The 115,343-nt window shown below is 35.8% G+C and carries 101 protein-coding genes, 1 tRNA gene and 1 pseudogene (1 of these 103 only partly in view); 29 read left to right on the top strand and 74 right to left on the bottom strand.

Going from position 1 to position 115,343, the window contains the following annotated elements; genetic code table 11:
• Positions 1-95 precede the first annotated feature (95 nt).
• Positions 96-377, bottom strand: coding sequence for a DUF4190 domain-containing protein (locus tag J3U42_RS01000; protein ID WP_267329952.1), 282 nt, complete (start codon positions 375-377; stop codon positions 96-98).
• A gap of 593 nt (positions 378-970) precedes the next feature.
• Between J3U42_RS01000 and serS the strand changes: the two genes are divergently transcribed.
• Both serS and rarD read left to right on the top strand, forming a co-directional pair.
• Entirely contained in the window at positions 971-2,263 is a 1,293-nt protein-coding gene (gene serS, locus J3U42_RS00995; protein WP_220217982.1) for a serine--tRNA ligase, read from the top strand.
• A 78-nt stretch (positions 2,264-2,341) separates the two neighbouring features.
• Positions 2,342-3,238, top strand: coding sequence for an EamA family transporter RarD (gene rarD, locus J3U42_RS00990; protein WP_267329951.1), 897 nt, complete (start codon positions 2,342-2,344; stop codon positions 3,236-3,238).
• Between the two features lie 53 nt (positions 3,239-3,291).
• Here rarD and pflA read toward each other — a convergent pair whose 3' ends face one another.
• From pflA to J3U42_RS00965, 5 genes are all read right to left on the bottom strand, one after another.
• Entirely contained in the window at positions 3,292-4,068 is a 777-nt protein-coding gene (pflA, locus tag J3U42_RS00985) for a pyruvate formate lyase 1-activating protein (RefSeq protein ID WP_267335049.1), read from the bottom strand.
• A gap of 256 nt (positions 4,069-4,324) precedes the next feature.
• Complete coding sequence (gene pflB / locus J3U42_RS00980) at positions 4,325-6,607, bottom strand: formate C-acetyltransferase (protein WP_267335047.1); 2,283 nt, start codon at positions 6,605-6,607, stop codon at positions 4,325-4,327.
• 64 nt (positions 6,608-6,671) lie between these two features.
• Complete coding sequence (gene focA / locus J3U42_RS00975) at positions 6,672-7,520, bottom strand: formate transporter FocA (RefSeq protein ID WP_220217986.1); 849 nt, start codon at positions 7,518-7,520, stop codon at positions 6,672-6,674.
• 200 nt (positions 7,521-7,720) lie between these two features.
• On the bottom strand, positions 7,721-8,791 hold the full coding sequence (gene mltC, locus J3U42_RS00970) for a membrane-bound lytic murein transglycosylase MltC (protein WP_220217987.1): 1,071 nt from the start codon (positions 8,789-8,791) through the stop codon (positions 7,721-7,723).
• An 8-nt stretch (positions 8,792-8,799) separates the two neighbouring features.
• Positions 8,800-9,069, bottom strand: a complete 270-nt coding sequence (locus J3U42_RS00965) for an oxidative damage protection protein (RefSeq protein WP_220217988.1) — start codon at positions 9,067-9,069, stop codon at positions 8,800-8,802.
• Positions 9,070-9,286: 217 nt separating this feature from the next.
• Between J3U42_RS00965 and argD the strand changes: the two genes are divergently transcribed.
• From argD to J3U42_RS00950, 3 genes are all read left to right on the top strand, one after another.
• Positions 9,287-10,498: a bifunctional acetylornithine/succinyldiaminopimelate transaminase gene (argD, locus tag J3U42_RS00960; protein ID WP_267329949.1), complete on the top strand. Its 1,212-nt coding sequence runs from the start codon at positions 9,287-9,289 to the stop codon at positions 10,496-10,498.
• 67 nt (positions 10,499-10,565) lie between these two features.
• Entirely contained in the window at positions 10,566-11,177 is a 612-nt protein-coding gene (gene yihA, locus J3U42_RS00955; protein WP_065562307.1) for a ribosome biogenesis GTP-binding protein YihA/YsxC, read from the top strand.
• A gap of 12 nt (positions 11,178-11,189) precedes the next feature.
• A complete protein-coding gene (locus tag J3U42_RS00950) occupies positions 11,190-12,176 on the top strand; it encodes a serine/threonine protein kinase (RefSeq protein WP_267335045.1) in 987 nt (328 codons plus the stop codon).
• Positions 12,177-12,265: 89 nt separating this feature from the next.
• Here J3U42_RS00950 and J3U42_RS00945 read toward each other — a convergent pair whose 3' ends face one another.
• The 10 genes from J3U42_RS00945 to J3U42_RS00900 all read right to left on the bottom strand — a co-directional run bounded on the left by J3U42_RS00945 (position 12,266) and on the right by J3U42_RS00900 (position 20,216).
• Positions 12,266-12,562: a GIY-YIG nuclease family protein gene (locus J3U42_RS00945; protein ID WP_267329947.1), complete on the bottom strand. Its 297-nt coding sequence runs from the start codon at positions 12,560-12,562 to the stop codon at positions 12,266-12,268.
• A gap of 83 nt (positions 12,563-12,645) precedes the next feature.
• A complete protein-coding gene (locus J3U42_RS00940) occupies positions 12,646-13,281 on the bottom strand; it encodes a histidine phosphatase family protein (RefSeq protein ID WP_267335043.1) in 636 nt (211 codons plus the stop codon).
• 14 nt (positions 13,282-13,295) lie between these two features.
• Positions 13,296-13,667 carry a hypothetical protein gene (locus J3U42_RS00935; protein WP_267329945.1) on the bottom strand — a complete coding sequence of 124 codons (372 nt, stop codon included), beginning with the start codon at positions 13,665-13,667 and terminating at the stop codon, positions 13,296-13,298.
• Between the two features lie 82 nt (positions 13,668-13,749).
• Positions 13,750-14,784 (bottom strand): zinc-dependent dehydrogenase, encoded by a 1,035-nt coding sequence (locus J3U42_RS00930; RefSeq protein ID WP_267335041.1) that lies wholly within the window; start codon positions 14,782-14,784, stop codon positions 13,750-13,752.
• Positions 14,762-16,294: an FGGY-family carbohydrate kinase gene (locus tag J3U42_RS00925; protein ID WP_267335039.1), complete on the bottom strand. Its 1,533-nt coding sequence runs from the start codon at positions 16,292-16,294 to the stop codon at positions 14,762-14,764. Before J3U42_RS00925 ends, J3U42_RS00930 begins: the two co-directional genes overlap by 23 nt.
• 200 nt (positions 16,295-16,494) lie before the next feature.
• Positions 16,495-17,841: a PTS galactitol transporter subunit IIC gene (locus J3U42_RS00920; RefSeq protein ID WP_220217995.1), complete on the bottom strand. Its 1,347-nt coding sequence runs from the start codon at positions 17,839-17,841 to the stop codon at positions 16,495-16,497.
• 2 nt (positions 17,842-17,843) lie between these two features.
• Positions 17,844-18,131 (bottom strand): PTS sugar transporter subunit IIB, encoded by a 288-nt coding sequence (locus tag J3U42_RS00915; protein WP_220217996.1) that lies wholly within the window; start codon positions 18,129-18,131, stop codon positions 17,844-17,846.
• 11 nt (positions 18,132-18,142) lie between these two features.
• On the bottom strand, positions 18,143-18,601 hold the full coding sequence (locus tag J3U42_RS00910; protein WP_267329942.1) for a PTS sugar transporter subunit IIA: 459 nt from the start codon (positions 18,599-18,601) through the stop codon (positions 18,143-18,145).
• A 22-nt stretch (positions 18,602-18,623) separates the two neighbouring features.
• A complete protein-coding gene (locus tag J3U42_RS00905) occupies positions 18,624-19,472 on the bottom strand; it encodes a class II aldolase (protein ID WP_220217998.1) in 849 nt (282 codons plus the stop codon).
• Positions 19,473-19,481: 9 nt separating this feature from the next.
• The gene (locus J3U42_RS00900; RefSeq protein ID WP_220217999.1) at positions 19,482-20,216 is read right to left on the bottom strand and encodes a GntR family transcriptional regulator; all 735 of its coding nucleotides are present in this window, start codon (positions 20,214-20,216) and stop codon (positions 19,482-19,484) included.
• A gap of 534 nt (positions 20,217-20,750) precedes the next feature.
• Between J3U42_RS00900 and J3U42_RS00895 the strand changes: the two genes are divergently transcribed.
• The 7 genes from J3U42_RS00895 to J3U42_RS00865 all read left to right on the top strand — a co-directional run bounded on the left by J3U42_RS00895 (position 20,751) and on the right by J3U42_RS00865 (position 28,536).
• The gene (locus tag J3U42_RS00895; RefSeq protein WP_220218000.1) at positions 20,751-21,455 is read left to right on the top strand and encodes a lipopolysaccharide core heptose(II) kinase RfaY; all 705 of its coding nucleotides are present in this window, start codon (positions 20,751-20,753) and stop codon (positions 21,453-21,455) included.
• A 190-nt stretch (positions 21,456-21,645) separates the two neighbouring features.
• Positions 21,646-22,230, top strand: a complete 585-nt coding sequence (locus J3U42_RS00890) for a hypothetical protein (protein WP_220218001.1) — start codon at positions 21,646-21,648, stop codon at positions 22,228-22,230.
• 99 nt (positions 22,231-22,329) lie between these two features.
• Positions 22,330-22,773, top strand: coding sequence for a hypothetical protein (locus J3U42_RS00885; protein WP_267335036.1), 444 nt, complete (start codon positions 22,330-22,332; stop codon positions 22,771-22,773).
• Between the two features lie 813 nt (positions 22,774-23,586).
• A complete protein-coding gene (locus J3U42_RS00880; protein WP_220218004.1) occupies positions 23,587-24,882 on the top strand; it encodes a 2-hydroxycarboxylate transporter family protein in 1,296 nt (431 codons plus the stop codon).
• A gap of 84 nt (positions 24,883-24,966) precedes the next feature.
• Positions 24,967-26,124 carry an NAD(P)-dependent malic enzyme gene (locus J3U42_RS00875; protein ID WP_267329938.1) on the top strand — a complete coding sequence of 386 codons (1,158 nt, stop codon included), beginning with the start codon at positions 24,967-24,969 and terminating at the stop codon, positions 26,122-26,124.
• 119 nt (positions 26,125-26,243) lie between these two features.
• Positions 26,244-27,887 carry a DcuS/MalK family sensor histidine kinase gene (gene dcuS / locus J3U42_RS00870; protein ID WP_267335034.1) on the top strand — a complete coding sequence of 548 codons (1,644 nt, stop codon included), beginning with the start codon at positions 26,244-26,246 and terminating at the stop codon, positions 27,885-27,887.
• A complete protein-coding gene (locus tag J3U42_RS00865) occupies positions 27,865-28,536 on the top strand; it encodes a response regulator (protein ID WP_267335032.1) in 672 nt (223 codons plus the stop codon). The genes dcuS and J3U42_RS00865 overlap by 23 nt, the downstream gene beginning before the upstream one ends.
• 111 nt (positions 28,537-28,647) lie before the next feature.
• On the opposite strand, the gene yfbR is transcribed toward J3U42_RS00865, so the two are convergent.
• The 21 genes from yfbR to J3U42_RS00760 all read right to left on the bottom strand — a co-directional run bounded on the left by yfbR (position 28,648) and on the right by J3U42_RS00760 (position 51,345).
• The gene (gene yfbR, locus J3U42_RS00860) at positions 28,648-29,238 is read right to left on the bottom strand and encodes a 5'-deoxynucleotidase (RefSeq protein ID WP_220218008.1); all 591 of its coding nucleotides are present in this window, start codon (positions 29,236-29,238) and stop codon (positions 28,648-28,650) included.
• A gap of 79 nt (positions 29,239-29,317) precedes the next feature.
• On the bottom strand, positions 29,318-30,232 hold the full coding sequence (lpxC, locus tag J3U42_RS00855) for a UDP-3-O-acyl-N-acetylglucosamine deacetylase (protein ID WP_220218009.1): 915 nt from the start codon (positions 30,230-30,232) through the stop codon (positions 29,318-29,320).
• A 65-nt stretch (positions 30,233-30,297) separates the two neighbouring features.
• Positions 30,298-31,425 carry a cell division protein FtsZ gene (gene ftsZ, locus J3U42_RS00850; protein WP_370634068.1) on the bottom strand — a complete coding sequence of 376 codons (1,128 nt, stop codon included), beginning with the start codon at positions 31,423-31,425 and terminating at the stop codon, positions 30,298-30,300.
• A gap of 92 nt (positions 31,426-31,517) precedes the next feature.
• On the bottom strand, positions 31,518-32,771 hold the full coding sequence (ftsA, locus tag J3U42_RS00845) for a cell division protein FtsA (RefSeq protein WP_220218011.1): 1,254 nt from the start codon (positions 32,769-32,771) through the stop codon (positions 31,518-31,520).
• A gap of 21 nt (positions 32,772-32,792) precedes the next feature.
• The gene (locus tag J3U42_RS00840; RefSeq protein ID WP_220218012.1) at positions 32,793-33,626 is read right to left on the bottom strand and encodes an FtsQ-type POTRA domain-containing protein; all 834 of its coding nucleotides are present in this window, start codon (positions 33,624-33,626) and stop codon (positions 32,793-32,795) included.
• A 14-nt stretch (positions 33,627-33,640) separates the two neighbouring features.
• Positions 33,641-34,549: a D-alanine--D-alanine ligase gene (locus J3U42_RS00835; protein ID WP_267335030.1), complete on the bottom strand. Its 909-nt coding sequence runs from the start codon at positions 34,547-34,549 to the stop codon at positions 33,641-33,643.
• Between the two features lie 2 nt (positions 34,550-34,551).
• Complete coding sequence (murC, locus tag J3U42_RS00830; protein WP_416380425.1) at positions 34,552-36,000, bottom strand: UDP-N-acetylmuramate--L-alanine ligase; 1,449 nt, start codon at positions 35,998-36,000, stop codon at positions 34,552-34,554.
• A gap of 169 nt (positions 36,001-36,169) precedes the next feature.
• Entirely contained in the window at positions 36,170-37,222 is a 1,053-nt protein-coding gene (gene murG / locus J3U42_RS00825; RefSeq protein WP_220218014.1) for an undecaprenyldiphospho-muramoylpentapeptide beta-N-acetylglucosaminyltransferase, read from the bottom strand.
• Positions 37,222-38,373 (bottom strand): cell division protein FtsW, encoded by a 1,152-nt coding sequence (gene ftsW / locus J3U42_RS00820; protein WP_267329935.1) that lies wholly within the window; start codon positions 38,371-38,373, stop codon positions 37,222-37,224. The genes murG and ftsW overlap by 1 nt, the downstream gene beginning before the upstream one ends.
• On the bottom strand, positions 38,370-39,704 hold the full coding sequence (murD, locus tag J3U42_RS00815) for a UDP-N-acetylmuramoyl-L-alanine--D-glutamate ligase (protein WP_267335028.1): 1,335 nt from the start codon (positions 39,702-39,704) through the stop codon (positions 38,370-38,372). The genes ftsW and murD overlap by 4 nt, the downstream gene beginning before the upstream one ends.
• Positions 39,705-39,728: 24 nt before the next feature.
• Positions 39,729-40,811: a phospho-N-acetylmuramoyl-pentapeptide-transferase gene (gene mraY, locus J3U42_RS00810; protein WP_220218017.1), complete on the bottom strand. Its 1,083-nt coding sequence runs from the start codon at positions 40,809-40,811 to the stop codon at positions 39,729-39,731.
• A 22-nt stretch (positions 40,812-40,833) separates the two neighbouring features.
• The gene (murF, locus tag J3U42_RS00805; RefSeq protein WP_267335025.1) at positions 40,834-42,189 is read right to left on the bottom strand and encodes a UDP-N-acetylmuramoyl-tripeptide--D-alanyl-D-alanine ligase; all 1,356 of its coding nucleotides are present in this window, start codon (positions 42,187-42,189) and stop codon (positions 40,834-40,836) included.
• Positions 42,186-43,739: a UDP-N-acetylmuramoyl-L-alanyl-D-glutamate--2,6-diaminopimelate ligase gene (gene murE / locus J3U42_RS00800; protein ID WP_220218019.1), complete on the bottom strand. Its 1,554-nt coding sequence runs from the start codon at positions 43,737-43,739 to the stop codon at positions 42,186-42,188. Before murE ends, murF begins: the two co-directional genes overlap by 4 nt.
• A 12-nt stretch (positions 43,740-43,751) precedes the next feature.
• On the bottom strand, positions 43,752-45,524 hold the full coding sequence (gene ftsI, locus J3U42_RS00795) for a peptidoglycan glycosyltransferase FtsI (RefSeq protein ID WP_267335023.1): 1,773 nt from the start codon (positions 45,522-45,524) through the stop codon (positions 43,752-43,754).
• A complete protein-coding gene (gene ftsL, locus J3U42_RS00790) occupies positions 45,524-45,886 on the bottom strand; it encodes a cell division protein FtsL (RefSeq protein WP_267335021.1) in 363 nt (120 codons plus the stop codon). Before ftsL ends, ftsI begins: the two co-directional genes overlap by 1 nt.
• Positions 45,876-46,814, bottom strand: coding sequence for a 16S rRNA (cytosine(1402)-N(4))-methyltransferase RsmH (rsmH, locus tag J3U42_RS00785; RefSeq protein ID WP_267335019.1), 939 nt, complete (start codon positions 46,812-46,814; stop codon positions 45,876-45,878). The genes ftsL and rsmH overlap by 11 nt, the downstream gene beginning before the upstream one ends.
• 15 nt (positions 46,815-46,829) lie before the next feature.
• Positions 46,830-47,276, bottom strand: coding sequence for a division/cell wall cluster transcriptional repressor MraZ (gene mraZ, locus J3U42_RS00780; RefSeq protein ID WP_220218022.1), 447 nt, complete (start codon positions 47,274-47,276; stop codon positions 46,830-46,832).
• Positions 47,277-47,647: 371 nt separating this feature from the next.
• Positions 47,648-48,346: a 6-phosphogluconolactonase gene (gene pgl, locus J3U42_RS00775; RefSeq protein WP_220218023.1), complete on the bottom strand. Its 699-nt coding sequence runs from the start codon at positions 48,344-48,346 to the stop codon at positions 47,648-47,650.
• Between the two features lie 12 nt (positions 48,347-48,358).
• Positions 48,359-49,819: a glucose-6-phosphate dehydrogenase gene (gene zwf, locus J3U42_RS00770; RefSeq protein ID WP_220218024.1), complete on the bottom strand. Its 1,461-nt coding sequence runs from the start codon at positions 49,817-49,819 to the stop codon at positions 48,359-48,361.
• A 182-nt stretch (positions 49,820-50,001) separates the two neighbouring features.
• A complete protein-coding gene (gene rplY, locus J3U42_RS00765; RefSeq protein WP_220218025.1) occupies positions 50,002-50,286 on the bottom strand; it encodes a 50S ribosomal protein L25 in 285 nt (94 codons plus the stop codon).
• Positions 50,287-50,472: 186 nt separating this feature from the next.
• The gene (locus J3U42_RS00760; RefSeq protein ID WP_267335017.1) at positions 50,473-51,345 is read right to left on the bottom strand and encodes a D-hexose-6-phosphate mutarotase; all 873 of its coding nucleotides are present in this window, start codon (positions 51,343-51,345) and stop codon (positions 50,473-50,475) included.
• Positions 51,346-51,548: 203 nt separating this feature from the next.
• Between J3U42_RS00760 and hemW the strand changes: the two genes are divergently transcribed.
• Positions 51,549-52,682 carry a radical SAM family heme chaperone HemW gene (gene hemW / locus J3U42_RS00755; RefSeq protein ID WP_267335015.1) on the top strand — a complete coding sequence of 378 codons (1,134 nt, stop codon included), beginning with the start codon at positions 51,549-51,551 and terminating at the stop codon, positions 52,680-52,682.
• Positions 52,683-52,922: 240 nt separating this feature from the next.
• Here hemW and J3U42_RS00750 read toward each other — a convergent pair whose 3' ends face one another.
• Together J3U42_RS00750 and J3U42_RS00745 are read right to left on the bottom strand one after the other, a co-directional pair.
• On the bottom strand, positions 52,923-53,888 hold the full coding sequence (locus tag J3U42_RS00750) for a sugar kinase (protein ID WP_220218028.1): 966 nt from the start codon (positions 53,886-53,888) through the stop codon (positions 52,923-52,925).
• Position 53,889: 1 nt separating this feature from the next.
• Positions 53,890-54,714 carry a DeoR/GlpR family DNA-binding transcription regulator gene (locus J3U42_RS00745; protein ID WP_267329927.1) on the bottom strand — a complete coding sequence of 275 codons (825 nt, stop codon included), beginning with the start codon at positions 54,712-54,714 and terminating at the stop codon, positions 53,890-53,892.
• A 333-nt stretch (positions 54,715-55,047) separates the two neighbouring features.
• On the opposite strand from J3U42_RS00745, the gene J3U42_RS00740 reads away from it, so the two are divergent.
• The 4 genes from J3U42_RS00740 to J3U42_RS00725 all read left to right on the top strand — a co-directional run bounded on the left by J3U42_RS00740 (position 55,048) and on the right by J3U42_RS00725 (position 58,753).
• The gene (locus J3U42_RS00740; RefSeq protein ID WP_220218030.1) at positions 55,048-55,902 is read left to right on the top strand and encodes a tagatose bisphosphate family class II aldolase; all 855 of its coding nucleotides are present in this window, start codon (positions 55,048-55,050) and stop codon (positions 55,900-55,902) included.
• An 8-nt stretch (positions 55,903-55,910) separates the two neighbouring features.
• Positions 55,911-56,834 (top strand): 1-phosphofructokinase family hexose kinase, encoded by a 924-nt coding sequence (locus tag J3U42_RS00735; RefSeq protein ID WP_220218031.1) that lies wholly within the window; start codon positions 55,911-55,913, stop codon positions 56,832-56,834.
• An 11-nt stretch (positions 56,835-56,845) separates the two neighbouring features.
• Positions 56,846-58,249 (top strand): PTS fructose transporter subunit IIC, encoded by a 1,404-nt coding sequence (locus tag J3U42_RS00730; RefSeq protein WP_267335013.1) that lies wholly within the window; start codon positions 56,846-56,848, stop codon positions 58,247-58,249.
• A gap of 66 nt (positions 58,250-58,315) precedes the next feature.
• Positions 58,316-58,753, top strand: a complete 438-nt coding sequence (locus J3U42_RS00725; protein WP_267335011.1) for a PTS sugar transporter subunit IIA — start codon at positions 58,316-58,318, stop codon at positions 58,751-58,753.
• A 156-nt stretch (positions 58,754-58,909) separates the two neighbouring features.
• Here J3U42_RS00725 and ribD read toward each other — a convergent pair whose 3' ends face one another.
• From ribD to rpsU, 13 genes are all read right to left on the bottom strand, one after another.
• Positions 58,910-60,016, bottom strand: a complete 1,107-nt coding sequence (gene ribD / locus J3U42_RS00720; RefSeq protein ID WP_267335010.1) for a bifunctional diaminohydroxyphosphoribosylaminopyrimidine deaminase/5-amino-6-(5-phosphoribosylamino)uracil reductase RibD — start codon at positions 60,014-60,016, stop codon at positions 58,910-58,912.
• Between the two features lie 17 nt (positions 60,017-60,033).
• Positions 60,034-60,486 (bottom strand): transcriptional regulator NrdR, encoded by a 453-nt coding sequence (gene nrdR, locus J3U42_RS00715; protein WP_220218035.1) that lies wholly within the window; start codon positions 60,484-60,486, stop codon positions 60,034-60,036.
• Positions 60,487-60,648: 162 nt separating this feature from the next.
• A complete protein-coding gene (gene thrC / locus J3U42_RS00710) occupies positions 60,649-61,938 on the bottom strand; it encodes a threonine synthase (RefSeq protein WP_267335008.1) in 1,290 nt (429 codons plus the stop codon).
• A 112-nt stretch (positions 61,939-62,050) separates the two neighbouring features.
• The gene (gene thrB, locus J3U42_RS00705; RefSeq protein ID WP_220218037.1) at positions 62,051-62,989 is read right to left on the bottom strand and encodes a homoserine kinase; all 939 of its coding nucleotides are present in this window, start codon (positions 62,987-62,989) and stop codon (positions 62,051-62,053) included.
• Positions 62,990-65,446 carry a bifunctional aspartate kinase/homoserine dehydrogenase I gene (thrA, locus tag J3U42_RS00700; protein WP_220218038.1) on the bottom strand — a complete coding sequence of 819 codons (2,457 nt, stop codon included), beginning with the start codon at positions 65,444-65,446 and terminating at the stop codon, positions 62,990-62,992.
• Between the two features lie 291 nt (positions 65,447-65,737).
• Entirely contained in the window at positions 65,738-66,067 is a 330-nt protein-coding gene (locus J3U42_RS00695; RefSeq protein WP_220218039.1) for a hypothetical protein, read from the bottom strand.
• A 146-nt stretch (positions 66,068-66,213) separates the two neighbouring features.
• Positions 66,214-66,966, bottom strand: coding sequence for an SDR family NAD(P)-dependent oxidoreductase (locus J3U42_RS00690; protein WP_220218040.1), 753 nt, complete (start codon positions 66,964-66,966; stop codon positions 66,214-66,216).
• Positions 66,967-67,144: 178 nt separating this feature from the next.
• Positions 67,145-67,597, bottom strand: a complete 453-nt coding sequence (gene uspA / locus J3U42_RS00685) for a universal stress protein UspA (RefSeq protein ID WP_220218041.1) — start codon at positions 67,595-67,597, stop codon at positions 67,145-67,147.
• Positions 67,598-67,663: 66 nt separating this feature from the next.
• A complete protein-coding gene (gene pitA, locus J3U42_RS00680) occupies positions 67,664-69,178 on the bottom strand; it encodes an inorganic phosphate transporter PitA (RefSeq protein ID WP_220218042.1) in 1,515 nt (504 codons plus the stop codon).
• Positions 69,179-69,246: 68 nt separating this feature from the next.
• The gene (locus tag J3U42_RS00675; RefSeq protein ID WP_267335006.1) at positions 69,247-70,218 is read right to left on the bottom strand and encodes a bile acid:sodium symporter family protein; all 972 of its coding nucleotides are present in this window, start codon (positions 70,216-70,218) and stop codon (positions 69,247-69,249) included.
• Positions 70,219-70,282: 64 nt separating this feature from the next.
• On the bottom strand, positions 70,283-72,121 hold the full coding sequence (gene rpoD, locus J3U42_RS00670) for an RNA polymerase sigma factor RpoD (protein ID WP_267329922.1): 1,839 nt from the start codon (positions 72,119-72,121) through the stop codon (positions 70,283-70,285).
• Positions 72,122-72,204: 83 nt separating this feature from the next.
• Entirely contained in the window at positions 72,205-73,986 is a 1,782-nt protein-coding gene (gene dnaG, locus J3U42_RS00665) for a DNA primase (protein ID WP_220218045.1), read from the bottom strand.
• A 134-nt stretch (positions 73,987-74,120) separates the two neighbouring features.
• Complete coding sequence (gene rpsU / locus J3U42_RS00660) at positions 74,121-74,336, bottom strand: 30S ribosomal protein S21 (protein ID WP_024495180.1); 216 nt, start codon at positions 74,334-74,336, stop codon at positions 74,121-74,123.
• Between the two features lie 183 nt (positions 74,337-74,519).
• Here rpsU and hemB point away from each other — a divergent pair, with 183 nt between their 5' ends.
• From hemB to J3U42_RS00645, 3 genes are all read left to right on the top strand, one after another.
• On the top strand, positions 74,520-75,530 hold the full coding sequence (gene hemB, locus J3U42_RS00655; protein WP_267329921.1) for a porphobilinogen synthase: 1,011 nt from the start codon (positions 74,520-74,522) through the stop codon (positions 75,528-75,530).
• A gap of 306 nt (positions 75,531-75,836) precedes the next feature.
• Positions 75,837-76,607, top strand: coding sequence for a hypothetical protein (locus J3U42_RS00650; RefSeq protein WP_267335004.1), 771 nt, complete (start codon positions 75,837-75,839; stop codon positions 76,605-76,607).
• Positions 76,608-76,708: 101 nt separating this feature from the next.
• Positions 76,709-77,605: a hypothetical protein gene (locus J3U42_RS00645; protein WP_220218048.1), complete on the top strand. Its 897-nt coding sequence runs from the start codon at positions 76,709-76,711 to the stop codon at positions 77,603-77,605.
• A 31-nt stretch (positions 77,606-77,636) separates the two neighbouring features.
• Here J3U42_RS00645 and nudC read toward each other — a convergent pair whose 3' ends face one another.
• From nudC to epmB, 6 genes are all read right to left on the bottom strand, one after another.
• On the bottom strand, positions 77,637-78,440 hold the full coding sequence (nudC, locus tag J3U42_RS00640; protein WP_220218049.1) for an NAD(+) diphosphatase: 804 nt from the start codon (positions 78,438-78,440) through the stop codon (positions 77,637-77,639).
• A 66-nt stretch (positions 78,441-78,506) separates the two neighbouring features.
• Positions 78,507-80,135 (bottom strand): membrane protein insertase YidC, encoded by a 1,629-nt coding sequence (gene yidC, locus J3U42_RS00635; RefSeq protein ID WP_220218050.1) that lies wholly within the window; start codon positions 80,133-80,135, stop codon positions 78,507-78,509.
• Positions 80,135-80,377 carry a membrane protein insertion efficiency factor YidD gene (gene yidD, locus J3U42_RS00630; RefSeq protein WP_255556236.1) on the bottom strand — a complete coding sequence of 81 codons (243 nt, stop codon included), beginning with the start codon at positions 80,375-80,377 and terminating at the stop codon, positions 80,135-80,137. The genes yidC and yidD overlap by 1 nt, the downstream gene beginning before the upstream one ends.
• A 47-nt stretch (positions 80,378-80,424) precedes the next feature.
• Positions 80,425-80,781, bottom strand: coding sequence for a ribonuclease P protein component (gene rnpA, locus J3U42_RS00625; RefSeq protein ID WP_267329918.1), 357 nt, complete (start codon positions 80,779-80,781; stop codon positions 80,425-80,427).
• Between the two features lie 11 nt (positions 80,782-80,792).
• Complete coding sequence (rpmH, locus tag J3U42_RS00620; RefSeq protein ID WP_034944344.1) at positions 80,793-80,933, bottom strand: 50S ribosomal protein L34; 141 nt, start codon at positions 80,931-80,933, stop codon at positions 80,793-80,795.
• A gap of 304 nt (positions 80,934-81,237) precedes the next feature.
• Entirely contained in the window at positions 81,238-82,263 is a 1,026-nt protein-coding gene (gene epmB, locus J3U42_RS00615; protein WP_267329917.1) for an EF-P beta-lysylation protein EpmB, read from the bottom strand.
• A 32-nt stretch (positions 82,264-82,295) separates the two neighbouring features.
• Here epmB and efp point away from each other — a divergent pair, with 32 nt between their 5' ends.
• Positions 82,296-82,862 carry an elongation factor P gene (gene efp / locus J3U42_RS00610; protein ID WP_034882790.1) on the top strand — a complete coding sequence of 189 codons (567 nt, stop codon included), beginning with the start codon at positions 82,296-82,298 and terminating at the stop codon, positions 82,860-82,862.
• 114 nt (positions 82,863-82,976) lie between these two features.
• Here efp and trmL read toward each other — a convergent pair whose 3' ends face one another.
• The 4 genes from trmL to thiI form a co-directional block, all read right to left on the bottom strand.
• The gene (gene trmL, locus J3U42_RS00605) at positions 82,977-83,462 is read right to left on the bottom strand and encodes a tRNA (uridine(34)/cytosine(34)/5-carboxymethylaminomethyluridine(34)-2'-O)-methyltransferase TrmL (protein ID WP_324169853.1); all 486 of its coding nucleotides are present in this window, start codon (positions 83,460-83,462) and stop codon (positions 82,977-82,979) included.
• Between the two features lie 19 nt (positions 83,463-83,481).
• A complete protein-coding gene (cpxA, locus tag J3U42_RS00600) occupies positions 83,482-84,858 on the bottom strand; it encodes an envelope stress sensor histidine kinase CpxA (protein ID WP_267329979.1) in 1,377 nt (458 codons plus the stop codon).
• Between the two features lie 38 nt (positions 84,859-84,896).
• Positions 84,897-85,607, bottom strand: a complete 711-nt coding sequence (locus J3U42_RS00595; protein WP_220218055.1) for a response regulator — start codon at positions 85,605-85,607, stop codon at positions 84,897-84,899.
• A gap of 126 nt (positions 85,608-85,733) precedes the next feature.
• A complete protein-coding gene (gene thiI, locus J3U42_RS00590) occupies positions 85,734-87,182 on the bottom strand; it encodes a tRNA uracil 4-sulfurtransferase ThiI (protein WP_220218056.1) in 1,449 nt (482 codons plus the stop codon).
• 177 nt (positions 87,183-87,359) lie between these two features.
• Between thiI and secG the strand changes: the two genes are divergently transcribed.
• From secG to J3U42_RS00550, 7 genes and pseudogenes are all read left to right on the top strand, one after another.
• On the top strand, positions 87,360-87,734 hold the full coding sequence (gene secG / locus J3U42_RS00585) for a preprotein translocase subunit SecG (RefSeq protein ID WP_267335001.1): 375 nt from the start codon (positions 87,360-87,362) through the stop codon (positions 87,732-87,734).
• Positions 87,735-87,742: 8 nt separating this feature from the next.
• A tRNA-Leu gene (locus tag J3U42_RS00580) sits at positions 87,743-87,827 on the top strand.
• Between the two features lie 185 nt (positions 87,828-88,012).
• A pseudogene (locus J3U42_RS12375) lies at positions 88,013-89,263 on the top strand (integrase domain-containing protein).
• A 1,044-nt stretch (positions 89,264-90,307) separates the two neighbouring features.
• The gene (locus J3U42_RS00565; RefSeq protein ID WP_267334995.1) at positions 90,308-91,906 is read left to right on the top strand and encodes an SIR2 family protein; all 1,599 of its coding nucleotides are present in this window, start codon (positions 90,308-90,310) and stop codon (positions 91,904-91,906) included.
• 484 nt (positions 91,907-92,390) lie between these two features.
• Positions 92,391-93,341 carry a hypothetical protein gene (locus J3U42_RS00560; protein ID WP_267334993.1) on the top strand — a complete coding sequence of 317 codons (951 nt, stop codon included), beginning with the start codon at positions 92,391-92,393 and terminating at the stop codon, positions 93,339-93,341.
• 104 nt (positions 93,342-93,445) lie between these two features.
• Positions 93,446-93,646, top strand: a complete 201-nt coding sequence (locus J3U42_RS00555) for a helix-turn-helix transcriptional regulator (protein WP_267334991.1) — start codon at positions 93,446-93,448, stop codon at positions 93,644-93,646.
• Positions 93,647-93,864: 218 nt separating this feature from the next.
• Complete coding sequence (locus tag J3U42_RS00550) at positions 93,865-94,611, top strand: antA/AntB antirepressor family protein (RefSeq protein ID WP_267334989.1); 747 nt, start codon at positions 93,865-93,867, stop codon at positions 94,609-94,611.
• 210 nt (positions 94,612-94,821) lie between these two features.
• Here the strand turns inward: J3U42_RS00550 and J3U42_RS00545 are convergent, their stop codons facing one another.
• The 11 genes from J3U42_RS00545 to mukF all read right to left on the bottom strand — a co-directional run bounded on the left by J3U42_RS00545 (position 94,822) and on the right by mukF (position 113,260).
• Positions 94,822-96,060: a hypothetical protein gene (locus tag J3U42_RS00545; RefSeq protein WP_267334987.1), complete on the bottom strand. Its 1,239-nt coding sequence runs from the start codon at positions 96,058-96,060 to the stop codon at positions 94,822-94,824.
• Positions 96,060-96,332, bottom strand: coding sequence for a PAAR domain-containing protein (locus tag J3U42_RS00540; RefSeq protein WP_220218061.1), 273 nt, complete (start codon positions 96,330-96,332; stop codon positions 96,060-96,062). The genes J3U42_RS00545 and J3U42_RS00540 overlap by 1 nt, the downstream gene beginning before the upstream one ends.
• Before the next feature lie 23 nt (positions 96,333-96,355).
• Positions 96,356-97,180 carry a DUF6708 domain-containing protein gene (locus J3U42_RS00535; RefSeq protein ID WP_267334985.1) on the bottom strand — a complete coding sequence of 275 codons (825 nt, stop codon included), beginning with the start codon at positions 97,178-97,180 and terminating at the stop codon, positions 96,356-96,358.
• Positions 97,180-98,013, bottom strand: coding sequence for a DUF6708 domain-containing protein (locus J3U42_RS00530; RefSeq protein ID WP_267334984.1), 834 nt, complete (start codon positions 98,011-98,013; stop codon positions 97,180-97,182). Before J3U42_RS00530 ends, J3U42_RS00535 begins: the two co-directional genes overlap by 1 nt.
• A gap of 9 nt (positions 98,014-98,022) precedes the next feature.
• Positions 98,023-98,847 carry a DUF6708 domain-containing protein gene (locus J3U42_RS00525; protein ID WP_267334982.1) on the bottom strand — a complete coding sequence of 275 codons (825 nt, stop codon included), beginning with the start codon at positions 98,845-98,847 and terminating at the stop codon, positions 98,023-98,025.
• A gap of 15 nt (positions 98,848-98,862) precedes the next feature.
• Positions 98,863-102,528 (bottom strand): toxin VasX, encoded by a 3,666-nt coding sequence (locus tag J3U42_RS00520; RefSeq protein WP_267334981.1) that lies wholly within the window; start codon positions 102,526-102,528, stop codon positions 98,863-98,865.
• A gap of 15 nt (positions 102,529-102,543) precedes the next feature.
• Positions 102,544-103,425, bottom strand: coding sequence for a hypothetical protein (locus J3U42_RS00515; protein WP_267329911.1), 882 nt, complete (start codon positions 103,423-103,425; stop codon positions 102,544-102,546).
• The gene (locus J3U42_RS00510; RefSeq protein WP_267334980.1) at positions 103,425-105,836 is read right to left on the bottom strand and encodes a type VI secretion system Vgr family protein; all 2,412 of its coding nucleotides are present in this window, start codon (positions 105,834-105,836) and stop codon (positions 103,425-103,427) included. The genes J3U42_RS00515 and J3U42_RS00510 overlap by 1 nt, the downstream gene beginning before the upstream one ends.
• Before the next feature lie 908 nt (positions 105,837-106,744).
• Positions 106,745-111,163, bottom strand: a complete 4,419-nt coding sequence (gene mukB / locus J3U42_RS00505; protein ID WP_267334979.1) for a chromosome partition protein MukB — start codon at positions 111,161-111,163, stop codon at positions 106,745-106,747.
• 2 nt (positions 111,164-111,165) lie between these two features.
• Positions 111,166-111,894 (bottom strand): chromosome partition protein MukE, encoded by a 729-nt coding sequence (gene mukE / locus J3U42_RS00500; protein WP_366518671.1) that lies wholly within the window; start codon positions 111,892-111,894, stop codon positions 111,166-111,168.
• 43 nt (positions 111,895-111,937) lie between these two features.
• Positions 111,938-113,260: a chromosome partition protein MukF gene (gene mukF / locus J3U42_RS00495; RefSeq protein WP_220218069.1), complete on the bottom strand. Its 1,323-nt coding sequence runs from the start codon at positions 113,258-113,260 to the stop codon at positions 111,938-111,940.
• A 394-nt stretch (positions 113,261-113,654) separates the two neighbouring features.
• On the opposite strand from mukF, the gene J3U42_RS00490 reads away from it, so the two are divergent.
• Positions 113,655-114,377 (top strand): DUF4198 domain-containing protein, encoded by a 723-nt coding sequence (locus tag J3U42_RS00490; protein ID WP_267334978.1) that lies wholly within the window; start codon positions 113,655-113,657, stop codon positions 114,375-114,377.
• A 67-nt stretch (positions 114,378-114,444) separates the two neighbouring features.
• Here the strand turns inward: J3U42_RS00490 and J3U42_RS00485 are convergent, their stop codons facing one another.
• Positions 114,445-115,343, bottom strand: the 3' portion of a protein-coding gene (locus tag J3U42_RS00485) for an MFS transporter (protein WP_267334977.1). It continues 490 nt past the right edge of the window; 899 of the gene's 1,389 nt are visible here — the last part of the coding sequence; its start codon lies beyond the right edge, outside the window — the gene reads right to left on this strand; the stop codon is at positions 114,445-114,447.

The following is a 115,343-nucleotide window of genomic DNA, read 5'->3' as shown; positions in this document are numbered from 1 at the left end:
TGTATCACTGAAACTGTTGGGTATTTATTAGAATACAATCTTGTATTTATAATAAACTGACGTTGTCAGCTTTTAATTCACCGTAACTTTATTCTTTATGCATGAGAAGAAATAACTGAAAGCATTACACTGCCTATTGCCAGAATGAACAAAAACCAAAATACAAGGGTAATGACTCCACAAACTATTCCTACCGTTGCAAAACCGGAACCCCTTTTATTACTAGCTTTTATATCACTCTTAGCAACTGCACTTAATACTATAGCTATAACAGCTAATATAATGCTTATATGACCGAGAGGAATTAGTGATATAATTCCACAAGTCATCCCAGCTATAGCTAAACCACTTATTACTTGATATTGTCGTTGATTCACTTATCTTTTGCTCCGTAAAGGTTTCGAAAAGTAAGACAAAATGTGACTAAGTATATTATTATCGGTTTAGCAGATCAATTCAAGATAGATTCCACTTTACCAATGCAAATGATAATAATTTATTTTTTCCATTAAATATTTTTATAAGATTTGGATCAGCAAAAGTATACATATAACATTAAATAAATGGGTTAAAAGTTGATTTACACTATGAAATACAGAAAAATAGACTTCAACTACAGAATGTAGCATTGGTATTATAAATTTTACTAAAAAATGATTGTTAATAACTTGTATTTGTTTTTTCTTTTATGAATAATAGTCAAGATAAAATATTCAGCAGTATAAGTAAGAAAAAATAGTTTTATAAAAATTATTTTTATCCAATTGAACTACATAGATTGACGAACATCAGTTAGATTTTTTTGGGTGTACCGCTTCGGTTGAATCCCGATATAAATCGAGTATACTAAGCTCACATTTTAAATATTTATATTTAGTCTGCTTTTTTTATTTTAAATATACTCGTTGCTATAATAAAATAACCATTAAAGTAGATAGATACCTTTAATTAATCATAATGGACTTTTTTTATGTTGGACCCAAATTTACTTCGAAATGAATTGGATCTTGTCGCTAAAAAATTAGCACGTCGTGGATTTAAGTTAGATGTTGATACCCTAGGTCAACTAGAAGAGAAACGCAAAGTATTACAAGTTGAAACTGAAAGCTTACAAGCAGAGCGTAATGCTCGTTCTAAAGCTATTGGTGAAGCTAAAGCACGTGGCGAGGATATTACTGCCGTACGTGAAGAAGTGAATAAACTCGGCGATAAACTCAATACCGCTAAAGCAGAGCTTGAAATCCTGCTTAACCAAATCAAAGATATTGCCGCAAACATACCAAATATCCCTGATGATTCTGTGCCGGACGGTAAAGACGAAAATGATAACGTTGAGATCTCACGTTTTGGTACGCCAAGAACTTTCGACTTTCCTGTTCAAGACCATGTCGCATTAGGCGAGCGTTTTGGCGGTCTCGACTTTGCAGCAGGGGTTAAGCTTACCGGCGCACGCTTTGTTGTAATGCGTTCGCAAATTGCTCGTTTACATCGTGCGATTACTCAGTTCATGTTAGATCTGCACACTGAGCAACATGGCTACGCTGAAATCTATGTACCTTACCTTGTTAACAAAGCAACCCTATTTGGTACTGGTCAATTACCGAAATTTGCCGGTGATTTGTTCCATACGAAACCTTTAGATGAAGAGGCCGATAGCAGTAATTATGCATTAATTCCGACCGCAGAAGTGCCGGTAACTAACTTAGTGCGTGATGAGATACTTGATGAAAGCCAGCTTCCGATGAAAATGACTGCTCATACACCTTGTTTCCGTTCTGAAGCAGGCTCTTATGGCAAAGATACCCGTGGCTTAATTCGTATGCATCAGTTTGATAAAGTCGAACTTGTGCAAATTGTTAAACCGGAAGAATCAATGAAAGCTTTAGAAGAGCTGACAGCGCATGCGGAAAAGGTTTTACAGCTACTTGAATTGCCATACCGTAAAATCGTATTGTGTACTGGCGATATGGGCTTTGGTTCATGCAAAACTTACGATCTTGAAGTTTGGGTACCGGCTCAAAACACTTATCGAGAAATCTCGTCTTGTTCTAATATGTGGGATTTCCAAGCTCGCCGAATGCAAGCTCGATATCGTAATAAAGCGGATAACAAAACCTATTTAGTCCATACCTTAAATGGCTCTGGATTAGCTGTTGGGCGTACATTAGTGGCAATCATGGAAAACTACCAACAGGCAGACGGAAGCATTAAAGTTCCTTCTGTTTTAGTGCCATATATGAATGGTGTTGAAGTGATAGGTTAACCCTGTTATTTACTAAAAGTTTGCTTACTTCATTTTAGCGCTATTAATTAGCGCTATTTTTTTATGAAAGGTGAAAAAATGATTAAAGGTGTTGTTCTTTCAATACTCGCATCATGCCTTTTTGGCTTACTTTACTATTATCCGGTTTTACTACAGCCTCTTCCTGTGGTTGACATCTTTTGCTGGCGTTTATTAACCTCGTTTCCAGCCATAGTAGTGTTAGTCTTTATTGAACACCAGTGGCCTGCAATTGGGGCTCTATTTAAGCGTATTAGAGAGCAACCGATGATTTTAGTCGGATTGATCTTTTCCTCCCTATTGTTAACTATTCAGATGTTAATTTTCATTTGGGCACCGCTTAATGGGCATGGATTATCGGCTTCTTTAGGCTATTTCTTATTACCATTAACCATGGTGATTTCAGGTCAGATTTTTTACCAGGAAAAACTCAGCTTTTTGCAAAAAATTGCCGTTTGCCTTGCTGCTATCGGCGTAGCCGTTGAAATCTATACCACAGGCGCATTTTCGTGGGAAACAGCAGTGGTTGCATTGGGTTACCCCATTTACTTTATTACACGCCGTAAATTGCAAATAGAAGGGATTTGTGGCACCTTTTCCGACTTCTTTTTTATATTTATTGGCTGCGTGATTTATTTCGCCTTTAATTACCCATTTAGCCAGATTGTGAGAGATATTACGCACTTTCACATTTTTATCCCAATGCTGGGGATCATTACTGCTATCGCTTTTGCTATGTACTTTTTAGCAAGACGACTATTACCTTTGGGATTATTTGGTTTGCTTGGATATGTTGAACCCGTTTTATTAACGCTTGTGTCAGTCCTATTTTTGCATGAATCGATCTCGGCACAACATATTATCTCTTACGGCTTTATTTGGTTGTCAGTATGTGTACTTGCGTTGGAGGGAACGATTTTTGTTTTGCGGGCAATAAAGCGTAAAAGAATTAAATAAAAAAGGATAGCAACTAAAAAGGTACCCTAGCTGGTACCTTTTTTATTATCATGTTATTTACTAAATGTAACCGATTGACCATAACTTTCTATGATCTGTTGTATTCTGTCTAAGGTTTCTCGTGGTGGCGCCTCTACCCCTTCTAACTGATATTTATCCCCTATTGTATCCCATTTGTAAGCGCCCATTTTATGATAGGGTAATAACTCTACTCGCTCAATATTCTCCATACCTTGAATAAATTGCCCTAAAAGATGTGCTGAATTATCATCATCAGTCCACCCCGGAACGACCACATATCGTATCCATGTTCGCTTATTAATTTTTTGTAGATATTTAGCAAACTCGAGCACACGTTTATTAGGTACGCCAACTAGTTTCTGATGTATTTCATCATTGATTTGTTTAAGATCTAACATGACTAAGTCTGTCACTTCCATAAGTGCTTCAACTGTGTGATCTAACTGTCTTGCATAACCATTGGTATCTAAGCATGTATGAATACCTTCTTGATGACAAGCTTTAAACCATTCAGTAATAAACTCAGATTGTAGTGTCGCTTCGCCGCCAGAAGCGGTTACGCCCCCGCCATTAGGCATAATAAAACTTTTGTAAGTAACGATCTCTTTCATCAGTTCGTCAACAGTGACTTCACGGCCAGCTTTTAAATCCCAGGTATCTCGGTTGTGGCAGTACAAGCAACGCATCAAGCAACCCTGAAAAAAAACAATGAAACGTATACCCGGCCCATCTACAGTACCAAATGACTCATAGGAGTGGATGCGACCTTTGATTGGTTGCTTTGTTGTCATAATAATATTTTGTTCCATAAAAGTTCTCTAGTAATTGCTCATATTACTTTTTTTATCGTTTTAGGTATTTTAACTCATATGATACTTTCTTACACCAATTGTATTAATCGGATAATCGCTTATTAAAACCAATGATGAAAATAACGCTCAATATCGGTTAAAAAACGCTATTTTTTTATAGCGTTGTTATGGTGTTTGCAAAGTTTAAGCTTATGCTGATAAAAAAATAGCGCCTTAGTGAGGCGCTATTTCAAGTCAGTATCAGTTAACTAAATTACATTGATTGAGTAAAAGTACGTGTAATAACGTCTTTTTGTTGTTCTTTAGTTAATGAGTTAAAACGTACTGCATATCCAGAAACACGAATAGTTAATTGTGGATATTTTTCAGGATGTTCCATTGCATCTAATAATGTTTCACGGTTTAAAACGTTAACATTTAAGTGCTGACCACCTTCAACAGTTGCTTCGTGGTGGAAGTAACCATCCATTAAACCAGCTAAGTTACGTTTACGTGCACTATCATCTTTACCTAACGCATTTGGTACGATAGAGAATGTATAAGAAATACCGTCTTTAGCATAAGCAAATGGTAGTTTAGCAACAGATGTTAATGAAGCAACCGCACCTTTTTGGTCACGTCCGTGCATTGGGTTAGCACCTGGTCCAAATGGTGCACCAGCACGACGACCGTCTGGAGTGTTACCTGTTTTCTTACCATAAACAACGTTTGAAGTAATGGTTAAAACAGATTGTGTAGGAATTGCATTACGATAAGTTTTAAGTTTTTGAATTTTCTTCATGAAACGTTCAACTAAATCAACTGCGATATCATCTACACGTGGATCATTGTTACCGAATTGTGGGTATTCACCTTCGATTTCAAAATCTACAGCTAAACCGTCTTCATCACGAATTGTTTTCACTTTTGCATATTTAATAGCAGATAATGAGTCAGCAGCAACCGATAGACCAGCAATACCACATGCCATTGTACGAATAACGTCACGATCGTGTAGTGCCATTAATGATGCTTCGTAGCTGTATTTGTCATGCATATAGTGAATTGCATTTAGTGCAGTTACGTATTGTTTTGCTAACCAATCCATAAAGTGATCTAAACGAGCAAATACTTTGTCAAAATCAAGGTATTCGTCAGTGATTGGATCTTCTTTTGGTCCAACTTGCATTTTAAGTTTTTCGTCCACACCGCCATTGATTGCGTATAGAAGAGTTTTAGCAAGGTTGGCACGTGCGCCGAAGAATTGCATTTGTTTACCAACAATCATCGGGCTTACACAACATGCGATTGCATAGTCATCGTTATTAAAGTCAGGACGCATTAAATCATCATTTTCATATTGTAATGATGAGGTATCAATAGATACTTTAGATGCGAACTCTTTAAATCCACTTGGTAACTGTTCTGACCAAAGAATAGTCATGTTAGGCTCAGGTGAAGGACCCATTGTATATAGTGTATTTAAGAAACGGAATGAAGTTTTAGTAACTAAAGTACGTCCGTCAACACCCATACCTGCGATTGATTCAGTTGCCCAAATTGGGTCACCAGAGAATAATTCATCATATTCAGGCGTACGTAAGAAACGAACCATACGTAATTTCATAACGAAATGGTCAACAATTTCTTGAGCGTCTTGTTCAGTAATTAAGCCTGCTTCAAGGTCACGTTGGAAGTAGATATCAAAGAATGTAGAAGTACGACCAAGAGACATTGCCGCACCGTTTTGAGATTTAACTGCCGCTAAGTAACCGAAGTATGTCCATTGCACCGCTTCTTGAGCTGTTTTAGCTGGACCAGAGATGTCGTAGCCATATTTAGCTGCCATTTCTTTAATTTGACCAAGAGCACGATGTTGTTCAGCGATTTCTTCACGACGTTGCATAGTCATAGCTAAGTCAACACCATTTTCGAAATCAGCTTGTAGTGAGTTGAATTGTGCAAATTTATCTTGCATTAAAAAGTCGATACCGTAAAGCGCAACACGACGGTAGTCACCAATGATACGACCACGACCATAAGCATCAGGAAGACCAGTGATAACACCTGATTTACGACAACGAAGGATATCCGGAGTATAGATGTCAAACACACCTTGGTTATGTGTTTTACGATAGTCAGTAAAGATTTTTTTGACTAATGGATCAAGCGTTCTGCTGTATGCTTTACAAGAATTCTCGATCATTTTGATTCCACCAAACGGGATAATCGCACGTTTTAATGGTTTTTCAGTTTGTAAGCCAACAATCTTTTCTAAATCTTTTTCAATGTAACCTGCATCATGAGCAGTAATTGTCGAAATAACACTTGTATCAAAATCCACAGGAGCATGGGTAGCATTTTCAACTTTAATGCCTTCCATTACCTTAGCCCATAACTTAGTTGTCGCATCCGTTGCGCCCGCTAAGAAAGACTCATCACCTTCATATGGCGTGTAGTTCTTTTGAATGAAATCGCGGACATTAACATTATTTTGCCAATCACCATCTTTAAATCCTTTCCAAGCAGTTGCTTGTACTTCGTTTAAATTACTCATAGTTTTTCACCTCAGGTTTACAAAAATATCTATCTACTCATACATAAGGGCAGATATTATAAAATCAATGTGGCTTACGTAAATATAAAGCCCAATAAGGTAGCGCTACTGCTAAACCACCCAAAATATTCCCGATTGTCACAGGAATTAAATTATTCAATATAAAATGCTCAACTGTTAATTCTTTAAACGCATCGGGTGAAACGCCAACTGCCGTCCAAAACTCAGGAGAAGCAAAATTATTAATCACAATACCCATAGGGATCATAAACATATTGGCAATACTATGTTCAAAACCACTTGCAACAAACATCGCCACCGGTAATACCATGATTAACATCTTATCTAATAAACTGCGACCAGCATAACTCATCCAAGCCGCTAAACACACCATTAAGTTAGCAAGTAAGCCCAGAAATACGGCTTCAACAAATGTGTGATGTAATTTATGATCAGCGGTCTGTAGTACATTCAAACCCCACAATCCGTTAGCTACCATATACTGTCCGGAAAACCAGATAACTGCAACAAACAGTATAGCACCAATAAAGTTACCAATATACACAAAAATCCAATTGCGTATCATTTTAAACCAACTGACTTTGTGCGTCATTCTCGGCAAAATTGTCAGTACGGTAGAAGTAAAAAGATCAGCGCCACAACAAACAACAAGCATCAGTCCTAACGAGAAACAGATACCACCAACCAATTTGGCTAAACCAAAAGCAACGGTTGCCGTTCCGGTTGTAACAGTGATATAAAAAACAAAAGCGATTGAAATGAAAACACCGGCAATGATGGCTGAAAGAATTGTGCTACTAGGGTGTTTATTTACTTTGTAATTGCCAATCTCTTCGGCAATTTGGGTCATTTGTGCGGGAGATAACGAGTCCACAAGCTTATCATTACTCAAGTTGACATCCTCAAAAAAACTAGGGTTTTATGAGACGCATAGTATACTCAAAATTTGAAGCAGATCACGTTTTTTTTGTTAAAAAACTTTAAAACTTAAAAAAACATTGTGAGAGCGAAAATCAAGGCTCAACCGCATAACCACCTTATCTAACCATGATTAGGGAAGATAAAATGGCTTACGGCGATTACTAGCAAAGATTATCTATTGTCGAGTATCTTACTGACTTTTATTAAATAGTTACGTGACTCTTGAGATACGTGCGATGTTACCAGTTTTCGATACACTTGTTGTGGGGTCATTGAGTTAATTATATTAATAGCCTCATTACGATCACTTGAGAAAGTTCTTAATACACTTCCTGCACCACCATTGTAAGATGTGATCATGGCATATCTTAATGAGATAGGATTATTAATACCGGCTAAATATTTCGTTTTCAGCAATGACAAATAAGCTGTTCCCATATCGACATTATTACGAGGGTCAAGTAAATATTGTCGACTCGGTTCACCGGATTTACCCCGTAACTTGAAGATATCACGACCAGCGGTATGTTGTTGAACTTGCATAAGCCCTAGCGCATCAGTTCGACTTACCGCAAATGGGTTAAATGCTGATTCAACTTCCATAATAGCTAAAATTAGTCGCTCATCAATTAAGTAGCGGTTAGAAGCTTGAGTGACAAGCGGTAGGAATTTTCGAGCACGTTGGTTGATATGGTTGGGAACAAGTTTAATTTCAACGTAAGTGATTCTATGTGAACCGGAGTTACGGGTTTTCATGTTATTGCTTATTAGATAATCAGCAAAACTATTGGCTCGCCCGCTCCAACGTATTGGTTGGCGATCTTGGTCTAATACCTGATTATATAAAAAGGGTTCTTCTGATAAATCTTGGCTAACTTTATCTCGTCGAATAATCTCGACCGGTTCAGGCATCAATAGTGTTGAGACAATTGCCTCTTTTAAATTAATTTCCGGCGTATCGGATAACGTTTCAATAGTAATTACGCCGGAAACAAAGTTAATATGCACCCGTGTTCTTAAATTATCTTCATATTGCACATAATCTTTGGGCCCAGCAATAAGCACTTCTTTTGGTCCCCAAATCTGTTCTATATTATTCGCATATTGACTTATTAAGATATTAAATGCATTGGTATCTTTAACATAATAATCTTCATCTTCTTTCTTTGAATTAGGACCGGGACAAGCGGTTAAAAGACTTACTGTTACCAGCAGTGTAATAATTTTTATTTTATTTTTCATGTTAGCTCTCAATGTTCTGGTTTATACCCATCAATAACGACATCTTCACCTTCAAATAAAAACTTAACCATTTCAGATTCAATTTTTTTGCGATGCTCAGCATTCATCATATTAAGTTTGTTTTCGTTAATTAACATTGTTTGTTTTTTAAGCCATTCTTGCCAAGCTGTTTTGGAAATCTCATTGTAGATACGTTTACCAAGCTCACCAGGATAGAGCTGAAAGTCTAAGCCTTCGGCATCTTTTTTTAAATAATGACAATAAATAATACGACTCATATTTAATCCTGTTTTAGAAACTATTATTTGTTAAGCGCTGATTATAACCGAAAATAAATCGAGAAAAGAATAAAATTATTTAATATCTCAATTTATGCCGAATCATTACATAAATGAATTTTAATTCAAAATAAATGAATAAATATTTACTTTACACCCTTATAAAAAGGCATAAAATAGAATAAAAAGGCTTAAAACAGAATATAAGGACTGAATAATGCAATCCAATGTGACTCGAGAATTATTTGATAAAGTGATATTACCCGTTTATGCTCCTGCTCAATTTATTCCGGTAAAAGGAAGTGGTAGTCGTGTTTGGGATCAAAATGGCGAAGAGTATATTGATTTTGCCGGTGGCATTGCAGTTAACGCTTTGGGGCACTGTCATCCACGATTGATCAAAGCTCTACAACAACAAAGTGAAAAGTTATGGCATGTTAGCAATGTGTTTACTAACGAACCGGCTTTAAGTTTAGCCAAAAAGCTTATCGATAATACCTTTGCTGATCGTGTTTTTTTTGCTAACTCAGGTGCCGAAGCCAATGAAGCAGCTTTCAAATTGGCTCGTTATTATGCCACGCAAAAATACAGTCCTTATAAAACCAAAATCATCGCTTTCAATCAGTCTTTTCATGGGCGAACTTTTTTTACTGTTTCAGTCGGCGGGCAGGCTAAATATTCCGACGGTTTTGGACCCAAACCGGCTGATATTATCCATGTACCTTTTAATGATCTTGATGCAGTTAAAGCGGTTATGGATGATCATACTTGTGCAGTTGTACTGGAACCGGTACAAGGTGAAGGAGGTTTAAGTTCAGCAACAACTGAATTTTTAACCGGCGTTCGAGCGTTATGCGATGAATATAAAGCGCTACTGGTATTTGATGAAGTGCAGTGCGGAATGGGACGAACCGGCAGCTTGTATACCTATCAACAATATGGCGTTATACCCGATATCTTAACTTCTGCAAAAGCATTAGGTGGCGGTTTTCCGATAAGTGCGATGTTAACAACCGAAGATATTGCATCAGTTATGCATCCGGGTGTACATGGCACCACTTATGGCGGAAATCCTTTAGCTTGCGCTGTAGGCTGTGAAGCGTTTGATATTATCAACTCACCAGAAGTACTTGCAGGTGTAGAAAAGCGTCGAGCAATATTTATTGAGCATCTTGAAAATATAAATCAACAATTTAACGTATTTAGGGAGTATCGTGGCAAAGGTCTATTATTAGGTGCTTACTTACAACCTGAATATCACAGTAAAGCCCGCGACTTTTTAAATGCCGCAGCTGAATGTAAAGTAATGATTTTAAATGCTGGCCCGGATGTATTGCGTTTTACACCGTCTTTAATTATCAGTGAAAACGAAATTCAAGCCGGAATGGAACGCTTGTCAAAAGCAGTCGAAAAAGTTGTCAATTCCTAAGTTTTTCTATACAGTAACGGCATTTTAAGTGATTAAGTGCCGTTAATGCACTTAAAGGACATTTTTTATGACCGACATTCGACCATTAAACTATGCTAAAACACATTTTATTTTAAGTGCACCCGATATTTCACATTTACCAATTGATAGTGGCGTTGAAGTTGCCTTTGCCGGCAGATCTAATGCCGGTAAATCAAGTGCACTTAACACATTAACCAATCAAAAATCTTTAGCAAGAACCAGTAAAACACCGGGACGAACGCAACTTATTAACCTATTTGAAGTGGAAGAAAATTGTCGTTTAGTCGATTTACCGGGCTATGGTTATGCACAAGTTCCGGAAGCGATTAAACGCAAATGGCAAAAATCATTAGGCGAATATCTGCAAAAACGAGAAAGTTTAAAAGGCTTAATTGTATTAATGGATGTTCGGCATCCGCTTAAAGATCTCGACCAACAAATGATTGAGTGGGCTGTATCAGTTGATATTCCTGTTATGCTACTGTTAACTAAAGCCGATAAACTCGCTTCAGGCGCATTAAAAAAACAGGTTAACATGGTTAAAGAAGCTATCTTACCTTTTCAAGGTGATATTACTGTTGCACCGTTTTCATCGCCAAAACGTATCGGCTTAGAGCCTTTGAAACAGAAATTAGACCAATGGTTCAGCCAACAATAAAGGAACGTTAAAATGGATAGTTCAGCCTTTTCATTTCAATCATTATCACCCGACGTTATTTTTGCTAGTTTGGCAACCGTTGGTATTCGGGTTGATTCGGGGCTGACTGCTTTAAATAGTTATGAAAATCGTGTCTATCAATTTTATGATGAGGATCGCATACGATATGTCGCCAAATACTATCGCCCCTATCGTTGGAATCAGGCACAAATTCTTGAAGAGCATCAATTTACTAAGCAACTATCAGAAGCTGATATTCCTGTCGCTGCGCCATTAACCTTTAATGGTCAAACTTTGCATGAATATGAAGGCTACCTATTTGCTCTGTTCCCAAGTGTAGGAGGACGGCAATATGAAAGTGATAATATCGAGCAGATGGAATCGGTAGCCACTTTGCTGGGACGTATTCATCAAATTGGTGCAAAACAACCTTTTATTTATCGCCCCACAATTGGACTCGAAGAATATCTTTATCAGCCTAAAGAAGTTTTGTTAACCTCTAATTTGATCCCTAAGAAAATCCATGACGAACTCAAGACCAGTTTAACCCACTTAATACAGATTGTTGAGCAGCATTGGCATACCGATTGGCAACCAATTCGCCTGCATGCTGATTGCCATGCAGGTAATATATTATGGCGTGATAGTGCCATGTTTGTCGATTTTGATGATGCACGTAATGGACCAGCGATTCAAGATATTTGGATGTTACTCAATGGCGATCGAAAAGCGCAACAATTGCAACTTGATAGCATTCTTGAATGCTATCAAGAGTTTTATCATTTTGATATAAACCAACTGAGTTTAATTGAACCACTTAGAGCAATGAGAATGGTGCACTACCTAGCTTGGATAGTTCAGCGTTGGCAAGACAGAGCTTTTCCAATCGCATTTCCTTGGATACTCGATGCTGATTTTTGGTATCAGCAATTAGCTGAATTTAATCGGCAAAGTCAAGCCATTAAAGCACCACCGCTACAATTGATGTCAATGTTTTAAATTGAGCAGTATCAAGAATCAATCACGCCAAATAACCTCTATCGCAAATCGGGACAATGGTATCATTCAATATTCAGCAAGAGAGCAAATCATCGATTGATTAAGGTTAATAAATTCACTAAGTCGGGGGCATTTGCCACCAGTTGCTCTTTTTTCTGTTTTGAAAGCTGTTTTATACGATACTCAAGTTTCAATGCGGTTGATCTGTCACCGACACTGATTTGATAAACAACGGTTAAACTATGATGCCCTTTAAGGTGTTTAGCACCTTTACCATTTTGATGCTGGCGTAAACGCCTGGCGACATCAGTTGTGATACCGGTATATAAAGAGTGTTTAGCCGTTCTGATAATATACAAAAACCAAATAGCAGAATGATTACCCATAACCAAATTTAAAACGCAGATGTAATTTAGATGGATATAATACGCTGTTTAACCAATTTAATCAGTAAAGTCCCGTTCTATTATTAGAGATGATCGGTTTGATTAATCGATGTCAACGTAAAATAACCACACGAGTCAATATCATCTTGTTTATAATTAATAATGCTAATGCTGGTATTTGCTAAAATTTCTGTATTTTGTAAATGTTCTTGCCAATTTCCACCCGTAAGAACATAAATCAGTTGTCTTAACAATGAACCATGCGAAACAATTAAAATATTTCCATGATGATTTTCAGTTATGATATCGTCAATTGCCTGTATGGAACGCATAAATACACTTCTAAAATCTTCTCCTTGATTGTCAGCTATTGAATATTTTTGGGCATCAGTTTGTAAATAGATAAAGTTTGGGTCAGCATAATAATCGGGCACAAATTTACCCTCCCATTGACCAAAATCAATCTCTTTTAATCCTTCATGCAAATTTAAGGAAATATCTCGGTTATTAATAATAAGCTTTGCAGTATCAACAGCCCTCTTTTGTGGGCTTACGTAAGCGTTAACAAAATTCACCTTGTTTACTGCTTTAGCAGTTAATTTTGCTTGATTAATACCATTTAAAGTGAGTTGAGAATCTGATGATCCTTGAAATAACTGTAATTGATTCCATTTTGTTTCACCATGGCGGACAAAATAAAGATTGATGTTTTTAAACATAAAGTTGTTACCTTTCAATTTTTTGAAGTAGAGAAATATTTTTTGAGGCTGATTGATTTGATGACATAAATAAATAGTGAAAAATAGATCAAAAAATAAATCATATTGTTACCTGTACCGATTTGCTGTGAAGATAAATAGATAATCTCTACCGTTGTGGTAATTAAGCAAAGAAAAAAGTAAAAAGTGAGATAAATTGGCGTGTTCTGATTTTTTTTGATAATCAAATAAATCAACAGCGCAATACAGCACAGTATGACCAAGTAAAGCAGTGTTGAAAAAACATCTAATTGAGAATGAGCAAAATTCGAATATAAACCATAACTGATAGAATAAAAGTTAATCAACAACACAACTAAAATCAGAATAATCGATACTTTTTTCATCTGTTCTACCTTATTAATACTAAATTTTGCTCATCTCATCATTGCCAATGATTGTGCTGTTTTAAACAAAGTAATTGGCTTGTTATAGTTCAGTTTTTATGACAACTTTTAATACTGATTGTTTAGGATCAGTCGATAAGTCAATCGCTTCGCTTAATTTATCTAAAGGAAAAACGTGGGTTATCATTTCTTGAGTATTGAGCTTTTTCTTCTCAAGCAGATCTAACGCTTCCGGGAACTCATAAGGTGTCACCGAATAAGTGCCGATAATACTAATTTCATCCTTAAAGAAACGGCTGGCATCAATATTCACCATTTTATTTTTATCAAACCCGGAAAAGACAATGATTTTCCCCGCCCTTCTTACCAGATTAATTGCATCAGACACTAATGATGAAACCCCGGCAGCAATAACAATGACATCAACGCCTTGCCCATGGGTAATTTTATTCACTTCTTCAAAAATATTTTTCTCTGCAATATTAATTGCATAATCACATCCTACTTTTAGTGCTGTTTGTAATTTAAATTCAGACATATCACTAATAATGACTTTATTTGCGCCTTTAATTTTGGCTAACTGCGCATGTAAGATGCCGATTGTTCCGGCGCCCATAATAAGTACACTATCATTAGGTCTAATATCTGCTTGCTTAAGACCATGCAAACAACAAGCAATAGGTTCAATTAAGGTAGCTTCTTCATCTGTAACACTATCGGAAACCTTATGGGTCAAATGCTTTAAATGTAATTCGGGAATACGAATAAATTGGGCAAAACCACCGGGATCGATATTATTTGTTCTAAATTGCTCACAAATTGTGTAATGTCCTTTATTACAATAGTGGCAAGTAAAACAAGGAACATGTATTGCGGTGATAACTCTATCGCCCAGCTCAAAACGATCAACGTTTTGGCCTTTTTTAACAATCTCACCGACTACTTCATGTCCTAGCACGGTAGGCTTATTAACACTATCGCCCCTAATTTTTTGAATATCGGTACCACACAAACCACAGGCGAGCATTTTTATCAATACTTCATTATCAGAAATATCAGGAATCGGAAGATCCTCTGTTCTTAAATCGTTTTGTTTATAACATACTGACGCTTTCATCTTTATTGTCCTTTTTACTTTGAAATTCTAAACGGTTTTTTAAATCAAAAAATGGCTGGTAATAGTGTTTAAAAACGGAATTGTAATAGTGATTTATTTGCAAATTGGGGATATACCGAACCATATAGTTATCACTCTGCTTATCTGAATTTTTATCAATATAGTGATTTTGATATCCGGCTAACATGACTGCGCCTTTGCAAACCGCTTCTTTGATATTACACGATATGATTTCTCGACCAAGAATGTCGGCTTTTAACTGCAACCACAGTGGATTTTTTGCCGCCGCACCGATTACCTTTATTATGGGGTGATAGCTTGCGGTTAATTGCTCAATAGTGGTCAAGGTATTTTTTAATTCAAAACACAATCCTTGAAAAACAGCCAATAATATATTTGATAAAGTGCTGTTTTCATCAAACCCATACCAAAGCCCTTTGGCATCAATATTACGCTTAGGTGGTCCACTTCCCCGCAAATGCGGAATAAAGATTGATAGGTTTGCTTTGAGGTAAGGTAAATCGGTCAGTTTGCCAAGCAATGAATCGATTAATTGATTAAATTCATCATCACTCACCGAAAAAGATCGTTTAAACCACTCAATGCTATATCCCGCTGACGGAAGCGAAGCATAAAGCGTATATAAATCATCAATAACATATTGCCCATTTGATAGATGACTATCTAAAAAACCGTTGTCAAAATTGGCTTGATTACGTAATAACAGTAATCCTTCAGTGGTGCCGGTTGAGTTTAGAATTTCACCCGGTTTAAGTTCGGCTGCGATCGAACCACACATATGGTCATGACCACCAATTGAAACCATGATTGACTGATTACAATTGAGTTTTTGGGCCAACGCTGGTTTAAGTTTCGCAATATTTTTGCCGGATTGAACAAGATCGCAAAATAGATGATTGAGCGCAAAAGCTGACGCAATTTTTTGTGACCAACAATGATTTTTCAGATCATAAACCAGCGTTCTTGACGCAAGTGAAGGCTCTGCTCTTTTTACATCAGTCAATTTATAAGCCATATATTCGGCAATACATAACCATTTAACTTTATCGATATCCAAATTAATGTTTTTTCGAATCCATAAAATTTTAGTTAAACTATAGTTACTATGCACAGGAATACCGGTAATTGCATAAAGCTCATCATCGGTGAATTTTTGATTAATTTCTGCTACATTTTTCTTAGTTCTGGTGTCATACCAAGTGATTGCCGGGCCTACCACCTCACCTTTTTCATTAATCAGTACACCTGATTCACCTACGCTTGCAATAACGATATTTTTGACATTTTGCGCTAGAGAAGATGAACCAATAAGCGTAATTATAGCCTTTTCAAGCTGGTTATATAACGATGTAATATCAAAGTCCGATCCATATTCTGAAATCACTTTAGGGGTTTGAAAAGCAACGCTATCAACCAGTTTTAGTGAAGGCAATTCAAAAACACATAATTTACAATTTGTTGTCCCGATATCGATCCCAATCGAGTACATATTAACCTCCTTACTTACCCTTTCGCTCGATAGTTTTCAAGCAAATTGAGTGTACACCCACTACAAAATAACAAATTAATCATATAGTTAAATTTATTCATCTTGAAAAAAAGTGTAGCTGTCTCCATTCCGATAAGTTGCCTTATCAAATTCATTACCTTAATTAAAAGTGTTATTTATAGTGGGTATACGTTATTTTTTTAGGCCAGATCCCATGTTTTTTTAGTGTGGCGATACAATAAAAGACAAGTGATGAAAATTATTGGAATTAACGCTAAAGCGATATAATTTCCTTCAAATACTTTTACTGCCCAAAAACGGTAGGGATTACCACCATCTAATAAGCTTGAAAATTCACCGTCGGTTTTTACCGGGAAATTAATACTTTTTGCAATGTTGGTAATTATCGGCGCCACTGCTGAAGCAACATAAAGATTCACAATTAAGCAAGGTATGCCGATAATAAATGATCTCACAATATTGCCACGACAAGCTAATACCACCATGGAAATAGGTACCCAAATATTGGTTAAATCGCCAAGTGGTAATAACCTATTACCGGGTAATATGATTGATAAAATCAATCCAACGGGAATAAGTAAAAGTGCAGTAGAAAGCACCGATGGATGCCCAACAGCAACAGCAATATCTAAACCAATGTATAAATTTTTTCGGTTAGGAAATTTTTTATTTAAAAATTGCTTCACTGCATCGGATAATGGTAACAATCCTTCCATGAGTAATTTAACCATTCTTGGCATAATTAACATGACAGCACCAAGATTAATTGCTAAGTTTAATATCCCTTTAACATCATAACCCGCCGCTATACCAATTGCGCCACCTATGACAAATCCAATCATCATCGGTTCGCCAAAGATACCAAATCTTTTTTGTATCGTTTGAGGATCGGCATGCAATTTTTGTAATCCCGGTATTTTATCTAAGATAAGATTACCTAACACACCAATAGGAAAGAAGATAACAGATGATAGTGTCGGAAGTGATATACCGGGTAACTCAAAATACTTTTGAATCATAGGCGCACACCAGTCAGCCAAAACAAAAGTTATCACGGCAGTAACCCCTGCTATAATCAATCCATAGACAAAGCTGCCAGTACTGCTATAAACCAGCGCACCAACAAAGGTAAAATGCCAGAAATTCCATAAATCAATATCGACAGTTTTAGTCCAATTAACGGTTAACATTACAATATTGATAATAATGGTCATTGGAATTACAAAAGGGGCAATCGGTGAAGCCCAAGCAATTGCTGCTAACGGTGGCCACCCAAGATCAATGACGGGTAAATCAATTCCGGCATGTTCAACTAAATCAGTTGTTGCACTGCCAAGACTGGTTCCTAACAAGTCAAAAATAACAAAGATACCAACAAAGCCCATTCCAATGGTTAATGATGAACGAATTGCCCGCCCTATTTTTACCCCTAAACACAGTGCCATTATAAAGATGACAACAGGTAACATGACGGTCGGCCCGAAGCCCAAAATATATTGGACAACTTCAAGTAACTTATCAGCCATAATCAATCTCCTTGCAAGATCCTAACGATTTCGGCTAAGACTTCTTCTTCACCTATAGTGGTAATTAAAGGTACGCCATTGATAATTGGTGTTTTCTCTAATTGATAAGACACTTTAGAAGTCACGATAATTAAATCAGCCATACCGTCTTGAGATTGTACAGTTGCGACATCAGACTGAATGTTCTCAACCTCGATACCATGCTCGGCACAATAATTTTTAACTTTCTCAGTTGCAATAGTTGAAGTTGCAATACCACTGGTACAGGCAAAAATGATTCTTTTTTTCATAATAAAGCTCCTTATTTCAAAATATCTTTTAAGATTTTTTTGATTTCAAATTTGTTATTACTTTCAACTATTTTTTGCAAAATCTGATCATTGCTGAACGATGATGCTAATTTCATTAAAAAAGTTAAGTGGGTATCGGATTGTTTTAACAGTAAACCAAATACGATATTGACGGAGAGGTCTTCATCAGTTTCGGCATTTTTAAAAATAATGCCTTGTTTACTGGTCACAACAAACATGCCATCTTTTTTTACAAACTCACTGTCAACATGAGGCATCGCAACATTAAGGGTTTTTAATTTAAATCCGGTTGGATGTTCATTTTCTCGTTCAATAACTTTTTGTAAGTATTGTTCTGTAACATAATGATTTGCTAATAATTCATGGCTAATGGCTTCAAACATTGCTTCTCGGCTTTCAAAGCTTTTGTTTAAAAAAATAATATTGTCATCCAATTGTTCTAATTGCATATTTACCACCTATGACGTTAGTTTAACGATGAATGTTTAATAAATTCATAGATAGTATTTTGTTGTAAACAACTTGCTTCACATCGCCTTTTGCTTTTAACAATACTTTAATAAGATTATATTCATTATTATTAGCGACATATTGTTTACCAATTGAACTGATATAAGCTCTACGCAAATCACCACCGACATTGAGTTTAACAACATTATATTGGCTAATTTTTTGCAAAGTTTGATCATCAATTCCTGAACCACCATGGATGACCAATGATACGGGGGAAATGTCGGATAGTTTGCCAAGTAAATCAAAGTCTATTTTGGGCTGTTGTTCAAAACCGTGCACATTACCAACTGATACAGCCAAAGTTGCACAGCCAGTTCGTTTAACAAATTCTTGAACTTGATTAGGATCGGTTTTGCGATCGGCTTCATTAACTTCATCGTCCTCTTTACCGGTGATGGCGCCTAACTCTGCTTCTACCGGAATATTGTATCCACCACAAAAATCGACCACTTTTTTTGTCAATTGAATATTTTCTTCAAAAGGTAAATGAGAGCCGTCAATCATAATTGAGGTAAAACCAGCCTCAACCGCTTGCTTAACATCTTCAAAAGTTTTGCCATGATCCAAATGCAGACAAAATGGTGTCTTCATGGTACTAGCTCGATTACGAACCATATCGACAATATATTTATAACCCGATAACACGATGTTTGTCGGTGCAATCTGCACCATGCTTGGTATGTTGCTCTCTTCAATTGCATCTAATATGGCTAAAGTTGTTTCCAAATTTGTTGTATTAAATGCGCCAGCTAATGTTTTTTGTTTTTTAGCTTCACCTAATAAAGTATACCCATTGACTAATGCCATAACTAACTCCTACTTTCGTCTAAGTGTTGTCCCCAAGTAGTTTACGTTTGATTTTAGCCATACATTACCAAACTCGATTGGTAGACCATTATCAAGGTAAACTAATTGTTCTAAATGAAGAACGGGGGAGATATCACTAATATTTAATATATCTGCCCGCTCCTTACCTACCACTCGGGCTGAATAACGGCAGTCCGAATGATCTATTTTTTTATGGGTAATGCGTTCAATTTGGTTAAATAAACTATGTTTAGTAAAATCGACCTGCTCTATTTCAGGACATAAAGCTAAATTGATTCGGTTTTCAATAAACATGATTTTTTCACCATTGACGCTTCTTACCCTTTCCATATAAAAAATATTTGCGTTAAGCGGAACTTGTAATTTTCCACTAATATATTCGTTTGCTTTCTCTACTCTTTTGGTGATAACCTCGGTGGTGAACTTGACGTGCTGCATTTCTAACGATTCGGCAAATGACTGTAGCCCATAACCTAATTGATAAGAGATGTTTTCAGCTTTTACATACGTTCCTTTACCTTGAATCTGTTCCAGCACAGATTCATTAATCAGTAACTCTACCGCTTTTCTAACAGTGCCTCGACTAACAGAAAGTAGGCTCATGATCTCGTTTTCCGACGGGATTCTGTCACCCGCTTTTAAATCATTACGATAAATCTGATTTCTTATCCACTCTTTGACTTGTACATAAAGAGGTGTGCTAGAAAATTTGTTGATACTCATTGGTTACCCCAAATATTAGTTAAGTTAAATATACATCCATAGACAACTATGTACAACTATGGACAACTAGTTTTTAAACAAAATGTGAGTTTAATCACATTTTAATATTTATCAATAAAATTTAGATAATTGACTGTATTTAGTTCTGATATAACTTAAAGATAATAAGATGCTAAATAACAATAAGGAATTGTTGAAGAAATAAAATTATTTTGCAAATAAAAAAGTCATATTTCAAAGCGCTATTTAGCGATAAGTTTATTTTTTTTCGATAGTCAGGCTAAATTATTTGGCAGATTAAAGATAGATTTAACATTATTAATAGTAAACACACGGAGGCATAAATAAAAACGGCATCCAACAAAAGGGTTACTTACTTACCTTTAACAATTTTTAAGCTAAATACATTTGAGCTAGCTAGTAACCGATATCTTTTCGCAAACTTCGCCCGTTAATATTGACTGTTTCATTTACTTTAAGCTTGATAGTGTTTAAGATAAACTCATTTTTTGATGTATCTTAGGACTTTAAAACTTGAATAACTTTGCAAACATTATTGAAATCGAGCGCGGCAATATGAAGTTCGCTTACGTACAAAATGATGAGATAAATTATTTGGAACTTTTTGACCAATTTTTGTCCGAAGAAGGACATCATGAGCTACTCGATCCAAGTGATAAAATTGAGAGATATACTTATCTAATTAATCACAATCAATCTAAATTTATTTTCAAAATAGATGGCGGTGTTGAGCATCGTTTAGAACGTCGACTTATTGCTAAAATCACTGGTGATTTTTATTTTAATCTAATTCGTAAGCTGGCTAAAATTTCGTTGGATAAATGCGATATCGCTTATGAACTCTATTTAGTCGCTTTTGATAAAACCACCAATCGCCACTATATGATCTTTAATTTTATAGAAGGACGTTCATTAACATGGGATGAAATGCGTGAATATGGAGAGCAAGTTAAAGCATGTATTGAAAAACTGCATAGTTATAATCTTGTTTCAAACGATGTTCATGGTGGTAACTTTATTTTAACTCCAGAGGGTAAAATCAAAGCAATCGACTTAACTAACTCCGGTTTTATTTGGTTAACTAAAGCCAATGATGCAATCGAATTGCGTGAGCGTTTTGGCATTAAAATTAACGTTCCTTTCCTGGCTATGGCAATTAAAAAATTTACTCACGGATTTAAACGGTTATCACGTAAAATTCGCGGTAAAGAAGATTAATAAATCAAATGAGAGAAAAACAAACTTCTCTCATTTTTCTTTAAAAAATTATAACTAATTCACTATAATAAATAGAATTTTTTTGATAGTTTCTAGTGCTAAAAAATATCTAAATCCTTCTGTTTTAAATACTGGTAAATACTTTTATAACCGTTTAGAATTAAACTAATCAAGCAAAGAAGGATGAGTTATGAGAAAGTTAATTGGTTTTACTGTTTTAGTTGCGTTGCTAACTGGTTGTTCTTCTCAGAAAATGCTGTCAATCTATCAAACAGAAGGTGTAGAAATTACTCAAAACACGTCTGGTGTGGATATCATAAATAAATACAGTACTTCACAACCTATTACGGTCCTTCATTCTTCTTTATCACTCTGTATTGCGCAAGAACTTGATAATAGCCCAGTGGTTTTGAACCGTGAAAACTATCTCAGTTCAGCATGGTGGCCATATTATAATATGCCTACTCAACAAGCAATTACGATAAATGGTGGCGATACTATCAAATTAGTTGAAGGTAATAATGTTGTTGCTAACGCTGTTACCAATTATCAATCACAATCTAAATACTTTGTTAGTTATACATTAACCGCTACTCGCAATGCCAAAAATATCCGTTACCTATTTAGCAATATCAAACAAGCTCAACAATATACTGGTTCTATTGGCAATGAAGGGTTTGAAAATGTAAAAACCTTAGAAAGAGCCCACCCAGATTTAGTTATTGATGCACTCAATAAAGAAGTCGATAAAATTCAAGCTTGTTTATTACATTAATACTGCATCCTCAAAAAAAGTTACAGTTGAGGAACGGTTTTTTTAGTCTAAAATCTATACAAAATTCTTATCAAGACTTTTTAAAAAGTAAAACTCATTATGAAAAAAATTCTTTTTTTATTATTGGTTCCATTTTATGGCTTTGCACAAAATGACATAAATGACTTTTGGAAAAATGATTTTTGGGAAATTAATAAAGTAGTAACTCATGAATTGGATTTATTTGAGTTATCCAATCCCCCCGCTGAAAGATTACAGATACGTTCAGATGGAACGAAATTTATTTACGGTAACTCTTTAACTTTTAATACTAATGGTACTTTCTTATCAAAATACTCTGCCTGGTGTGGTAACGATTGTTTTACCCATTCGGAAGGTATTTATGAAAAAATTGATGAAACACATCTTCGATTACAAATCAATTTTTTTTCGCGTTTTGGCCAGTGTGAAGGCGTAGAAGATAGAACAGTTCGAGATTTAGGAACCTTTGAAATTAAACCAACTGAAAATGGCTTTCAATTAATTAAAATAAGGGATGAATAAAAAACTTGTCATTCAGTTATAAGTTAACAAGCAAGCAAATATCTTTTTTTTACATTAATTGAACTAAACTTTTAACTATTTTTACATCTTTCCTAATTACTCATTATCTGCAGGACAAAAAAGCAAAACTGTCGGACATTTGATTTAAAATTTTGCGGTGCATGGTTTTTAAATGATAAATAGGCAAAATTAGGCATCAATCCATTTTTTAATTAAAATGCTTATAACACTCTTTCTTTTCTATTACATTAGTCATTACTAATTTCTTCCATTTTAAAGATAGCTAAAACTTAAAAGTCTCGATAAATCAATCATAAAATTAATAAGACACTTAATTTAATTACTAAACTAATTATACTAACTTTCTTATTTTTATAATTTCTTTCTGCATTGCTTTACTGCATGCTATAAAAAATCGTTTCAGTATAAATTATGGACTAATATGCGCTCTCGTTTCTGATGTTTATCTTTTTTTAAGAAATTGGATAATCTTCCCCATTACCATGTAATAAAATTAATCGAACACCTATGCCACTCTTATGATAAAACAAGTTGGCACTGTCAATATAAATATAGCTTATTGCTCTTTTCCTTTTGCATCTAATAATCAGGCTAATTAAATATTTTTTTGATTTAATTTAAATTTTATACACTTATTAAACCCACTTTAATGACTGTTACTGCTGCTAATTATTTAAACTAACTTACATTAATTACAAAACTAGTTAGTTAACTTTCTTAATCTTCTGATTTCTTGTTCCTTAACTATACTAGATTTGTACTATAAAAAACTATCTTACAAGAGGTTTAGCTATGAGCATGATGCAACAGTTAAAAGAAAACAAAATCTACATCGGATCATTACCCCTACCTATTTTTATCGTTTGTTCAATTATCGTTATCATCGCCGCACAATTAGATATGCTACCAAGAACATTAATTGGTGGTTTCGCGGTGATTTTACCACTCGGTTGGTGCCTAGGTACCTTAGGACAAAATATTCCTTTTTTCAAAAAATTTGGTGCACCTGCAATATTATCGTTAATTGTGCCCTCTTTATTAGTCTACTATGGCGTATTTGATGACAATACCTTAGCAGCAACTAAAATGCTAATGAAGGAATCTAATTTTCTGTTGTTTTATATTGCAAGTTTAGTTTGTGGCAGTATTCTTGGCATGCATCGCGTTATTTTAATACAAGGTTTTATTCGCATGATGATCCCAATGTTGCTCGGCATGTGCTTGGCAGCATTAGTTGGGGTGTCAGTCGCAGTAGCGTTTGGCGATACGTGGGAACATGCTTTTTTCTATACGGTATCACCGGTTATGGCTGGTGGAATTGGTGAAGGTGTATTACAACTTTCTAATGCCTATAGTAATATTTTAAACCAAGATTATGATTCATTTGTCAGTGCATTAATACCAGCAACTGTTGTGGGTAACTTTTTTGCTATCACCTTCACCGCTATTATCAGCCGAATTGGTGAAGTTAAACCTCATTTGAGTGGTCAAGGTCAATTGGTCAAAATCGAATTTGACGGGCTAGCTGATGCCCTAAAAGAAGACAAAACACCATTGGATGCTCGGGCAATGAGTGGGGCTGTTATGATTTTAGCTACACTATTTATTTTTGGTATGATTTTAGAAAAAATCACTCACTTTCCGGGGCCAGTGTTAATGATTATTGCAACGGCTGTGGTGAAATATTTTCGCTTATTACCACAAAGCGTTGAGCGTGGTAGCCAGCAATGGTACAAATTTATCTCAGGCAACTTTACCTTTCCATTAATGGCGGGATTAGGCTTGTTATATATTGATCTAGCAAGTGTAGTTAAAGTACTAACCATCCCATATTTTATTACCATTATCTCGGTTGTATTTACCGTTTCTATGACTGGTTTTGTCTGTAGCTTCTTCTTAAAAATGCATCCGGTTGAAGCCTCTATTATTTCGTCTTGCCAAAGCGGCATGGGCGGAACAGGTGATGTAGCAATACTTTCAACCGCAAATCGAATGAACTTAATGCCTTTTGCACAGGTTGCAACAAGGTTAGGTGGAGCGTTAATGGTGATTTGTACTACTGCGCTATTAAGATACCTACATATGTAATAGCAAAATTTAACAATGTAGATTAAATGTAAAATATTCTAAGTTTGATTAGGATTTATTAAGTGTAATTAGAAGGGAAGAATCATGACAACAGTTCAAGAAAAAGCGTTAGCAATTAGTAAACAAATGCACGGGAAGTTTGAAGTTCACTCAAAAGTACCGGTTAATTCAATGTCAGATCTTAGTGTCGCTTACACCCCAGGCGTTGCAGCGGTGTGTACCGAAATTGCTAAAAATCCCGAATCTGTGTATGAATATACCAGCAAACGTAATTTAGTTGCTGTAATTACTGACGGCTCAGCGGTATTAGGATTGGGTAATATTGGGCCTGAAGCAGCAATTCCGGTTATGGAAGGAAAAGCAATATTATTTAAACAGTTTGCCAATGTTGATGCAATCCCATTATCGCTTAATACTCAAGACCCAGATGAACTTGTAAGCCATATTGCGGCGCTGGCCCCGTCCTTTGGCGGCATCAATCTTGAAGATATTAGTGCGCCACGTTGTTTTGAAATAGAAAAAAGATTGCAGGAAATTCTAGATATCCCTGTTTTTCATGATGATCAACATGGCACTGCAATTGTAGTTTTAGCGGCATTATATAATGCACTTAAAGTTGCAGGGAAAACGATTGAATCAGCAAAAATTGTGATAAATGGTGGTGGCGCAGCCGGTTTAGCAATAGCTGATATGCTTTTGGCGGCAGGCGTTACCGATTTAAAAATTGTCGATAAAATCGGTATTTTATCGGAGGATGACGCATCGTTACCGCCACACCATTTGGCTATGGCTCGTCGAACCAACCATTCAAAACAAAAAGGTACTTTACAAGATGCCATTAAAGGTGCCGATGTGTTTATTGGTGTCTCTGCGCCGGGTGTATTAAAACCGGAATGGGTATCAACTATGGCAGAAAAATCGATAGTTTTTGCCATGGCTAATCCAACACCAGAAATATTCCCTGAGGAAGCCAAAGCAGCAGGCGCTTTTGTGGTGGGCACCGGAAGGAGCGATTATCCAAATCAAATCAATAATGTGTTAGCTTTCCCGGGTATTTTCAGAGGAGCTTTAGATGCCAGAGCAAAAAACATCACTTTAGCTATGCAACTAGCAGCTGCTAAAGGGTTGGCCAATATTGTTACTCAAGACAAATTATCCGAAAACTGCATATTACCTAACGCGTTTGAACCTAACGTTGCCAAAGTGGTTGCCGAAAGTGTTAGAAACGCAGCGGTAGACTAATCATTACCAACCTTAATTGAACTTGAAAAAAACCTACTGATAAAAACAAATTATTAGTAGGTTTTCTTATCAATCTGTTTATATTAGTATGCATAAGGATTTCGTCTTGAGTTTGTAATATGAACTACTTTTTTAATCGGTTATCGCTTAAAGTCAAATTAATCAGTTTAATTTGTTTGGTTTTTATATTATCAGTTATTGCACAGAATATTTATATTATTCATGTTGTTAACGATGAATACTTAAACCTTTCTCGCCAGCGCACCGAAAATATAGCCACTATCATCTCTACATCAGATAGCATTATTGAAACTTTACAAAATCCGACGGCCAATAATCTTGATTTTATTCAAAACTATACCGAGCAAGCCAGAACATTTGCTCAAGTAGATTATATCGTTATTTTTAATATGCAAGGCATTCGATATTCTCATCCAAATAAAGATAAAATCGGTCAACTTATTGTTGGCGGGGACGAGCAAAGAGCGTTACAAGGCGAGTCTTATACTTCAATAGCCAAAGGCACGTTAGGTGATGCGATACGTGCATTTAGCCCTATTTATAATAAGCAACAACAACAAATTGGAGCGGTTTTAGTTGGGCAAACACTGCAAAAAATTAATCATTTAGTAGCCAGAACAAGTCAGCCTATATGGCTGTCACTTATTGCATCATTAGCCATTGCGATTTTATTAGCCTCATTATTATCCCGTAACATAAAAAAGATATTGTATGGACTTGAACCGTTAGAAATGGCTCAACTTTTTGAAGAAAGAGATGCAATTATCAGAACGGTCAAAGAAGGAATTGTTGTGATTAACCGAGAAGGTTGTATCACTCAAATAAATAATGAGGCAAGAAGAATATTACGTATTGAAGGTAAAAAAGAAAATATTATTGGTCAACAAATTGCTGATGTGATCCCTAATACCCGTTTATACGAAGTTATGATGACCGGCATAGCCGAATATGATTGTGAACAAAATATTAATGGGGTTGTAATTTTAACTAATCGTACTCCTTTATTTGTTAACGATTCGTTAGTTGGGGCAATTGCCTCATTCAGAGATATGACAGAAGTTCGATCACTGGCAGAAAACCTTACCGGCGTCAATCGTTATGCTGATGCTTTACGTTCACAATCACATGAATTTAATAACAAATTACATGTAATTTACGGATTGGCATTTAACAATAATAAACAGGAACTTATCGATTATCTTGAAGAGATAATTGGTAACAAACAAGCTGAATCGAATATCATCAGTCAAGCAATTAAAGATCCGATCGTGGCAGGTTTTCTTAATAGTAAATTTAGTCGAGCACGTGAATTAGGTGTGTCATTATCTTTTAATGTGAGTGGGATCTTAGCACCGATTCCCGATTCTCAAGTTACCCATAGTCTGGTGACTATTTTTGGTAACCTTATCGATAATGGCTTAGATGCAGTCCAATTTTTAGATAATAAACAGATTCAAGTAAATTTATCGATTAATGAAGAAGCGTTTATCTTTGAAGTCAATGATAATGGAGAAGGCATTAGCGAAAAAGATATGCAGCATATCTTCAAAAAAGGTTTTTCAACCAAAGGAGACAATCGAGGGATTGGTCTCTACTTAGTTGTAGCTAGTATTGATGAACTTAATGGTCATATTCAATTATGTGATCAAATTAATAAAAAAGGAACGTGTTTTAAAGTATCATTACCACTTAAACAGCTTTATAGAGGAAAAAACTGTCATGGTAGACGTACTGATTGTTGAAGATGACCCAATGGTGGCAGAATTAAATAAAAAGTATTTGCATATGGTACCGGGTTTTAATTTAGTTGCTAATGTGGTTAATGGTGAACAAGCTTTACATTTTATTCATGATAATCATGTTGACTTAATCTTGCTTGATGTATTTATGCCCAAATTAAACGGGCTTGAGTTATTACAACATATTCGTATTAGTTACCCTAAAATTGATATTATTATGGTAACAGCCGCTTGTAATACCAATGATATTCAAGCAGCTTTACGTCTGGGCGTGATTGATTATATCGTAAAACCATTCACATTTGGCAGGCTCAGAACAGCACTTATTTCTTATCAAGAACGGATACGGTTATTGTCCTCAAGCAAAATATTAAATCAAGATCAGTTAGATGATCGCATTTTTGCCAAACCCGTTAGCCAAAATAAAAGTCTACCTAAAGGGATTGATAGACAGACATTGAAAAAAGTGCGGGAAGTTATCATCGATTATAATAAAGAATTTTCAATGAGTGATATTGTCGAATTAATCCCATTATCTCGTATATCATTGAAAAAATATCTTGATTATTTGGAAGATCTTGGCGAACTGGAAAGCCATTTAACTTACTTATCAATAGGTCGACCAGTTAAATGTTATATTTATCAAAAATAAAGTATTTATGTTGTCAATTTGCCTATGAACGAATTCAATGATAATAATCAGTGATTCAATCAATGACAATTGAATTAACTCGTGGGTAAAATCGCTTATTTAATAGCATATTTATTCCATGCTTATTTCGTCTAATGACAGGCTAAAACTAGGTACAAATACTTCCAAAAAGTAGTCCATTTCCGGGCTATTTCGTTCTGATAATGTTTTTTTCAATCTTTGTTCGGCTAATCGAAATTCATTGTTACCAGCGCTAAGCTCTTCTATAGTCTTTAAATAAGCACATAAGGCATCAGCTTGCTTGACAATACTTTTCTCTGACTCGTCATAATAATCATCATCAATCAACGTTCTAAAGTCGTCTTGTAACTCTTGTGGCAACATATCGATAAGTTTATGTTGTGCAATTTTTTCAATCTTTTTATATTCAGTTGTGATTTGCGGATTGTAATATTTAGTGGGTGTCGGTAAATCACCGGTTAACACCTCTGATGCATCATGATACATAGCAAGCAATGCTATGCGCTCAGGATTGACTTTGCCATTAAATCGTTTATTTTTGATAATTGCTAATGCGTGTGCCACAAAAGCGACTTGAAGGCTATGCTCAGAAACATTTTCAGTACGGACATTTCGCATTAATGGCCAACGGCTAATCAATTTTAATCGTGAAAGATGAGCAAAAAAATGGCTATTATTCATAATAATTATCTCATGCGGTTAAAAATAAAAAACGCCCCCAAATGGAAGCGTTTATATTGTTATCAACGTTATATTTGATTTAGGCTAAAACAAGTTGTTGTGTACCTAATGCCAATGGAACAGGTTGATCTTCTGTAAAAGTAACATATTCCCACGCTTCTTGTTTTGCTAATAACGCCTGTAATAACTGATTATTCAAAGCATGACCAGATTTATAACAAACCACTTCACCGATCATGTTATGACCACTCATGTATAAATCACCAATAGTATCAAGCATTTTATGACGTACAAACTCGTCTTCAAAACGTAAACCGTCTTCATTTAAAACTTTATAGTCATCAACTACAATCGCACAATCTAAGCTACCACCAAGGCATAAGCCTTTTGATTGCAATGCTTCGATATCACGCATAAAACCGAATGTTCTTGCGCGACTAATTTGGCGAATAAAAGATTCAGATGAAAAATCCAATTGATAACGTTGTGAACTGCTATCGATAGCAGGATGATGAAAATCAATGGTAAAATCTAATCTAAATCCACTATATGGTCTAACTTCTGCCCATTTGTCGCCGTTCTCAACTCGTACAGTTTGTTTAACTCGTAAGAATTTTTTCAGTGCATTTTGTTCAGTAATGCCTGCATCTAACAACAAATAAACAAAAGGGCTTGCGCTACCATCCATAATTGGAATTTCTGGCGCATCAACTTCGATAATAATATTATCAATACCAAGTCCAGCTAATGCCGAATTGATATGCTCAACAGTAGAAATACGCACATTATCTTCGTTAACTAAACAAGTACAAAGCATAGTATCACGTACTGATTTAGCATCAACCGGAAAATCGACATACGGATTTAAATCTGTACGACGATAGATAACGCCTGTATTTTCTGGTGCAGGACGTAATGTCAAAGTAACTTTTTTACCGGTATGTAAACCTACACCAGTTGCTTGAATCGTCTTTTTTAAGGTTCTTTGTTTCACTTTGCACCTACTCTTTTATTTGTTTCTATTGATATTTGACAATAAAAAACCAAATAAGTTCAATACTAATTAGCCTGCTTACGGATGAAAGCAGGGATATCTAAAATCTTGTGTTCTTCAAGAGGAGAAACAGCGGGTTCATTAACCACTTTCGCTAATTTTTCTTCTTGTTGCCCAAGTGTATTACTTTGGGTAAATAATGAGTTATGAGCCATTGGCTTAGAGATTTTTGCTTCCGGACGTTTATCCATGCCAATACCTGTAGCAACAACAGTAACACGAATCTCATCAGACATGTCAGGGTCAAAAGTTGTACCCACAACCACAGTTGCATTATCAGATGCAAACGCTCTCACTGTACTACCAACGGTTTCGAACTCTTCTAAACCTAAATCTAAGCCAGCGGTGACATTGACTAAAACACCACGTGCACCAGATAAATCAATATCTTCAAGTAACGGGCTTGAAATAGCCATTTCAGCTGCTTCTTCGGCACGGTTATCACCGCTTGCACGACCAGATCCCATCATAGCATAACCCATTTCAGACATCACTGTTCTTACGTCAGCAAAGTCAACATTGATATGACCAGGTTTAGTAATAAGCTCGGCAATCCCTTGTACAGCACCTTTTAATACGCCGTTAGCGGCAGCAAAAGCATCAAGTAGTTTAACACCACGACCTAATACTTTTAATAATTTATCATTTGGAATCGTAATTAATGAGTCAACATGTTTTGCTAATTCAGCGATACCTTGTTCAGCAAAAGCCATACGCTTTTTACCTTCAAAACCAAAAGGTTTAGTAACGACTGCAACAGTTAAGATACCGAGTTCTTTAGCAATTTCAGCGACAACTGGAGCTGCACCGGTTCCGGTACCACCGCCCATACCCGCTGCAATAAAAACCATATCGGCACCTTCAATCGCATTACGAATGACTTCACGATCTTCTTCTGCAGAGTTTCGACCAACTTCCGGATTAGCACCTGCACCAAGCCCTTTAGTAACATTAGTACCAATTTGGATAGTTTGACCTACCTTTATTCTTTTCAATGCTTGTGCATCAGTATTTGCCGCAAAAAACTCAACACCCTCAATATGCTCAGCAATCATATGCTCGACAGCATTACCGCCGCCACCACCGACACCAATAACTTTAATGACTGCTGCTGGTTCATCATCTGCAACCATAGGCTCAAACATAACTTATCTCCAAATTTACGATCTAATAACATTGTACAGATAACGGTCTACAATGTCCACGAAGTTCTTAAATATATTAGCTAAAATTCTTTTTTAAACCAACCGGTCAATCGTTTAGCTATCCCTTTTAATGATGATTTATGACTATCTTTAGCATCATCACTTAATAAACTTTGTTTTCCGTAATGCAATAACCCAACTGTTGTTGAACAATAAGGCTTTTGTACATAATCGGTTAAACCAGATATATTTAATGGTTGCCCAATACGAACTTGATTTTGAAAAACTTTTTCAGCACACTCAACCATTCCTTTAATTTGTGCTGCTCCACCGGTTAAAACAATCCCTGCTGCCAATTGATATTTAACATTTTGTTTTTTCAGTTCATCTTGCAAAACAAGTAACTCTTTTTGCACAAGTGAAAGCAACTCAGAATAACGAGGCTCAATCACATCTGCTAATGTTTGTCTTTGTAATGAACGTGAAGGTCGTCCACCAACACTTGGCACATCGATAACTTCATCTTTGCCGACCAATGAACCAACAGCACAACCATAACGAATCTTGATATTTTCCGCATCCATTGGTGGTGCACCAAATGCGTAAGCGATATCACTCGTAACAACATTGCCAGCGTAAGGAATAACCACCGAATGGCGTAATGCGCCACCAGTATAGACAGTAACATCCATTGTACCGCCGCCAATATCAATAACACATACACCTAGCTCTTTTTCATCGTCGGTCAATACAGCATAACTCGATGCCAGACCAGAAAATATGAGCTGATCAACTTTTAGTCCACAACGCTCAACCGCTTTAACAATGTTTCTTGCCATATCGTTATGGCAGGTGATCAAGTGAACTTTTGCTTTCATCCGCACGCCTGAAAGACCAATTGGATTTTTAATTCCTTCTTGCAGGTCGATTGAATACTCTTGGGCTATTACATGTAATATCCGATGTTCATCAAGAATTCTGACCGATTTAGCAGTATGCACGACATTGTCGACATCTTCAGCCGTCACTTCTTCGTCAGCAATTGGCACCATGCCAATTTCGTTTTGGCAACGAATATGTTTACCCGATAGGCTTAAATAAACAGAAGATATTTGACAATCAGCCATAAGCTCGGCTTGGTCAATTGCGCGTTGAATTGACTTGACCACAGATTCAAGATCGTTTACACCACCTTTATCCACACCTTTTGATGGGCAATGACCTACGCCGATAATATTGACAATACCATCAGGAAGAACTTCACCAACAAGGGCAAGAACTTTGGATGTACCAACTTCTAGTCCGACAACCAATTTTTTTTCTGTTGCTTTCATACTTCAGCCTTTATTTATTCCTTACTGCGCTAGTTTTTCTCTTTGCACTGATATACCATTTTCATAACGTAAATCAGCCACCGTGATTTTTTCGTCTACCGGTATTCTAGATTGAATTTCAGGGAATAATTTAATAAATCGGTTATAACGTTCTTCAATATGTTCGCTTCCTAGCATTAATTTAATATCCTGATTTTCTAAACATAAACCGGCTATACATTGTTTTACCATCAGTTGCCATGCATTACGTTCATCTGATATTGCAGCAGTGATTTGTAATGCTAACTGATTATTAGCTAATTTCTTAGAAAGATTTTCTAAACTATAATATGTTTCAAGCATTGACTTAGCCTTACCTTCAGGCCCATAAATCCTTGGTAATGGCAATTCACCTATTCTATCTAGTGGCACACTAAACACATTGCCACTTTTATCTAATAAAAATAAGTCATTCCAATAAAAAGCAGGTTTGTACTCTTCGATGTAAACAACCAATCTATCTGGCCATTGTTTACGAACACTTACTTGTTTTACCCATGGAAATCGCATGACTTCTTGCTGGATATCATCAACATCTTGCCCAATATAGGTATTGGGTAACCCTAATCCTAAAATTGCCTCTCTTAAATCATCTTCGGTTGTATAAGTATGTTCACCACTTAGTGTTAACTGGGACAAAACCATTTGTTCAGGGTCGTCCATCCAATTTTTAAAACTATGTACGACCCAAGTACTGATAAATATAATCATAATAAAGAACAAAAAACCTATCAACTGTTCTGTATTACGAAAAACAAGCAACCGCCGTCTATTTCTACTTTCTCGTCGATGCGCTGCTTGTCTGACTTGTTTCATAAAGATTTAGCCAATTATATTGTTGCCAAATTTAGAATACGATTAACAAGCTCACTGAAAGACCAACCGTGCTGTTTTGCAGCCATTGGTACCAGACTGTGATCTGTCATACCCGGAGCAGTATTGACCTCAAGTAAATAAGGTTTTTCGTTTTGATCGAACATAATATCTACTCGACCCCAGCCCCGACAGCCTACAGCTTTATAGGCTTCAAGTGCTAATTGGCGTATTTCACGCTCTTTATCTTCAGTTAAACCACTTGGGCAAAAATATTGGGTTGAGTCAGATAAATACTTTGCATCATAATCATAAAAATTTGTAGCAGGCTTAATGTAAATAGAAGGTAAAACTTCTTCACCAACTATTGCTACAGTAAATTCCGGACCGGCTAAAAATGATTCAACCATGACAACATCATCGTATTGAAAAGCAACCTCGATGGCAGCTTTTAATTCAGATACTTCATTTACACGAGTCATGCCAACGCTTGACCCTTCATGACTTGGTTTTACAAATAGCGGTAAATTAAGTTGTTTAACAATAGAATTGACATCTATAGATTGAGACTTGTCTACCATGACATAATCAGCTACTGGCAAGCCTAACGCTTTCCAGACTAATTTTGTTTTTAATTTATCCATTGTAAGCGCTGAAGATAAAACATCGCTTCCAGTATAAGGTATTTTTTGATAAGTTAAAATGGCTTGTGCAATTCCATCTTCTCCACCACGACCATGTAAAATAATAAAGGCTTTAGTATATCCTTCATCTTTTAAACTAGTTATAGGGTGATCTTTAGTATCAATAAGATGTGCATCAATACCATTTGCTAATAATCCTGCTAATACAGCCTTACCCGATTTGAGCGATACTTCTCGCTCAGCAGAGGTTCCACCATACAATACAGCAACTTTATCAACCATTTTTATAAAACCTCTTTTGCAAATAATTGAGAGTTGGCTAATTGGCGAGCAATTCGACCAACACTACCAGCACCTTGTGTAATTAATAAATCGCCACCTTGTAATATTTCTTGCATTATTTCCGGTAGCAGATCTAAGTCAGAAACATAAATAGGATCAACTTTACCTCGATTACGAATCGAACGGCATAATGATCGGCTATCTGCACCAGCAATTGGTTGTTCACCAGCTGAATACACATCTAACATAACCAGCGCATCGACTTGTGAAAGCACTTGCGCAAAATCATCAAATAAGTCTCGAGTACGTGTATATCGGTGCGGCTGAAATATCATTACCAAACGGCGGTCTGCCCAACCATTTCTGGCTGCTTGAATCGTAGCATTTACTTCACTTGGGTGATGTCCATAATCATCAACCATCATAATATCTTTGCCATTAGCATGTGGAAAATAGCCTATCAAATCGAAACGTCGACTTGTTCCGGCAAATTTTGCTAATGCGTTGATAATTGATTGATCATCAATCCCATCTTCAGTGGCGGCAATAATAGCAGCCGCAGAATTTAATGCATTATGTTTACCCGGAGCATTTAATTCAATTTGCAGATCATCACGATCCGGACGACATACCGTGTAATAACTAACCCCACGTTCTTGACGGTAATTTTTGATAACAACATCAGCTTCTTCGCTAAACCCATAAGTAATAATCTTACGTCCAACTACCGGCAATAATTCCCGATTAATCGGATCGTCGTAGCACATAATTGCCAGACCATAAAAAGGAAGATTACGCAAAAACGAAATAAAGGTCTGTTTAAGATTATCAACACTACCTTGGTAAGTATCCATATGGTCTGGTTCAATATTTGTAACAATTGAGACCATTGGTTGCAAATGCAAAAATGAAGCATCACTCTCATCAGCTTCAGCAATAAAGTAACGGCTTGTACCTAATTTGGCATGCGTTCCAGCCGCTTTTACTAATCCACCGTTTACAAAAGTTGGATCAAGCTTAGCTTCCGCATAAATGGCGGTAACCATTGCGGTTGTTGTGGTTTTACCATGTGTACCTGCAATAGCAATACCATAGCGAAAACGCATTAGCTCAGCTAACATTTCAGCACGTTGAATGACAGGAATACGTGCCTCACGCGCAGCGATGACTTCAATATTATCTTGTGATATAGCCGAAGATATCACAACCACACTTGAATTAAGTACATTTTCCGCTGCATGTCCTATAATGATTTTTGCACCTAAAGTTTCTAAATGTTCTGTTACGGCATTTTGAGCGATGTCAGACCCACTTATTTGATACCCTTCATTAGCAAGAACTTCAGCAATACCCCCCATGCCGGCTCCACCGATACCGACAAAATGGATATGTTTGACTCGTTTCATTTCTGGAATAATTGCTCTTAATTCAGCTAATTCCTTTGTATTCACAATCTAACCCCTAATTCGTCTATTTTTGCCTGAAGTTTTCATCTAATATAATCGATTTTGCATTTATAGAATTATTATTTGAGATAACTCAATTTATTATTGACTCAAACATATACTAAACTTGAAATCTTTTGACAAGATTATTACACAAAATTGGATATAAAACTAACTATTTTACCACTGATACCAGTGTTTCCGCCACTTTTTCTGTGGAATCCAGGACAGCCAAACTTTTAGCTTTAACCGCCATTTCAAGCAAATCTTCTCTAGTCAAATTTGCAAGTAAATTAAGTAGTGACTCTACATTAAAATCGGGTTGTTCTATTATTTTAGCTGCACCAATATCGGCCAACGATTTTGCATTCCAAAATTGTTGGCGATCTTTATGCATAAATGGCACAAAAATCGCACCAATACCCACTGCTTCAATTTCACTTACCGTTAAAGCACCACTACGACATATCACAATGTCTGCCCAACTATAAGCCTCTTTCACATCAGTAATAAACTCGGTAACTTTATTATTCGTCATATCACAATGTTGATAAGCTTTAATCACCTCATCAAGCATCCCTTTACCGGTTTGATGCCAGACTATATATTTATCGGACAATTTTGTTATCACTTGAGGTACAACATCATTAATTACTTTTGCACCTTGACTACCCCCCATAACTAATACACGTATAGGACCTTGTCGCTGTTTAAATCTTTCTGTTGGCTCTGCAACGGTTAATAAATCACGACGCACCGGATTACCAACGACTTGTGCATTAGCAAACGCCGTTGGGAAAGCTTGTAAAACCTTAGTTGCAATTTTAGCGAGCGATTTATTCGTTAAACCAGCTATCCCATTTTGTTCGTGTAAAACAACAGGTATACCTAACGTTTTAGCGGCTATACCGCCGGGTCCAGATACATACCCGCCCATTCCTAGCACAACGTCGGGTTTATAAGCTTTTAAAATTTTTCTAGCTTGAAAAACCGCTTTTGATATTTTGTACGGCGCTTTTAATAATGCCATTATCCCTTTGCCACGCAGGCCTGAAATTTCTATAAAATCAATATCAATACCATTTTCAGGCACGAGTTGTGCTTCCATTCTGTCAGCGGTACCTAACCACCTGACTTGCCAGCCCTGCTTCATTAAATAATGCGCAACTGCAATTCCTGGAAAAACATGACCGCCGGTACCCCCAGCCATAACTAATAACTTTTTCATTATTTTATTGACCTTATTCTTGCTTGCGCTTGTTGTTGTCTAAATTCAAAATCGATTCGCAATAAGATTGCGACCGCAATACTCATTACAATAAGACTAGAGCCACCATAACTAATAAATGGTAGTGTTAGCCCCTTAGTGGGTAACATGCCAGATGTCACACCGACATTGACAAAAGTTTGGAAACCAAACCATATTCCAATTTCACAAGCTAAATAACCGGAAAATTGAGAACCTTCATTCAGTGCGCGGTAACCAATAGCTAGCGCTTTGAATGTCAATAAAAATAATAATGACAATAACGCTACTACGCCGATATATCCGTATTCTTCAGAGATAATTGAAAATATGAAATCTGTATGGCATTCCGGCAAATAACCTAATTTTAGGATAGAATTGCCCATGCCTTGGCCACTTATTCCGCCACTACCTATCGCCATTAAAGAAGCTACAAGCTGATACCCCGATCCTGTTGCATCTTGCCATGGATCAAGAAACGTTAATAATCGTGTTAAACGGTAGGATTCATATAATATAAGGCAAATTACAGCGCCAACGCCTGTTAATAATATTGCAATAAATTGCCATAATTGTGCACCAGCAATAAATAAAATACCAATTGTGACCATAAATAACACAATAACGGTGCCCAAATCGGGTTGTTTTAATAACAAAATAGAAAGAACGGCCATAACCACCATTGGTTTAAAAAAGCCCCAAAATCTATTTTGCACTTCATCTGATTTTCGAGTTAAATAACTGGCTAAAAATATAAATAATGATAACTTAGCAAGTTCTGCTGGCTGAAAATTAAAAACGCCAAGCGGAATCCAACGAGAAGCACCATTAATCGATGATCCAATCCCCAACACCATTACTAACATAATAATGGCGATAATTAATAGTATTGAGCCAAATTGTTGCCAGCGTTGCATTGGGATATAGAGCGTAATGAACATTAAAAACAGCGAAATACCCAGCTGAATAAGTTCACGTTGCGTATAAAAGAAAGGGTTACTTTCACTAAATGACATGGACGAAGAAGTCACCATAATTAACCCAAATATCATTAAGCCAATTACCGTCCAGAGTAATTGGTTATCAAAAGGTATATTCGGATTAACTTGTTTTTTGATGGCAAACAGTGTCATTTTCCACTCCTGTGACCGTACTGCTTAGCAAGTTGCGTAAATTGATTTCCGCGATCAATATAGTTTTTGAATTGATCTAAGCTCGCACAAGCAGGCGACAGTAATACCACATCATTTTTTTCTACTTTTTGAGCAATAATTTCTATCGCTTGAGCCATTGTCTCGGTAACTATGGTGTTATCCGGCAATAATTTGGCTAATAAATTGCGATCTCGTCCAAAACAGAAAATTTCAATATTTCTATTTTGTAAGTATCGAATTAATGGAGAAAAATCAGCCGCTTTCCCATCCCCACCCAAGAGCAAGAAAAGCTTACCATGACACACAACGCTTTTTAATGCGGCTTCAGTACTACCGACATTCGTCGCTTTAGAGTCGTTGATCCAAATAACACCATTGTCTTCAAATACCTGTTCAAAGCGATGCGGTAAACCTTGAAATGAAGCTATTGTTGCCAAGCTTGAAGTGCGAGGAATATTTAATTTATCGCTGATTGCTAAAGCAGCCAATGCATTAAGATAGTTATGGCAACCGATTAATTTCATATCCTTAGTTGATAACACCGGACATTGTTGAGCAATTAAATGTTGATACTGACTATCTAAGTGGTAATCGCCATGAATTAACCCAAAAGAAACACATTGATGATGATTCACCGTAGGCACAGTTAGTTTATCATCAGCGTTAATGACACAATATTTTGCATTTTGATAAATACGTTGTTTTGCTTGTGTATATTGCATCAATCCTTGCGGATAACGATCCATATGATCTTCGGTAATATTTAATATTGTTGCAACAGTTGCATGCAAACTATAAGTGGTTTCTAATTGAAAGCTCGATAGTTCAAGCACATATATATCACAATTTTGCTGTAACAATGTTAGAGCTGGTTGACCAATATTTCCACCGACTCCAACTTTAATACCTGCAGATTTGATAATATCGCCAACTAATGTAGTGACAGTGGTTTTACCATTAGCGCCGGTAATTGCCACAATTTTTTTATTGGTTTGAAGATTCACTTCCCGACAAAAAAGTTCAATATCACCGACTATCTCAATTCCCTTTTCGGCAGCTAGTTGTAATTCTGGAGTAGATAAAGCCATTCCGGGACTGGCAATAATTAAATCAGCTTCATATAACCAATCAACATTTAAATCGCCTAAGTGATAAATAACACGCTCATCTAGTTGTTCTAAACCGGATGGTGATAATCGAGTATCAATTACTTTTGGAATAACATTTTGAGCAAGGAAATAATTAACACAAGAAAGCCCTGTGATACCTAATCCAATAATAACAATATTTTTACCCTGATAACTCACCATGATTCAATCCTACTCTTGTTTTTACTAACGTAGTTTTAAGGTTAATAAACCAATTAGTACCAGCATTAACGAAATAATCCAGAAACGGACAATAACTCGAGGCTCCGGCCAGCCTTTTAATTCATAATGATGATGAATTGGCGCCATTCTAAATATTCGTTTACCACGTAATTTAAACGAACCAACTTGCAAAATCACCGATACGGTTTCAATCACAAAAATTCCACCCATGATGAATAATAAAAATTCTTGACGCAGTAAAACCGCAATAATACCAAACACGCCACCTAATGCTAATGAACCAACATCACCCATGAAAACCATTGCAGGGTAAGTGTTAAACCATAAAAAACCTAATCCAGCACCAATAATAGCTGTACAAACAATCATTAATTCGCCACTAAATTTGATATAAGGTATATGTAAATAGGCTGCAAAATTGACATTACCCGTCGCCCATGAAACCAAAGCAAAACCGGCTGCAACAAAAACTGTTGGCATAATGGCTAGCCCATCGAGTCCGTCAGTTAAATTAACTGCATTGCCAGCCCCAACTATTACCACGTAAGCTAATAAGATGTACCATAATCCTAACTGTGGCATCACATCTTTAAAAAATGGCACAACCAGTACTGTCACTGAAGTATCTTTACCATAAGCATAAAGTCCAAAAGCAACAATTAATGCAATTAGCGATTGCCAAAAATATTTCCAACGAGCAATCAAGCCATCAGTATTTTTACGAATCACTTTTAAGTAATCATCAGCAAATCCAATAATTCCATAACCGATTAAAACAAATAGCGTTACCCAAACATAAGGATTACGAAGATCTGCCCATAAAAAAACCGATAATGTAATTGACGCCAAAATAAGCGTTCCGCCCATGGTTGGTGTGCCTTTTTTACTTAAATGAGATTCAGGCCCGTCATGACGAATGACTTGACCGATTTGTAATTTTTGCAACCAATCAATAACTTTTTGCCCAAAGATTAATGAAATGGTTAACGAGGTTAATAACCCTAATATTGCTCTAACTGTTAAATAAGAGAGCACATTAAAAAAGGAAAAATATTTAATTAAATATTCTGAAATCCAAACCAACATAGTTTTAATCCTGACTTATATTTTATTGTTCATTTTTAATTTGTTCTATCACATCTTCCATTTTGGCACTACGAGAACCTTTAACTAACATAGTTAAAGTGGAATGTTGATGTAACAGTGTTAACAGATATTTCACAGCATCTTGTTTGTGGGTAAAATGGTGACCAACACCACTGTAATCACTAATATATTGACTTAACTGCCCGACACTCACAACACAATCAATTTTTTGACGTTGTGCCAATTCACCAATTTGTTGATGATATTTAGCTGCATCATTGCCAAGCTCAGCCATATCACCAACTACTAACACTTTAAATCCTGGTTGAGTAGATAAAACATCAATGGCTGCTGACATCGAACCGACATTGGCATTATAAGAGTCATCCCAAATTAGTTGATTTTGTTTTAATCTTATTGGGTATAACCGCCCTTTAACAGGTTGCAATGTTTGTAAACCTTGCTTAATTTGATCAAAGCTCGCCCCGACAGAAATCGCTAAAGCCGAAGTAGCAATAGCATTGGATATGTTATGTTTACCAACTAAAGGTAAAACAATTTCACATTCACCATGAGGCGTATGTAAAGTAAACCGACTCTTTTCACCAAATTGAATATTGCTAGCATAAAAATTTGCTGCTGAATTATTTAATGAAAAAGTCCATACTGTTTTATCTTTTAACTGATCAAACCATTTATCACTGCAACTATCTAAATTGATAATGGCTATGCCATTTTCTGGTAGTCCTAAAAAAATCTCGCCTTTAGCACTTGCTACACCAGCAAGAGAACCAAAACCTTCAATATGTGCTTCAGCAATATTATTAATTAATGCTGTTTGAGGTTTAACTAGCTTGGTGGTATAAGCAATCTCACCAATATGATTTGCCCCTAATTCAATTACGGCATACTGATCTTGTTTAGTTAAACGAAATAGTGTTAAAGGAACCCCTATATCATTATTAAAGTTGCCTTGTGTATAAAGGGTCGGTCCGCAACACTGTAAAATAGCAGCTGTCATCTCTTTAACCGAAGTTTTACCGGATGATCCTGTCAATGCAACAATTTTGGCTGAGCATTGTTGACGAATATAAGTAGCAATAGCGCCAAGTGCCCAATGGGTATCTTTTACAACGATTTGAGGAATATTACTGTCAATTTTATGGTTGACAACAACAGCTATTGCCCCCGCTTTTATCGCTTGCTCGGCAAATAAATGCCCATCAAAATTTTCCCCGACTAACGCAATAAATAATGATTTAGCAACAATCTTTCTCGAATCAGTGCATATACTATCAATAGCAACGCTTTGATCTTCTATAGCATAACTTTCGCCATTAACGACTGTTATAATCTGCTCAATATTTAAAGGAATCATACTTGATTCTCTACTCCTAAAAGCTGTTTGACTGTTTGTTGATCCGAAAAGTGGTGTTTTGTTTTACCAATAATTTGATAATCTTCATGTCCTTTACCGGAAATTAATATCACATCATTTACATCCGCTTGTGCCAATGTTTGTTTAATCGCTTGAACTCTATCAGTAATCACTTGAACATCTTTTTTAACAGCTTGAAAACCTTGTTCAATATCGTGGATAATTTTCATTTCATCTTCTGTGCGTGGATTATCATTAGTAAGCACAATCTTATCGGCAAACTGTTCAGCCACTTGAGCCATCAGCGGCCTTTTGCCAGTATCTCTGTCACCACCACAACCGAAAATCACCCATAAATTTCCTTTGCAATGAATACGGCTAGCTTGCAATGCTTTTTGTAGTGCATCAGGCGTATGGGCGTAATCAACAATCACTGTTGGACTATTGTTGACATGAATAACTTCCATTCGCCCACAGATAGGTTTAAGAAAAGAAGCCATATTAACAACTGCATAAAATGGGTAATTAAGCGTTAAAAGTGTGGCGACAGCTAATAATAAGTTTGATACATTAAATTCACCTAACAATCGACTATTGATAACTGCATTGCCCCAACTCGATTCCATATGAATCTTGGCACCCTTATCATGATATTCAATCATTGACACACCAACATACTCCATATTAAGTGCCTTTAATCGTCGTAATGACTTAGGTTGACATGATACAGCGGTAACCTGTGACAGTTTTTCAATCCAGCGTTTACCATACGGATCATCATAATTGATGATCGGTTTTCCTGAACTTATAACTTGCCTTTCTTTCTCATCCGGACTGAATAATGACCATTTTGCCTTAGCGTATTTATTCATCGTTTTATGATAATCAAGATGATCACGGCTTAAATTACTAAACACAGTCGCACTAAAGTGTAACCCTTTTACTCTATTCATGGATAAGCCATGGGAAGATATTTCCATGGTAGCGACTGTAACATCTTTTTTTACAAAATCAGCTAATAAAGATTGAATATCAACAGCAGATAAAGTTGTGTTAGTGGAAGGTTCAAGTTTATCGTAAATACCATTACCTATCGTGCCCATAATTGCAACTTTTTCATTTAATAATGCTGTACATTGAGCAATCAACTGCGTGATAGTTGTTTTGCCATTTGTTCCGGTCACGCCAATCAATGATAAGTGATTTGATGGTGAGTGATAATAATCATTAGCAATAGTTGAAACTTTTTGAGCAAGACGATAAACACTAATTTGCGGAACCACTGGCTTGTTGTCTTGTTTAATATAACTGATTTTTAAATCATTCAACTTTCTATTTGTTTCAGTTAAAACAACTACTGCTCCGGCTGAAATAGCTTGCGGTATAAAATCCCGACCATCAACGGTGAAACCTTTAATAGCAATAAACACATCATCTTTATTTACATTGCGACTATCTATTTTCAAATTATTGAGTGGAAAATCATTGACCTTGATTTTCTGATTTACACCCAATAATTTAAGTAAATTTTTAAAAGTGTTTATAGCCATCACTACCACCTATTAATATATAATCATTTGCCCATCGACTTGGCGATCGGGTTTTACATTCATTGTTCTAAGTACGCCGCCCATAATACGACTAAATACTGGAGCGGAAACTGAGCCGCCATAATACTGTCCGGCTTTTGGGTTATCGATCACTACCACCAAAGAGTATTTTGGTGCTGAAGCAGGTGCAATACCTGCTGTATAAGCTAAATATTGATTAACATACCTGCCACCCGACAATTTTTTCGCTGTACCGGTTTTTACACCAACGCTGTAGCCGGGCACTGATGCTTTAGTTCCGCCACCAGTTACAGCTACGGCTTCCATTAATTGAACAACCGTTTTAGCAATTTTTTCAGAAACCACCCGTTCACCTTCAACAGGTTGCGTTACTTTTAAAATAGAAACCGGTCGATAAATACCATAACTGCCAATAGTTGCATAAGCTCTGGCTAGTTGCACTGGAGTTACACTTAATCCATAGCCGAAAGCAAAAGTCGCACGTTCAATATCCGCCCATTTACGCGTTCTATCGGCTGCAATTGATCCACTCACTTCGCCACCCAAGCCTAACTCGGTAGGTTGTCCTAACCCAAAGCGACTATAAAATTCGACTAAGTCACCGGACTGCATTTTTAAAGCCAATTTACTTACGCCAACATTACTCGATTTTTCTAAAATACCTGCTAGATTAAGTGATTTCTGATATGACACATCTTTAATTTCATATCGATTAACTAAAAAAGGTCTGGTATCAATGACAGTATTTAAATCTGCAATTTTTTTCTCTAAAGCTGCCATAACAACAAGAGGTTTAACTGTTGACCCTGGCTCAAAAGCGTCTGTTACGGCACGATTTCTCAGTAAGCTATAATCAATTGACGATCGGTTATTTGGGTTATAAGACGGGCTTGTGGCCATAGCTAATATTTCACCCGTATGCACATCAACTAGTACCGCAGTTCCACTATCTGCTTTATTAAATTCAACTGCTTGGCTAAGCTCGCTATAAACTAAAGATTGCAGTCGTTCATCAATACTTAATGTTAAATCAGAAGCTACTTCACTTTCTGTTCGTTGTAGTTCTTCAATAACACGACCCAGTCGGTCACGTCTAACTACACGTTGTCCTGACTCACCAGTTAACCACTTATTAAAGCTTTTTTCGATTCCTTCTGAACCTTTTTCAGTGCCATTTTGATCAATATCGGTTAGTCCAATTAACTGAGCAATATTTTGCGCTGCGGGGTAATAACGTTTTGATGTTTTAGCAAACGAAATTCCCGGTAATTTCAACTTTTTTAAGTAATCCGATATTGTCGGTGTTATTTGCTTAGACAAATAAACAAAACGCATAGAGGGATTGCTTAACTTCTCTTCAAGCGTCGACATAGGTATATTTAATGTTTTTGCTAAACCTTGCCACCTTATATCATCAGCTTTTACACCACCTTTTTGTACAACAATTTTTGGATCTGCCCAAACATCATACATAGGCACACTAACAGCAAGTGCTCGACCATTACGATCGGTAATCATTGCCCTTGGTGCGTCCATTTCCTGATGACGGATTGAACGTTTGTTGCCTTCTGAAATTAATTTCTCAGGCTCAATAATCTGTAAAATTGCCATTCGAACAATCAAGCTAACAATGGCAACTATGATAAAACCGTAAACTATATAAAAGCGATTAGGTGTAAAAAACTGTTTTTTACTGTTTAGTTTATTCGGTTTATTTGTCCTTACTGAGTTCTTATCTTTTTTATGTTTAGTGACAGATTTCATCATTTACTCTTTATCACAATAACGGTTTCATTTTGAGGTGTCACATAAGACATCCCTAATTGATTTTTCGCTTTATCTTCAACTCGTTTTGGATCTGCAAGAACATTTTCTTCAATAACTAAATTTCGCCACTCGCTTTCTAGCACATCCTGTTCTAATAAAAGCTGCTCTCTTTCAAATAATTGTTTACGCACTTGTTGCGTTGTGATTAAAACCGCACCAGCAGAAAGAATAACAAAAATAAGCAATAATAGAGACAATTTTTGGTGACCAAAAAGATCACCTACAATCAAACCAAATAAACTTTGAATTGGTCTTTTTGTGTTGTCTACATAATGACTATTATTTTGATTACTCTTCATGTTTTCTTTCAGCTACCCTCAATATTGCACTACGTGAACGTGGATTATTATCAATTTCAACAGTAGTTGGCTTAATTTTGCCTAGTGAAGCTAACTTAGCAGTACCATATTGTTTTATCTGCTGTTGAGTTAATGGTAATCCCGCAGGAATATCTGGCCCTTTACTCTGTTTATTAATAAATTGTTTAACAATTCTATCTTCTAAAGAGTGAAAACTAATTATGGCTAATCTTCCCTTATCGGCAAGTACGGACAAGCTACTATCTAATGCTTGTTCAACTTCTTCCAATTCACTATTAATGTAAATACGAATAGCTTGAAAACTACGTGTAGCAGGGTGTTTGTGCTTATCTTTTTTGGGTGTTGCTTTCTCAATTAAATTAGCTAACTCTAATGTGCGCGTTATTGGTGTAACTTTGTTTTGTTCCACAATTGCTCGGGCAATACGCTTGGCAAATTTTTCTTCGCCAAATGTTTTCAATACCCATGCAATATCATCTTCATCACTTCTTAATAACCATTCGCTAGCAGTTAAGCCTTTATGATTATTCATACGCATATCAAGTGGACCATCTCGCATAAATGAAAACCCTCTTTGAGGATCATCTAATTGTGGAGATGAGACACCAAGATCGAGCAAAAATCCGTCTATTTTACCGATTAATCCTAAATCATCGAGATATTGATAAATATTTGAAAACTCACCTCGAATAAATTGAAATCGGGGATCATCTATTTTTTCAGCCTCTTGCTGTGCTCGCTCATCACGATCTATCGCAATAAGTTTTCCGTTTTTACCTAGTTTTTCGAGTATAAGACGAGAATGCCCACCACGACCGAAAGTACCATCAACATAAATACCATTTTCTTTGATATTTAATGCAGAAACAGCTTCATTTAATAGTACCGTTGTATGTTGATAATTCATCACGCTTTTACTCTTTTAAATTGTTAAATTTTTTAAATTATCGGATAAGTTTTCAACATCTGCTGATATCGCAGCGATATCATCACTAATTTGTTGATACCAAATCGCTTCATCCCAAATTTCAAATTTGTTAGATTGGCCAACAAACATTGTATGTTTTTCTAATTTTGCATAGGTGCGTAGAGTTGGTGGCAACAATATTCTTCCGGCACTGTCCATTGGGCACTCTGTTGCATAACCGAGTAATAACCTTTTAATTCGCCGTTCAGCTTCAACAACAGAGGATAAAGTTGATAATTGTTTCTCTATTTGTTGCCATTCTGAAAGTGAGTAAAGTGTTAAACATGGGTGGTATAAGCCAATGGTACATACCATACCTTCGGACAAAAATTCACGATAACGAGTGGGAATAGCCATTCGCCCTTTGCTATCTAAATTGACCGAAATTGCACCACTAAACATGAAAGCACCATTTGTTATTAATTTTATTATTTTTAAAATGATTTAAAATCAAACAGTTAAATATTTTTTATATTTTTACCACTTAACCCCACTTTTTACCACAAAAGTAACAAAAATAATAGGTATTTAATCAATTAATTTCAGCCGTTTTATTTATAAAGATCATGATTGATGTTTATTTAAGAAAATTCAAACATAAATTAGAAATTAATTATTTAAAATCAAAATATTACTAAATATCGAATGGCTATTTTATTCAAGATAAAAAATCACATTTTCTTAATAAGAAAGAGTTGGATTAGATTTAATGTTCAATCGAGATAGGAGGATTTAATTTAGTTAGCCGACTTTTGTCGGCTAATCTGACTAATTTATGAAGCAGCCCAAAATCCAATAACATTGACTATATTTTGTTTTATCACTGCACGTATCGGCATCTCATCAATATCATCACCTTTTTCTGCCCGTTCAAGTACATCTAATTTACTTTCACCAACTAAATGTAAATAGATATTTTTACTATCTAAAATTGTTGGTAAAGTTAAGGTAATGCGATCAAGAGGTGCAGTTAATGGGGTCATGCCAATAACTTTTCGACCAGAGTTCATATCCAATCCAGCCATTAAGTTAGCCGCTCCAGGGAAAAGTGATGCCGTATGCCCGTCTTCTCCCATACCTAGAATGACTACATCTAAAGGCATTGGCACTTTAGTTAACTCTTTTTCAGTCAATTGAGCACCATCAAATGGGTTATCGCAACTGTTTTTTAAGCCGACAAAATTAGCCAGTTTTGCTTTATTTTGCAACAGATAAGTCATCACTAATTTTTCATTACTGGCATCATCAGTATCATCTACCCATCTATCATCCACCAAAGTAATAAAAATACGATTCCATTCTAAATCTTGCTCACTGAGCATAGTAAATAAAGGAATAGGTGTTTTTCCGCCAGAAACAGCTAGAGAAGCATGCCCCTTTTCAGCAATCGCTTGTTTTAACGCATTGACAATATGTGAAATAAGGTCTTTATTAAGTAATTGGCTATTATCATATTTATTTAATGTAAACATAGTTATGTTCCTTTATTCAAATTCATGCCATGAATAACCATCTTTAGTAACCAAAGCAACTGAAGCAACAGGGCCCCATGTGCCAGCCTGATAGGTTTTAGGTGATTCGTTATCAGCATTCCACGCCTTAATGATTGAGTCAACCCATTTCCATGCAGCTTCTACTTCATCACGATGTACAAATAGAGCTTGTCGCCCTCGCATTACTTCCAGTAATAAACGCTCGTAAGCATCCGCACTAGGTTGATGGAAAGTCTCACTAAAACTTAAATCCAGTTTAGTTGTTTGAAGATTATGAGTACTATCCAAACCAGGCACTTTATTTAAAATTTCAATATCCATGCCTTCATCCGGTTGCAACCGAATCGTTAGTTTATTTTGTGGAAGCTTAGAATAAGATTCACTAAATAAGTTAAGTGGTAATGGCTTAAAGTAAACGACAACTTCTGAGCATTTGCTTGGCAATCGTTTTCCGGTTCGCAAATAGAATGGTACACCAGCCCAACGCCAATTATCAATATCAACACGAATAGCAACAAATGTTTCAGTATGGCTTTCTTTATTTGCTCCGTCTTCTTCTAAATAGCCCGGAACATTAATACCATTTACAAAGCCTGCAGTATATTGCCCACGTACAACTTTTTCATGAAGATTGCTTTTATTGATCGGCCTTAATGCATTTAACACCGCTATTTTTTCATTGCGTAAACTATCATCGGCAAGATTAGCTGGTGGCGACATAGCAATCATAGTTAAAATTTGTAATAAATGGTTTTGCACCATATCCCGCATTTGACCTGCTTTATCGAAATATCCCCAACGACCTTCAATACCAACTTGCTCAGCAACGGTTATTTCTACATGATCAATTGAGTTACGATCCCAAAAAGAGGCAAAAATCGGGTTAGCAAAACGTAATGCGAGTAAATTTAAAACCGATTCTTTACCCAGATAATGGTCAATACGATAAACTTGTGATTCGCTGAAAAATTTTGCCACAGAATCATTAATCTCACGAGAAGATTGTAAATCAAACCCTAATGGTTTTTCCATTACTATGCGATTTTTGGATTGATTTAATCCAGCTTCAGCCAAACCATGACAAATGGTGCCAAATGCATTTGGATGCATAGCAAAATAGAAGATAGCCGGATGATTCTGATCCAGTTTAGTTTTTAATGCTTGAAAACCTGAGGTGTCATTTACATCTAATTTATGAAAATTGAGTCGTTGGCTAAAACGACGCCAAACTGTTTCATCTAATGGTTCTGACATAAATGTCGTTAATGCATCTTTTGCTACTTCAGTGTAAGCAGCTTGATCCCACTCAGCTCGCCCTACGCCTAAAATTTTGGTCTGCTTTGGCAGTTTTCCACATTTTTCTAATTGGTATAGAGACGGTAAAAGTTTACGCCTCGTCAAATCCCCTTTTGCACCGAAAATAACTAAATCGCAGGCTGGGATATCAGACATGGTGTTCTCCTAAAAATGGTATTGATTGACTTATTCTATTATTTTTTGTTACCAGTATACACCCTGTTAATAGTATAAATCATAATAATAGGTATTTGCCCTATTTTACACTAAAACAAAAGGTCACCATTTAGGTGACCTTTACTTGAAGCTATATTGGATAAATTCCAACAAACGGTTGATTAAACGCGCACAAAGTCCATATGAACTAATTTTGGTTTAAATGCGTGGCGTTGAACTGCTTGTACTTTAACTTTGATTTCTTTACCGTCAACTTCAATAGTAAGTACTTCAGAATAGAATTCTGGTTTTTCTTGCATATTGAAAATTTGGTTGTGATCTAACACAACAGAAATCGCAGGCTCAGTTCCACCATAAACAATGGCTGGAAATTGACCAGCGTGACGCAGGCGGCGGCTCGCACCCTTACCATGCTCTTTTCTTACTTCTGCTTTAAATTTAAACATGTTTGATTCTCTTAATAATTTTAAATAAAAAAACCAATTACAGGCGACCCAGTAGTTGGCTATCAATTTGGTGCTTTAAAAGCGCTAGCGATTATAAAGTGTTATGTTGATAAACGCAATCAAATAATCAGCTCATAACAAGATAAAGCTAACCTTTGATTGCGTTAAAAAGCAATGGTAAAACAGTTAAATCAATTCAATCTTAAAGCCATAGGCCGTTTTAGCGTTTGGCGATAATTTTAACGGTTTGTTGATACAACTGGTTTCAACACAAACCATTGATTGATACTCTTCATCAGCAAAATCAGCCATAGCTTTGGCTTTATCGATCCATGGATTCCATGTCACCACATCACTGGCTCCGATATTGGTCAATTCAATGGTTCTTTTACCATCCGCAATAGTTATTTTGTCACTAGGGTGAGTATAAATACGATCAACTTCTTGATCGAAAGTTAACTGACCCGCCGTTGTTGGTTTATTTTCAACCGATAAACGTTCTTGATAGTTTTCACCTAAACCTTTAACCACAACATCATGAATATTATTAATACCAAAATAGGTATGTAATGCGCTTGTTGCATCAAAATCACCTTGACAACTTAGTGTTACATGACAAGTGTGTCCGACATGAATATTTAGCCAAACATGGAAAGGTTGAGTAAAAAATGGTTCGGTTTGCTGATTGTTAGTTAGCGATAACACTAAATCAACGCCATTATCATCCTCATGACACGAATCAAGTTGCCAATCAACTATTCGAGCAAAACCATGAGCAGGATCACCTAGTTGACCAAACCAAGGCCAACAAATCGGCACACCGCCTCGGATAGCTTTTTGCTTTTTAAAATGTGTTTTTTGGCTCAACCAGATAACCGGGGAAGATTGGGTTGAAGGTTGCCAAAATAATAGATGTGCGCCTTGTAAGGCAACAGCCGCACGACAAGTTTTGTGAGTAATAACTAATACCGGTAGTTCACCAAATGTGATTTGATTAACCGACGGACTTAATGATTTTTCTGCTGAATGACTCTCTAAAATTTGCTTAATAATACTCATACCTACTCCTGAATAATTTTTACTAACTTTTTTGGCTAACTATGCAAGTTAACTTGAAAAAATAAATTTAAAAACTGGCATTGATTTTACGCTTTTTAGGCACATTATAAAGACGGAATAAATGTAAAACAGCTTTTTTTAGTAAATTAGAGTAATATAGGCGGCTATTTGAATAACATGTCAAAAGATTTCAGGAAAGGTATATGTTTGAGTATAAAATCCCATTAAGTTTGTATATACATATGCCATGGTGTGTACAAAAATGTCCTTATTGTGATTTCAATTCTCATACATTAAAAGCTACCCCAGACTATGAAAATTACATTGATCATTTAATTAACGATTTAAAACAGGATGTATTACTTTGTCAGAATCGATCTATTCATTCTATTTTTATTGGTGGAGGTACACCAAGCCTCTTTTCTGCCGAACTGATCGATAAATTATTAACGAACATTAATAAAGTTATTCCTATAGATAGTGATGCCGAAATCACTATAGAAGCAAACCCGAATTCGGTTGATGTTGAGCGATTTAATGGATATCAACAAGCGGGGATAAATCGTATCTCAATTGGTGTACAAAGTTTTCAAGCAGATAAATTGTTAAAGTTAGGGCGTATCCATAATCAACAAGAAGCCATTGATGCCGGGAAACTAGCACACAATTTAAATTTACGCAGCTTCAATTTAGATTTAATGCATGGTTTACCAAATCAAACATTAGATGATGCTTTATATGATTTAAAACAAGCAATTGATATTGCCCCACCGCATTTGTCTTGGTACCAGTTAACGATTGAACCTAATACTCTGTTTGGATCTAAACCTCCGGTTCTACCTGATGATGATATGCTTTGGGCGATCTATCAAGCAGGTCATCAACTTTTAACGGAAAATGGTTACCAACAATACGAAACATCTGCTTATGCAAAAACGAATTATCAATGTCAGCATAATCTTAATTATTGGCGATTTGGTGACTATATAGGTATTGGATGTGGTGCACATGGAAAAATAACGCAATCTGACGGTAAAATAATTCGAACAGTGAAGACCAAACACCCTAAAGGCTATCTTGAAGGCCGTTATTTAGATAAGCTTAATACCGTTGAACAAGCCGATTTACCATTTGAGTTTTTTATGAATCGCTTCAGGCTATTTGAACCGACCCCGAAACATGAATTTGAACAACGAACTTTTTTACCTTTACAGACTATAGATCAACAAATAACGCAAGCTATTGATAAAAATTATATTATTGAAGATAACCAGCATTGGCAAATTACCGATCATGGGAAGTTATTTCTTAATTCGCTATTAGAGCTTTTTTTATAAATTCACTTGAAAAGTTTTTTTAAATAAGCCAAAAACCAATCTTTACTATAATTTTACATAATAATCGCTTACTTTTTAATCAATCATATGTATCTCTTTACATACTTTTAGAGGAAAAGGGTGCATAATAGTATCCGACAATGCATAAATTCATTGTTTTCCTATTCCTTATGTTTTCCCAATAACTCTGTTATTGGGATTTTTTTTCGCTAAAATTTTTAAATAAGGAAAACAACTATTTTAGCAGGTTTGATATTTAGATAAGAATGCTTCGATCTCTAACAATGTTGTAGTGCCTTCCATTGGTCCTTTTTTCGATACCGCTAAAGCGCCACTTGCATTAGCATATTGTAAAGCCATTTCAACCGAAAATCCTGCCAACATCAAACTAACAAATGTCGCACAAAAGCAGTCTCCTGCCCCGGTTGGATCAATTGAATCTATCGGAAAACCATCAACATGAAGTTTTTTTAAATTACTATTTTCATCTAAGCCATAGTAATTTGCGCCCTTAGCGCCGCTTTTTACAACGATGTGCTTAACACCACGTTCGAGTAAAGCTCTCATCGTCTGCTCTTCGCTTTCATTATTATGAGTAAAATAGCTGACTTCATTTTCACTAGGCAAAAATATATCGGTATATTCCAAAATGTAATCGAAAGATTGTTCCATTTCTTGAATGTTAAACATCTCTTTGCGTAAATTAGGATCAAATGAGATCGTCCCACCTTTTCTTTTGATTCTATCGAGAGCCTTGCGCATTGCATCAATCGCTCGAAATGAGTAAAGCGATGAACCCATAACATGTAAATGGTTACAATCTTTGAGTAAACCCTCATCGATATGATCAAAGGATAATAAGCCACAAGCACTATTAGGTATATTGAATATGAAATCACGCTCATTATAGTCTTGATAAGTTACAAATGCGCTGCCAGTATTAGCCCGGCTGTGGGATGTGATACCTTCAATATTCACACCATCTTTTTTTAGCCGATTAATACACATCTGGCCAAAGCTGTCCTTACCGACACAACTAAAAAATACCACAGGAAATCCTAATTTAGCCACCTGATCGGCAAAAATTGCTGGTGCTCCACTTGGAAAAGGCCCAATAAACTCACCAGTTTGATCAAAGCGCTGATGTTGTTTTTTAGCTAGAAATTCAACAAGTAGCTCTCCGATTGTGCAAATTTTAAAACTCATATTATGCTCCTGGTAAATTATGATACTTGACGCAATATTTATTCATAGCATATTGTTTAAAATTAGATTTTAACAATTGTTGATGATATTCTGTCACTGCTGGTTTTGATAAGATTGCAACATCCATTTGTTTCAATTTTCCAATACTATTATTATCTTCTGAAATACCTCTTTGCGATAATATGCCAATTGTATGATTAGCATGTTTTAATAATCGTTTATAAATTTCTTTTTGTTCAATGTTTTCAATAATTAATTGATTATTTACACTGATTGCCGCTAACTCAAGAATAAAATGCGTGATAGGATATTGCTCACATATAATCGCTAATTGATTATAACTTTTAATCACAATATCATCATGTAATACACCGCCAATTAAAATCACTTCTGCATCTGAGAACTCTTTCACCAATTGCGCATTATTAATATCATTCATAATGATTCTTAGTGATTTTTTGCTATGTAAAAAAGGGATAAGTTTGCGAATTAAATCGCCATGACTTAAAAAAATAGTATCGCCGTCATTGATATAATTTAAACAAGTTTTAACTAAATCAATATCACCACCTTCAATACCTGAAGGGTAATTTGACGTTAGGAGAGTTGAGTTATTAGTTATTTTGCTAGGAGAAATATAGATAGCACCACCAAAAGAGCGCTTTAAATATCCTTGCTGTTCTAAATATGTAAGATCTTGTCTAATAGTAACATTCGAAACTTGAAGCTGATCTGATAATTCGTCGACTTTAACTTCACCTTGTTTTCGAACAATTTCTGCGATATCCAATCGACGTTTTAATAGAGTAGAAGATGCTCTAGCCAATTCTCACTTCCTATGTAATTGGTAAATAGTACGAATAAATTTAACATACATGCGGTCAATAACAAACAATCTAGACCTTTAATTACTAAATTATATTATTTTTATATTAATATTTGAGCGCTGACTTTTGTTAAAGGAAAGTAAATTTTTTTTCGATATTTTGTAATCAATCTTTTTTTTTAAACAATAAAAAGTGCAATTTTGTGATCTATATCACTCTAATTCTGCTGGCATAACCTTCATTTTGCAATAATAATTAGACCAAATAACTTTCGATTTGAAAGAGTGTATTGAAATTTAAATAGTATTGACAAAAAGTTAAGGAGTAGCCGAATGTCTATTATTTCAAGCAATAACATGTTAAAAAAAGCCCAAAAGGAAAACTACGCAGTCCCCGCTTTTAATATCCACAATCTGGAAACCATGCAAGTTGTGGTCGAAACAGTCGCTGAACTGCAATCGCCGGTTATATTAGCGGGAACACCAGGAACTTATAGCTATGCCGGGACAGAAAATATCATCGCAATAGCCTACGAACTTTCCAAAAAACATAACGTCCCTTTAGCCCTCCATTTAGACCACCATGAAAGTTACCAAGATATTATCAACAAAATTGATGCTGGTGTTCGCTCAGTTATGATAGATGGATCCCATTTCCCATTTGAAGAAAATATTAATATTGTCAAACAAGTTGTTGAATATGCTCATCGTTACGATGTTAGCGTTGAAGCCGAATTAGGTCGCCTTGGTGGTATTGAAGATGATCTAGTGGTTGATGCAAAAGATGCATTATATACCAATCCACAACAGGCAGTTGAATTTATTGAGAAAACAGGAATTGACTCTTTAGCTATCGCAATCGGTACAGCACATGGGCTTTATAAGTCAGATCCTAAGCTTGACTTTGATCGTTTATCTGAAATTCGTTCAATAGTTGATATACCTCTTGTTTTACATGGTGCATCGGGTGTGCCGGATAAAGATGTACGTGAATGTATCAAGCGAGGGATTTGTAAAGTCAATGTTGCCACCGAACTAAAAATTGCTTTTGCTGATGCGTTAAAAAGTTATCTCATTGAAAATCCCGATGCTAACGACCCACGCCATTATATGAAACCGGCAAAATTGGCGATGAAAGAAATTGTCAAAAAAATCATTACTACCTGTGGATGTGCTGGCAAATTATAGAGGTCGATATGCTAATTTACACATTAACCCTCAATACTGCAATTGATATGAATATACGTTGTGACGGACTCAATCCAAATTGTGTCAACCGCACTTCACTCACGCAATACAGTCCGAATGGTAAAGCGGTCAATGTTTCAATTGTATTACATAAATTTAACAAGCCAACTTGCGCATTGGGTTTCTTTGGTGGATTTTCCGGTAAATACATTGTTGATGAACTAACTAAAATGCAAATTCAAACAATTCCTTGTTTCATTGATGATATTACTCGCATCAATGTGTTTATCAATGACGGACAAAATGAATACAAATTAGTGGGTAAAGGACCTTTTGTTCCGGATGATAAAAAAGCTGAAATGTTAGCCTTGATTGAATCATTAACAGCAGGTAGTTATTTAGTCATAAGCGGGAGTTTGCCAAATAATGTTGAACCAGAGTACTACCAAACAATTTTAGCTAAATGCAAAAACAAAAATATTCAGGTCATTTTAGATATTAGCCATCCAATACTCAGTAACTTGCTGAGCTATCAACCGTTACTAATTAAACCTAATGATGATGAATTAAAAGATATATTTGGTTTTGAGTGTAAAACAACACAACAAGTTGTTTCGGCATTAGAGTCTGTTCACGCGAAAGGTGCGCAAAATATCTTATTAACTATGGGAGACAAAGGACTTTATTTTTCAAATGGAGAACACATTTGGTTTTGTAATTCTGTAGCCATAAAGCTGGTCAGTTCGGCCTGCGCAGGCGACTCATCACTTGCGGCATTTCTAAGCGAATGGCTGCCAGATCAAAACAACATTGCCACAGCAATGAAAAAGGCCTCTGCAACAGGTGCTAATGTTGCAGAATCCGACGGATTAGGCCTATTAGATAAAATCAGTACTTATATGGATAAATTGGAAGTTACCCAAATCAAGTAAGGGAGATGACGATGAAAAAAATATTAGCCGTAACAGGTTGCCCTACCGGTATTGCACATACCTATATGGCAGAAGAAGCACTCAAATCAGCGGCGCAAAAAGCCGGGGTTGAGATTAAAGTCGAAACAAACGGTGCTGGCGGTATCGATAATCTTATTACCGATGCTGATATTGCCGACGCAATTGGTGTTATTATCGCCGCAGATAAAGATGTCAATGCGGATCGTTTTAATGGATTACCCGTAATTGAAGTACCCGTTAAAGACGGCATTCACAAAGCAGCAGCACTAATTGAACAAATTTCCTCCGGCAATGTATCAATACGTAATGCAGATAAAGCTAATGTAAAACAATCTAATTCTGCCAATCAAAGCGAAGTAAAAGAGTCTATTGGTCGCCAGATTTATAAACATTTAATGAGTGGCGTATCAAACATGTTGCCATTTGTTGTCGCAGGTGGGGTGCTGATTGCAATATCTTTTTTATGGGGTATTTATTCCTCTTATCCAGAAAATGAACAATATAATGAATTTGCCGCATTACTAAAGAAAATTGGTGGACAAGCATTTGATATTATGGTGCCTATTTTTACCGGTTTCTTAGCTTATTCAATTAGTGGTAGACCGGGAATGGTTGCCGGTTTTGTCGGTGGTTTAATTGCCAATATCACTGAAGCCGGATTCTTAGGTGGAATTATTGCCGGCTTCGCAGCAGGTTATTTAATGCTAGCTGTCAAAAAATTATTAGATGGCCTACCACGTTCATTTGAAGGCTTAAAATCTATTTTTATAATGCCACTTATTGGTGTATTTGTGATTGGTAGCGGTATGTTTTTACTCGGTGAACCGATTGCCAGCATTAATAAAGCCATGAAATCTTTCCTTGAATCATTACAATCTGGAAATCCTATTTTGTTAGGTGTTGTTATTGGTGCGATGTGTTCATTTGACTTTGGTGGACCAGTAAATAAAGCGGCCTATGTCACGGGCACAATGTTACTTGGTGAAGGTAATTTCTATTTTATGGCGGGCGTTTCAGCTGCTTGTATTGCCCCACCATTTGTTATTGCATTTTCAACCACAATATTTCGTGCTAAAGCTTTTAACGAAGAAGAAAGAGCAGCCGGTATTGTCAATTATATTTTAGGATCGACTCACATTACTGAAGGTGCAATTCCATTTGCCGCTAAAGACCCGTTACGAGTTATCCCTATTATGATGTTATCTTCAGCTATTGCATCGGTATTAACTTTTATCTGTCAAATTCAAGTACCTGCTCCGCATGGTGGTTTTTTAGTCTTACCACTAGTCAATAAACCACTATTATGGGTAGGCTGTATTTTTGTTGGTGCATTAGTCGGCGCAATTTTATTAGGTTTATTACGTATTCATGAAAAAAGAAAGAGCAATGAATAAATTCGCTAGGTAATCAATTCGATATGCCGATTTTATCGGTATATCGACTCAAACAAGGAAGGAAATATGAGTAATTTAAAATTAACCCCCGAGGATATCGCCATTATTGAAGGTGCATACAGCAAACAACAAGCAATTGAATTGGTGTCTAACAATATGATTCAAGCCGGATTCGTGGCGCAAGATTATACCCAAGCAATGCTTGACCGTGATTCACAAATCTCAACTTTTTTAGGAAATGGTATTGCTATCCCTCATGGGACAACAGAAAAGCGTGATAGTGTGCTAAAAACAGGATTGAAAGTTATCTACTTTCCACAAGGTATCAATTGGGATGAGGACAATAATACTGCATACGTTGTGATTGGTATTGCCGCTAAAGCGAATGAGCATTTAGATATATTACGTCAATTAACCCGAGCTGTGATTGCTGAAGATACGCTTGAAAGAATCAAACAGGTTAAAACACCTGAAGATTTATTAGCGATTATTCAAGCCAACTAATAGCCAATGATCCCATGAGCGTAATTATTCATACTCATGGGATTTTTTAGTCACATTTCAAATCGTTTATATTTTTTAGTAACCGTTAAAGAAAATATTAAGCTTAAAAATGCCAATCTATACTAGGTTATTTGTTGACTCTCTTAAAGAAGACCGTTATTTTCTTTTCAACATAACACGCAAATCTTCACCAATCATTGCCACTGATTCAAATTGGAAATTTGGCGCCATAGATAACTGGTGTAAATTAGGTAATATACACATATCTTGTGCATCATGACCCAATAGTTTCGGTGCATAATAGATAATAAGTTCATCAACTAGATCTTGCTCTATTAAGGATCCTGCTAAATGAGCGCCAGCTTCAACCCAAACGGAATTAATTTGATTGTCAGCCAATTGCTTGAATAATTGGGTTAAATCAATATGATTATGGTTTGAGGATTCAATGATTAACTGAGTATTTGGTTGATTAATGGCAATATCTTGTTTGCGGGCAACCCATGTCTCGCCTGGCTGCTGAAAAATATTTTCATCGCCAGTTAGTTGGTTTTGACTATCAATAATAACGCGAACGGGTTGTCTGATGTTTTCCGGTAGATAGATCTGTTTAATATCGTTAGGCAAATCGGCATAGCGTACAGTGAGGCTAGCATTATCGGCTTGCACTGTTGCACGGGTGCTTAAAATACAACTTGCTTGCGCTCTAAATTGCTGAACATCTTGCCTTGCAGCTATCGATGTTATCCATTGACTTTCACCGGAAGCCATTGCGATCTTACCGTCTAAAGATGCGGCAAGTTTAAGTTGTACATAAGGTCGACCTGTTCGCATTCGTTTTAAAAAGCCTTTATTAAGCGCTTCGGCTTGTTCGGTCAAAACACCTAATGTTACCAAAATTCCCGCATCAACCAACCGTTTTATGCCTTGACCGGCAACGGTTGGATTAGGATCTTGCATCGCAATAACAACACGAGCCACCCCAGCTTTAATAAGAGCATCAGCACATGGTGGAGTTCGTCCATAATGGCTACAGGGTTCTAACGTGACATAAACAGTTGCACCTTGCGCCGCTTTGCCCGCCATTTTAAGCGCATACACTTCGGCGTGTGGCTGCCCTGCTTTAAAGTGGTAGCCTTTACCAATAATCTGATCGTGTTTAACGATAACGCAACCGACATTTGGATTAGGTGTCGTTGTAAAGCGCCCAAGCTTAGCAAGTTCGATAGCTTGCTGCATGTAATGCTGATCTTTATCACTCATAAATGTCATATTGCAGTTTATTTCTGTTGTAACTTGGCAATTTCATTACTAAATTGTTCAATATCATCAAAGCTAAAGTAGACAGAAGCAAAACGGATATAAGCCACTTTATCAAGACTTTTTAGCTCTTCAATCACATAATCACCGATCAATTTAGCTGGAATTTCACGTTCGCCAGTTGCACGCAGTTTTGATTTTATACGGGTTATTGCATCTTCAATTGCATCAAAACTTACCGGGCGTTTTTCCAATGCTCGTTTGATACCATTACGTAATTTATCTTCATCAAATGGCTCACGAACTTTATTGCTTTTGATGACATTAGGCATAATTAATTCAGCTACTTCAAATGTGGTAAAACGTTCATTACATACCACACATTGCCGACGACGACGCACCTGAAATCCTTCACCGACCAGGCGTGAATCAATCACCTTGGTATCATCTGCATTACAAAACGGACAGTACATAATAATATCCTTATAATGACATAATTGGCATTACAATAGCTGAAAATATAGATTTAAACAAGATTTCAGTTATCTAATGCACATCACATTAGTTTATTCAACTTTTGTTTGAATGGTGATAATAAAAAAACGCCGCTAAATTAGCGGCGATCTCAGAGTAATCTACCAATCTAATTTAATTAGAAAATCGTGTAATTTGGTAAAATCATCGGGCATATAATGCGAAAGTAATGGCATATCAGCACGCTCAGCAAGTTCTTTCGGTAGTGGTATTGATTGCCCCAAAATCTCTTCCACAACCTCTTTAAATTTAGCCGGGTGAGCTGTACCTAAAAATAAACCATATTCACCTTCTTGCAGCTGGTCACGAAGTACACGATAAGCAATGGCGCCATGTGGCTCAGAGAGATAACCTTTTTGGGCTAATTCACGGACACTTTGTTTGGAAACCTCATCGGAAACGGCAGCGTGTCCTAATGATTTTAACACCCAGTTTTCTCTTTTGTAGATTTCTTCAATCCGAGGCCAATTGTTTGGTTGGCTCACATCCATTGCGTTAGACAAAGTTGCCACAGTAGCATGAGGTTCCCATTTACCCGTGTCTAAATAGCGTGGAACAGTATCATTAGCATTGGTGGCAGCAATAAAACGTTTAACTGGTAATCCCATGGTTTTCGCCAGTAAGCCTGCGGTTAAGTCGCCAAAATTACCACTTGGCACCGAAATAACCAACTGCTCACGCTGTTTTGGCGTTAACTGAGCATACGCTTCAAAATAATAACAAATTTGCGCTAATAATCGACTGATATTGATAGAGTTAGCTGAGTTTAACCCTATAGCTGATTTTAATGCTTCATCATCGAACGCTTGTTTAACTAATGACTGGCAAGCATCAAAATCGCTTTGAATTGCGATTGTATGAATATTATCACCGAGGGTACAAAATAGTTTCTCTTGAAGTGGGCTGATTTTACCTTCAGGGTATAAAATAACGACCCTAATATTTGGTAAATGATAAAATGCATGGGCAACTGCCGCACCGGTATCGCCAGAAGTGGCGGTTAAAATAGTGATTTTTTTATCGGCAGCTACTTGAACTAAGGCTTGCGCCATAAAACGCCCACCAAAATCTTTAAATGCTAAGGTAGGACCATGGTAGAGTTCCAACGTTCCGATATCTTCTTCAACTGATTTGACTGGTGCAGGAAACTCAAAGGCATTTTTGACTAATCGTTGCATATCTTCATGACTAATTTCATCGCCAATAAAAGCAGATAAAATTTTGGCACTTCGAGTAACAAAATCAAGTTTTAACAGAGACTCAATTTCATTAGCTGAGAATTTAGGTAATTGCTCAGGGAAAAACAGACCTTGATTTTTTCCTAGCCCTTGCTCAACCGCTTGGGCAAAACTAACTTGCTGACTGTGATCTTTTAAGTTATACAATTTCATAATATGTTCCGATTATCTTTATACTTTAATTGTGGGTTGTTTGGGATTTCAACTTCACCAAAAACCATTGGAATCTTTTAATTTCACTAATATTTTGTTTTCTTAATCAAGCTTAAATAACTCTTGCACCTTGCGTATCGATTTTACAAATATGTGTAAAACCTTCATCATTTTGCAAATAGTCACTTTTCAGTAATGATTCTACTTGCTCAGCTGTATCAAGATTATCCGTAATGACAAACATGGTTGGTCCTGAGCCGGAAATACCCGAAGCAAGTGCGCCAAGTTGTTTCACCCGTTTTTGTGTTTCATCAAAGTTTGGTAATAATTGTTTACGGTAAGGCTCGGCAATGTTATCCACTAACATCGCGGCGGCCAATTTTGGTTGCTGAGTATAACAGGCATGTAAAAAACCACCGACATAACGACCATGCGCAACACAATCTGCTTTTTGATACTGAGCAGGTAATATGGCTCGTGCTTCTGCTGTCGATACTTTAATGCCGGGATAAGCCATTACCCAATACCAATTTTCAAAATGTGGAATGGTTTGGCTAATGATGCCCATTTCATCAAGGATAAATTGCATGCCACCTAAGTAACAAGGCGCAACATTATCATAATGCACACTACCGGATATCCGTCCTTCAAGTTCCCCCATCATTGAAAGCATTTCAAACTCATTAAAAGGTTTATCGAAAAACGTATTTAAAGCAACAAATGCCCCGACAACAGAACAAGCGCTCGACCCCAATCCAGAACCAATTGGCATATTTTTTTCAAGTGTAATGCTCACCGGTAACGTTTTCCCCATTGCTTTACAAAAACGCTGCCAACATTGATAAACAATATTGTATTTAGGATCACGAGGCAGTTTTTTTACAAATTGCCCTTTGCTAATCAAATTAAATTCATTAGCCGATTCAACCGTTATACAATCCCCAAGCATTGCCCCACTAATCGGATTAATGGCAGCACCTAAAATATCAAAACCAACACTAATATTAGCCATTGATGCAGGTGCGTAGACAGTTATAGATTTATGGCTCATTTATCCTCCAATTTTACCTGATGTTGTACGTAAAATATCCGCAAAAACACCTGCTGCGGTAACATCATTGCCAGCACCATAGCCACGTAAAACCAGTGGAATTGGTTGATAATATCTTGTATAAAATGCCAATGCATTTTCGCCATTTTTGACTTTATAAAGAGGATCTTCACTATCCACCGCTTCAATCTTAACGCTACATTGATTACCATCAATACTGCCGACATAACGTAATACTTTTCCCTCTTTGGCTGCCTGCTCAGATTTTGCTTTAAACTGAGCATCGAGCTGAGGTAATTTTGCCATAAATTCATCAATGCTACCTTGCGCATACTCAGCTGGTAAAACAGATTCGACATTGATTTGATCAAGTTCTAACTGTAATCCTGCTTCTCGCGCTAGAATTAACAATTTTCTTGCCACATCGGTGCCCGATAAATCATCACGTGGATCAGGCTCTGTAAAACCTTTTTCCTTAGCTAATTTGGTAGCTTCAGACAATGACATCCCTTCGTCAAGCTTACCAAAAATAAACGATAATGACCCAGATAAGATACCTGAGAACTTAATCAATTCATCACCAGCGTTAAGTAAATTTTGTAGATTTTCAATAACCGGTAAACCAGCACCTACATTGGTATCATATTGGAACTTACGCTTACTTTTTGCCGCTTCTTGACGTAAGCGTAAATAGTAAGCCATGGAGCTGGTATTGGCTTTTTTATTAGGGGTGACAACATGAAAACCGTTTGCTAAAAAATCAGCATACTTATCGGAAACTTCATTACTGGAAGTACAATCAACTAATATAGGATTCAGTAATCGATTATTTTTCGCAAACTCTATAATACTGTCTAATGTATAAGGTATTTGACTCTGTTTTATCTGCTCACGCCAATTGGTCAAATCAATACCATCACGATTAAGTACGCTATGTTTAGAGTTAAATAAACCACAAACACGCAGATCGACCTGTTTGTTTTTGAGCCATTGTTGTTGGCGACCAATTTGATCAACTAAGGCACCGCCAACACCACCAACACCCACCACAAAAACATCTAACATTTTATCGGTGCCAAATAACATTTGATGAGTGACCCGAACGCCCATTACCGCCACATCATTATCGACAACAACTGAAATAGAACGTTCAGAAGATCCCTGCGCTATAGCAACGATATTAATGTTTGCTCGAGCTAATGCGGTAAAGAAATTAGCCGACAGACCACGTAAAGTACGCATTCCGTCACCCACGACAGAAATGATAGCTAATTTATCAATCACCTCAATTGGCTCAAGTAAACCGTCTTTAAGCTCTAAATAAAATTCATCACTTAAGGCTTCTTCCGCTCGATATAGCTCAGTTTGTGGAATGCAAAAACTGATGCTATATTCGGATGATGATTGGGTAATAAGTACAACAGAAATACCCGCATAGGACATGGCTGAAAAGACACGGGCTGACATGCCAACCATACCTTTTAATCCTGGTCCGGATACATTAATCATTGCCATATTGTTGAGATTAGTTATACCTTTTACCGGTGTTGTTGAATCAACAACATTTGCCCCAATTAATGTACCGGGTGCATCAGGATTGTTGGTATTTTTAATTAAACAAGGAATTTGGAACTGAGCTATCGGTAAGATTGTTCTTGGATGAAGCACCTTAGCACCAAAATAAGAAAGCTCCATTGCTTCTTGATAAGACATTGTTTTTAATAATTTAGCATCAGGCACAATGCGAGGATCACAAGTGTAAACGCCATCAACATCTGTCCAAATTTCGCAGCAGCTTGCCCGTAAACATGCAGCCAACACGGAGGCTGAATAGTCTGAACCATTACGACCAAGCACGACTAATTCACCTTTGTCATTACCCGCTGTAAAACCAGCCATTAAGATAATATTTTCAGGTGGAATATGCATTTCACTAATTCGATGTGATGACTCAACAATATCGACAGTCGATTCAAGGTAATCGCCTTGAGCAATTAACATTGTAACCGGATTGATGACCGTTACGGCATGACCTTTTGCTATTAATAACTGTTGCATAATAGCAATAGAAAGTTTTTCACCACGACAAATGATTGAAGCATTAATACTGTCAGGACACTGACCTAATAGCCCAATCCCCTCTAGCAACTGTTTGAGGTTATTAAGCTCATTGAGTGCAAACCGTTTCATTTCGTCATAGGCAAAATTAGGTACTGCTTTTGAGATACCTTCTAATAGATCGGCAAAAATTTTCTCTGCATCATAAATGTTAGTTTCAACATCCTGCCCTGCGACCGTTTTTTCGACCATTGCAACCAAATGATTGGTAATTTTAGCGGGTGCCGATAAAACAGTTGCTGTCTGCTCTTGCTTTGCATTATTTTCAATAATCTCTGCAACACGCAAAAAACGTTCTGCGTTAGCGACAGATGTACCTCCAAATTTTAAAACTTTCATATCACACCTTTACTTATTATCCTAATTTATGCCAGTTCTTATTCAAAATATTAGTTTGTAACTTTTAAGATTTTGAACCTATTTTGTATATAAAGTAAAAAACCCGCCTTTTTTGGCGGGTTTTTCAATATTTTTAAGGAAAAATCAACCCGCCCTATATTTAATAATAGTGCCTGTGGTGCCAATCATGCTAATAATGGTCATGATAATGTTCATTATTTTTCCTTGAATAAAATTCTATATTAAACTTAAAACAAAACAGCCCGACATTTTCATGTCAGGCTGTATTAATTAAAAAACTTTTTTGCTGTTTTCGTACTCATTGACTACCTTGTTTAAAGCTTGGTAGATACTTTGAGCATCTTGTTTCTTTAATGCTTCATCAAGAATATTGAGATACGATAACATCAATTTTTGATTATCTTCGGCAAACTGTGGCGAAACTTCCTGATCTTCATATAACATGACATAAGTGCGAGCAAAGCCAAAGATCAAAAAATAGACCGATGCATTTTTTGGATCTTCTTGAATTAAAGTTCGCATAGCTTTACGCAGTTTTACATAACTGTCTGTACCTGGCAAACTTGTCGCAAATGTATTTGTTACTTCAGTAAATGTCATTACCCATAAACCTCAATCAAAATTACAAGAAGAAAGAATATCAATCCATTAGCATAAGTGCAAGTCTATTTTGTTGACAAAATCCATTTTTTTACGATTTAACAGCATCGAGATCAATAATCTAAATGCCAATGCTGGTTTGGCTATTACAGTGATTTACTCACCGCTAACCCTGCCGAAGCTTGTGCAACAGGCATAATTTCAATGGAATTAACATTAAAATGTGCAGGTGTGTTAACCAACCATGACACCGTATTGGCAATATCTTCCGGCGTGATGTAATCAACACCTTCATAGACAGCTGCGGCTTGTTCATTGTTACCATGGAAACGGACATTAGAAAACTCAGTGCCACCACATAACCCCGGCTCAATATTTGTCACTCTGACTTTCTTTCCCAAAAGATCAGTACGTAAATTTGCACTAAATTGTTTAACAAATGCTTTGGTAGCGCCGTAAACATTACCGCCTTTATAAGCGTATGTTCCGGCTACCGATCCAAGATTAATGATATAGCCAAAATTACGCTCAACCATACCCGGTAAAATTTGATGGGTTAAATGCACTAAACCAATAATATTGGTTTCAATCATGGTTTCCCAATCATCATAATTAGCTTGATCAGCTGTTTCTAATCCTAAGGCTAACCCTGCATTATTAATCAGGATATCAACTGGCTGAAACTCTTTAGGCAATTGTAATAATATTGTCTCAACCGAATCTTTCTTTGTGACATCTAAAGATAATCCAAAAAAATTGGTACCTAACTCTGTTGCCAGCTTTTGCAATTTATCTATACGCCGAGCAGCACCGACAACTTTATAACCGTCTGCAATAAGCTTACGGCAGATTGCTTGACCAAACCCTGAAGATGCACCGGTAACTAAAGCGATATTCATACTCAATCTCCTTGTATATTAAGAATTATCTGAGTATTTTTTAGAATACTTTATAGGTTAACTAGAAAATTATTCTTTAAATTATACTCAAACGTATAGTATTTCTGAAAGTTCTTGACAAAAATATTATCTTTTTAATAAAAAAACCCGCTTATAAAGCGGGTTGATGTTTAACATTTCATTTTGCTGGCTCTTGCGCAGGCTCATCATCTTTTAACGGCACGATTAATGTGTCGATGTGAGTATTATTGATGAGTTGGCGAGCAGAAGACATTAATTTGCTCCAAAAATCTTGGTGATGACCACAAACAACTAAATCAACCCCATATTCGTGGATAGCTTCAATTAATACTTGACCAAATTCACCATTTCCGGAGAGGGTATGTGCAATTGGATAACCTGCTTCATCAGCCAATTTATTTAAGGCAATGTGCGCATCTTCAGTAATACGATCTTTCATATCATTCATATTGATATCAACTAAACCGGTGTAAAGATCTGAATAATTAATACCAACGTGAATCAATGAGATTTGAGCATTATATGGTCGGGCCATAGAAACTGCTTTTTCGACAAGCACTTCACTTTCTGGTGATAAATCAACTGCGACTAATATATGTTTATAAGCCATGATACTTTACTCCTTCCTATTTTTAACTTCCTAGTTAAATTGATAATCAGTACTCTATTTTTACTACTAAATCAATTTTTGAGCAAGCCAAAAAAGTGACCCAGATAACAAAATTGATATTGGAAGTGTTAAAACCCATGTCAGCGCAATATTTTTTATTGTCTTACTTTGTACACCGCCGCCGTCAACAATCATAGTACCGGCTACTGATGATGAAAGCACTTGAGTTGTCGAAACCGGCATACCGGTATAACTTGCAATCCCAATTGATAAAGCAGTGGTAATTTGTGCTGAGACGCCTTGTGCATAAGTCATGCCTTTTTTACCAATTTTCTCACCTATAGTAATAGCAACACGTCGCCAACCAATCATGGTACCAACAGCTAGCGCTGATGCAACGGCAATAATGATCCAAATTGGCGCATATTCAACAGTTTTAAGTAAATCATTGTTTAATGATTTTAAGTATTGCTTATCTTGTGAAGACACATTAGGTTGTTTAGCCACATGTGATACCGTATCAGATAAACATAGTAAAATGCGTCTGGTTTGTGAACGTTGGTCTACTGTTAGCGTTTCATAATCATTGAGTTTATTAAATAAGTTATTAGCAATACCTAAGGTGGTAAAAGAGCGAGAATAATCGCAATGATATTTATTTAAATCAGTTTCAGGAATAGTTGTATCAACAGCAGTTTGTGAACCAATCACTGAATTAAGCTCTTGGTTATGCGTGACAAAATACTCTTCAATATTATGGATAGCATTACGAGTATTAGTAATGTCATAAGTAGAAGCCTGCATATTAACAATAAAGCCGGCCGGCGCAATACCCATTAATACCAGCATTAATAAACCAATCCCTTTTTGTCCGTCATTAGCGCCATGAGAAAAACTCACTCCCGCCGCCGAAATAATTAGCATAATACGGATCCAAAATGGCGGTTTCTTTTTACCATAAAGCTTTTCACGCTGTTCAGGCGTCATGAAAATACGTTCTCTTTTTTTGCGGCTCTTTTTACTTTGACCTTTGCGAGTCCAATATTTTCTCAGTAAAAAGATCATCAACCCGGCAATCACAAGCCCAACAACAGGGGAAATAATCAATGATAAAAAGATTGAAATCATTTTAGGTATATTAAGTGCATCAATGATCGATGTATCTGTAATAAAGGCATTAGCCAGTGCAACACCGATAATCGATCCAATTAAGGTATGTGAACTTGATGCAGGAATACCTACATACCAAGTGCCTAAATTCCAAATGATTGCGGCAAATAAGATGGAAAATACCATCGCAAGCCCGTGCGCTGAGCTTACATTTAGTAAAAGATCTGTCGGTAAAAGGTGAACAATAGCATAAGCGACACTCAGCCCGCCGAGCAATACGCCAAAAAAGTTAAACATACCTGCCATAAAAACGGCAAGTTGTTCTTTCAATGCCCTTGTATATATTACTGTTGCCACAGCATTAGCTGTGTCATGGAAACCATTAATTGCCTCGTAAAAAAGAACAAAAAATAGTGCCAAAACTAATAATACAATGGTTGTAAATTCTAAATCAGCAAATAGATGAAACATAATATATCTTTCTGTTGTTAATAGCCCAGCTATTATCCTTGAGAATCAAGCAATGAGCAAAACAATTTTTACATTTTTCGCTTTGCATAACGTGCAGCCAGTACAGCACAGATCATGAGTTGTACTTGATGAAAAATCATTAAAGGCAAAATCATAATGCCCATTATCGACATTGGGAAGATAACACTTGCCATTGGAATGCCACTAGCAAGGCTTTTTTTCGAACCACAAAACACAATGGTAATCTCATCTTCTTTATTAAAACCTAATAGTCGCGACCCATAAGTGGTCAACAACAATACAATGGTTAATAAGACGATAGAATAAAAGATAATCTCTATAAGTGATAGCAAACTAATTTTAGACCAAATCCCGTTAGCAACCGCATCACTAAAGGCAACATAAACAACTAACAAAATGGATAAGCGATCTGTTTTAGCAATCACTGTTTTATATTTATCGACCCATTTACCAATAAATCGCCGTGAGAGATGACCGACTACAAATGGTAACATCAGTTTGAGCATAATTGATGAGATAGCATCAAGCAAATTCATTGATCCTGCCGCTTGAGTATGCATAAGTAAACCCACTAATACAGGCGTTATAAATACCCCTAATAAAGTAGATGCTGATGCACTACAAATTGCAGCCGCAACATTACCTTTGGCTATGGATGTAAAGGCGATTGCTGATTGAACAGTGGCGGGTAAAACACAAAGATAGACAAATCCAAGATAGAGTTCATAGGGTAAGAAAGTAGGGACTAAAAATTGCATTAGTACCCCTAAAATAGGGAAAAGAATAAAGGTCGTAGCAAAGATGAATAGATGCAGTCGCCAATTTTTAATCCCGACAACGATGGCCTGAAATGATAACTTAGCGCCATGCATAAAAAATAATAAGCCAATAGCAAACGTTGTTAGGTATTCAAAAACAACTTTAGTTTGCCCTTCACAAGGAAAAACACTGGCAGTCAACACCACACAAATTAAAATTAATAGAAACGGATCGATTTTAAAACGTTGTAGTAGGTTCATGGCTTCAAGCGTGATAAGTTAAAAAAAATCGCCACAAAAGTGGCGATAGATAAGATAGTAAGATTTATTCTAAGAAACTGCGAAGCACATCAGAACGGCTTGGATGACGTAATTTACGTAATGCCTTAGCCTCGATTTGACGTATACGTTCACGTGTAACATCAAACTGTTTACCGACCTCTTCAAGTGTATGGTCAGTATTCATATCAATACCAAAACGCATACGTAGTACTTTCGCTTCCCTCGGCGTTAATCCTGATAAGATATCACGAGTTGCGCTTCGTAAACTCTCTGATGTCGCTGCATCTAATGGTTGCTCAAGCGCTGTATCTTCAATAAAGTCACCTAAGTGTGAATCTTCATCATCACCGACCGGTGTTTCCATGGAAATTGGCTCTTTGGCAATTTTCAGCACTTTACGAATTTTCTCTTCTGGCATCTGCATACGCTCAGACAACTCTTCTGGAGTTGGCTCGCGCCCAATCTCTTGTAACATTTGACGAGAGATTCGGTTTAGCTTATTGATTGTTTCAATCATATGCACCGGAATACGAATCGTTCTGGCTTGGTCAGCAATAGAACGAGTAATGGCTTGCCTAATCCACCATGTAGCATAAGTTGAGAATTTATAACCACGACGGTATTCAAATTTATCAACAGCTTTCATCAAACCGATATTACCTTCTTGAATAAGATCTAAGAATTGTAATCCTCGATTGGTGTATTTTTTCGCAATAGAGATAACCAAACGTAAATTCGCTTCAACCATCTCTTTTTTAGCCCGACGAGCTTTTGCTTCACCAATAGACATACGTCGGTTGATATCTTTAATCTGTTCTATAGATAAATTAGTTTCCGTTTCAATTTGCTGCAAACAATTAATTTCAGCTTCAATAGGCTCTTCAAACTCTTTTAAATTTGCGGCAAAAGCACCCTTAGCCGTTAAGGCTTTTTTAAACCAGCTCATGTTATTTTCATTGCCGGTAAAATGGGTCATAAACTGTTTTTTCGGCATCTTGCACTGCTCAACGCAGATCTTCATAATCACACGCTCATGTGCTCTTACGCGATCCATCATGCTGCGCATATTATTTACAAGAATATCGAATTGTTTACCCACTAAACGAAATTGTTTAAAGATTTCGGATAGATTTTCGATCTCTTGTTGTGCTTTTTTATGTGCACGTCCATACTTTTTGATAGCGGCTGAAGTTTTATCATGCTGTTCTTTTAATTCAGCAAACTTAGCTCTGGCAACTTCCGGATCGATAGAGACATCGTCATCAGCAGAATCACTGTCTTCCTCTTCGTTTTCATCGTCGCTATCATCAATTTCGATCTCTTCTTCGTTATCATCTAACTCTTCCGGTAACTCTTCTGCTGATTCTTCAGCATTCGGATCAACAAAGCCAGTGATAAGATCAGACAGACGTACTTCACCACTTTCAATTAAATTATATTGTTCTAAAAGATAAGTAATCGCTTCTGGATATTCTGAAACAGAGGTTTGAACTTGGTTAATCCCATCTTCAATACGTTTTGCGATGTCAATTTCGCCTTCACGGGTTAAAAGTTCAACCGCCCCCATTTCGCGCATGTACATACGCACAGGATCGGTAGTTCGACCTATTTCTGATTCAACATTAGAAAGTACCAATGCTGTCGCTGCTTCAACAGCTTCTTCATCAGGAACATTATCTGAAAGTAATAACTCATCAGAATCAGGGGCTTCTTCAAGAACTTGAATCCCCATATCATTGATCATTTGGATAATATCTTCAATCTGATCTGAATCAATAATTTCTTCTGGCAAGTGATCGTTGACATCAGCATAGGTCAGGTATCCCAGTTCCTTACCTCGAATGATCAGAAGTTTTAACTGTGATTGAGAATTTTGCTCCATAAAAGGTATCCACATTTAGTTATTCGGTAATGTATAATATATATGTAAGACAAAATGATATTGTCTCCATATACCCTATATATTTAGTCTTTTTTTGATAAAACAAGTATTAGTGTCGCTAATTCTTTTTTCTCTGCGGTACTTAAGCCGGAGACTCTCTCTTTTGCGATCAGTTCATCTTGCCTTTGGGCGAGTATATTATCATATAACTCTTTTAAAGTATGAGAAAATATTGTGCTTATTTCATCATCTTGATAATGGTGTTCCCAGCTTGCTAGACGATTAAGTTGCTTATAAAACGGTCTATCAATACATTGCGTTAATATCTGGGCTGTAGTTATATTTGGGTAATGTTGGCATAATTCAAGTAATTCAATAAAAATATCAATCCCCGCTAACTTGGCTTGACGCATAATATTGATATCCGAGACTTGTTTAGCAAGGTTTGGATACTGTATTAACAAACCAATTAAAATACGCATAATTGTTAATTTCATTTGAATTGAAGGCTTAACTTCAGCCGTCTTATCTTCACTTTTTTGACGATTATCACGAATTAATTGTTCAATTTGCGCAACATCAAGTAAGCCTAAATAACGCCCCAGTTGTTGAAGTAAATTCAACCTGAAAGCTTTCGCTTTTACTTGCTCAAGCATTGGTATAGCAAGTGCACTCAATTTTGCTTTGCCTTCAGAGCTACTTAAATCAACTTGTTTTAATAATTCATCAAATAAAAATTGAGATAAGTTAGGCGCTGATTGTAAATGCGATTCAAAACCTTGTTTGCCCACTTTACGTACAAAACTATCCGGATCTTCATCCTGTGGCAAAAAAACAAATGTAATTTGTTTACCGTCAATCAAGCAAGGCAGTAACACATTAAGCGCACGCCAAGCTGCACTACGACCCGCTTTATCACCGTCATAACAAAATATGACAGAATCAGTTGCCCTAAATAGTAACTTGATGTGTTGTTCTGATGTGGATGTTCCTAATGCTGCCACAGCATAATCAATGCCATATTGCGCTAGCGAAACAACATCCATATACCCCTCAACCACCATGAGTTTATCGGGGTTACGATTAATCTCTTGTGCTTCATAAAGCCCATATAATTGGAATCCTTTATGAAAGATTGGGGTTTCTGGCGAATTGATATATTTAGCCGAATCATTGATTATCGTGCGCCCACCAAAAGCAATCACATTGCCTTGCCTGTCTCGAATAGGAAACATAATTCGACCACGAAAACGATCATATTGATTACCACCGTCACTGGTCACTAACATGCCAGCTTGATCATAAAGATGAGTTTCCGCTTTCGTTTTTGCCACACTTTGGAAAGTTGAACGCCATTCGTTAGGTGCGTAACCTATTTTGTACCGAGCAATAATTTCACTGTTAAGCCCTCGCTGTAAAAGATACTGTTGCGCATCTTTTGACGTGGTTAATGTTAATTGCTGCTGGTAAAAATTGGTGATTTTTGCCATTAGTGTATAAAGGTCACGGCGAACATTACGCGATTCAATCTGTTTTGAATTATCAAGTTGGCTGTTATCGCTATCAGTATAAGGAACTTGTATCCCTTGCATGCTAGCGATTTCTTCAATTGCTTCGGGGAAAGATAAACGGTCGTACTGCATAAGAAAATTCACTACCGAACCGGATGCACCACATCCAAAACAATAGTAAATTTGTTTTTTTTCATTTAGTGAAAAAGAGGCGGTTTTTTCATCATGAAAAGGACAACAACCAAAGTAGTTATTTCCTTTCTTTTTCATTTTAACGCGCTTACTGATCACATCAAGAATACTTGTGCGAGCAATTAAATCTAAAATAAAATCATTAGGAATACGACCTTTCATGATAAAATTCAACCAATATTGGTATTACCCAAAGACAACAAGCCGTATCGAAATGTACGGCTTGTTAAAATCTCTTTATATTAAAAATAGATAAAATTGATAGTTAGTATCAATTAAAATTTTCAGTATAAATCTTAGTATAGACGAGTGCGACGAGCGTTTTCTCTTTCTAATTTTTTAGCATGGCGTTTAACAGCTGCTGCTTTTGCGCGTTTACGAATAGTCGTTGGTTTTTCGTAAAATTCACGGTTACGAACTTCAGCTAAAATCCCTGCTTTCTCGCAAGAACGTTTGAAACGACGTAATGCTACATCGAAAGGTTCATTTTCACGTACTTTAATTACTGGCATGTGCCTCTCACCTCAAATTTGTTTAATATCACAAAGGACTAAAAATTAGTGCGCAATTTTACCTCTAATCGATATATGTTGTAAAGTAAAATATCGAATAATTACCACAGAGCAAATTAATTTGCTAATCTACAAGCTCAGTCAGATAATAAACGATAGTTATTCAAAATAAATAGGTGTTTTATGTCATTATTTTTTACCGGTCAATACCCTCAACGCCGCTTACGTCGCAATCGAGCACATGATTTTAGCCGCCGTCTAGTTGCTCAAAATCATTTAACAGTTAATGATTTAATTTATCCTGTCTTTATTGTTGAAGGTAAAAACATAACTCAATCTGTTTCATCAATGCCTAATGTTAATCGCATGAGTATCGATGTATTATTAAAAGAAGCAGAAGAAGTGGTTAAATTAGGCATACCTGTTTTAGCGTTATTTCCGGCTATCGATGCATCAAAAAAATCATTATTGGCGCAAGAAGCTTATAACGAAAATGGCTTAGTTCCCCGAGCAATTAGCGCCCTAAAAAAAGCCTTTCCCCAACTAGGCATTTTATCCGATGTTGCGCTCGATCCTTATACTACACATGGGCAAGATGGCATTATTGACGATCAAGGCTATGTTCTAAACGATATTTCAGTCGAAACGTTGATTAAGCAAGCCTTAGTTCAAGCGCAAGCTGGCGTTGATATTATTGCACCTAGCGATATGATGGATGGTCGCATCGGCGCTATACGTAATGCGCTTGAATCGCATGGATTTGTGAATACCCAAATTATGGCATATTCAGCCAAATATGCATCAAGCTTTTATGGCCCTTTCCGTGACGCAGTCGGATCAGCATCGAATATAAAAGGTGGCAATAAAAAAACTTACCAACTCGATCCCGCTAACAGTGATGAAGCACTACAAGAAATTTATCAAGACTTGAGCGAAGGAGCGGATATGGTAATGGTTAAACCAGGGCTGCCTTATCTTGATATTGTCACGAAAGTTAAACAAACTTTTGCCGTACCTACCTTTGCTTATCAAGTATCTGGTGAATACGCTATGCTCAAAGCTGCCATTGAAAATGGTTGGTTAGATGAAAAATCGACTATCATGGAATCGTTACTATGCTTTAAACGAGCGGGCGCTGATGGCGTGCTAACCTATTTTGCCAAACAAGCTGCCCAGTGGTTACAAAACCCATAATATCATCAAGTTATAAACAAAAATCGACTGGCTAAAACCCTGTCGATTTTTTACATAAATTAACTAAATTTGTCTAAAAAATGTTTATTATTTATGACTAAATTTTAGACTAATGATTATTAACATTATCCATTCAACATTTTTAAATAAATAACCCACCAATAGCAGCCCTAAAATTCAAATTAGTTAATGACCTAAATTTAATAACGATCTGGCAGTTCTAAATGTAAAAAAGTTTCAGTAAAACTATATGTTTGTGTAAAAATCTGATAATATTTACAAAGTTAAGCGATTTGGGAGTAGAAAATGATATATGAACTTGTTCCAATTGAATTGCATGATGAACTGAATAAATTTCGTCATGATTTAGAAAAAATGGCTTCACAACATATAGAAGTTTGTCCTTTTTGCCAACAAAATGAATTCTATCTGATTCGTTCAAAACCAACAAATACCTATCGTTGCAAAGCTTGTGACAAATATTTCAATGTAGCATCTAACACCTCTTTTAATCGATTATCACCATTTGATTGGTTAGAAACGATATTTACTAGCCGTATAGCGAACAAAAGTTACCAAACTATTGCAAAAAAATTAGGCTGTACGTTAGAAAAAGTCATGCGGCGAGATCAAGCTATTGTTGATCATTTGAAGTCTTACTATCCATTACTAAACAAATGGTATACCGGTGCAAAACAATTAAAAATCACCCCGACACTTACCAAACAACATCAAATACTGATTGAAAAAGTCACGTCTTTATTAAATGAACAATCGCCAGTTTGTTTATATTGTAGTTCAACAGAAACAACCAAAGTTGGTAAACGCACTTGTTATCGTTGTAAGCGTTGCCGACGTAGCTTTAACATTTTAAGTGACACAATTCTTAATCGTCTTCCTAAGTCTGAACTATGGATTGAATTTATTAATTCGCTTGTTTCCGGAAAAAATAATATGCAAATCCAAACTGAATTAGGTTTTAATGGTAATACAGTAAATCATTGGCGAAACGCATGGTGTGAAATGATGAAACGTTGGAACTTAGAAGATTTGGCAAATTGGTGTCAATGCCATTAATAAATGCCATTAATAGAAGTAACATAATAGTGAACTAGGTAAAAAATCTACGTTTAATCACATTCATTTTCTTACAATAACATGAAATAGAAGCCTAAATTATGAATAAATCATTATTTTATTTATCAATATGTTCATTAAGCTTTTTATTAGTATTAACAGGATGTGATGAAGAACAGTCATCCCAGATAGCATCTTCATCTCAAACAAACAACAACCAAAATAATAATTTAAATGTTGATAGCCTAAGTTCAGACACGTTTGATGAAGAGGTTCAATCCCTGTCATACTTACCTGTTACTATAATCAATAGTTATCTTTTCCATAATGAACCGGAATTACTACCAAATCATAAATTAATTAAACAACAAAAAATTGAAGGAGCATCAGATAAGCTCATCAATTATAATGAACAAGGTTATGTTGCTAATTATGATTTAGAAGGTTTTTATGGCGAACTCGATTATAAGAACGCTAAATATTTTTACGGAACAAAAGAAAACCGCAATGATTATAAAATCACATTTGATGCCAGCAAAAATATACTCGGTATGAAAAATAGCAAAGGCGATATTGTTGCAAGAAATGAATTTGATGAAGATGGTCGTTTGGTTGAAATGACACTATCGCATTTTGCAGAAAATAATGTCATTTTTAATAGTAAAATTGTTTATGACCAATATGATCGCGTTGAGCTAGTTTTATACAGCGCATATGTGCCAGTTGATAATAAAGTCAATTTCCCAATTTTGCTACAAGAGAAAACTTTAGTTTATAGTAATATTAATCAGTTAGAAAAATCGATTACAAAAACATTTAAACTTTCATCAAGTGGTGAAATTATTGTAAACGATAAAAATGAACAAGAAGTTGAAATCAATGAAACTTGTTCATATTCTGATTATACCGTCTATAGCGACTGGACTAAGGCCGTTTGTGTAACAACCGGTGATGAATCAAAAACAACAAATTTAATCCGAACTATCGACTATCAGTAAACAAATACGGCCATTAACTTCGTGAATATGATTAGTCTTCACCAAACTCATCATATTCACGGCATAATACAATCGTATCTTCAATTAAGCGCCTTGCTATCGTCCCATACTCTGGAATTTTAGGTAACTGAGAATAATGGAACCAATCAGCTTGTACTAACTCATTTTTGTCGATACAGATTTCACCGCTCTCGTAATCAGCCAAATAAGCCATCATTAGTGAATTAGGAAATGGCCAAGGTTGCGATCCTACATACCGGATATTTTTAATTTTGATTTTTGACTCTTCATATACTTCACGTTCAACAGCATTTTCCATTGTTTCACCTATTTCAGTAAAACCCGCTAAAACCGTATATAAGTCATCTTGATTATGTCTGACATGCTTAGCCAATAAAATTTTATTTTGATGTCGGATTGCAACAATAATAGAAGGTGATATCTGAGGATAATAACGTTCTTTGCAGTTATGGCACAAACAACACCATTCTGAACTACTAATATACATTTGATGACCACAATAGCCACAATATTTGTGGGAGCGATAAAACTCAGCCAATTGCACCGCTCGACCGGCCATATTAAATAGCGATTGATCAGTTTTATTAAGCAGTGGACGTATGACACTCATCGAGCTTTTCATTTCATGACAAATCAGCCAAGCAGTTTGACCATTCCATTCGCCAATTGGCTGAGCTAATTGGTTAGTAAAACCAAACTCTTTAGCATAACCCGTTGGCACTTCGCCATTAGGTAACCACAATCGTCCATTGGCGCTGACAAACCAGTATCCGGTTTCATTGCCGGTTAAATTAAATTGTTGCTGTATATTCATTTCCATTCTTACCTAAAAGCAAAACAAAAAAGGAGGGTTTAACACCTCCTTTTTCTAATACGATTTCTATTTCTTTTTCTTTTCGTGAAGTCCCTTTTTCTCAAGCTCCCAGTAGATAATACGTTGCTGAGCAATGGTAAATAAATTACTCACGATATAGTATAAAACCAGACCTGACGGGAACCATAAGAAGAACACAGTGAAAATTAACGGCATAAAAGTCATTAATTTTTGTTGTAATGGATCTGTGACCGCCGTTGGTGACATTTTCTGTATTAAGAACATCGTCGCACCCATTAATAATGGGAATATATAATAAGGATCTTGCGCTGACAAGTCATGAATCCATAACGCAAATGGTGCATGACGAAGTTCAACGGTATTACCTAACATATAAAATAGCGATAAGAAGATAGGCATTTGAATAATCAATGGCAAACAACCGCCCAAAGGATTAACCTTCTCTTGCTTATAAAGAGCCATTGTTTCCATACTCATCTTCTGTCTATCATCACCATAACGCTCTTTTAACGCTTGTAAACGAGGTTGTAATAACTTCATTTTAGCCATTGAACGATATTGCGCACGTGTTAACGGGAATAAAATTCCACGCACAATAAAGGTAATAATAATAATCGACACACCCCAGTTACTGACAAAACCTTGAATAAATTTCAATAAGTAGAATAACGGTTGTGACAAGAACCATAACCAACCATAATCAACAATCAAATCAAGATGATTTGCCGTTTCTTTCAATTGACTTTGGATTTCCGGACCTAACCATAGCTTAGCGCCAATTGATTGGCTAGCACCTGCCGGGATAACAGTTGATTGACCTTTGAAACCAATAGTTGCTTGCGTATTTTTAGCAGTTACACGTGAATAAAAAAGGTTATTTTGATCCTGTGTTGGCACCCATGCTGAAGCAAAATAGTGTTGCAACATAGCAATCCAACCAGTTTGCGTTTCTACCGCTAATGCTTTATCTTTAATATCATCAAAACTATATTTGCTATAATTTGTACTTGAGCTTGAATATGCAGTTCCACGGAATGCGCTTAATCCAAGTCCGCCCCCACCTTCAGTGACAGCATCTTCTGGTAATTTGATAGTTTGTTTCAATTGACCATACATCGCGACATCAATCGGTCCATTACTTTGGTTATTGATATCATATTGCACATCAATAGCATAGTTACCACGTTGTAAAATGTAGTATTTAGTATAAGTAATGCCATTAATCTGATAAGTTAACGGAACACGTAATTCATTTTGTCCGTCAGCTAACACATATTCTGTTTGCGCAGTTTGGTATACCGGGCGTTTCGCATCTTGAATAGCATTATCAGGTCCGTCTTTACCTGTTAAACCACTTTCAGCAATATAAACAAAATCAGGACGAGATGTTAATAATTGGAAAGGTGTACCTGAATGAAGCGTTTGATCATATTTCAATAATTGTGCTGCTTGAACATCACCACCATAAGTATTAATTGTGAGTAACAATACGTCAGACTTAATGGTAATGGTTTTACCTAAAGCTAAATTGCCTGTTGAATCATCATCACTTATTTGTTGAGTCATTTGGTTAGTCATTGGTGGTTTAGGTGCATGATCATCCACCCATGCCTTCCAAATTAAAAAAGAGACAAAAAGTAAAGCAATGACTAAGATATTACGTTGAGATCCCATTAATGTTTTTCTCTATTGGTTTTAGTTTTTGGAGGAACAAAATCTTCTCCTCCTTCATGTAAAGGATGACATTTTAATACACGTTTGACCGTTAGCCAACCACCTTTTACTAATCCAAAGCGTCGTAGTGCAATTATTGCATACTGAGAGCAAGTAGGTGTAAAGCGACATTTAGGACCAAACAACGGGCTTATAATCCGTTGATAAGCGCGAATAAATAAAATAAAAAAATTAATTATCAATGATTTAGCCGCATAGACATGCTGTTTGATAATCAATTTAAGTTTATTCAAACTTTTTGTTTGGCGATAATTCGTTGGCATAATTTATCTAATGTTGCAACTAACTGTTTATTATCCAATTCGATAACAGAATGTTTAGCCATTAAAATAAAATCAATATTAGGAAGCTGATGTTGATGAAGACGAAAATATTCTTTCGTTAAACGCTTAATACGGTTGCGCTCATGTGCACGTTTAACCTGTTTTTTTGCTATAGCAAATCCTAAACGAGGATGATTTAAATCATTTATTCGTGCAACTAATGTAAGAAAGGGTGAGCCAGCTCTAACGGACTCTTGAAAGACATAATTGAAATCAAAGGGAGTTAACAAACGTAACTCCCGAGGAAAAGTGAAATTAATCACTCAACTTAAAATCAGCTAGCAACAGTTAAACGAGCACGGCCTTTAGCACGACGGCGAGCAAGAACTTGACGACCGTTTTTAGTTGCCATACGAGCACGGAAACCGTGAGTTCTATTGCGTTTTAATACTGATGGTTGAAATGTGCGTTTCATGACGATTTATATCCAAATCTAATTTATCAACAGGTTGCAGAGTAAAAACTCTACATCATTAATTAAAGAGGTCGGAATTATAGAAGCTATTTTATTTTTCGTCAATGAGATTTTCAAAGATAAGTGTAACAGATATGATCTAAAATTTATTTATAGCACAATAATATAAAAACTGACGATTGAATAATACCTAATCAATAAATGTCGGTAAGTGCTAACCTGCATGGACGATCAGCAGCGCGACAATTGAACAAATCATCATCCAATCAACACCAGATTATTTGATACCATAAGTAAAACAAAATCAATCAGCAACAGCAAGTACCCGCTTACTTTTTTCTCCACCAATCTCACGAGCCAGTTTTGGCACTAAATAACCGGATACTTTTTCAGCAAGCTGTTTCATCAATTGTTTGGCGGTTTTATCATCAACGAAAAAATGTGCAGCGCCTTGAACTTTATCAAGCAGATGAATGTAATAAGGTAAAATACCGCTATCAAACAGCTTATTACTTAATTGGGCTAAAACCTCAACATTATCATTAATATTTTTTAACATCACGCTTTGATTAAGCACTAATACATTACTTTGTTTTAATTGCCAAATCGCACGGGTAACTTCATTATCAATCTCATTGGGGTGATTAATATGTGTAACCACAATTATCTGTAATCGACTTTGCGCAAATAATCGAGATAATTGTTGGGTTATTCTTGACGGAATCACTACTGCCAAACGAGTATGAATGCGTAACCGCTTGATATGTGGAATCTTTTCTAATTCACTTATCAAAAATGCGATCTCATTATCTTTCGCCATTAATGGATCGCCGCCCGATAAAATAATCTCATCGAGTTCAGGATGAGTGGCAATATAGTTAAGCGCTATATTTAAGTTTTTTTTGCTGCTCTGATTTTCATGATAAGGAAAGTGACGTCTAAAACAGTAACGGCAATTGATCGCACAAGCGGTTTTAGTTATTAACAGTGCCCGATTATGATATTTATGCAGTAATCCCGGGATTGCATTATTTTGCTCTTGTAACGGATCATCACTGTATCCCGCGACTTGCAACATTTCGTTATCATCACAAAGTACCTGCAACAAAAGAGGATCATGACTATCGCCCTTTTTCATACGATTGATAAAAGCTAAAGGCACACGCAGCGGGAATTGTTTCTTTGCTTGTAACATAGACAAAGAAATCGTATCAGGATCTAAATCTAAACAACGATAGAGTGTTTTAATATCCGTCACAACGTTGGCAAGATCAAAAATCCATGCTTCTTTATTTGGTTGTTCAACTTTTTGCTGTATAATGTGGCTCATTTTTGTAATTCAGAATGATAGTTGGAGCTTTTATGGCATCTTATAGTACTAATGAGTTTAAAGCCGGTCTTAAAATAATGCAAGATGGCGAGCCGTGTGTAATTGTTGAAAATGAGTTTTATAAACCAGGTAAAGGGCAAGCAATTAACCGCGTTAAAATTAAAAAATTACTTTCAGGTAAAACTGTTGATAAAACATTCAAATCAGGTGAATCTGTTGAAGCTGCTGATGTTGTCGATATGAATTTAACTTACTTGTATACCGACGGTGAGTTCTGGCATTTTATGAACAACGATACTTTTGAGCAACTTTCTGCCGATGCAAAAGCAGTGGGTGATAATGCTAAATGGTTAGTCGATCAAGCTGAATGTATTTTAACATTATGGAATGGTCAACCGATTGCTGTTACACCACCAAACTTTGTTGAACTTGAAGTTATTGAAACAGATCCGGGCTTGAAAGGTGATACAGCCGGAACTGGTGGTAAACCCGCTACACTTTCAACCGGTGCCGTTGTACGTGTTCCACTATTTGTACAAATTGGTGAAGTGCTTAAAGTTGATACACGTTCAGGTGAATACGTTTCACGTGTAAAATAAACGTGTTTATTATCAATATCACGCTTATTGCACGACAAAAAGAGAGGAATTGACTTACCTCTCTTTTTGTTATCTAACTGCTATCTATTATTGACCTAAAAATATCAAAGCTATTTACTTAGCCCCGGCATAATTAAGCTGACGCCAAGATTCATAAACAACTACCGCTACTGAATTGGATAAGTTCATACTACGACTGGTTGCTAACATAGGAATGCGGATTTTATTATCCTGTGGTAACGCATCGAGTATTGTAGCTGGTAGACCTCGTGTTTCAGGCCCAAACATTAAAAAATCATTTGATTGATAATTCACGGCACTATGCGGCTTTTGACCTTTTGTAGTCAATGCATAAACCTGTTTAGTCAAATCCAATTGATTAACATCTAAGAACTGTTCAAGATTTTTGTAACGTTTGACATTGACAAATTCTTGATAATCCAGCCCTGCTCGCCGTAGTTTTTTATCATCCCAATAAAATCCCATTGGCTCAATAATATGCAAATTATATCCTGTATTAGCACACAGACGAATAATATTGCCAGTGTTCGCTGGAATCTCTGGCTCAAACAGTACAATATTCAATGCGGATTTTGACACAATGACTACTCTTTATTTTTTAATGTTTTTGACTTGTCGGTAATACTATCACAATTCTCAGCCCACCTAAGTGACTTTTCTGTGCTTTAACAGTTCCGTGATCGCGAGTGATCGCATTTGCTACAATGGCTAATCCTAGTCCGGTACCACCCGTCTGGCGATCTCGTGCTTCACTGGTTCGATAAAAAGGTCTGAAAATTTGTTCTAATTCGTTATCAGCCACACCGGGACCATCGTCATCAATGGTAATTGTCATTTGTTGTGGTTGTTGACTAAAATTAATCACAATTTGGTGTTTAGAATAACGAAATGCATTGCGAATAACGTTTTCCAGAGCGCTACATAAAGCAGTCGGATAACACAACACAACATGATTAGTTGGCGGATTTTGAATTAAAAATGTTTTGCCAATTTGCTCCGCTTCAAACGTAGCATTATCTAATACATTTTTAAATAAAACATTTAATTTATGGTAGTTGCGAACTTCATTATTATCATATTGATGACGGGCTAAAGAGAGCAACTCACCAATCATTGCATCAAGTTTTAATGCTTCATCATTAATACGAATCACTTCGTTACTTTCGCCCTGTTTGCGGCGTAATAATGATGTGGCTAATTGCAAACGAGTCAAAGGCGTGCGTAATTCATGAGAAATATCAGAAAACAAGCGTTGTTGTAACTCCTGCATCCGTTTTAATTCCCTTAACATATGATTAAAACTCGCTCCGGTTGCTTTATACTCATAAGATCCGATTTTTTCTAACTCAGGCCATTGTTGCAAATTCCCTTTGGCAACTTGTTCGGCTGCCAGTTTTAAACCACGTGCAGGTTTTGCAATACTCCAAGATAACCAAAGCAAAAAAGGAGAGCTGGCTAACATTGTTAGTGTTAATAATAAAAAGGGATGATCAAAGATTAAGTTAACAAATTGAGATTGAATATCTGAGGCTGGTTGCAATAAGTATAATTGGTAATCTTCATTAGCATAATGAATTAGAAAAGGGCCTATAATCTCTTGAGATTCGTAAATTTTCTTTGCCGGATCAGCGACATTATTAGATTTTTCACTAAAGTTTCTAACTAAATCAATATTTTTAGTATCAGCGGTAATTATTTGTTTGTTGGGTGTGAAAATGAATAAAAATTGCCCGGGTTTTTGATGACCGTCCATCACCACGATAAAACGCATCCACCAACGAAAACTATCTTTAGGTACATTTGAAAGCTCTTTTTCTATTTGATTAGCAAGCACATTGCCTGCTTCTTTATCTTTATTTGCTAAATAAGTTAAATTTCGAGCGTCAAGATTAGGCAAAGCCATAATCAACATTAGAAAAAAAGCGATAGTAAGTAAAAATATTGTGAAAATTCTAATAGTTAACCTGTCAAAAATCCACATATAATTTTACCTTTATAAGATGTATTCGACCCTTAATGTACATTATCATTTTGATCGACAACAAACAGGTAGCCTTTCGATCTCAATGTTTTTATCCAGGGTAACCCATCACTGCGTGGTGGCAATTTTTTTCTCAAATTAGACACATGAACATCAATTGAACGAGCCAGCGGAATAAACTCTTTACCAAGTACAGTTTCACTTAAAGTATCTCGGGAAATTGTTTGACCAGCACTTTCAAGCAGTTTAAGTAATACTTGGAACTCAGTACCCGTTAATTCGAGATACTGGTCATCAAAAAAAGCAGTTTGTTGCTTTCGATTAACCGTTAGTTTATCAATAGTAAGTTGAAGCGGTTTTTCTTCACTTTCTTCTGAGTTATCCCAACGGGTTCTTCGTAGCAAGGCATTGATTCGAGCAACCAACTCTCTATCATTAAAAGGTTTAAGAATATAATCATCAGCCCCTAACTCAAGTCCAATCACCTTATCAAATTCGTCGTCTTTAGCTGTCAGAAAAATAACCGGAACAGTAAAGTCATTTCTTAATTTAGATAACATACTAAGCCCGTTCATCTCCGGCATCATTATATCGAGCAATATAAGATCAATGGTACTATCGAATTTTTCTAAAGCTTGTACTCCATTATTTGCTGTTTCAACGTCAAAACCTTCTAATTCAAGTAATTCACGTAATAATGAGGCTATTTCAGGATCATCATCAACTACAAGTAATTTACTCATTGCCTTCCTCTTTAACTTAATTAAATCATTAATTTGTAATTATTTTGATTATAAAAAATATCTGATCTTATCAAATCATGATTATAAAAGCCAAATACTACCAATATCATAACTATTTGTTAAGTATTATATTTTAAAAATTTTCACATTCGAAAACCCTTGCTCAATCAGATAAAGTGCTTGTAACTTGCTCATAACACCTTTAGCACAATAAAGAAGATATTGTTTTGATTGATCTAAATCTCCAAATTGTGTAGCCAATTTATAAAATGGAATGACTTTAATATCAACATTATTTAATTCCAGCGGTTTATCTTCCTGCTCTTCCGGCGCACGAATATCAATCACAATTTGATTATCACCCAATGAAGTCACAGTATCAACTTGAATAACCGTGTTACTTGCTTGTTTGGCAATTTCACGAATATCAATATTTTCTGCCTCTTCCACTGCTTTATCTAAAATTGAGAAATCAAAATTAAGCTCTTGTTCCTCTATTTTTTCTTTAACAGCTTTGACCGTTGGACTTTTCGAAATTACACCACAAAATTCTGGCATAGTTTTAGCAATATCTTCAGTCCCTATCTGACGAGCCAGATTAATAATCGTTTCTTTATCATGAGTAATTAGCGGACGTAAAATTAAGGTATCACTCACATTGTCAATCAAACGTAAATTAGTCAACGTTTGACTTGAAACCTGACCTAGTGCTTCACCGGTTACAAGTGCTTGAACATTATATCGTTGAGCGATTTTGGAAGCGGCACGTATCATCATCCGTTTTAAAATAACGCCCATTTGACCATCCTCGATTTTTTCAAGAATTTCACCAACAACATCTGAAAAATCGATCGCAATAAAACGCACTTTATGAGAACTACCAAAGCGCTCCCATAAATAATGTGCCATCTGCTTAACACCAATTTCATGGGTTTTACCGCCCAAATTAAAAAAGCAGTAGTGAACCCGGCTTCCCCGTCTAATTAGCTTATAACTCGATACACCAGAATCAAATCCGCCGGATATAAGAGAAAGTACATCTTCTTGTGTACCTGTTGGAAAGCCACCTATCCCAGCATGACGCTCTTTTACCAGCAATAATACATCTTTCTCTATTTCTAAATTAACAGTAACCTCAGGGCGGGTTAATTTGACTTTAGATGAGGCAACAAACTGATTAAGCCCACCGCCCACATAACGTTCAACATCGATTGAAGAGAAATCGTGCTTACCTCGGCGTTTAACACGTACACAAAAGGTTTTATTTTCAATTAAAGGCGCATAATGCTCACGAGCTTTTTCATAGATATCGTGCATATCAACAAAAGAGTGCTCTTGAACAACCAAAATATGATGGATACCAGGAATACGGGTTAGTAATTGTAAAATCTGAGTTTCGCTATTTACAACTTTAGGGCGTACTTCAATAAAATCCCAATGACGTATAACAGCGACATCTTCGATATGATGTTTTAAGATATTACGAATATTGCTGGTCAATATTTTTATAAAACGTAATCGAACAGATTCACTTTTAATGGTAATCTCTGGAAAAAGCTTAACAATGAATTTCATACAACTAAATTTACTAGAATAAAAATGGCGACATTATACTGGTTTTTCCTTAAAAACGAACAATTGATTACGATAAATACAGAAAATCACAAAATCTTCTTGCTTGTTGCTCACTCTTTCGCTAATATTTCGCATCAATAAATTCTGTTGTATAACTTATAAAATTGACAGGTTGAAATGTATAAACTTTTAATTCTAGGTTATTTACTTATCGCTGTTGTGATAATCGTTTTAGTGCTAATACAGCGCGGTAAAGGTGCCGACATGGGTTCATCTTTTGGTGCTGGAGCATCTGCGACGTTGTTTGGCTCATCAGGTAGTGGGAACTTTTTAACACGTTCTACAACCATGCTTGGGGTTTTGTTTTTTATACTAAGTATCGTTTTATCGAATCTTGGTAGTCGTAGTGCTATAAATTCTAGCGATGAATTTACAAATTTCGATGATATACCGCCTGTAACGACTCAACAAAACACAGGTGAAACCGCACCGACAACAGATCCTGTTATACAACCGGAATCGGTAAATCCTACATCGGATATTCCTGAATAAATAACGGCGCCGTGGTGGTGAAATTGGTAGACACGCTATCTTGAGGGGGTAGTGCTTCACGGCGTGCGGGTTCAAGTCCCGCCCACGGCACCAAATCAATATTCAGTAACATTCTTTAAAATTCTTTAAACCACATCAAAACCAGTATAAACAAGGCTTAAAGCCTGTTTTGCTATTTCGTAAGCATCAGTAAGATACATTTACAACCAAAAATAATGGGGGTATATTTGGGGGTAGGATAAAGTGCCTTTATAATTAGATACCCCCAAAGGTGAAAAATGGCTATTGAAACTACCCCTTTGACTGATACACAAATAAAAGCATTAAAAGCCAATAGTAAGGATAAAAAGTATTTTGATGGTGGAGGTCTTTTTTTGTTAGTCAAATCGTCAGGAGCTAAATTATGGCGATTTAAATATAAAAAACCCATATCAAATAAAGAGACATTATTATCTTTTGGTAAATATCCAGAAGTTTCGCTACAACAAGCGCGAAAACAACGCGACGAAGCACGCGAATTAATTAAGCAAGGCATAGACCTCCAAGAACATAAAGCGGAACAAGAACAACTTAAGCAAGAAGCAATCGGCAATACATTCTACTCCATGGCTGAGCGGTGGCTTAAATTCAAAACAGAACAAGGATTAGAAGAACAAACTTTAAAAAAGGCTTGGCGTTCATTAGAGAATCATGTATTCCCTTACATCAAAGACATTCCCATAAACCAAGTAACTGCTGTTAAGGCAATCAATGCTTTATAACCATTAAATAACAATAATAAATACGAGACAGTAAAGAGAGTTTGTAGGCGAATCAATGAAATAATGTATTACGTTGTCAATATGGGAATCATCGATAATAACCCTCTTGCTAAAATTACCGACGTATTTAACAGTCCTCAAGTAAAAAATCAACCTACCATATCCCCTACTGAGTTACCGCAGTTCATGTAAGCCTTATCTATGGCTAGTATTGAGTTACAAGCAAGATGCGTGATTGAATGGCAATTACTCACATTAACGCGACCTAGCGAAGCTGTAGGTGCACGGTGGGGTGAGATAAACTTTAATAAGAAAATATGGAGCATTCCTGCAGAACGCATGAAAATGGATAGACCCCACAATATACCTTTATTGCCACAAGCAATCAAAATCCTCGATATAATGAAATCTATTAACAATAAAAGTGAATTCATTTTCCCAACAGCAAGACCACCTTATAACAAGCCTATGAATAGCCAAACCGCTAACATGGCAATAAAGCGCATGGGATACAAAGATAAATTAGTAGCACATGGATTAAGAGCTTTAGCGAGTACAACACTAATTGAACAAGGCTTTAATTATGATGTTATTGAGAGCGCGTTATCGCACGTAGATAAAAATGCAGTAAGACGAGCTTACAACAAAGCTGAGTATGAGCAACAAAAACGCATTATGCTTGACTGGTGGGGCGATTTTGTCGAGCAAGCCAGTAAAGGGAATGTCTCACTATCAGGTAACCGCAATTTAAAGCTAGTTAATCATTAATTATACCGCGCTATAAATATCATACCTCATATTTGGGTTACGCTTTCATTATTAATAAGTTCCACTCCTCAAATGTGAGTGGTGCTTTTTCAAATATTACCCTTTACATATGCCAGTTATTAAACTGGTTTTTTATACTTACCCCCCATTATTCTAAACTTTTCATTAAAAGTGTTCACTACTATTCACCTTTTAAAATTAATTAATATATATCAATATATTATATATATATTTTGGTAAAAATTAGTATTCACTAGTGTTCACTACTATTCACATTTAAATATAATCTTGATCTTATGATTAACCAATTGAAATATGAAAATAATTCTATAACCTCTATTTCTTGCTAAAATTAAAATATATATTAATCATGATGTTAAAAATAAGTGATTTTAAGGTTGATCATGGTTACTATTAGATGTATTAAAATTGCAATCTGCTAAAAAGTCAGCACATTCATTGATAGTAAAAAAATTATTTCAATTCGCGGTTTTGCATAAAAATGAGGGTGAGCGGTGTAGAAAGATTAGAGTTATAGAAATTTACTATCCCCCTCCCTACTTGGCTTGAAGAATTTTTGGACACGTTAGAAGCAATATAATGACTTTGATTGCATGGGGTGTTTTTTAAAACAACTATTCATAATAAAAATAGGTACGCACGGAAAACATATTTAATAAATGCGAGCTAAATATTAATTGCATGGGGTTTGTTTTTCAAAACTACTATTCATAACAGAAATAGGTATCCAGTGAAAAACTTTAAAATAATGGACGCTAATCAAAACCGTTGCTTATGTAAATAATTTTCAAATAACAAAGAGTTAAAATTCATGTATTCTTATAAAGAAGATATCTCTATATATCTATCAATGTTACAGGCTGAAACTAGTTTGAATTTATTGATTAGTTTATACAGTGAATAATAGAAAAAAATTGCTTTATTGAATAATTAATTTTGATAGACTTAAAATATTATAAAACTTGAACCTTAAAATAGATTGTTCAAAATTTATTGATGAATATTATATTTAGAGATTGTGTTATGACTACAACTATTTTTAATAAAATAAAGAAATATCCTATCGTTTTTATAGGTTCTGGCATATCTAAACGATTTTTAGATAATTTTCCCAACTGGAATGAATTATTAGAAAGTTATTGGAATCAAACAAATCAATCAACAGGATATTATAGTTATTTAACCTCCCTCAAAAAAGATTATTCAAAATCATTCACTGGAGATGAATTAACTCACAAAATTCATACCTCAGTAGCAGATTTTATAGAAGATAAATTTAATACAATGTTCAATAATAATGAATTACAAATTGAGGGTTTAACACCTGAAATAGCTTATAAAGATGATATTTCACCTTTCAAATATTCTATATGTCAGCGTTTTTCCGTGTGTAATATTAGAAATGATATAGATAAAGAAGAATTAAGTTTTTTTATAGAATTTTTAAAAAACGCTAAAATAATCATAACAACTAATTACGATCCTTTCATTGAAACATTATTAAAAAGTAAACACATTGAATTTCAAAAATATATAGGAAACAAAGGTTTTTTTGATGATACTATTGGATGGGCTGAATTATATAAAATACATGGTGATGTAACTGATCCTAATTCTATAATCATTAATCAACTCGATTATGATAATTATGATAAAAATTCAGTTTTGATTAGTGCTAAAATATTATCCAATTTAATTAATACACCAATAATTTTTTTAGGTTATTCGTTAACAGATAGAAATGTACAAAAATTATTAACCGATTTCTCTTCACAATTTCCAAAAGAAGATGATAGAAAATCAGCAGAAAGAATAATTGTAGTTCAATATGAAAAAAATAAAATGGATATAGATCCACGCTATTCTAAAAATGATAAAAATATACCATATATAGAAATTAGAACTGATAATTATAAAAAAATATTCAAAGATATTTCAGAAATTAATGAAGGATTAACACCGTCCGAGATATTAAGATATAAAAGAATAATTAGAGATTTGATTGTCAATGAAGGACATAAAAGCAACCTAGATAAGATACTTGTTTCACCAAGTGATATTGAAAATTTAGAAAAAAGTATAATAGAAGGTAAAAATTTAGTAGTTGCTATAGGTGATAAAGCCTTAGTTTACGCTCATATAAATAATGAACAATATATTGAAGATTATATTTTAGAAAATAATCAAATAGGATTAGAATCATCCATAAAGGTTTTAACAGCAAGTCCTCATAACTGTTGGATTCCTTTTGCAAAACAGATAAAAAAATTAAAAATGAGAAATATAAAATTAAAAAATCATGAAAAATTGAAAATTAATAAAAGAATCGAAAATCAAGGAAGTCTATCTAAAATAATGGATAGTATAAAAATAGATAAAGTCAATAGTAGTAAAGTTTTTAATTCAATATCGGATATTAAAAATAGTAATGTTGGTCCCTTTAAAGAAACACAAATTATAATTAAAAACATAAAAAATATACCAATTGAAGAAATTAAAAAATTTATTACAACAGAAGGTATAAAAGAATTTAAAACAAACCAAGGAGATATTAAAACGGGATTGAGGAAGTTATTTTGTGCTTATGATTTATTGGTTAACGGGGACATTGAACGTGTTTGATAATTAAACCCTGTGAAATATATAATTTCACAGGGCGTTAACCTTTAAGTAATCCCATGCGAAGGTGGGATAGCTCCCCTAGTGTGGCGAACCGATTATGATTTTAAATGAATTCATTTTTAAATGCAATACAGTTTTTATCATTACTAGATTAGTTTTAGAGTTAGATTTTTTATGCTTGAAATTTCATTCTAATATGTCTTAATCGGATTAAATTCCAAAGCCCAACAAAGATTATTCATTACCTTGCTGATAAGCGCGCTTGATGTTTTGAAGCAGCCCGACGGCTCAATTATTGATTGCTATTTTTTACAAATTTTCTCATTTAATTATCCTTAAGTATTATTTTAAGGATGTAATATTATCATAATTAATTTAATGTATATAACTGTATATTAAAGTATTATTTGCGTCTAGGGTGATCCCCGAACATTCGCAACCCTATCGAACTGGCGCAAATATCTATTAGGTGCATGAGGGGCGTATGAATCATTCTAAATTACTGACATTAAAAAGATATGTGACCTTATCAGAGGCTGCTGAACGATTAACTAGATTATTTGGGGAATCAGTTACAGTTATTGATATTTTAGAGTGGGTTTTAGATAAGAAAATAGTTTTATCGGTTAAATTTCCTTATGGAGTAGAAGTAATTGCTTGTAAATACGGTGAGCATAGGCAGCTACAAAGTGATTTCGATAGAATGATATTTGGAATGTTTCATGCTCCCAAAGAGCTTAGAAATGAACATTCAAGAAATACAGAAGAATATAAAAAATTAGAGATGGAATATTTAAAGGATCAATATAAACATCTGCTTTCTAATCTACAAGAAAAATATGAAAATGAACAGCCAGATATATATCAAGAATATTTAGAATATAAAGACAAATTTACATTTGATTTTTATATGGAAGAATTAGTTTTAGTTACAAAAGGAACTATTGGTAAATCATTTTATTTAGATAAGGATATTTATGATTTTCCTTTGGTAGGAGCAGAAAGAGTTTGGATTGAAAATCTTATTTCTTCATTAAAACAGCATACTGTAGTTGAACGATTTGTGATTGATGGTAGCTTTCTTCTCGATGAAGATGGAAATATTTTAAGTCTTAGAGAGCGGTTTGAGGATAGCCGAGAAGATTATCCTGCAGATAATTTACCAGAGGATCATGAGTTGGTTATTACGACCAAGCATTTATTAGAGTTTGAGCAGTCTTTAATGGGAAATGATGATAGTATTGACTATAAATATTCACAATTATTACTTGCTTCAATATTGAAAATTTTGAAAGAATCTAGCCCTAAAAAATGGACTCAAGGGGAGTTATCTGATTTGATTTCAGAACAATCACAATTCAAGGGATTAGGAAAAAGGAAAATTGATTCTTTCTTTTCTCAATGTAATAAATTATTAGATAATTCAATAAAATAGACCACTAATATTTTGCATGCAAAAATTTAATTTTGCGTGCAATGATATATTTTATTAACAGTTATATCCTTTACCTGTCTTTGAACACCAGGAGAATATAACTAATGATCAATCAAATCTTATCCAAAAAAGAAGTAAAAACCTTACTACATTTCAAATCTGGCACTAGCCTTTATACACTAGAACAGAAAGATGAAACTTTTCCCCAAAGAATCAGAATAGGCTTGCGTCGTGTTGGCTATCGAGCTGATGAGATTTATTCTTGGCTTGAATCTCGCAAAGTAGAACGTCGCGAGGTTGCATAATGGTAATAAAGCAAAACCCTTTATCTAACGAAATAGTAAAGAGCTTAGATTTGAACTTAGACGCCTCCAATCATAGCCAATCTTGCTATAAGTGCCTACATAAAAAGATAACTATTTAGTTAATTATTTAAGAACAAAGCGCATTTTTGCGCTGACGGTATCCCCTTGCCTAAAATTTAGCTAAATGGGGAATAAATTGAAATATTAGGAGATAAAAAATGGCAGATTTTAATAATTTAGTACCTGTAACTGAAACGCAATTAAACGGCAAATTACAGCAAACAGTTAGCGCAAAAGATTTGCATAATTACTTAAAAGTAGGAAATGATTTTTCAACATGGATAAAGGGAAGAATAAAAGAATATGGGCTCATTAAAAATGTTGATTTTTTAATGTTTGATTTATCAGAATTCAGGAATCAAAGTACAAACAACAATCAACAAATAAAATGGACATCTAAGCGAAGTGGAGAACATAAAAGTACAGATTATATACTGACAATTGGAACCGCTAAAACATTAGCAATGATTGAAAACAACGAGAAAGGTAGAGCGATTAGAAAGTACTTTATCCGTTGTAAACAGCACTTTAAAGAAATTGCACCAGTAATCGAGACGAAAGAGCTTAAAAGGTTAAAAGCACGCATTGAGGTGGCAGATTATACCCGTCCTATGCGTGATGCATTAACTTTACAAAGGCTATCACACGGTAAAGAGACTAAACCATATCACTACACCAATGAATTTAATATGATTAATAGTATTGTGCTTGGTATGTCTGCAAAGGATTTTAAAAAAGCACATAATATCACTGGTGATATTCGTGATTATCTTAATGAACAACAGCTTAATCATCTAGCCTACTTAGAAAAATCAAATATTACTCTAATTGATATGGATTGGGATTACAATAAACGAAAAGCGGAACTCATCAAGTTATCACAAAACTACAAGCTTCAGTTATGAGGTTAACAAGCATAAAGATCTAACAAATCTATTAAAGCAATTTTAATGCCCTAGCAATAGGGCATTCTATTCAAACATTAAATAATTATTTCAGCGCTATCTATCACACAATTAGAATAGATAGAGCACAAGCAAAAGGCTTGTAAAAAAAATTATCCCCACTTGGGTTTACATTTTAGTTAACTTTCAAATTTACCTATCTGAAAAATGTTAAACATTTCTATTATTGTTACTGTTTCTATTACTTTGTTGTAAACAAGAAACAGCAGAAGCGGTAACTTCTGGTTTTCCTATTACTATCAATTGGTTATTTTTAGACAAAAATGCATTTTCAATTGCTAAAGACAAACCTAACCAATAGGAACAAAGCCCCGCATACCCAAAAGCACCTTCAATATTCATAAGATTCTTTGGCTTAAATTCAATTTGATTAAAATGATTAACAATATTATTTTTCAACTCAGAAGATACACCGTTATACCACACGGTATCATAACTTGTATTGTCAGTACTACCCCATAATAGCGCATTGTTGATAGTTTGATTTAAAGATGAAGTTTGTTCACTACGATGCACTTTGACTAATGTTGGTTCTCGGTGCAATAACAATTTAGGGTTCACTTTTTCACCCGCTAAAAAAAACCATGCAGCAAATTCACCTTCATTTTTTGTAGGAATATCGAACAAGTGTAGGGTTAGTATTAAGAGTAAATCGTTACTATATTCCTCATTATCTAACCATGATTCTATAAATGTATTCGAATTACCTGGCTCATCAAATATAATGCTAGCCGGATAAAGAATAACCGTTCCGATTGTTTCAGCCCATAAAGTCTTTAATCTATCTACTTCTACACTTTTACCTAATTCAATAAACAAACGAACGTGAATATTTTTATGTGATAATAGGTTAGAAAATTGATTTTTGATATCTTTTTTCCATTGATTAAATAGAGAAGCTAAATATCCATTAATATCATTGATATCAATTTCGCTATTGAAAAATAAAGAAGTATGAGGAATAACAGCTGCGCAAGTAGGATATGGCTTTGAAGTTATTAAAAAACTGTTATTGATTAAAGCAGCCGCATTCCCCTGCCTTCCTCTTTCCGTTGTAAGAGAATACCCCAAAACATATAGCCCTTGTTGGCCTTTATCTATCAGTTCCTGCCTACGCTGTTGTTGAAATAAATTCAATTCTTGATGATAAGTCTTGCGATATTTATAGACAAAAAAACAACATAAAAATAGCACACTCCAAATAAGAACAGGAAAACCAACTACACCTGATAAAAAAAGCTCATTTGGCATACTATGAAAAAAACTTAGCGTACCGGTTATAATAAATCCCAACAAAATAAATATAATTAGCAATAGTCCCCACAACCACAAATTCAATTTTTTAACTTTGGGCGCCGACTTTGTAAATGATGATAAATCTATAGACATTATCCTATTCCTACTTCTGATAATGAAGAAATTAAGGAACAACCACATGCACTTTTATGTCCATCTAATGCAACTTGTTTACCTTGGTCAGTAAAAGCTGTCTGACCTTCAATAATAGGATTAACGCCATGACCTTTAATAGGGCAAGAAACTAAATCACCCACCCGTGCAACAGGTTTACCTAAAACTGTCATTGTGGATGAAGCTGTAATAACTGTACCACCGTGATCTGTCGAATCCCCTAATCGAATAATTCCTTTTAAACTTATCATTTTTATTTCCTGCTTATTAATACTTAATTTTTATACTCACCATTGATCCGGTTATAATCTTCAAGTGAACTGGCTTTAGATTTCTTATCTATTTCTTCTGACCAATTAACTTTTATTGGCCATGAAAATTCATCTTCCGGTTTGAGCTTTTTATCGAGATTGTCATCTGAAAATGCCATATAACTGTTTATCCACATCCATTCGTCATAACATAAACTGTTATGAGTAGACAAAATAAAATGATCGGCTATATGGTTACTATTTGGTTCACATACCACACATTCGATACGATAAGTTCTGACAACCCCTCCAGAGGCAATAGGCGATGAAACAGAGGTAATCACCGCTTGAACATCAGCCCAATCAAACTCTTTCACAGTTATCTCTTTTGCTCTAAAAGGTGAACGAGTAAAGGTTGCCCTCGTTCCGAAATATAATAGGAAATGCTCATAAATATAAACCTTCCTTGTTTTACGGTTTAATCGGATAGGGCAATCTTCTGGAGCGAATAGTAAATTGAAAATAAACTGAATTAAAATATAAATAATATAGATAAATAAAATACAGCATGGTATAAAGATAAGATTATATTCTATAGGATCCCCTATAATATCTGGTATAATCGCATACAATGTAAATAAAATCATAAACATTAATGGAGCAATAATAACCAAAGTAATAGAGCGACCAATTTTACCCCATCCTATATTTCGCCGAGAAAATTCACAATAATCATCATTAACAAAACGTAATTTTTTATTATTACTTAAATGCAATTTAGTTGTGTAAATCCCTTTATACAAATCCTCGCGCCAGCATAATAATTGTGGTTGATATTTTGACGGCATTAATCTTCCTTAATTTTTTTATATTCATCATCAATTTGTTGATATTCTTCAAGTGAGCTGGCTTTAGATTTTTTATCTATTTCTTCTGGCCAGTTAATTTTTATTGGCCAAGAAAATTCTTCCTCTGGCATAAATTCCGCATCCAAATTATTATCTGAAAATGCCATATAACTGTTTATCCACATCCATTCGTCATAACATAAACTGTTATGAGTAGACAAAATAAAATGATCGGCTATATGGTTACTATTTGGTTCACATACCACACATTCGATACGATAAGTTCTAACCATACCACCACTGGCTAAAGTCATAGATACTGAAGTCATTACACCTTGAATATCTATCCAATCAAACTCTTTAATAGTTATCTCTTTGGCTCTAAAAGGTGAACGAATAAAGGTAGACCAAGATCCAAAATATAATAAGAAATGATCATAAATATAAACCTTACCCGTCTTACGATTTAAACGAATTGGGAAATCTGTAGGGGCGAAAAAAATATTTAAAGACATTGAAAGAAAAAAATGAATAATAAATATTGCAACAAAACCACATGGTAAAAACATGAGACTATATTCTTCACCGACAACAATATCACGTATTACCATGTATAATCCAAAAGTCGATATTAAAATTATTCCGGTAGCAATAGTTATCATAAGTAGACGAAGTAAAGGGTTCATTCCAGTTAATCGCCTAGAGAATTCACAATAATCATCATTTGCATAACGTAATCTTTCATTATTACCTAAATGCAATTGGGTTGTATAAATCCCTTTATACAAATCCTCGCGCCAGCATGATAATTGTGGTTGATACTTTGACGGCATTAATCTTCCTTAATTTTTTTTATATTCATCATCAATTCGTTGATATTCTTCAAGTGAACTGGCTTTAGATTTTTTATCAATTTCTTCTGGCCAGTTAACTTTTATTGGCCATGAAAATTCATCTTCCGGTTTGAGTTTTTTATCGAGATTTTCATCTGAAAATGCCATATAACTATTTATCCACATCCATTCGTCATAATTTAAAATGCTACTCATAACCAGTAAAAAGTGATCTATGACATAAGTAGTATTAGGTTCACATACTACACATTCTAGACGATAATTTCTTATTACGCCTCCCTTGGCAATAGGCGCCGAAACACAGGTCACTACCCCTTGAATATCAGCCCAATCAAACTCTTTAATAGTAATTGTTTTTGCTTTGAACGGTGAGTTTTTAAGAAATTTCCAAGTGCCTGTATATAATATTAAGTGCTCATAAACATAGATTTTTCCTGTCTTACGATTCAAGCGAATAGGGCAATCATCAGGTGCATAAAATAAGTTCAAAATTACTTGTAGAAAAAAATATAAAGTAAACAAGCCTGTTGTTCCGATCAATACTGACAAACTTGTTTCCCCCAAACTGTATATAATAAAATATAACCCGAAAAGGACACCAAATAGAGACGTTATAACACCAAATAGCAGCATTAAACAAAGTATCCAGCGTAAATAGAAATTCATTCCAGCTAGGCGCCTTGAAAATTCACAATAATCATCATTAACAAAACGTAATTTTTTATTATTACTTAAATGCAATTTGGTTGTGTAAATCCCTTTATACAAATCCTCTCGCCAGCATGATAATTGTGGTTGATATTTTGACGGCATTAATTTTTCTCCTTTTTAATCAATAATATGTTCAATACGTAATGGTGATTTTGCGTCTTTACCCTGCCAGTAATGTAATATTCCTATGACTTTTCTTGCTTTAGACTTTAATTCGGCAACTTTTTGATCTACTACCAAGGTTGATAAATCAGTTTGATTGTTAATTGGGTCTGAGATAATCGGATAAGTTTTCGATTCCACCCAGCGTACTTGGTTATGATCACATTGATTAGACTCTACCTCGACTTGTAAATATTGATTGTCTTTACCTTGCAAAATATTGACTCTACCTGATTGGTCTCTATTGTCTGTTACAAAAATCCTACATGTGTAACGACTTTGAGGATCATACTTAGGGAGTTTAAGATGTACATGCAGTCCACCAGCATAAAATAATATAGCCTCCTCATTAGAATCATTCGCTATATCTTGAATAAAAAAATCGATATCATTTGGGTCATAATTTAAAGCTAAATAAACACCTGAAAGATAGGCATAATAGTCATTTAACGCCATACTAGTGCCAACAGCACTGAGTGGATAAGGTACTCCTTTTTCTTGATGTTTTTGTTGACCAAAGTAACAACGATTAAACCAAATTTCCATAGGTGACCAACGATCAGCTTCAGAACCTATATATATTAAAATAGCACCAATAATACCTGAAACGATAGCGAAAAGAGCAAAAGGTAAAGTAAAACCGATATATGGGCCTACTACCATTAAAAAACCAGATATGAGTGTTAAAACCCCTCCTACTATGACATAAGCCCCATCCTTGAGATCACCATTTACAACATAAAAAAATCCTTTATAAATATTTGCCGCCCCTTCTAATATAGTAATAAATGCTAGTGCTCCTCCCGTTACTTTTAAAAATGCATTACAACCCGGTATCATTGTAGTGAAAATATTTAGTTTAGGTAAAGCACCGACTAATTTAATTGAATGGGCTACAACTTCAGCAGACATTAATGATAAAATGGCACAAGATTTGGTAATATCAGCTTGAATTTGTTCTTTTACTTCTTGTCGCATATCATTCCCTTGTTCGTTTAGCGTTTGCATATTTTCACCGACTAAATAACCTTGCAGAAAAATCATTAATGCATTCATAGCTATACTTTTAGTAGAATCAACACGGATTCTTTTTCGATTTTGAGAAATCGCTGCTTCAAGATCAGCTATCGTTAATTCTCCGCTAAATTGGTGAGCGTACTTGATTTCAGCCCCTAACACTTTTTTGATTTTAGCAAGTGTTGTTTCTTTCAAGTTCCCCCCTTTTTTTAAAGTATTAATCATTTCATCCATTGAGGCAATATCATCTGCCACAATCATAAATTCCATATTGATGGTTTTTTCAAGCTGTGATTTGGTCATTTCGCTTTCGAATTGCCAGCGCTTATCAGTATCAGATACTCTTGATAATTCATATAGTTTGGAATTTTTTTCGATACTGACAGATGATACATCCGAATTATCCATTAAAAATTCATAAACTTTGGGCAAATTTTTAATTTTTACCGGCACTTTCATCACCCTATGCTCCACACCGGAATAAATTTTAAGTTGTTCTAAGCTTTGCTCTTTCATTAATACTTGATTAATTAGCTTAGCGTTTTGAACTCGATTAGCAAAAGCTGCTGTTTTCCAATCAAACAATTCTTCCATTCTCTCAACAAAAAGGGTTGTATTTTTAGCATCAATCGGAAGATCCATAACATCATTTATAGTGCTAACTACATCATATAAACTACTTACGTTACTATTTTTATTTGCAGAATTTTGATTTTGCTGCATTTCATCGATTCGTTGTTTTAGCAGCAACTCATAAAGATTATTATCCTGACCTTTTAACACATAAAAGAAGATCGAGTTCTCATCCCTAAATAAGCTGTCCCATAAACCAAACTGTTCCGGTAAATTTGCCATGGAAATATTCCCTTGAAGCATAGTGATAATATCTTCCATATAGCCTAGGTGATCTTTAGAATAGTCGTTTTCTTGTTCATATTTCCAAAACTCAACTTGATTATAGTCAGTCAGTTCAGAAGGTGCATATTGAGAAGTTTTATCTTTGGAACCAAAAAGCCATGTCACATATATTAAATAATCGATAGATATTTTGCGGATATCTCCGATGATTTCTTTAAATTTTTGATTATCATCTTTACAAAATTGCTCTAGTTTTTTTAAGTCTAATCGCGCTTCAAGTTTAGCCCATTCCCTATTAAATTTACTTTCAGCCGCATATTTCAATGTCCACTCAAATCGTCTTACATCAATAACTGGTACGGCTGATTTATGTTTTTCTAGTAGCTCTTTTTTTTCTGTGATTGATAAATCGACTTCTTTATATCCATTATCTTGTAAAGTTTTTATAGTTTGATAGTAAGAAGTTTTAGCACCTTGATAATTAGAGCCGGGTTCATAGACATCAGAATACCTCGGCTGAGTATTAAGTCCATTATAATCTTGGTTTATAGTGTTATTAAAATGATTTCTTAATCCCTTTTTGTAACCCTCTATACAAGAGACAATCCTACGTTTGTAAGCTCGCTCTCTGGAAAAGTATTCATGAATATATTTTTGATCATGTTCATTAGGTTTAAGTGGAACTGATATTGTTTGCGCTTGTGATGTGTCACTTTGATCGTTATCAATGTTTTGAGTAAATATGCTTTCGAAATAACCTTTAGCATAAGGAAATAAGTCTTGAGTTTTATCAGGCGAGGTTAACCACTCGTCTGAAGGAGTAAAATCAGCTATTTTTTCATTGAAGGCATCGGTTAATTCTTTTTCTATTGTCCGTTCGTGCTCTAAAAACGCATTATTGATAGGATCAAAATTTCTTAAGCGTTGAGCATTAAGCTCTTCGGCTATGCCAAAAGTGTCTTCTAAAACAATGCAACCTATTTTACATTGATATTTTTCTTCCATTGTTTCCGACACCTGTTTTATTGCTGCTAAATCATCTTTATGCGAATAGTCATAAAATTCGTGAGCGCTCGGAAATCTGACATCAAAATCCTTTTTTTGGAATATAAATTCAGGCAAATAAGGGGCAGAATTATTGTTTAATAAATCGCTGAAAGCAAAACTTCGCCCTTCGGTTAATAAAGTTGGATCTTTACGAGTATTGTCATTTACAGTGACTTTGGTAAAACGTTTTAAGTTAGCTTTCGGTGAACGATAATAATCTTCCACATTTTTTGACCATGCACGGCGACTATAGGCTATCCATACCGTAGAATTTAAAATATCAACATTGGCAAAAATGGCCGGAACATAGTGGTTTATTGCTGTACACTGTTCAGCAAGATCTTCAATTTCATGCTTTTTCATATAATAAATGGAGCGATGTCGTAATGCGCCTTTTGAAGTCACTTCATAGCCAAGTAATTTTCTTTCACCATCTTTTTCCATTAATACATAAACATAACCTTTACGTAACATTCTTAGTGCATACTTATGTTGTTTTAATTGTGCAGAAGGTTGCCTACCCGTTAATTGGGGTACACCTTCTGACCAGTCTTTACTTGTATCAATCCTTGGGTTAATTACCGATTGGCGAACTAAAAAAAATGGCATGCCGTTACGTTGACAAGTTCCGCACCCGTTTTTTGTCATACCTGAAGCATTCTTGGCTTCTCCCAAAATATTAATATCGAACTTTTCCATAAAGTATTCCTTACATTATTCTGCTATGTCTATTTCACTTAAATAATTCGCTAAAGTGCCAGGCTCTTCTTTCGCTTTTTCGATTGCATCTTTTAGTTTTGTTTGCTTAGATAAGTTTGGATAACTTATCAACGCTAACGCTAAAGAAAATCTGTCGTAAGTATCCTCAAGTCCCGATATTTTTGCAGTCTTATAAAATTCAGCTAATTGTATAATGTCATCATCTGTTACATTTTTATTTTTTCTCTCACATAAATTTTTCCATGCGATAGCTAAATGATATAAATTGCTTGATTCTTTCAAATAGAATTTAACTTCTTCGGTAACAAAAATATCTTGTGGTTTCGGGGTATAGGTTAATGATTGGATTACATATAAATGATTGGTAAATGAGGTAAAACAATATGTACTACAGCAACCTAATAAAGTTGATAACCACTCAGGACAAATTTTGTTACCTTCTAGCATCAGAAATGTCTTGAATGGTTCATAAAATGGTACAAAATTGGTTTGAATTAATTTCGCTAACTTTAATCCTATATTAATCAATTGTTCGCTTAACTTTTTCGGATCATTTTTACTGACAATACACGCCGAAATATAGCGTTTTTCAATCGATCCATCGTCCAGCATTTCATTACTAATATGGTGCAATAATTTTTTGTTTATAGGTTCATTGGGTTTCGCAATAACAACAAGTTTAGGGCAATGAGCCAAGTCGTGCGCAAGATCAGTTCTTGGCACCACTTCGACAGCTTCCTTTCCTAGATTTTCTTGCAAACTTTGAATCGATAATATATGAAAATAGCTAAGAGATACTAAATTATCAATGAGTAAATATCGATATTGTTTCCGTGCGTCTGGGTTATCTAATAAGTTTAATAATTGTTTTTCCATTATGCTGATTCCGAACAATTTTTCCCTTCAGGTAATTTAACTTTTGGTACATCATAAGTTGATGGGCTAAATACGCCAAAACTTGCCGCTTCTACTTTTACATCGCCTGGAGCGAGTATCTTTACTCCACCACCTTCAATGATAATAGCAGCCCCATTACATTCTAAGGTGAGCTTTTTCTTGGCTGATATGATTACTTCACTGTCAGTACTAGTGATTTTCATGTCTTGCTTAGAGCTTAATAACATTTCATTATTCTGCGCTTGTAAATCGACATTACCTTTTGAGGCTGTGATTTTTATGCCCAATTTATTAGCAAATAAACTTATTGTGTTGCCAGCCGTTACGATAAAACGTTTAAAGGCGCTGACATCAATATTATTTTGTGCGGTTTGGATGATATTCTCACCTGCGGTGTGTTGAATTGAGTTTGGTGTCACATCAGCCATGCCTGCAGGTGCATAAGTGAGAATACCGGGTTGTTTTAATTGTTTTAAACTTTGTTCAAATAGCTGTTTTTGAACTTGTAGATCCGCAAGCTCAGTTTTAGCTGCTTGAGCAAGTTCATTGAGCCTTTTTACCATTTCACAGGCTTGCGCGAGCTCTTTTACAGCATTGTCCATTTGCAACTGCAAACCACCAGCTTGTGTCTGTTCTTCACTGGTGATATATAGGCCTTTACCCGCTCTTATAGCCCCCCAGTCATCGGTGCGAAGTTCTAACCCTTCGCCTCGTTTTTCTTTATTTTTATTTACTAAATGCCCAATGTTAAGCTGAGTTTTACCGTATTCAGTGGCAAGTTTTATATGCTCTTGATCACGTTTGTCATCCATCCGTAATTTGTTATTGGCAGGAGTACGAATCACGTTTCGATGTTTGTTAAAAGCAGAAACATGATCAGGATGAGCACTATCGTGCATGGCATGAGCAATATATGGCCGATCAGGGTTACTGTCTGTAAAAGCAATAGCAACTTCGGTGCCATCTATTAAGGGAAAGTGGAAACCATATGTGTCCCCAGCATAAGGTTTGGCAAGCCGAACCCATAAACTTTCATTGCCTTTTTTCCAGTTTTTTAAATCAAAATTAAATTTTACCCGGTAGCGTCCTTGAGTATCGATATAGCCATAGATATCATTGTCGGGGCTTGTTACTCGTGCGGGTAATGTTCCACCAATTTGTGGATATGCAATTGGTATTGGACGATACGGTTTTAATACATTAAACGGAATGGCGGTAAAACTAAGTTCATAAGCATCGGTGCGATTCCCTTTACCCGTTACACTTAAAACGATGATACCTTCATCTATATTGGTTAACTGATTATCAGTAATACGAATCACTTGACCGGGTTCTAAATTATAACGATTAGTTTTACCGGTAATAACTATCTGTTTACTTATTGCATATTCGTGGCGAATACGTGCATACCAACTGCCACTTTCAGCGGTAATATTATTATCTTGATTGCTCGAATTAGTACTATTTAAATTTTTATGATTTTCACCATAACGATAGTTAGTACCATAAGTTGTATGGTCGTCAGGTTGTGAGTTTTCTGAGGTGAGTAAATCGGTTCGTGCTTTTCGATAGTTGTAATCCTGCACTTGTACCGACGACTCGACCATCTGACTTTGCATAGAAAGATCCCAGACACTTTCTGTTTTGCCGTCATGCGTGCCGCTTGGTAGTTTGTAATCAATCTCTGCAACGTGTTCAAATCCTTGTTCATAATCACTAATGACCATGACCTCGCAATCATGTTCAGCATGGCTTTCGAAACGGAACCATATTCCAACATCAGCCATCAATCTTTGGATAAATTCAAGATCACTTTCTTGCCATTGAGTGATAAATTCTCTTGTTGGATATTGTTCCTTCAGCTCCAGCCGGTAGTCTATGCCAGTAAATTCATGGCTTCTAAGTACCTCTTCAACGACGCTAACAACATTTTGATTTTGAAATATTGCGCAATTTCGATTAAGCCTTAATCTGGCAACTCTTGGAGATAATACAACTTGATAATGCGCTTCGTCTTTATTGACCGATATTTGACTAAATTCAGTGATGATCCCATAAATCTTACGGCCATTGTCATCACCTATAAAATCCCCTAAAGCTCGTAAAGCGGCATTTAAACTTAACGCTTCGCTCATAACTGGATTGAACGAAAACGATGCCTTTTTATTTAAAAAGCTATCAACTGATATTGTTTTATCGACACTGGTAAAAGTAATAGTATAACGCCATGGGTGGTTTAATTGTTCTTCACCGGTAACATTCAAAATAGAAATGGGAGAATTGAGCTCATCGACGGTTAATGTATACCTATTATGGCTAATAGAAGCGATTGATTGGTTTATTAAGCTATGACCGATTTGGTCAATAATTTTATTTATTCCTTTTGCCATTATTTAATCCTTTAATTCACTTTCTTCACCTTAAATTATGGTGAAACGCCTTGTGTATTTATTATTGATTAACGATTTTCAGACATGGTCAATCAATGGCTATTTAAAATAAAAAAAATGAGTCGCAAATTTGTTTAGCAATAAACAAAGAAGGGATATTAATGTTAGTTGGTTATAAAGTTTTTAAATTAATTAGAGTTTAATGCAAAACATTGCAAAATCGACAGACTAACGATTTGAATATCCTTATTTTATGGCTGACTCAAGTTTAGTTAATTTTATAACACCCAAATATTTTATAGTTAATTAGATAACCTGAAATGATAACAAAAATAATATATAAAAGTTATATGCTTTTCATATACTTTTCAATTCTAAATAAAAAGTTATCTTAATTGATTGATATGAATCATTTGCTAAAAATTAGTCTAAATTTCAGTTTAAAGTAACTTAGAGTTTACTTATAGTTGAAAAGCATTATAGAAATGCTTTTATAAAATAAGCGGACAATGGGTTAGGACATGCCGATTTTATACTTAAACACCTATATTTTCTGAAACTTCTTGTCAAGGTTGGATTATTTTATATTGGGAAGAATGCATTATTATTGGTTGATAATAACAGAAGTAAGTTACCTAGTTTTTATACTTAAACACCTATATTTTCTGAAAGTTCTTGTCAAGTTTGGATTATTTTATATTGGGAAGAATGCGTTATTAATTGTTGATAATAATAGAAGTTAATTACCTAGTTTTTTACTTAAACACCTATATTTTCTGAAAGTTCTTGTCAAAGATAGATAATATTTACAACGCTGTTTTTATGAATTATAAAACTAATAACTACATATTAATAATCCGCCGACAAATGTCGGCGAATTTATACCATAAACAATAAGTTTAATTAAATTAAGCAAAGCCTTTTAGACCAACTACATGCACATGTTCTTGGTTATTCATGACTTTACGTACCAGTTTATAGGTTGTGCCTTTTTCCGGGCTGATATTTTCCGGCGCTGCAATAATAAGTTGCATCTCTAATCTTTCACAAAGTTCAAAGAGCGTTGCAATTGATTTGGCATCAAGTCGGGCTGCTTCGTCTAAGAATAATAGACGGCATGGTGAGATATCTTTATTACGCAAGCGTTTAGATTCTTCTTCCCAACTTTGAATAACCATTAAGAGAATTGACATACCGGTACCGATTGCTTCACCAGTTGATAGTGCACCACTTTCTGCCCGTAACCATCCATCGGCACCACGATTCACTTCAACATCGAGCTCAAGATAATTTCGGTAATCAAGCAGCTCTTCACCGATATTTTGCGCTGTACGTTGTCCCATATCAATATGCGGATTTAAACGCTGATAAAGTTTTGCTAACGCTTCAGAGAAGGTAATGCGATTGTTACTAAACAGATCTTGATGCTCATTTTGGTCATCGGCTAATGCCGCTAACAGTGTGGAGTGAGCTTCACGAATGGTGACATTTAATCGTACGCCATTAACCTGTCCAAATGCGACCGCTTGTAAACCTTGGTTAAGCATACGGATACGGTTTTGTTCACGCTGAATGGTTTTACGAATAATATTGGCCACACTTTTTGAGCTGATAGCTAATTGCTGTTCACGTGAAGTTAACTCTTCAGTTAAGCGTGATAATTCAATTTCCATTTGCTCAATAGCTTCAATTGGATCATCTGTTTTCACAATGTCTTGGCGAATTCGTTCACGCAGATGCTTGTAAACGGCAATATAAAATTGAATTTTACGTTCCGGTCGTTTTGGATCTTCAGATAATCTTAATACATCACGTAAGTGCTCATTGTCGTTGACAGCTAAGCGTAGTGAACCTAACGCTTTATCCGACATAGAACGCAGTTCATCAGCACTTAAATAAGCAAGCTCCCGACGGTGTAATCGGCGTTCAACACTGTTTTCTTTAACCAGACGCAAGACTAAGCACCACCCTGCTTTAGCTTCAACTACCTGTTCTCGTAGTTGTTTATAATCACGCAGTGTTTGTGTTAAGCGTTTTTGCAGTTGTGTCATTTCGCTTTCACACATGATCAATTGTTTTTCAAGCGAGGTACAATGTTGACGGTTGTTATTCAGTTTTTGATGAATTTCATCCCGACGAACTCTGGCACGCTCTTCGGTGATTGCATCAGCTTTAACACCAATTTGATCAATCTCTTTATGCAGTTCATTGAGCATATCACGTTTGGTTTCAAAAGCACTTTTTAATGAAGCGAGCGTTTGATTATATTGATTATACTTATCTTGATATTGCATCATTTGGCGGCGAGACTCAGTTCGCTGAGCTTCAACCACTTCTAATCGAGCACGCAGTTTTTCATTTAGATCGCTGTTTTCATTTAACATTCCCGCTGAATCTTCGTAACTAAAATGCGCCCGGCGCTGCATCACTTCGGTTAACGCAAAGACTTGTTGGCGAAGAGTTTGTTGCTCAGCTTTAACAGTGTTGTATTGTTCACGTAAGGCATCATTTTGCTGCGGATCGCTTTGTAAAACAGCAACAATTGGCTCAAGCTCACTAATTGTATGTTGATGACGGCTAACGTATTGGGCAGCGTCTTGTGCTTCGGCTGCTTGTTCACGTAAATCATCAACCCTGTCAGCTAAGTCATCATCAGCCAATAAATGCATATGAGCAACTAACCGATTGACGGTTGCCAGTTGCTCTTTACAATTAGCCACTTGCTGTTGATTTTGTTTATCAATGGTTTCTTGTGATGATAATTGACGTTCAATATCATTACGTCTTGCCGCTAATTTTTGTGCTTGAGCTTCCGGATCAATATCAAAGGCGACTGATAGGTATTGTCCTATAAATTGACCTACATTTTGCTCAATTCGTTGCAATTTTTGTAAATCAAATGAGATAGTCGCATAACGTTCATGCAGTTCGTCTCGTTCAGCGGATAGTTTTTCAAGGTGAACTTCTCGAGCTGCACGCCCAAATAATGGCACTTTTGGAAAACTTGAGAAACGCCATTGGCGATCACCCGTTTTGACCAATACGGCTTTGTTCATCTCTTCACTATCAAATACGCTATCATCGAACGATGACGGATCACCTTCAATAAAATAGATATCTTCAGGATAGTCTTCTTCACTTGCGGTTAAGTTTTCAAGTTGTGCTTTAACTTGTGATAAATCCGGCACCACAATAGCTTGTCGAGACGGGCCATATAATGCTGAAAAGTAAGGTGCGTCATCAATGGTAACATCTTCATAAATTTCAGAAAGTAATACGCCATTAAATCGTTCTGCTAATGCCGATAAACGACCATCATCAACGCCACTTGGTTGATTTAGTTGCTCAATTTGGCTATCTAATTGCGTCCGTTTGAAATTGATTTGATCTCGCTCTGTCACTAACGCTCTTTCTTGTTCAAGCAGTAGCTGCATGTGTTGGGTGACAGCTTGGCTGTGTGTAAAACTTTGCCCGGTTTGTTCTTGCAAAGCAATTAGCGCATCTTGCGCTTTTAACCACATCGGTGCTTTTTGGCGATAGTCGGCAATCTTTGATTGGATTTGTTCAAGTTCTTGTCTAAATTCAATGCGTTTTTCACTCGATTCATTTGCCATTGCCGCATTTTCATCAAGTTGCATTTCAAGCTCTTGTTTCAACTCGTCAAGCTCATCATACTCAACCTGACGTCCAATACGTTTACAAAATTGGCTTAACAGTGACTCGGCTTCTTTTTGTTCAAAAAAGCGTTGTTCCAGTTCATCAAGTTGCAGTTGTAATTGTTCAGCTTGCTGAGCTTGGTAACATTGAGAAGGCCATTGTCTTAATGCTTCTTTAGCCGCACTCCATGCTTCACTACGTGCCACATCGCCGACCAGTTTAACAACTAATTGATAAGCACGGTCAAATTGATTAATCGCCGCATCAGAGACGCTTAATCGTTGTTCCAACTCTAAAACTTGCTCAGTAATCTGTTTTTGTTTCTCTTCAAAAATCGCAAAGTGATTTTCGATATTACTGATACCTAATTTAGGCAACTGACATAAAGACTGGGCGTTTTTCAATGCTTGTAAAGCTTGTTGATATTGAATGGCTCGAGTTTGCTGTACATCAAGCGCTTGCTGATAATCTGCTAACTGAGTTTTAATTTCATCAACTTCTTGTTCGGTATGTTCAGCCTGATCACGATAGGTTTGATATTGTTCATTTGCTTCAATGACAACTTCATTTTGCTCTTCAAGTTTAACATTCAAATCGTCTAAATCCGCTTGATAACGGTCGATCTTCTCTTGTTGGCGCAGCGCTGTTTGCGCTAAATTAAGGTGATCATTCGCCGCTTGTAAGTCGGTCTCTAAGTCGTTTTGTGCATCTTGATACTCTTTGAGTTCTTTTGCCATTTCAACTTGTCGGAACTGATTACTAATAAGCAAATCTTGTGTTTTAAACATATCACGACGCAAACCCAGTACCGATTCGATATGCACTCGACGTTCGTTAGCATGGCGCATATAATCGGCCGCAACATAATCGGTTGATTCAGTGATAAGATGTTTAAATAAGTCTCTGTCAGATTGTGTAACACGAATAGCTTCTAGCGTCATTCGGTTTTCACGTAGAGCGGCTTCCATATCCTGAAAAGCTTTACGAACACCACTGTTTTCCGGTAGTAAGTAATCACGTAAAGACCGGGTAATGGCACTAGAAATACCACCATAAAGCGATGCTTCAATCAATCGGTAATACTTGCTACGATCAGAAGATGAACGTAAACGCTTAGGCAGTACACCAAAGTCAAACATCACCGAATGATAATCAGTGATTGAGTTAAATTGTTTAAAGATAACGCCTTCCATTGATTCGACTTTATCTTTTAATTCCGGTAACGACAAAATTCTTGCCTGTTTGTCATTTAATCGCTCAGTAACCAGTTCAGTTGGGCTGATCCCTACCGGTAAACCTTGTATTAAAAAAGGTTTAATATCCACTTTTTTATCACGACCGGCAACTTGCTGTAAGCGGACGCCGCAAATAATTCGTTGGTTACGTGAATTAATCACATCCAGCATTGAATAACAAACACCCGGTTTTAATTTACCATGTAAACCTTTATCTCGTGAGCCGGATGTTGCACCAGCTTCGGTGGTGTTGCGAAAGTGTAATAACGTTAAATCCGGAATGAGCGCTGTGACAAAAGCTGCCATAGTGGTTGATTTACCTGCCCCATTCCCCCCCGATAGTGTGGTAACGAGCTGATCTAACTCAAATGTTCTGGCAAAAAAACCATTCCAGTTAATTAGGGTTAATGAGTGAAACTTACCGTGTCCAATCATAATTATTCAATCTCCTCATTAACATCGTCTTCTTGTTCTTCATTATTATCATCGAGCATAAGCGATGATTCGATTTTGATTGCTTCGCCATCCCGGATCAAGCGTAATTGCGCTTCTTGTGCATCATCACTACTGCGCACATCGGCACCAAAACGGAAAATCGATTCGTTGATGCGAAAACGGCTACTGTCATTGCCCACAATAAAAAATATCATTCCTAATCGACGTAAACGATTAAGCGCCGTTTTAACTTTATCGAAAAGTTTTTGTCGATCTAAATCCGAACCGGTTGAACGTTGATTAACTAATTTAAGTAATTTACTTTCATCGGCTAACGAAACAAGCTCATCAAACAGTTCTTGTAAGGTAAAAATACCTTCATGCGCAAGCCGTTCAGGACTTAAATATAAATAGCAAAGTACTTTACCAACCAGCATATCGAGTTCAGATAAAACCGAACGTGGAATTAAGGTTGTTGAACGTGGGCGAAGATAGAAAAAACCTTCCGGCGCACGAATCAATTCAACATTATAGCGTTGATAAAATTGTTCAAGCTCGAGTTGAAAGTCCATTAAAAATGCATGATTATCAAGCTCATCTATGCCAATATGGCGCCCGGAACGTAATAAGCTATCAAGCTCTGGAAAAAGAGGATTAGCAATTGCTTGCGCCAATTTAACTGGCATATATTTATCGATAGCAGCTTGAGAGCTGGCCGCAATGCGCCCCATGACTTCATCAAGATGATGAGCGGTTTGTTCTATTTCTAAATCTTTAATATCTGTTGATGACATGTGCTTGTACCTTAGCTCCATAATCGTTAATAGGTTTCCATTCAGCAGGAATACCGAGCAAATCTTTTTCGGCAATACCTAGACGAATAGCCTGATCGATAAATAACCTCGCAATATCAAAATGTTGTTCGCGAGGAAACTGTGCTAAATAACTATGAATGGCAATACTCATATCGAGTGGTTTATTTTCTTGTTTAAAGATCAATAAGTTTTGTTCAATGTGAGCAATAATATGTTCTTGAATCTCTTCTATCATCTCAAATTCAAGTTCGGACGGCAATTCTCCGGTCACTTCAGCTTCGTGTAGTGCTAACTCTTCATCCCGCATATCAAGTAGCCGTTCAGCATTGGCAAAAGTGAGCGACCATGGTAAATCAAAATAGCTTTGTATCGATTTACGTAAGCGCTGAGAAAAGACCCTATTTTTATCTAAATCGATTGCTGTACGGATAAATTTATGAACGTGCCGATCGTAGCCTATCCAAAGGTCAATGGCTTTTTGCCCCCAACCAATAATTCGATCTAATTTACCTTGTAAATCAATAACCACATTGTTAATTTTATCCAGCTCCGGATTATCAAGCGTTGCATCTTGAATCAGTAACAAACTGGCTTGAAGTTTATCGCCGGCAGCAGCTAATGTATCTTGCAGTTCACGTAAAGTTTGTGATGTTTCAGTCAGTAGGCCTTCACAACTACTAATAGCCGCTTGCCAATCTTGACTTAGTAAGGCTGAGATATTTTGTTTTACATCAGCCTGCTGCTCATCCATTACCCGTTGGGTAATATCAATGCTATCAAAAATTTCCGCTACCGAATATTTTAAAGGTGCAAAAACATTGCGATGCCAATGAAGATCATCGCCACCCTCAAGCGCTGCATCGGCCGCTCGTTTTAACTCTTGAGCAACGATAGAGAGCTGTATTGATAAGCGCAATGTCGAAAATTCTCGCTGACGGATATAGTAATCTGAAATACCTATTCCTAAAGGCGTTAAACGATAGATAGAATAGCCGTCAGTCATCTCACTGGCAAAACGAGTAATTAAACGCTGGCGAACTAAGTCGTTAATCGCATTATTAGCACGCACCGAGATAGTATCTTCGCTTTGCTCGAATATTTGTGATACATGTCTGAAAGCATCTATTAGCTCAGATTCCGTCATTTCACCATCGAAACGTTCGCTATTTAATACGGCAATGGCTAATAAAAAAGCAAGACGTTCGACTGGTAAAGCGATCGAAAAATCATTCTTTTTTGCCCAAGAGACCAGTTCTGGCACTGATTGGGAAAAATCCATCATAAGGGTTCCTTATTTAAAGATATTAACGCAGCTGAAATATCTTAAAAACAATTTGATAAACACAATATATAGTGTTAAAAACAAAATATTTCCGATTATATAACAATTTGTAGTAGTTAAAAATAGCTAACTTTAACAATAGTTAGTCTATAATAGGGTGAATTTCATGAAAAAAGTTTCTAGTCATTTAAAACTTTAGTTTTATTTTACAAGTTTAGTCATTTTTTCTGTAGGAAAGATTTTAAGTACCATAAAATTTAGCAAATGATACCTGATATAAACTTTAAATGATTTTCTCGTCTAAATAAATACCCGCTCAATAAATATACAAATTCCTTGACTTTTCTTTGGCATTCAAATAATAATGATTCTCATTTTCAAAAAGGAAGGTTATATGCGTAAATTAATATTCGTGGCATTATCAGGATGCCTAACTTTAATGGTTTCAAATTCCGTATTGGCGCATGGTATTTGGATTGCTAATCGTGTTGATCAAAAGCAGATTGTTTTAGGTGAAGGCCCTTTAGATAATGGTTATAACCCCCAAAATGTCCAAAAAGTTCGAGCTTACAATAGTAATTGGTCACCGCTGTCTATTTCACAAAAAGCCAATAAAAATTTTGTCACCATAACCCCATCTGAAAAAACAGCCGTTGTGGCAGTTTGGTTTGATTATGGCTATTGGACTAAAAATTCGCAAGGAAAATATGTCAATCTTCCAATGAATAAAGTAAAAGGCGCAACTGCTGGCACACATGCAATCAAATACAGCGTTAATTATTTATCTTCAGTTGAACAGCCGAAAATGATTGAAGACATTCCGTTACAAATTGTCCCTGCTTTGGATCCGACCCAATTAAAACGGGGTGACAATTTACCGGTTACTGTGTATAAAGATGGTAAACCGCTAACTAACACGCCTGTTATTGTCGATGTTATTAATAATTTAGATAAAACGGTCAATACCGATGATAAAGGTCAAGCAACAATCACCATTCCAAATCAAGGATTGAATGTCATTGGTGTGGAAATTGGTTTTCCACTTGAACCAAACAAGTTAGCTACTCAAGATAAGTTTTTCACAACCTTAACCTTTACCCTACAGCCGGAAGAGTAAAAAGCGTGTCTGTTTAGCATTAACCCAAAAAAAGCGGGATAAGTATTATCCCGCTTTTTGATTAAAATTAAACCTCAGCATTCGTCGGTCTTGGAATCAGAAAACTACACAGTAATGCTAAAATAGTAATGATTAATCCTAACAACATACCATTGAAGTATCCATCCATTGAGTTTCCATTCATCATTTGAATTGCTGGCAATAACGCAAAACTCAAACCGGCACCTAAGTTAAATGCACCAGCATTCATACCCGGTAAGAATCCCGGGTTTTCTGCTGGAGATAAAACAACGCCTAATCCATTTAATATGATATTAGCCATGCCGGCATAGAAAATGCCTAGTACAATCACACCTACCGATAAAATAGGTAAAGAGTGAATACCATAAAACATAATTAGCAAAATACCGATAATACAACCGACTAAACCTAATTTAAGTACTTTGTTATAGCCCATTGTTGGTGCTAACCTTCCGGAAAATGGCCCGACAAACCAACCAATTAAAGCATAAGGGGTAAGAAAGATTAATGATGCCCAATCCGCTTCTAAGCCAAAACCTATCTCGTGATTTTGAGCAATTGACATGACTAAACCATTAACAATGGCAAAAACCCCTGTCATGGTTAATGTGGTGGTTAATAATAACGCCCAAGTGGCACGCTTTTTCAAGTGATTGGTGGTAACTAAAGGTTGTTTATTGCTTTTTTCCACCTGCCAAAACAGGAAAAAACAGAAGATAGCAAATAGTGTTAATCCACTAATAATCAACCAATTAGCATTACCGAGTTTACCCGCTTCATTAAGCGCAAGTAATAATGCTGCTATGGTTAAAACGATTAACAACACGCCTAACCAATCCATTTTGGTACCTTCAGATGGCTTAGATTCTGACGCAAAACGATGAACACAAAAAGTTGAGATTGCGGCAACAACTGCAATAACCCAAAATACAGACCGAAAACCGA

Source organism: Gilliamella sp. B2923 (genome assembly GCF_026536565.1).
In the GTDB taxonomy this organism is placed as follows: Bacteria; Pseudomonadota; Gammaproteobacteria; order Enterobacterales; family Orbaceae; genus Gilliamella.
Note: the sequence above shows the minus strand (reverse complement) of the source record. Positions and strands in the feature narration are given on the sequence as shown.

What these genes read in the sequence shown, in the direction of transcription:
- mraY (WP_220218017.1), bottom strand. Translation starts at nt 40,811, where the DNA reads ATGTTGGTTTGGATTTCAGAATATTTAATTAAATATTTTTCCTTTTTT.
- J3U42_RS00760 (WP_267335017.1), bottom strand. Translation starts at nt 51,345, where the DNA reads ATGAGTATTATTAAGCAAATTTTAGAGAGTCATTCAGCAGAAAAATCA.
- rsmH (WP_267335019.1), bottom strand. Translation starts at nt 46,814, where the DNA reads ATGAATTATCAACATACAACGGTACTATTAAATGAAGCTGTTTCTGCA.
- hemW (WP_267335015.1), top strand. Translation starts at nt 51,549, where the DNA reads ATGTTTGAGTATAAAATCCCATTAAGTTTGTATATACATATGCCATGG.
- J3U42_RS00645 (WP_220218048.1), top strand. Translation starts at nt 76,709, where the DNA reads ATGAATAAATCATTATTTTATTTATCAATATGTTCATTAAGCTTTTTA.
- J3U42_RS00915 (WP_220217996.1), bottom strand. Translation starts at nt 18,131, where the DNA reads ATGAAAAAAAGAATCATTTTTGCCTGTACCAGTGGTATTGCAACTTCA.
- epmB (WP_267329917.1), bottom strand. Translation starts at nt 82,263, where the DNA reads ATGAGCCACATTATACAGCAAAAAGTTGAACAACCAAATAAAGAAGCA.
- mukE (WP_366518671.1), bottom strand. Translation starts at nt 111,894, where the DNA reads ATGGGGCGCATTGCGGCCAGCTCTCAAGCTGCTATCGATAAATATATG.
- J3U42_RS00965 (WP_220217988.1), bottom strand. Translation starts at nt 9,069, where the DNA reads ATGAGTCGTATTATTTATTGTCATTATTTAAAAAAAGATGCCGAAGGC.
- nudC (WP_220218049.1), bottom strand. Translation starts at nt 78,440, where the DNA reads ATGAATATACAGCAACAATTTAATTTAACCGGCAATGAAACCGGATAC.
- J3U42_RS00835 (WP_267335030.1), bottom strand. Translation starts at nt 34,549, where the DNA reads ATGGTTGATAAAGTTGCTGTATTGTATGGTGGAACCTCTGCTGAGCGA.
- ribD (WP_267335010.1), bottom strand. Translation starts at nt 60,016, where the DNA reads ATGAGTGATAAAGATCAGCATTACATGCAGCAAGCTATCGAACTTGCT.
- J3U42_RS00540 (WP_220218061.1), bottom strand. Translation starts at nt 96,332, where the DNA reads ATGATAAGTTTAAAAGGAATTATTCGATTAGGGGATTCGACAGATCAC.
- J3U42_RS00935 (WP_267329945.1), bottom strand. Translation starts at nt 13,667, where the DNA reads ATGAAAAAAGTATCGATTATTCTGATTTTAGTTGTGTTGTTGATTAAC.
- murF (WP_267335025.1), bottom strand. Translation starts at nt 42,189, where the DNA reads ATGATTCCTTTAAATATTGAGCAGATTATAACAGTCGTTAATGGCGAA.
- J3U42_RS00565 (WP_267334995.1), top strand. Translation starts at nt 90,308, where the DNA reads ATGACTACAACTATTTTTAATAAAATAAAGAAATATCCTATCGTTTTT.
- J3U42_RS00875 (WP_267329938.1), top strand. Translation starts at nt 24,967, where the DNA reads ATGACAACAGTTCAAGAAAAAGCGTTAGCAATTAGTAAACAAATGCAC.
- J3U42_RS00490 (WP_267334978.1), top strand. Translation starts at nt 113,655, where the DNA reads ATGCGTAAATTAATATTCGTGGCATTATCAGGATGCCTAACTTTAATG.
- J3U42_RS00725 (WP_267335011.1), top strand. Translation starts at nt 58,316, where the DNA reads ATGAGTAATTTAAAATTAACCCCCGAGGATATCGCCATTATTGAAGGT.
- mukB (WP_267334979.1), bottom strand. Translation starts at nt 111,163, where the DNA reads ATGATTGGACACGGTAAGTTTCACTCATTAACCCTAATTAACTGGAAT.
- J3U42_RS00550 (WP_267334989.1), top strand. Translation starts at nt 93,865, where the DNA reads ATGGCAGATTTTAATAATTTAGTACCTGTAACTGAAACGCAATTAAAC.
- thiI (WP_220218056.1), bottom strand. Translation starts at nt 87,182, where the DNA reads ATGAAATTCATTGTTAAGCTTTTTCCAGAGATTACCATTAAAAGTGAA.
- secG (WP_267335001.1), top strand. Translation starts at nt 87,360, where the DNA reads ATGTATAAACTTTTAATTCTAGGTTATTTACTTATCGCTGTTGTGATA.
- mukF (WP_220218069.1), bottom strand. Translation starts at nt 113,260, where the DNA reads ATGATGGATTTTTCCCAATCAGTGCCAGAACTGGTCTCTTGGGCAAAA.
- pitA (WP_220218042.1), bottom strand. Translation starts at nt 69,178, where the DNA reads ATGTTTCATCTATTTGCTGATTTAGAATTTACAACCATTGTATTATTA.
- J3U42_RS00740 (WP_220218030.1), top strand. Translation starts at nt 55,048, where the DNA reads ATGTCTATTATTTCAAGCAATAACATGTTAAAAAAAGCCCAAAAGGAA.
- J3U42_RS00690 (WP_220218040.1), bottom strand. Translation starts at nt 66,966, where the DNA reads ATGAATATCGCTTTAGTTACCGGTGCATCTTCAGGGTTTGGTCAAGCA.
- J3U42_RS00905 (WP_220217998.1), bottom strand. Translation starts at nt 19,472, where the DNA reads ATGGCATTAGTCAATGGGTATACTTTATTAGGTGAAGCTAAAAAACAA.
- ftsA (WP_220218011.1), bottom strand. Translation starts at nt 32,771, where the DNA reads ATGAAAGCAACAGAAAAAAAATTGGTTGTCGGACTAGAAGTTGGTACA.
- J3U42_RS00510 (WP_267334980.1), bottom strand. Translation starts at nt 105,836, where the DNA reads ATGGCAAAAGGAATAAATAAAATTATTGACCAAATCGGTCATAGCTTA.
- dnaG (WP_220218045.1), bottom strand. Translation starts at nt 73,986, where the DNA reads ATGAAAGGTCGTATTCCTAATGATTTTATTTTAGATTTAATTGCTCGC.
- nrdR (WP_220218035.1), bottom strand. Translation starts at nt 60,486, where the DNA reads ATGTACTGTCCGTTTTGTAATGCAGATGATACCAAGGTGATTGATTCA.
- J3U42_RS00940 (WP_267335043.1), bottom strand. Translation starts at nt 13,281, where the DNA reads ATGTTTAAAAACATCAATCTTTATTTTGTCCGCCATGGTGAAACAAAA.
- ftsW (WP_267329935.1), bottom strand. Translation starts at nt 38,373, where the DNA reads ATGACACTGTTTGCCATCAAAAAACAAGTTAATCCGAATATACCTTTT.
- J3U42_RS00750 (WP_220218028.1), bottom strand. Translation starts at nt 53,888, where the DNA reads ATGAGTTTTAAAATTTGCACAATCGGAGAGCTACTTGTTGAATTTCTA.
- J3U42_RS00885 (WP_267335036.1), top strand. Translation starts at nt 22,330, where the DNA reads ATGAAAAAAATTCTTTTTTTATTATTGGTTCCATTTTATGGCTTTGCA.
- J3U42_RS00910 (WP_267329942.1), bottom strand. Translation starts at nt 18,601, where the DNA reads ATGCAATTAGAACAATTGGATGACAATATTATTTTTTTAAACAAAAGC.
- J3U42_RS00920 (WP_220217995.1), bottom strand. Translation starts at nt 17,841, where the DNA reads ATGGCTGATAAGTTACTTGAAGTTGTCCAATATATTTTGGGCTTCGGG.
- pflB (WP_267335047.1), bottom strand. Translation starts at nt 6,607, where the DNA reads ATGAGTAATTTAAACGAAGTACAAGCAACTGCTTGGAAAGGATTTAAA.
- argD (WP_267329949.1), top strand. Translation starts at nt 9,287, where the DNA reads ATGCAATCCAATGTGACTCGAGAATTATTTGATAAAGTGATATTACCC.
- J3U42_RS00595 (WP_220218055.1), bottom strand. Translation starts at nt 85,607, where the DNA reads ATGAGTAAATTACTTGTAGTTGATGATGATCCTGAAATAGCCTCATTA.
- rarD (WP_267329951.1), top strand. Translation starts at nt 2,342, where the DNA reads ATGATTAAAGGTGTTGTTCTTTCAATACTCGCATCATGCCTTTTTGGC.
- J3U42_RS00945 (WP_267329947.1), bottom strand. Translation starts at nt 12,562, where the DNA reads ATGGGTAATCATTCTGCTATTTGGTTTTTGTATATTATCAGAACGGCT.
- thrB (WP_220218037.1), bottom strand. Translation starts at nt 62,989, where the DNA reads ATGAGCCATAAATCTATAACTGTCTACGCACCTGCATCAATGGCTAAT.
- rplY (WP_220218025.1), bottom strand. Translation starts at nt 50,286, where the DNA reads ATGTTTAAATTTAAAGCAGAAGTAAGAAAAGAGCATGGTAAGGGTGCG.
- pgl (WP_220218023.1), bottom strand. Translation starts at nt 48,346, where the DNA reads ATGTTTACATTAAATAAATATGATAATAGCCAATTACTTAATAAAGAC.
- zwf (WP_220218024.1), bottom strand. Translation starts at nt 49,819, where the DNA reads ATGTCTGATATCCCAGCCTGCGATTTAGTTATTTTCGGTGCAAAAGGG.
- J3U42_RS00880 (WP_220218004.1), top strand. Translation starts at nt 23,587, where the DNA reads ATGAGCATGATGCAACAGTTAAAAGAAAACAAAATCTACATCGGATCA.
- J3U42_RS00530 (WP_267334984.1), bottom strand. Translation starts at nt 98,013, where the DNA reads ATGCCGTCAAAGTATCAACCACAATTATCATGCTGGCGCGAGGATTTG.
- J3U42_RS00950 (WP_267335045.1), top strand. Translation starts at nt 11,190, where the DNA reads ATGGATAGTTCAGCCTTTTCATTTCAATCATTATCACCCGACGTTATT.
- thrC (WP_267335008.1), bottom strand. Translation starts at nt 61,938, where the DNA reads ATGAAATTGTATAACTTAAAAGATCACAGTCAGCAAGTTAGTTTTGCC.
- J3U42_RS00545 (WP_267334987.1), bottom strand. Translation starts at nt 96,060, where the DNA reads ATGTCTATAGATTTATCATCATTTACAAAGTCGGCGCCCAAAGTTAAA.
- murD (WP_267335028.1), bottom strand. Translation starts at nt 39,704, where the DNA reads ATGGTGAGTTATCAGGGTAAAAATATTGTTATTATTGGATTAGGTATC.
- J3U42_RS00930 (WP_267335041.1), bottom strand. Translation starts at nt 14,784, where the DNA reads ATGAAAGCGTCAGTATGTTATAAACAAAACGATTTAAGAACAGAGGAT.
- thrA (WP_220218038.1), bottom strand. Translation starts at nt 65,446, where the DNA reads ATGAAAGTTTTAAAATTTGGAGGTACATCTGTCGCTAACGCAGAACGT.
- J3U42_RS00865 (WP_267335032.1), top strand. Translation starts at nt 27,865, where the DNA reads ATGGTAGACGTACTGATTGTTGAAGATGACCCAATGGTGGCAGAATTA.
- mraZ (WP_220218022.1), bottom strand. Translation starts at nt 47,276, where the DNA reads ATGTTTAGTGGTGCAATTTCGGTCAATTTAGATAGCAAAGGGCGAATG.
- yfbR (WP_220218008.1), bottom strand. Translation starts at nt 29,238, where the DNA reads ATGAATAATAGCCATTTTTTTGCTCATCTTTCACGATTAAAATTGATT.
- pflA (WP_267335049.1), bottom strand. Translation starts at nt 4,068, where the DNA reads ATGGAACAAAATATTATTATGACAACAAAGCAACCAATCAAAGGTCGC.
- J3U42_RS00730 (WP_267335013.1), top strand. Translation starts at nt 56,846, where the DNA reads ATGAAAAAAATATTAGCCGTAACAGGTTGCCCTACCGGTATTGCACAT.
- efp (WP_034882790.1), top strand. Translation starts at nt 82,296, where the DNA reads ATGGCATCTTATAGTACTAATGAGTTTAAAGCCGGTCTTAAAATAATG.
- ftsL (WP_267335021.1), bottom strand. Translation starts at nt 45,886, where the DNA reads ATGAAGAGTAATCAAAATAATAGTCATTATGTAGACAACACAAAAAGA.
- J3U42_RS00890 (WP_220218001.1), top strand. Translation starts at nt 21,646, where the DNA reads ATGAGAAAGTTAATTGGTTTTACTGTTTTAGTTGCGTTGCTAACTGGT.
- J3U42_RS00515 (WP_267329911.1), bottom strand. Translation starts at nt 103,425, where the DNA reads ATGGAAAAACAATTATTAAACTTATTAGATAACCCAGACGCACGGAAA.
- yihA (WP_065562307.1), top strand. Translation starts at nt 10,566, where the DNA reads ATGACCGACATTCGACCATTAAACTATGCTAAAACACATTTTATTTTA.
- J3U42_RS00695 (WP_220218039.1), bottom strand. Translation starts at nt 66,067, where the DNA reads ATGACATTTACTGAAGTAACAAATACATTTGCGACAAGTTTGCCAGGT.
- J3U42_RS00555 (WP_267334991.1), top strand. Translation starts at nt 93,446, where the DNA reads ATGATCAATCAAATCTTATCCAAAAAAGAAGTAAAAACCTTACTACAT.
- uspA (WP_220218041.1), bottom strand. Translation starts at nt 67,597, where the DNA reads ATGGCTTATAAACATATATTAGTCGCAGTTGATTTATCACCAGAAAGT.
- rpoD (WP_267329922.1), bottom strand. Translation starts at nt 72,121, where the DNA reads ATGGAGCAAAATTCTCAATCACAGTTAAAACTTCTGATCATTCGAGGT.
- J3U42_RS00520 (WP_267334981.1), bottom strand. Translation starts at nt 102,528, where the DNA reads ATGGAAAAGTTCGATATTAATATTTTGGGAGAAGCCAAGAATGCTTCA.
- serS (WP_220217982.1), top strand. Translation starts at nt 971, where the DNA reads ATGTTGGACCCAAATTTACTTCGAAATGAATTGGATCTTGTCGCTAAA.
- J3U42_RS00535 (WP_267334985.1), bottom strand. Translation starts at nt 97,180, where the DNA reads ATGCCGTCAAAATATCAACCACAATTATTATGCTGGCGCGAGGATTTG.
- mltC (WP_220217987.1), bottom strand. Translation starts at nt 8,791, where the DNA reads ATGAAAAATAAAATAAAAATTATTACACTGCTGGTAACAGTAAGTCTT.
- murG (WP_220218014.1), bottom strand. Translation starts at nt 37,222, where the DNA reads ATGAAAAAGTTATTAGTTATGGCTGGGGGTACCGGCGGTCATGTTTTT.
- J3U42_RS00735 (WP_220218031.1), top strand. Translation starts at nt 55,911, where the DNA reads ATGCTAATTTACACATTAACCCTCAATACTGCAATTGATATGAATATA.
- J3U42_RS00900 (WP_220217999.1), bottom strand. Translation starts at nt 20,216, where the DNA reads ATGAGTATCAACAAATTTTCTAGCACACCTCTTTATGTACAAGTCAAA.
- hemB (WP_267329921.1), top strand. Translation starts at nt 74,520, where the DNA reads ATGTCATTATTTTTTACCGGTCAATACCCTCAACGCCGCTTACGTCGC.
- J3U42_RS00525 (WP_267334982.1), bottom strand. Translation starts at nt 98,847, where the DNA reads ATGCCGTCAAAATATCAACCACAATTATCATGCTGGCGAGAGGATTTG.
- yidC (WP_220218050.1), bottom strand. Translation starts at nt 80,135, where the DNA reads ATGGGATCTCAACGTAATATCTTAGTCATTGCTTTACTTTTTGTCTCT.
- dcuS (WP_267335034.1), top strand. Translation starts at nt 26,244, where the DNA reads ATGAACTACTTTTTTAATCGGTTATCGCTTAAAGTCAAATTAATCAGT.
- J3U42_RS00650 (WP_267335004.1), top strand. Translation starts at nt 75,837, where the DNA reads ATGATATATGAACTTGTTCCAATTGAATTGCATGATGAACTGAATAAA.
- ftsZ (WP_370634068.1), bottom strand. Translation starts at nt 31,425, where the DNA reads ATGGTTGCAGATGATGAACCAGCAGCAGTCATTAAAGTTATTGGTGTC.
- J3U42_RS00840 (WP_220218012.1), bottom strand. Translation starts at nt 33,626, where the DNA reads ATGAAACAAGTCAGACAAGCAGCGCATCGACGAGAAAGTAGAAATAGA.
- rpmH (WP_034944344.1), bottom strand. Translation starts at nt 80,933, where the DNA reads ATGAAACGCACATTTCAACCATCAGTATTAAAACGCAATAGAACTCAC.
- J3U42_RS00675 (WP_267335006.1), bottom strand. Translation starts at nt 70,218, where the DNA reads ATGAACCTACTACAACGTTTTAAAATCGATCCGTTTCTATTAATTTTA.
- rpsU (WP_024495180.1), bottom strand. Translation starts at nt 74,336, where the DNA reads ATGCCAGTAATTAAAGTACGTGAAAATGAACCTTTCGATGTAGCATTA.
- murE (WP_220218019.1), bottom strand. Translation starts at nt 43,739, where the DNA reads ATGGCTATAAACACTTTTAAAAATTTACTTAAATTATTGGGTGTAAAT.
- ftsI (WP_267335023.1), bottom strand. Translation starts at nt 45,524, where the DNA reads ATGAAATCTGTCACTAAACATAAAAAAGATAAGAACTCAGTAAGGACA.
- J3U42_RS00925 (WP_267335039.1), bottom strand. Translation starts at nt 16,294, where the DNA reads ATGTACTCGATTGGGATCGATATCGGGACAACAAATTGTAAATTATGT.
- J3U42_RS00560 (WP_267334993.1), top strand. Translation starts at nt 92,391, where the DNA reads ATGAATCATTCTAAATTACTGACATTAAAAAGATATGTGACCTTATCA.